This is a genomic window from Faecalibacterium sp. AF10-46 (genome assembly GCF_003604105.1).
Lineage (GTDB): Bacteria > Bacillota > Clostridia > Oscillospirales > Ruminococcaceae > Faecalibacterium > Faecalibacterium taiwanense.
On the sequence record NZ_QVGY01000008.1, the window covers coordinates 1 to 115,343 of the forward strand.

99 protein-coding genes, 2 tRNA genes, 1 pseudogene and 1 riboswitch (1 of these 103 running past the window's edge) are annotated in these 115,343 nt (G+C 53.9%); of the genes and pseudogenes, 69 read left to right on the top strand and 33 right to left on the bottom strand.

Annotated elements, in window-relative coordinates; genetic code table 11:
- Positions 1-143 precede the first annotated feature (143 nt).
- Together DWV57_RS14810 and DWV57_RS09370 are read right to left on the bottom strand one after the other, a co-directional pair.
- Positions 144-536 (bottom strand): annotated as a pseudogene (locus DWV57_RS14810) (hypothetical protein); the annotation flags it as partial.
- A gap of 152 nt (positions 537-688) precedes the next feature.
- Complete coding sequence (locus tag DWV57_RS09370; protein WP_120020689.1) at positions 689-2,950, bottom strand: glycogen/starch/alpha-glucan phosphorylase; 2,262 nt, start codon at positions 2,948-2,950, stop codon at positions 689-691.
- 129 nt (positions 2,951-3,079) lie between these two features.
- On the opposite strand from DWV57_RS09370, the gene DWV57_RS09375 reads away from it, so the two are divergent.
- Positions 3,080-3,937: an AraC family transcriptional regulator gene (locus DWV57_RS09375; RefSeq protein WP_120020619.1), complete on the top strand. Its 858-nt coding sequence runs from the start codon at positions 3,080-3,082 to the stop codon at positions 3,935-3,937.
- A 59-nt stretch (positions 3,938-3,996) separates the two neighbouring features.
- Here the strand turns inward: DWV57_RS09375 and DWV57_RS09380 are convergent, their stop codons facing one another.
- Complete coding sequence (locus DWV57_RS09380; protein ID WP_120020620.1) at positions 3,997-4,356, bottom strand: substrate-binding domain-containing protein; 360 nt, start codon at positions 4,354-4,356, stop codon at positions 3,997-3,999.
- A 40-nt stretch (positions 4,357-4,396) separates the two neighbouring features.
- On the opposite strand from DWV57_RS09380, the gene malQ (DWV57_RS09385) reads away from it, so the two are divergent.
- The 3 genes from malQ (DWV57_RS09385) (at position 4,397) to DWV57_RS09395 (ending at position 9,156) form a co-directional block, all read left to right on the top strand.
- Positions 4,397-5,899 (top strand): 4-alpha-glucanotransferase, encoded by a 1,503-nt coding sequence (gene malQ, locus DWV57_RS09385; protein ID WP_120020621.1) that lies wholly within the window; start codon positions 4,397-4,399, stop codon positions 5,897-5,899.
- A 728-nt stretch (positions 5,900-6,627) separates the two neighbouring features.
- Positions 6,628-7,359, top strand: coding sequence for a GntR family transcriptional regulator (locus tag DWV57_RS09390; RefSeq protein WP_158576371.1), 732 nt, complete (start codon positions 6,628-6,630; stop codon positions 7,357-7,359).
- 279 nt (positions 7,360-7,638) lie between these two features.
- Positions 7,639-9,156, top strand: coding sequence for a sodium/proline symporter (locus tag DWV57_RS09395; RefSeq protein WP_120020622.1), 1,518 nt, complete (start codon positions 7,639-7,641; stop codon positions 9,154-9,156).
- Positions 9,157-9,290: 134 nt separating this feature from the next.
- Here DWV57_RS09395 and DWV57_RS09400 read toward each other — a convergent pair whose 3' ends face one another.
- Together DWV57_RS09400 and pckA are read right to left on the bottom strand one after the other, a co-directional pair.
- The gene (locus tag DWV57_RS09400) at positions 9,291-9,953 is read right to left on the bottom strand and encodes a helix-turn-helix transcriptional regulator (RefSeq protein ID WP_120020623.1); all 663 of its coding nucleotides are present in this window, start codon (positions 9,951-9,953) and stop codon (positions 9,291-9,293) included.
- A 150-nt stretch (positions 9,954-10,103) separates the two neighbouring features.
- Positions 10,104-11,708: a phosphoenolpyruvate carboxykinase (ATP) gene (gene pckA, locus DWV57_RS09405; RefSeq protein WP_005938221.1), complete on the bottom strand. Its 1,605-nt coding sequence runs from the start codon at positions 11,706-11,708 to the stop codon at positions 10,104-10,106.
- Between the two features lie 511 nt (positions 11,709-12,219).
- Between pckA and DWV57_RS09410 the strand changes: the two genes are divergently transcribed.
- From DWV57_RS09410 to thrS, 11 genes are all read left to right on the top strand, one after another.
- Entirely contained in the window at positions 12,220-12,852 is a 633-nt protein-coding gene (locus DWV57_RS09410) for a hypothetical protein (RefSeq protein WP_097777089.1), read from the top strand.
- A gap of 88 nt (positions 12,853-12,940) precedes the next feature.
- Positions 12,941-13,015 (top strand) — tRNA-Glu (locus tag DWV57_RS09415).
- Positions 13,016-13,056: 41 nt separating this feature from the next.
- Positions 13,057-13,133, top strand: a tRNA-Asn gene (locus DWV57_RS09420).
- Positions 13,134-13,534: 401 nt separating this feature from the next.
- The gene (trpS, locus tag DWV57_RS09425) at positions 13,535-14,596 is read left to right on the top strand and encodes a tryptophan--tRNA ligase (protein WP_097781017.1); all 1,062 of its coding nucleotides are present in this window, start codon (positions 13,535-13,537) and stop codon (positions 14,594-14,596) included.
- A 156-nt stretch (positions 14,597-14,752) separates the two neighbouring features.
- Positions 14,753-15,514 (top strand): SDR family oxidoreductase, encoded by a 762-nt coding sequence (locus DWV57_RS09430; RefSeq protein WP_005938331.1) that lies wholly within the window; start codon positions 14,753-14,755, stop codon positions 15,512-15,514.
- A 319-nt stretch (positions 15,515-15,833) separates the two neighbouring features.
- On the top strand, positions 15,834-16,643 hold the full coding sequence (locus DWV57_RS09435) for a gluconate 5-dehydrogenase (protein WP_118528548.1): 810 nt from the start codon (positions 15,834-15,836) through the stop codon (positions 16,641-16,643).
- A gap of 103 nt (positions 16,644-16,746) precedes the next feature.
- On the top strand, positions 16,747-17,091 hold the full coding sequence (locus DWV57_RS09440; RefSeq protein WP_005938337.1) for a cupin domain-containing protein: 345 nt from the start codon (positions 16,747-16,749) through the stop codon (positions 17,089-17,091).
- Between the two features lie 47 nt (positions 17,092-17,138).
- Positions 17,139-17,774: an RpiB/LacA/LacB family sugar-phosphate isomerase gene (locus tag DWV57_RS09445; RefSeq protein ID WP_005938339.1), complete on the top strand. Its 636-nt coding sequence runs from the start codon at positions 17,139-17,141 to the stop codon at positions 17,772-17,774.
- Between the two features lie 12 nt (positions 17,775-17,786).
- Entirely contained in the window at positions 17,787-18,194 is a 408-nt protein-coding gene (locus DWV57_RS09450; protein WP_120020624.1) for a DUF1622 domain-containing protein, read from the top strand.
- Positions 18,195-18,515: 321 nt separating this feature from the next.
- On the top strand, positions 18,516-20,261 hold the full coding sequence (locus DWV57_RS09455; RefSeq protein ID WP_097781013.1) for an ammonium transporter: 1,746 nt from the start codon (positions 18,516-18,518) through the stop codon (positions 20,259-20,261).
- 790 nt (positions 20,262-21,051) lie between these two features.
- Positions 21,052-22,836 carry a threonine--tRNA ligase gene (gene thrS / locus DWV57_RS09460; protein WP_005938348.1) on the top strand — a complete coding sequence of 595 codons (1,785 nt, stop codon included), beginning with the start codon at positions 21,052-21,054 and terminating at the stop codon, positions 22,834-22,836.
- A gap of 136 nt (positions 22,837-22,972) precedes the next feature.
- Here thrS and DWV57_RS09465 read toward each other — a convergent pair whose 3' ends face one another.
- On the bottom strand, positions 22,973-23,494 hold the full coding sequence (locus DWV57_RS09465) for a hypothetical protein (RefSeq protein WP_118528542.1): 522 nt from the start codon (positions 23,492-23,494) through the stop codon (positions 22,973-22,975).
- A 553-nt stretch (positions 23,495-24,047) separates the two neighbouring features.
- Between DWV57_RS09465 and DWV57_RS09470 the strand changes: the two genes are divergently transcribed.
- A complete protein-coding gene (locus tag DWV57_RS09470) occupies positions 24,048-24,968 on the top strand; it encodes a sugar phosphate nucleotidyltransferase (RefSeq protein WP_118528540.1) in 921 nt (306 codons plus the stop codon).
- Between the two features lie 47 nt (positions 24,969-25,015).
- Here the strand turns inward: DWV57_RS09470 and DWV57_RS09475 are convergent, their stop codons facing one another.
- From DWV57_RS09475 to DWV57_RS09495, 5 genes are all read right to left on the bottom strand, one after another.
- Positions 25,016-27,718: an EAL domain-containing protein gene (locus tag DWV57_RS09475; RefSeq protein WP_120020625.1), complete on the bottom strand. Its 2,703-nt coding sequence runs from the start codon at positions 27,716-27,718 to the stop codon at positions 25,016-25,018.
- A 192-nt stretch (positions 27,719-27,910) separates the two neighbouring features.
- Positions 27,911-29,014: a putative ABC transporter permease gene (locus tag DWV57_RS09480; protein ID WP_120020626.1), complete on the bottom strand. Its 1,104-nt coding sequence runs from the start codon at positions 29,012-29,014 to the stop codon at positions 27,911-27,913.
- Between the two features lie 36 nt (positions 29,015-29,050).
- A complete protein-coding gene (locus tag DWV57_RS09485; protein WP_097777082.1) occupies positions 29,051-29,230 on the bottom strand; it encodes a DUF6472 family protein in 180 nt (59 codons plus the stop codon).
- A complete protein-coding gene (gene trmB, locus DWV57_RS09490; protein WP_097781008.1) occupies positions 29,223-29,999 on the bottom strand; it encodes a tRNA (guanosine(46)-N7)-methyltransferase TrmB in 777 nt (258 codons plus the stop codon). The genes DWV57_RS09485 and trmB overlap by 8 nt, the downstream gene beginning before the upstream one ends.
- Positions 30,000-30,077: 78 nt before the next feature.
- A complete protein-coding gene (locus DWV57_RS09495) occupies positions 30,078-31,262 on the bottom strand; it encodes an alanyl-tRNA editing protein (RefSeq protein ID WP_120020627.1) in 1,185 nt (394 codons plus the stop codon).
- Between the two features lie 530 nt (positions 31,263-31,792).
- Here DWV57_RS09495 and malQ (DWV57_RS09500) point away from each other — a divergent pair.
- From malQ (DWV57_RS09500) to DWV57_RS09510, 3 genes are all read left to right on the top strand, one after another.
- Positions 31,793-33,334, top strand: a complete 1,542-nt coding sequence (malQ, locus tag DWV57_RS09500; RefSeq protein WP_120020628.1) for a 4-alpha-glucanotransferase — start codon at positions 31,793-31,795, stop codon at positions 33,332-33,334.
- Positions 33,335-33,613: 279 nt separating this feature from the next.
- Positions 33,614-34,402, top strand: a complete 789-nt coding sequence (locus tag DWV57_RS09505; RefSeq protein WP_120020629.1) for a GGDEF domain-containing protein — start codon at positions 33,614-33,616, stop codon at positions 34,400-34,402.
- A 59-nt stretch (positions 34,403-34,461) separates the two neighbouring features.
- Positions 34,462-34,902: a hypothetical protein gene (locus tag DWV57_RS09510; protein ID WP_044953312.1), complete on the top strand. Its 441-nt coding sequence runs from the start codon at positions 34,462-34,464 to the stop codon at positions 34,900-34,902.
- Between the two features lie 92 nt (positions 34,903-34,994).
- Here the strand turns inward: DWV57_RS09510 and DWV57_RS09515 are convergent, their stop codons facing one another.
- The 6 genes from DWV57_RS09515 to DWV57_RS09540 all read right to left on the bottom strand — a co-directional run bounded on the left by DWV57_RS09515 (position 34,995) and on the right by DWV57_RS09540 (position 41,956).
- A complete protein-coding gene (locus DWV57_RS09515; RefSeq protein WP_120020630.1) occupies positions 34,995-35,678 on the bottom strand; it encodes a 5'-methylthioadenosine/adenosylhomocysteine nucleosidase in 684 nt (227 codons plus the stop codon).
- A gap of 160 nt (positions 35,679-35,838) precedes the next feature.
- The gene (gene ychF / locus DWV57_RS09520; protein ID WP_097777075.1) at positions 35,839-36,972 is read right to left on the bottom strand and encodes a redox-regulated ATPase YchF; all 1,134 of its coding nucleotides are present in this window, start codon (positions 36,970-36,972) and stop codon (positions 35,839-35,841) included.
- A gap of 121 nt (positions 36,973-37,093) precedes the next feature.
- Positions 37,094-38,104: a tyrosine-type recombinase/integrase gene (locus tag DWV57_RS09525; RefSeq protein ID WP_347562392.1), complete on the bottom strand. Its 1,011-nt coding sequence runs from the start codon at positions 38,102-38,104 to the stop codon at positions 37,094-37,096.
- Positions 38,105-38,390: 286 nt separating this feature from the next.
- Positions 38,391-38,696 (bottom strand): excisionase, encoded by a 306-nt coding sequence (locus tag DWV57_RS14985; protein WP_347562393.1) that lies wholly within the window; start codon positions 38,694-38,696, stop codon positions 38,391-38,393.
- Positions 38,697-38,782: 86 nt separating this feature from the next.
- A complete protein-coding gene (locus DWV57_RS09535) occupies positions 38,783-40,237 on the bottom strand; it encodes a hypothetical protein (RefSeq protein ID WP_120020632.1) in 1,455 nt (484 codons plus the stop codon).
- Between the two features lie 18 nt (positions 40,238-40,255).
- On the bottom strand, positions 40,256-41,956 hold the full coding sequence (locus DWV57_RS09540; RefSeq protein WP_120020633.1) for a hypothetical protein: 1,701 nt from the start codon (positions 41,954-41,956) through the stop codon (positions 40,256-40,258).
- Between the two features lie 147 nt (positions 41,957-42,103).
- Here DWV57_RS09540 and DWV57_RS09545 point away from each other — a divergent pair, with 147 nt between their 5' ends.
- The 5 genes from DWV57_RS09545 to DWV57_RS09565 all read left to right on the top strand — a co-directional run bounded on the left by DWV57_RS09545 (position 42,104) and on the right by DWV57_RS09565 (position 46,838).
- On the top strand, positions 42,104-43,843 hold the full coding sequence (locus DWV57_RS09545; protein ID WP_120020634.1) for a hypothetical protein: 1,740 nt from the start codon (positions 42,104-42,106) through the stop codon (positions 43,841-43,843).
- A gap of 297 nt (positions 43,844-44,140) precedes the next feature.
- Positions 44,141-44,338, top strand: a complete 198-nt coding sequence (locus DWV57_RS09550; protein WP_120020635.1) for a helix-turn-helix domain-containing protein — start codon at positions 44,141-44,143, stop codon at positions 44,336-44,338.
- Positions 44,339-44,708: 370 nt separating this feature from the next.
- Positions 44,709-44,948 carry an antitoxin gene (locus DWV57_RS09555; RefSeq protein WP_243112336.1) on the top strand — a complete coding sequence of 80 codons (240 nt, stop codon included), beginning with the start codon at positions 44,709-44,711 and terminating at the stop codon, positions 44,946-44,948.
- On the top strand, positions 44,923-45,567 hold the full coding sequence (locus tag DWV57_RS09560; RefSeq protein ID WP_120020637.1) for a relaxase/mobilization nuclease domain-containing protein: 645 nt from the start codon (positions 44,923-44,925) through the stop codon (positions 45,565-45,567). Before DWV57_RS09555 ends, DWV57_RS09560 begins: the two co-directional genes overlap by 26 nt.
- Before the next feature lie 14 nt (positions 45,568-45,581).
- On the top strand, positions 45,582-46,838 hold the full coding sequence (locus DWV57_RS09565) for an AAA family ATPase (RefSeq protein WP_120020638.1): 1,257 nt from the start codon (positions 45,582-45,584) through the stop codon (positions 46,836-46,838).
- A 245-nt stretch (positions 46,839-47,083) separates the two neighbouring features.
- Here DWV57_RS09565 and DWV57_RS09570 read toward each other — a convergent pair whose 3' ends face one another.
- Positions 47,084-47,425: a helix-turn-helix domain-containing protein gene (locus tag DWV57_RS09570; protein WP_120020639.1), complete on the bottom strand. Its 342-nt coding sequence runs from the start codon at positions 47,423-47,425 to the stop codon at positions 47,084-47,086.
- 255 nt (positions 47,426-47,680) lie between these two features.
- On the opposite strand from DWV57_RS09570, the gene DWV57_RS09575 reads away from it, so the two are divergent.
- The 4 genes from DWV57_RS09575 (at position 47,681) to DWV57_RS09590 (ending at position 52,941) form a co-directional block, all read left to right on the top strand.
- Positions 47,681-48,688 (top strand): WYL domain-containing protein, encoded by a 1,008-nt coding sequence (locus DWV57_RS09575; protein ID WP_120020640.1) that lies wholly within the window; start codon positions 47,681-47,683, stop codon positions 48,686-48,688.
- 91 nt (positions 48,689-48,779) lie between these two features.
- Complete coding sequence (locus DWV57_RS09580; protein ID WP_120020641.1) at positions 48,780-49,682, top strand: hypothetical protein; 903 nt, start codon at positions 48,780-48,782, stop codon at positions 49,680-49,682.
- Positions 49,683-49,684: 2 nt separating this feature from the next.
- Entirely contained in the window at positions 49,685-51,391 is a 1,707-nt protein-coding gene (locus DWV57_RS09585) for an AAA family ATPase (protein ID WP_120020642.1), read from the top strand.
- Positions 51,388-52,941, top strand: a complete 1,554-nt coding sequence (locus DWV57_RS09590; RefSeq protein ID WP_120020643.1) for a hypothetical protein — start codon at positions 51,388-51,390, stop codon at positions 52,939-52,941. The genes DWV57_RS09585 and DWV57_RS09590 overlap by 4 nt, the downstream gene beginning before the upstream one ends.
- An 80-nt stretch (positions 52,942-53,021) precedes the next feature.
- Here the strand turns inward: DWV57_RS09590 and DWV57_RS14950 are convergent, their stop codons facing one another.
- The 8 genes from DWV57_RS14950 to DWV57_RS09625 all read right to left on the bottom strand — a co-directional run bounded on the left by DWV57_RS14950 (position 53,022) and on the right by DWV57_RS09625 (position 57,704).
- Complete coding sequence (locus tag DWV57_RS14950) at positions 53,022-53,156, bottom strand: hypothetical protein (RefSeq protein ID WP_279221643.1); 135 nt, start codon at positions 53,154-53,156, stop codon at positions 53,022-53,024.
- On the bottom strand, positions 53,134-53,874 hold the full coding sequence (locus DWV57_RS09595; RefSeq protein WP_207666253.1) for a recombinase family protein: 741 nt from the start codon (positions 53,872-53,874) through the stop codon (positions 53,134-53,136). Before DWV57_RS09595 ends, DWV57_RS14950 begins: the two co-directional genes overlap by 23 nt.
- 112 nt (positions 53,875-53,986) lie before the next feature.
- Positions 53,987-54,349, bottom strand: coding sequence for an LPD28 domain-containing protein (locus DWV57_RS09600; RefSeq protein ID WP_120020645.1), 363 nt, complete (start codon positions 54,347-54,349; stop codon positions 53,987-53,989).
- A gap of 13 nt (positions 54,350-54,362) precedes the next feature.
- Complete coding sequence (locus tag DWV57_RS09605; protein ID WP_120020646.1) at positions 54,363-54,701, bottom strand: DUF3846 domain-containing protein; 339 nt, start codon at positions 54,699-54,701, stop codon at positions 54,363-54,365.
- A gap of 12 nt (positions 54,702-54,713) precedes the next feature.
- Positions 54,714-55,430 carry a DUF1071 domain-containing protein gene (locus DWV57_RS09610; RefSeq protein WP_120020647.1) on the bottom strand — a complete coding sequence of 239 codons (717 nt, stop codon included), beginning with the start codon at positions 55,428-55,430 and terminating at the stop codon, positions 54,714-54,716.
- A gap of 60 nt (positions 55,431-55,490) precedes the next feature.
- A complete protein-coding gene (locus DWV57_RS09615) occupies positions 55,491-56,402 on the bottom strand; it encodes a lambda-exonuclease family protein (RefSeq protein ID WP_243112337.1) in 912 nt (303 codons plus the stop codon).
- Between the two features lie 17 nt (positions 56,403-56,419).
- Complete coding sequence (locus tag DWV57_RS09620; protein WP_120020649.1) at positions 56,420-56,758, bottom strand: DUF3848 domain-containing protein; 339 nt, start codon at positions 56,756-56,758, stop codon at positions 56,420-56,422.
- Between the two features lie 10 nt (positions 56,759-56,768).
- Positions 56,769-57,704, bottom strand: coding sequence for a DUF932 domain-containing protein (locus DWV57_RS09625; RefSeq protein WP_120020650.1), 936 nt, complete (start codon positions 57,702-57,704; stop codon positions 56,769-56,771).
- 494 nt (positions 57,705-58,198) lie between these two features.
- Here DWV57_RS09625 and DWV57_RS09630 point away from each other — a divergent pair, with 494 nt between their 5' ends.
- Genes DWV57_RS09630 through DWV57_RS09640 form a run of 3 tightly spaced genes read left to right on the top strand, consistent with a single transcriptional unit; the run spans position 58,199 to position 61,718 of the window.
- The gene (locus DWV57_RS09630; RefSeq protein ID WP_120020651.1) at positions 58,199-59,233 is read left to right on the top strand and encodes an ATP-binding protein; all 1,035 of its coding nucleotides are present in this window, start codon (positions 58,199-58,201) and stop codon (positions 59,231-59,233) included.
- Positions 59,234-61,462, top strand: a complete 2,229-nt coding sequence (locus tag DWV57_RS09635) for a S8 family peptidase (RefSeq protein ID WP_120020652.1) — start codon at positions 59,234-59,236, stop codon at positions 61,460-61,462.
- Between the two features lie 13 nt (positions 61,463-61,475).
- Positions 61,476-61,718, top strand: a complete 243-nt coding sequence (locus DWV57_RS09640; protein ID WP_207666254.1) for a hypothetical protein — start codon at positions 61,476-61,478, stop codon at positions 61,716-61,718.
- Between the two features lie 89 nt (positions 61,719-61,807).
- Here DWV57_RS09640 and DWV57_RS09645 read toward each other — a convergent pair whose 3' ends face one another.
- Entirely contained in the window at positions 61,808-62,698 is an 891-nt protein-coding gene (locus DWV57_RS09645; protein ID WP_120020653.1) for a DNA-binding protein, read from the bottom strand.
- 162 nt (positions 62,699-62,860) lie between these two features.
- Between DWV57_RS09645 and DWV57_RS09650 the strand changes: the two genes are divergently transcribed.
- Together DWV57_RS09650 and DWV57_RS09655 are read left to right on the top strand one after the other, a co-directional pair.
- Positions 62,861-63,469, top strand: a complete 609-nt coding sequence (locus DWV57_RS09650; protein WP_243112338.1) for a helix-turn-helix domain-containing protein — start codon at positions 62,861-62,863, stop codon at positions 63,467-63,469.
- 11 nt (positions 63,470-63,480) lie between these two features.
- Entirely contained in the window at positions 63,481-64,299 is an 819-nt protein-coding gene (locus DWV57_RS09655; RefSeq protein ID WP_120020654.1) for a hypothetical protein, read from the top strand.
- Positions 64,300-64,769: 470 nt separating this feature from the next.
- Here the strand turns inward: DWV57_RS09655 and DWV57_RS09660 are convergent, their stop codons facing one another.
- Positions 64,770-66,086 (bottom strand): M18 family aminopeptidase, encoded by a 1,317-nt coding sequence (locus tag DWV57_RS09660; protein WP_120020655.1) that lies wholly within the window; start codon positions 66,084-66,086, stop codon positions 64,770-64,772.
- Between the two features lie 175 nt (positions 66,087-66,261).
- Here DWV57_RS09660 and DWV57_RS09665 point away from each other — a divergent pair, with 175 nt between their 5' ends.
- The 12 genes from DWV57_RS09665 (at position 66,262) to DWV57_RS09725 (ending at position 80,321) form a co-directional block, all read left to right on the top strand.
- The gene (locus tag DWV57_RS09665; RefSeq protein ID WP_120020656.1) at positions 66,262-67,542 is read left to right on the top strand and encodes an L-serine ammonia-lyase, iron-sulfur-dependent, subunit alpha; all 1,281 of its coding nucleotides are present in this window, start codon (positions 66,262-66,264) and stop codon (positions 67,540-67,542) included.
- A gap of 143 nt (positions 67,543-67,685) precedes the next feature.
- Positions 67,686-69,128: an ATP-binding protein gene (locus tag DWV57_RS09670; protein ID WP_207666255.1), complete on the top strand. Its 1,443-nt coding sequence runs from the start codon at positions 67,686-67,688 to the stop codon at positions 69,126-69,128.
- 194 nt (positions 69,129-69,322) lie between these two features.
- The gene (locus DWV57_RS09675) at positions 69,323-70,021 is read left to right on the top strand and encodes a response regulator transcription factor (protein ID WP_005938284.1); all 699 of its coding nucleotides are present in this window, start codon (positions 69,323-69,325) and stop codon (positions 70,019-70,021) included.
- Entirely contained in the window at positions 70,021-71,541 is a 1,521-nt protein-coding gene (locus DWV57_RS09680; protein WP_120020658.1) for a HAMP domain-containing sensor histidine kinase, read from the top strand. The genes DWV57_RS09675 and DWV57_RS09680 overlap by 1 nt, the downstream gene beginning before the upstream one ends.
- 532 nt (positions 71,542-72,073) lie before the next feature.
- Positions 72,074-72,724, top strand: a complete 651-nt coding sequence (gene rpe, locus DWV57_RS09690) for a ribulose-phosphate 3-epimerase (protein ID WP_118528462.1) — start codon at positions 72,074-72,076, stop codon at positions 72,722-72,724.
- 14 nt (positions 72,725-72,738) lie between these two features.
- The gene (locus DWV57_RS09695; protein ID WP_120020660.1) at positions 72,739-73,758 is read left to right on the top strand and encodes an RnfABCDGE type electron transport complex subunit D; all 1,020 of its coding nucleotides are present in this window, start codon (positions 72,739-72,741) and stop codon (positions 73,756-73,758) included.
- Positions 73,755-74,477: an Rnf-Nqr domain containing protein gene (locus tag DWV57_RS09700; protein ID WP_120020661.1), complete on the top strand. Its 723-nt coding sequence runs from the start codon at positions 73,755-73,757 to the stop codon at positions 74,475-74,477. Before DWV57_RS09695 ends, DWV57_RS09700 begins: the two co-directional genes overlap by 4 nt.
- The gene (locus DWV57_RS09705) at positions 74,474-75,085 is read left to right on the top strand and encodes an Rnf-Nqr domain containing protein (RefSeq protein ID WP_097777054.1); all 612 of its coding nucleotides are present in this window, start codon (positions 74,474-74,476) and stop codon (positions 75,083-75,085) included. The genes DWV57_RS09700 and DWV57_RS09705 overlap by 4 nt, the downstream gene beginning before the upstream one ends.
- Positions 75,086-75,109: 24 nt before the next feature.
- Positions 75,110-76,210 carry a putative glycoside hydrolase gene (locus DWV57_RS09710; protein WP_118528454.1) on the top strand — a complete coding sequence of 367 codons (1,101 nt, stop codon included), beginning with the start codon at positions 75,110-75,112 and terminating at the stop codon, positions 76,208-76,210.
- Positions 76,211-76,256: 46 nt separating this feature from the next.
- Positions 76,257-77,549 carry a DUF1015 domain-containing protein gene (locus tag DWV57_RS09715; protein ID WP_120020662.1) on the top strand — a complete coding sequence of 431 codons (1,293 nt, stop codon included), beginning with the start codon at positions 76,257-76,259 and terminating at the stop codon, positions 77,547-77,549.
- A 13-nt stretch (positions 77,550-77,562) separates the two neighbouring features.
- Positions 77,563-79,476 carry a DEAD/DEAH box helicase gene (locus DWV57_RS09720; protein WP_120020663.1) on the top strand — a complete coding sequence of 638 codons (1,914 nt, stop codon included), beginning with the start codon at positions 77,563-77,565 and terminating at the stop codon, positions 79,474-79,476.
- A complete protein-coding gene (locus tag DWV57_RS09725; RefSeq protein ID WP_120020664.1) occupies positions 79,473-80,321 on the top strand; it encodes a putative RNA methyltransferase in 849 nt (282 codons plus the stop codon). Before DWV57_RS09720 ends, DWV57_RS09725 begins: the two co-directional genes overlap by 4 nt.
- 319 nt (positions 80,322-80,640) lie before the next feature.
- Here the strand turns inward: DWV57_RS09725 and DWV57_RS09730 are convergent, their stop codons facing one another.
- Positions 80,641-81,294, bottom strand: a complete 654-nt coding sequence (locus DWV57_RS09730; RefSeq protein ID WP_242960012.1) for an ECF transporter S component — start codon at positions 81,292-81,294, stop codon at positions 80,641-80,643.
- 214 nt (positions 81,295-81,508) lie between these two features.
- Here DWV57_RS09730 and DWV57_RS09735 point away from each other — a divergent pair, with 214 nt between their 5' ends.
- Positions 81,509-82,945, top strand: a complete 1,437-nt coding sequence (locus tag DWV57_RS09735; protein WP_120020665.1) for a PLP-dependent aminotransferase family protein — start codon at positions 81,509-81,511, stop codon at positions 82,943-82,945.
- Here the strand turns inward: DWV57_RS09735 and DWV57_RS09740 are convergent.
- On the bottom strand, positions 82,852-83,766 hold the full coding sequence (locus DWV57_RS09740) for a hypothetical protein (protein ID WP_120020666.1): 915 nt from the start codon (positions 83,764-83,766) through the stop codon (positions 82,852-82,854). The genes DWV57_RS09735 and DWV57_RS09740 overlap by 94 nt on opposite strands.
- A 76-nt stretch (positions 83,767-83,842) precedes the next feature.
- On the opposite strand from DWV57_RS09740, the gene DWV57_RS14535 reads away from it, so the two are divergent.
- The 5 genes from DWV57_RS14535 (at position 83,843) to DWV57_RS09760 (ending at position 90,587) form a co-directional block, all read left to right on the top strand.
- On the top strand, positions 83,843-84,019 hold the full coding sequence (locus DWV57_RS14535) for a hypothetical protein (RefSeq protein ID WP_165853690.1): 177 nt from the start codon (positions 83,843-83,845) through the stop codon (positions 84,017-84,019).
- Positions 84,020-84,373: 354 nt separating this feature from the next.
- A riboswitch (glycine riboswitch) is annotated at positions 84,374-84,475 on the top strand.
- A 131-nt stretch (positions 84,476-84,606) separates the two neighbouring features.
- On the top strand, positions 84,607-86,124 hold the full coding sequence (locus DWV57_RS09745; protein ID WP_097774156.1) for a sodium:alanine symporter family protein: 1,518 nt from the start codon (positions 84,607-84,609) through the stop codon (positions 86,122-86,124).
- A gap of 99 nt (positions 86,125-86,223) precedes the next feature.
- A complete protein-coding gene (locus tag DWV57_RS09750; RefSeq protein WP_097780994.1) occupies positions 86,224-86,931 on the top strand; it encodes a FadR/GntR family transcriptional regulator in 708 nt (235 codons plus the stop codon).
- Between the two features lie 304 nt (positions 86,932-87,235).
- Positions 87,236-89,023, top strand: coding sequence for a dihydroxy-acid dehydratase (gene ilvD / locus DWV57_RS09755; protein ID WP_120020667.1), 1,788 nt, complete (start codon positions 87,236-87,238; stop codon positions 89,021-89,023).
- Positions 89,024-89,231: 208 nt separating this feature from the next.
- Positions 89,232-90,587 (top strand): gluconate:H+ symporter, encoded by a 1,356-nt coding sequence (locus tag DWV57_RS09760; RefSeq protein ID WP_097777045.1) that lies wholly within the window; start codon positions 89,232-89,234, stop codon positions 90,585-90,587.
- Positions 90,588-90,719: 132 nt separating this feature from the next.
- Here the strand turns inward: DWV57_RS09760 and DWV57_RS09765 are convergent, their stop codons facing one another.
- Positions 90,720-91,613: a LysR family transcriptional regulator gene (locus DWV57_RS09765; RefSeq protein WP_118528432.1), complete on the bottom strand. Its 894-nt coding sequence runs from the start codon at positions 91,611-91,613 to the stop codon at positions 90,720-90,722.
- A 209-nt stretch (positions 91,614-91,822) separates the two neighbouring features.
- Between DWV57_RS09765 and DWV57_RS09770 the strand changes: the two genes are divergently transcribed.
- From DWV57_RS09770 to DWV57_RS09825, 12 genes are all read left to right on the top strand, one after another.
- Positions 91,823-93,043 (top strand): dicarboxylate/amino acid:cation symporter, encoded by a 1,221-nt coding sequence (locus tag DWV57_RS09770; RefSeq protein WP_120020668.1) that lies wholly within the window; start codon positions 91,823-91,825, stop codon positions 93,041-93,043.
- A 41-nt stretch (positions 93,044-93,084) separates the two neighbouring features.
- Positions 93,085-93,753 (top strand): L-serine ammonia-lyase, iron-sulfur-dependent subunit beta, encoded by a 669-nt coding sequence (sdaAB, locus tag DWV57_RS09775; RefSeq protein ID WP_120020669.1) that lies wholly within the window; start codon positions 93,085-93,087, stop codon positions 93,751-93,753.
- A gap of 19 nt (positions 93,754-93,772) precedes the next feature.
- The gene (sdaAA, locus tag DWV57_RS09780; protein ID WP_120020692.1) at positions 93,773-94,648 is read left to right on the top strand and encodes an L-serine ammonia-lyase, iron-sulfur-dependent, subunit alpha; all 876 of its coding nucleotides are present in this window, start codon (positions 93,773-93,775) and stop codon (positions 94,646-94,648) included.
- A 232-nt stretch (positions 94,649-94,880) separates the two neighbouring features.
- Positions 94,881-95,609, top strand: coding sequence for a glucosamine-6-phosphate deaminase (nagB, locus tag DWV57_RS09785; protein ID WP_097777043.1), 729 nt, complete (start codon positions 94,881-94,883; stop codon positions 95,607-95,609).
- A gap of 125 nt (positions 95,610-95,734) precedes the next feature.
- Positions 95,735-97,501 (top strand): tyrosine-protein phosphatase, encoded by a 1,767-nt coding sequence (locus tag DWV57_RS09790; protein WP_118528424.1) that lies wholly within the window; start codon positions 95,735-95,737, stop codon positions 97,499-97,501.
- A gap of 380 nt (positions 97,502-97,881) precedes the next feature.
- Positions 97,882-99,453: a ribonuclease Y gene (gene rny, locus DWV57_RS09795; RefSeq protein ID WP_120020670.1), complete on the top strand. Its 1,572-nt coding sequence runs from the start codon at positions 97,882-97,884 to the stop codon at positions 99,451-99,453.
- A 113-nt stretch (positions 99,454-99,566) separates the two neighbouring features.
- Positions 99,567-100,085: a hypothetical protein gene (locus tag DWV57_RS09800; RefSeq protein ID WP_120020671.1), complete on the top strand. Its 519-nt coding sequence runs from the start codon at positions 99,567-99,569 to the stop codon at positions 100,083-100,085.
- A gap of 430 nt (positions 100,086-100,515) precedes the next feature.
- Positions 100,516-102,213, top strand: coding sequence for a peptide ABC transporter substrate-binding protein (locus DWV57_RS09805; protein ID WP_120020672.1), 1,698 nt, complete (start codon positions 100,516-100,518; stop codon positions 102,211-102,213).
- A gap of 163 nt (positions 102,214-102,376) precedes the next feature.
- Positions 102,377-103,312 carry an ABC transporter permease gene (locus DWV57_RS09810; protein WP_005936865.1) on the top strand — a complete coding sequence of 312 codons (936 nt, stop codon included), beginning with the start codon at positions 102,377-102,379 and terminating at the stop codon, positions 103,310-103,312.
- 1 nt (position 103,313) lies between these two features.
- Entirely contained in the window at positions 103,314-104,417 is a 1,104-nt protein-coding gene (locus tag DWV57_RS09815) for an ABC transporter permease (protein ID WP_118528416.1), read from the top strand.
- A gap of 13 nt (positions 104,418-104,430) precedes the next feature.
- The gene (locus DWV57_RS09820; RefSeq protein WP_097777037.1) at positions 104,431-105,528 is read left to right on the top strand and encodes an ABC transporter ATP-binding protein; all 1,098 of its coding nucleotides are present in this window, start codon (positions 104,431-104,433) and stop codon (positions 105,526-105,528) included.
- Positions 105,529-106,461, top strand: coding sequence for an ATP-binding cassette domain-containing protein (locus DWV57_RS09825; RefSeq protein ID WP_120020673.1), 933 nt, complete (start codon positions 105,529-105,531; stop codon positions 106,459-106,461).
- Positions 106,462-107,039: 578 nt separating this feature from the next.
- Here DWV57_RS09825 and DWV57_RS09830 read toward each other — a convergent pair.
- On the bottom strand, positions 107,040-107,801 hold the full coding sequence (locus DWV57_RS09830) for a DUF1829 domain-containing protein (protein ID WP_118528412.1): 762 nt from the start codon (positions 107,799-107,801) through the stop codon (positions 107,040-107,042).
- Positions 107,802-107,819: 18 nt separating this feature from the next.
- A complete protein-coding gene (locus DWV57_RS09835) occupies positions 107,820-108,266 on the bottom strand; it encodes a hypothetical protein (RefSeq protein WP_118528410.1) in 447 nt (148 codons plus the stop codon).
- Between the two features lie 521 nt (positions 108,267-108,787).
- On the opposite strand from DWV57_RS09835, the gene DWV57_RS14815 reads away from it, so the two are divergent.
- The 6 genes from DWV57_RS14815 to DWV57_RS09865 all read left to right on the top strand — a co-directional run.
- Positions 108,788-109,081 (top strand): hypothetical protein, encoded by a 294-nt coding sequence (locus DWV57_RS14815; protein ID WP_243089086.1) that lies wholly within the window; start codon positions 108,788-108,790, stop codon positions 109,079-109,081.
- A 371-nt stretch (positions 109,082-109,452) separates the two neighbouring features.
- The gene (locus DWV57_RS09845) at positions 109,453-109,647 is read left to right on the top strand and encodes a DNA-binding protein (RefSeq protein WP_118528408.1); all 195 of its coding nucleotides are present in this window, start codon (positions 109,453-109,455) and stop codon (positions 109,645-109,647) included.
- A 31-nt stretch (positions 109,648-109,678) separates the two neighbouring features.
- Positions 109,679-111,295, top strand: coding sequence for a DNA cytosine methyltransferase (locus DWV57_RS09850; RefSeq protein WP_118528406.1), 1,617 nt, complete (start codon positions 109,679-109,681; stop codon positions 111,293-111,295).
- Positions 111,295-112,590 carry a hypothetical protein gene (locus DWV57_RS09855; RefSeq protein ID WP_118528404.1) on the top strand — a complete coding sequence of 432 codons (1,296 nt, stop codon included), beginning with the start codon at positions 111,295-111,297 and terminating at the stop codon, positions 112,588-112,590. The genes DWV57_RS09850 and DWV57_RS09855 overlap by 1 nt, the downstream gene beginning before the upstream one ends.
- A gap of 5 nt (positions 112,591-112,595) precedes the next feature.
- Positions 112,596-114,578, top strand: a complete 1,983-nt coding sequence (locus tag DWV57_RS09860; protein ID WP_118528402.1) for a DEAD/DEAH box helicase — start codon at positions 112,596-112,598, stop codon at positions 114,576-114,578.
- Positions 114,553-115,343 carry the 5' portion of a DUF3883 domain-containing protein gene (locus DWV57_RS09865; RefSeq protein ID WP_118528400.1) on the top strand. Its footprint extends 160 nt past the window's final position, so only the first 791 of its 951 coding nucleotides appear in the window; it begins with the start codon at positions 114,553-114,555; its stop codon lies off the right edge, out of view. Before DWV57_RS09860 ends, DWV57_RS09865 begins: the two co-directional genes overlap by 26 nt.

A 115,343-nucleotide genomic window follows, 5' to 3' on the forward strand; every position in this document is an offset into this window, starting at 1 on the left:
AGGTGCACCAGATATTGAACGTCAAATCGTAAGATTTGGCGTTCTTTTTTGTTATGTAACCCCGAAAAATCGGGGCTTGCACGATCAACGCACGGTTTTTGCACGGTTGGTGTTTTCATAGGAATCCTCTGCATGGGCTGGAATTACTTTGAAATGCGTGGTAAATTTTGCATCAGGTCAGCAGAGCCAGACGGAGCTGCGCCTTTACTTCGGGGTCTGCATTCTTCAGAAGTTCCAGCAGAGCAGTCGTAGAGATGGTCGGTTCGCCTTCGGCGGGTAACTGCGCCAATATCTGCATGGATGCAGACAGACTGCCGCTGAACTTCCGGCGGGCAAACTGCCTAATTTTGGTTGATGCAGGCGTAGAATGCGTTTGGATTTTTGGCGGTCATCCGCCAGAATGGATATTTGATGATGACTGGGGTGTTGTAGCCAACGCCCAATTCCAGAAAGAGGATGCGCTGTCCCTCGTGACGGCGCAGAAATTCACTGTATCGCTCTGCCGCACGGTGCCATCCTTCGTCCTCTACAAAGGTAAGTAAAAGACGGGGTGCTGTGCATTTGTGCAGCACCCCGTCTTTTATTTGTGTTCATCTGCGCCCGGCTCATAGAGCAGCTCCAAATGCGGTGCCCATGGTTAGATGGATCTCGTCCTGCGGCAGAAGATCAATAAAATTGCGATAATAAACTATTCGCCCAGATGCCAGATGTCGCGGTCGTACTCGGCAATAGTGCGGTCGGAGGAGAACATGCCCGCTTTGGCAATATTCACCAGACACTTGCGCCGCCAGCCCTTCGGGTCGCAGGCGTAATCGCTGAGGGCCTGCCCCTTGCGCACAACGTAGGCATTGAAGTCCGGCAGGGTCTGGAACCAGTCTTTATGGATCAGCTCGTTGTGCAGGCGGGTCAGGTTTTCGGCGTGACCGGCGGCCAGCATCTCCGGGCCGGTGAGGAAGTTGATGGCGCGGCGGATGTTGGCATCGCCCTCCACCCACTGGGCGGGGTCGTAGTCGCCCACGGCGTAGCGGTGGATGACCTGATCGGAGGTCTGGCCGAAGATATAGATGTTCTCCTCGCCCACCTGCTGGCTGATCTCCACATTGGCACCGTCCATGGTGCCCAGCGTCAGCGCGCCGTTCAGCATGAACTTCATGTTGCCGGTGCCGGAAGCTTCCTTGGAGGCAAGGCTGATCTGCTCGGACAGGTCGCAGGCGGGGATCAGCTTTTCGGCGGCGGTAACGTTGTAGTTCTCCACGAACACCACCTGCAGCCACTTGGACACTTCCGGGTCTGCGGCAATGACCTTGGACAGGGTCAGCAGCGCATGGATGATGTCCTTTGCAATGGTGTAGGCAGGTGCCGCCTTGGCACCGAAGATGCTCACCAGCGGAGCAGCGGGCAGGTGCCCGACCTTGATCTCGTAGTACTGATGGATGAGGTACAGCAGGTTCAGCTGCTGGCGCTTGTACTCGTGCAGGCGCTTGGACTGGATATCGAACACAGCATCGGTGTTCACGCTCACCTTCTGGGTGCGCAGCAGCCAGTCTGCCAGTGCTTCCTTGTTGGCCTTTTTCACAGCGGTCAGCTGCTCCAGCACAGCTTCGTCGTCAGCAAAAGCCAGCAGCTTTTCCAGCTCGGCGGCATCCTTGCGGAAGCCGGAGCCGATGTGCTGTTCCAGTGCGGCGGTCAGGCGGGGGTCGCATTCCAGCAGCCAGCGGCGGAAGGTGATGCCGTTGGTCTTATTGTTGAACTTTTCCGGATACAGCTCGTAAAAGCCGTGCAGCTCGGAATTTTTCAAAATCTCGGTGTGCAGCGCTGCCACGCCGTTGGTGGAGTGGGTGAAGTGGATGTCCATGTGGGCCATGTGCACCCGGTCGTCCTTGTCAATGATGGCAAGGCTCTCGTCCTTGGTGCGGGTGCGGGCCAGCGCGTCCAGCTTTTCGATAATGGGCATCAGCTGGGGCACCACGGCATCCAGATAGGCGCGGGGCCACTTTTCCAGCGCTTCGGCCAGAATGGTGTGGTTGGTGTAGGCGCAGGTCTTTGTGACGATCTTTACGGCTTCCTCAAATTCGATGCCCTTTTCGCCCAGCAGCCGGATCAGCTCCGGGATGACCATGCTGGGGTGGGTGTCGTTGATCTGGATGGCGGCGTAGTCGGCCAGATCATGGTAATCGCAGCCCCGGGCGGCACACTCGGCCAGAATGAGCTGGGCACCGGCAGAGACCATCAGGTACTGCTGGTACACCCGCAGGCGGCGGCCTGCCTCATCGGAATCGTCCGGGTAGAGGAAGAGGGTCAGGTTCTTGTCGATGGCAGTTTTATCGAAGGCAATGCCGTCGTGGACGATGCTTTCATCGATGGTGTCAAGGTCAAACAGGTTCAGGGTGTTGGTGCGGCCCTCGTAGCCGGTAACGGCCAGCTTGTACAGCCGGGCAGTGTACTCCTTGCCCGCCAGCTCCACCGGGTAGGTGATGTCGGTCTTTTCCGCCCAGCTGTGGGCGGTGAGCCACGGGTCGGGCTTTTCGTTCTGCACGCCGTCCTCAAAGGACTGGTGGAACAGGCCGAAGTGATACCGCAGGCCCACGCCGTCGCCGGGCAGGTTCAGCGTTGCCAGAGAGTCGAGGAAGCAGGCAGCCAGACGGCCCAGACCGCCGTTGCCCAGAGAGGGTTCCGGCTCCACCTCTTCGATATCGGAAAGGCTCTTGCCGACGGCAGCCAGTGCATCGCGGGCTTCATCGTACAGTCCCAGATTGATGAGGTTGTTGGACAGCAGCTTGCCGATGAGAAATTCGGCGCTGATATAGTACAGCTTGCGGCCGGTGACCGGCTGCACACGGTCGGCGCTCTTCTGCCGGACGAGTTCCAGCAGCGCGAGATACAGCTCCTGATTCGTGCAGTCTGCCAGCGGCTTGCCCGTGAGACCCTGTAACGTTTCGGTAAAGCTCATAAATGCATCCTCCTTTGCTACGGAAAACAGGTTTGACATCTGTACTTCCAGATATACCACATAAAACAATCAAAATCTTGCCTAAAAAGCGCAGACTGTGGTACAATCCTATCATCGGGAGGTGAAACAATGCAAAATCAGGCATCTTTGCAGGAGACCAAGCAGCATGGTGCCGTGCGGTTTCCCTTCAATCTGTATCCCTGCACCATTCCGGGGGACTTTCCGCAGGTGGCGCTCCACTGGCAGGAGAGCATGGAGCTGGTCTTTGTCAAGCGGGGCACAGGACTGGTGCAGGTGGGCGCTGAGAGCTGCCCGGCCCGCATGGGGGACATCTTTATTTTTACGCCCGGCACTCTCCATGCCCTGCGGCAGGCCGAGGGGCAGTGCATGGAATACGAAAATATCATTTTTGAGCTGGAGCTTCTGGGTGGCGCAGAGGACCTTTGTGCCGAGAAATATCTGCTTCCGCTGCAAAGCGGGCGCTTGTCGCTGCCTGCGCGGCTAACCCCGAACGATTTGTGCTATCTGCAGGCCGCCGCCTGCCTGCGGGAGGTGGAGGATGCCAACCGCGCCAAGCTCCCCGGCTACGAGCTGCAGGTCAAGGGGGCATTGCTGCGGTTTCTTGCCCTGCTCCTTGCACAGGGCCGGCAGCGGCTTGCCGCCGAGACAGCCGACACCCAGCGGCTGAAAACGCTCCTGCAATGGCTTTCGGCCCATTATACGGAGGAACTCCGGGTCGCCGATGCCGCCGGGGTCTGCTCCTTCAGTGCCAGCCACTTCATGCGGTGGTTCCGGCAGATGACCGGGCAGAGCTTTGTGGCCTTTCTGAACGAGTACCGGCTCAACGCCGCCGCCGGAGCGCTGCAGGCCACGGATGAGACGGTTCTGACCATCGCTTCCCGGTGCGGGTTTGAGAACCTCTCCTATTTTAACCGGGCGTTCAAGGCACACTTCGGCATGACACCGCGGGAGTACCGGAAAAAATAAGCAAAACGAGGCCGTTCTGCCTCTCTGGAAAAGAGAGGGGACGGCCTCTTTTTTGCACATCAGATCTCCGGCGGCGGGCAGCAGCTCTCCCGTTGGATGAGCCGGTGCGGCACGATGATCTTGGTTGCCAGAAGATTCGGGTTTTCGATATGGTTGATGGTCTGGCTGGCCGCTTCCATGCCCAGCTGGTAGGGGTTCACGTCCACGGTGGTCAGCTGCGGGCTGGTGATGCGGGAGAACAGCGAGTTATTGAAGGACACGATGGACAAGTCTTTCGGGACGCGCAGCCCCAGCTTGCCGCAGAACTGTTCCAGCACCACGGCAAGGATGTCGTCGCTGACCAGCATGGCGGTGGGGCGGTCCGGCGCGGTGAACAGGGCCTTCAGCGTTTCTTCGTAAGCATCGTTCAGGGCATCGATGCAGGTATTTTGATCGAGTTATAAAGGAAGGTAAACGAAGATGCAGAGAAGTGCAGGCATTTTGCTGCCCATCAGCAGTCTGCCGTCCCCTTACGGCATCGGCTGCTTCTCGCAGGAGGCGTACGACTTTGTGGACTGGCTCAGGGAAGCCGGGCAGACCTACTGGCAGATCCTGCCGCTGGGTGTTACCAGCTACGGCGACAGCCCTTATCAGAGCTTTTCCGCCTTTGCAGGCAACCCATATTTCATCAGTCTGGATGCACTGGTGGAGGAAGGGGTGCTGACTGCCGACGAGTGCAAAAAGGCAAACTTCGGCCGCAAGGCAGATGATATCAACTACAGCCGCCTGTATACCGAGCGCGGCCGTCTGCTGCGGCTGGCGTACTCCCGCAGCGACATCGGTCACAACGAAGTGTTTACGGCGTTCTGTGAGAAAAACAAGTGGTGGCTGGATGATTTTGCCCTGTTCATGGCGGTGAAGGACCGCTTTGAGGGCAAGCCGTGGATCGAGTGGGCCGAGGACATCCGTCTGCGCTGGCAGCCTGCCATGGACTACTACCGCCGGGAGCTGTATTTTGAGGTGGAGTACCACAAGTATCTCCAGTTCAAGTTCGATGAGCAGTGGCGCAAACTGAAGGCCTACGCCAACAGCAAAGGCATCCGGATCATCGGCGATATCCCCATCTATGTGGCGCTGGATTCGGCGGATGCATGGGCAAACCCGGGGCTGTTCCAGCTGGACGGGGAAAATCTGCCCACGGCGGTGGCGGGTGTTCCCCCGGATGGATTTTCGCCCACCGGTCAGCTCTGGGGCAATCCGCTCTACCGCTGGGAAGCTCACCGCGAAACCGGCTATCAGTGGTGGATCACCCGCCTGTGGTACTGCTTTGAGCTGTACGACGTGGTGCGCATCGACCACTTCCGCGGGTTCGATGAGTATTTCTCCATTCCCTACGGCAGCGAGACTGCGGCAGAGGGCCACTGGGAGAAAGGCCCCGGCATCGAGCTGTTCCGTGCCGTGGAGCAGGCATTGGGCAAGCGGGAGATCATTGCGGAGGATCTTGGTTATATGAGCGAGACGGTCCGTCAGCTGGTGCGGGACAGCGGTTTCCCCGGCATGAAGGTGCTGGAATTTGCCTTTGACTCCCGCGACACTGGCAGCGCCAGCGACTATCTGCCCCACAACTACCCTGTGAACAGTGTGGCCTATACCGGCACCCACGACAACGAGACGCTGGTATCGTGGTACCAGACCGTCACCGATGCCGAGCGCGCCATGGTGCGGGACTACCTGTACGACTACGCCACCCCGGAAGAGCAGCTCTATAAAAGCATGATCGCACTGATCTTGCGCAGCGCAGCGGCGGCCTGCATCATCCCCATGCAGGACTGGCTGGGGCTGGACAACTCTGCCCGCATCAATCAGCCCTCCACCGTGGGCCAGAACTGGCGCTGGCGGCTGAAAAAGACCCAGCTGACAAAGAAGCTTCAAAAGGAGATCTGCCTGCTGACCACCCGCTATGGCCGAAAAAACTGGGCGTGACAGGATAGTGTTCTGGACTTGATTTTGGAAAGTTTATTGCAGAATAATGGCAGAAGTAATACTTATTCAAAAATAAAATGACAAAGAGCAAATAAAAAAGTACAGAATATGGATCGGGACGCGTGACTTTTAATTTTGACAAAAATCAAGGAAGGACTTTGTATAACTTTACAAAACAAGAAAATACAGCGGCAAAAAGTTGTTGCAATTTTCGGATTGAAAGCAATAACGGAAAACGCTATACCTTAAGCATCAAAGGCAAAGACGCTTCGCGAGAGATCGCAAAGCGTCTTTTTGTATATCTAAAACCACTCGCTAGGCGGGTGGTTCGATAAAGATTATATCGGTGAGTAATAAAACTCAAACGAAGAATTTTGGAATAGTAGAAGCTATATTGTATGAGTACTAATTAAAGTATGAGTACTAATTAAAGTTTGCGAGCTATGAAGCTCGTAGAGCGACTTAAAATCAATAAAAGCGCACTTTGCAAAATTTCAGAAGAACCTATCCGATAATTCGTTGGCAACTGACAATGTCTATCTTGTGCGTTTGACGCATGGTCAAGAATAGAGGGCTATGCCCGCATAGGAAAAACCACCAGCTCGGCTGGTGGATGTTTATTCTTTTTGACATGTGCCGCGGGATGCTTTATAATAAGAATGATTTCAGATGTCTGCGGGGCGGTGCGCCCTGCGGTAAAATTACGGCAAGCAAAAAAGGGAACTGCTATGAGAGAAGAAAAGGCCAGCGCATTGCCGCTGCTGCTGGACGTGCGCAGAATGGACGAAAATAACCGGGCTTACGCCTACCGTATGCTGCGCAAAAATATTATGACCTTGCAGCTGCAGCCGGGCTGTCAGCTGAGCGAGGCCGAACTGTGCGAGCAGCTGGCCATGAGCCGCACACCGGTACACGAAGCGCTGATGATGCTGAAAAGCGAGTGGCTTGTGGATGTTCTGCCGCAGCGCGGCAGCATTGTGTCCAAGATCAGCGTTCCATACCTGAACGAAGGCTTTGCCATGCGCCGCATTCTGGAACCGGCGCTGCTGCGCGGGCTGGCCGGAAAGCTGACAAGGGAACAGCTGAACGAATTTCAGGAACTGCTGAACCGGCAGAACGAAGACCTTTATCTGGATCGGGATGCAGCAGATGACTTCTTCATCTCGCTGGATAACGACTTCCACAGGCTTTTGTACCACGATTCCGGCTATGACCGCATCTGGGAGGCTATGCACAACGTTACTTCCCATATGGACCGTGTGCGGTATCTGGACTCGGCCCTTTGCCGGGGAAATATTGCCTCGGTGCAGAAAGAGCACGAGCAGATCTTTGGCTACCTGCGGGACGGCCTGCCGCTGGACGTGGACGTAGAAGCCCTGTTTGAGCATCACCTTGGCATGTACCGCGAGAATTTCCAGAAGATATTGGAACGGTTCCCGGATTTCTTTGTACGGACATAAACCAAAAAGAGCACCCGCTGCTGACCCTTACAAGGCCATGGCAGGGGGCGCTTTTTTGGTTCAATACGGATACGGTTTTACGCCGGGCTGCGGAGATCAATTTACGACGGCAGTGTTTCTGATGGATTTTGCACCAGAAATGCTGCTTTTTCTGTTCAAAACCCGGAAAAACAGCAGTTTGTGTCCTTGAATTGCCCGAAAAGCTTGCAGGAATGCAGGTTTTTGTGGTAATATTTAAGATATGTTCCCGTTGAGGGGAAGAAAGAGAGGGGTAATCAAATGATCAATATCTGCATCATTGCCACCATTGTGATCTATCTGGTGGGAATGCTGCTGGTTGGCTTTGTCTACAGCAAATCCAACGAGGACAGCAGCGATTTCTACCTCGGCGGCCGCACGATGGGCCCGCTGGTCACGGCTATGAGCGCCGAAGCCAGCGATATGTCCAGCTGGCTGCTGATGGGTATGCCGGGCCTTGCATATCTCACCGGCATCGCGTCGCCGGGCTGGACGGCCATCGGCCTTGCTGTGGGCACATGGCTCAACTGGCTCATCGTGGCCCGCCGCCTGCGCCGCTACTCGGCCAATCTGGATGCCATCACGGTGCCGCAGTTCCTTTCCCTGCGGTTCCATGACCAGCGCAACCTGCTCAACGCGCTGGGCGCGGTCATTATCATCGTGTTCTTCATCCCGTACACCGCTTCCGGCTTTGCCGCCTGCGGCAAGCTGTTCAACAGCCTGTTTGGCGTGGATTACATGGCGGCCATGATCTTGTCCGCTGTGGTCATTGTGGGCTACACCATCATGGGCGGCTTCCGCGCGGTGTCTACCACCGACCTGATCCAGTCCATCGTCATGAGCATGGCGCTGATCGCAGTGCTGATGTATGGTGTCAGCGTGGCAGGCGGCTGGGACGTGGTTCTGGACAACGCCCGCAGCCTGCCCGGCTACCTGACCATGGCTGCAAGCCACAATGCGGCAGACAACACCGCCACCTCCTACAGTCTGCTGGACATCGCGTCCACGCTGGCATGGGGTCTGGGCTACTTCGGTATGCCCCACATTCTGCTGCGCTTCATGGCCATTGAGGACGAAAAGAAGCTGGTGCTCAGCCGCCGCATTGCAAGCGTGTGGGTGGTCATTGCCATGACCGCTTCCATCGTCATCGGCATGGTGGGTCTGGGCATGACCAAGGCGGGCGCGCTGGAGTTCCTGAGCGGCTCTTCCAGCGAGACCCTGATCGTGCGCGTGGCCAGCCTGATCGCCCAGCACGGCGTGCTGGCAGCCATTCTGGCAGGCCTGATCCTTGCCGGCATCCTTGCCGCTACCATGTCCACCGCCGACAGCCAGATGCTGGCAGCGGCCTCCAGCGTATCCCAGAACATCCTGCAGGAGTTCGGCCACATGAAGCTGACCGAGAAGCAGAGCCTGTTCGCTGCCCGCCTGACTATCATCTGCATCAGCGTGGTGGGCGTGGTGCTGGCCCGCGACCCCAACTCCAGCGTGTTCGGCATCGTCAGCTTTGCATGGGCCGGCTTTGGCGGCTCCTTTGGCGCAGTGGTGCTGTGCTCCCTGTTCTGGAAGCGCTGCAACTGGCAGGGCGCACTGGCCGGTATGCTCTCCGGCGGCCTGATGGTCTTTGTATGGAAGTACATCATCAGCCCGCTGGGCGGCGTGTTTGGCATCTACGAGCTGCTGCCTGCCTTCCTGACTTCTCTGGTGGTGTGCGTGGTGGTCAGCCTGCTCACCCCGGCACCCTCGGCAGAGATCGAGGCAGAGTTCGACGCTGCAAAGTAAAAACGATGGGGAATGCCCTCCGCTGTGCTCTGGGCATAGCAGCGAAAAATGATAGATCCTTATGCAAAAGAGCAAAGCCGGCGGGCTTTGCTCTTTTGCTTTTTCACGGATGGGGACGGAGAGGGAAGTGACATTTAATTCAAAAGGATCAGCCATGCTTCGCAGCATGGAAGCAGAAATCCAAAACAGAAAAAGAACAGAAGATCCAGCACGAGCCGCATCAGACGGGTAAGAGGCGTGCCGAAAGACATGGCATGAATGATAAAAAGATTCACCTCACCCCAGCGCCGGTAGTAACCGGTTTGCTCAAAATTGTTCCAGAGCTCAAGAGATAGAAATTCAAATCCGGCAAACAATGGAAAAATGACCAGGGAGGATATCCAGCCGTCGGCCTGAAGCGAACCATCGCTGAGAGTCCGCCAGTGCACAGCTAATCTGCCTGGACAGGCAAAAATTCCCCACAGGGCAAGTGCAATGCTTAATGCAAGAAGAGCAGTACGCACAGAATGCCAGTCTACAGTGTGCTGGCGGCGCAGCATGGTGAAAAAATCTTCCAGAGGAACGGGAGGAGTGTCATCTTTTTGACGGGAGTCATGACAGTGCATTAGGTCAGCGAGGGTCAGGCCCAGCACATCGGCCAGCGGCTCCAGCGTGTTGATGTCTGGCAGCCCGATGCCGCGTTCCCAGCGGCTGACGGCTTTATCCGTAACGTGAAGCTGCTGAGCCAGTTCGGCCTGCGTCATGTTCCGCTCCCGGCGCACTTGTGCAAGGAATGCACCAAATTCTTTTGCATCCATTCTGCTCACATCCTTTTCCACAGGATAACACAGGAATGTGGAAAACACAACCGACGAAACGTTTACCTGCCGGTCTGCAGAACAAAAAGGACGTGCTCCCTTGCGGGAACACGTCCTTTTTTATCGCTTCAGTATCAGGCGGAGATCAGCTTACAGCTGGGGGCCGGCAGAGACCAGAGCCTTGCCGTGCTCGTTGCCCTCGTACTTCTTGAAGTTCTTGATGAATCGGCTTGCCAGATCCTTGGCCTTCTCTTCCCACTGGGAAGCGTCAGCATAGGTGTCGCGAGGATCCAGAATGCCGGTGTCCACGCCGTTCAGCACGGTGGGAACCTCGAAGTCGAAGTAGGGGATCTTCTTGGTGGGCACATTGTTGATGTCGCCGTTCAGGATGGCATCGATGATGCCGCGGGTATCCTTGATGGAGATGCGCTTGCCGGTGCCGTTCCAGCCGGTGTTGACCAGATAAGCCTTAGCGCCGCTCTTCTGCATCTTCTTGACCAGCTCCTCAGCATACTTGGTGGGGTGCAGCTCCAGGAAGGCCTGGCCGAAGCAGGCAGAGAAGGTGGGGGTGGGCTCGGTGATGCCGCGCTCGGTGCCTGCCAGCTTTGCAGTGAAGCCGGACAGGAAGTAGTACTGGGTCTGCTCGGGGCTCAGGATGGAGACCGGGGGCAGAACGCCGAATGCGTCAGCAGACAGGAAGATGACGTTCTTTGCAGCGGGTGCAGAAGAAATGGGGCGGACGATGTTCTTGATGTGGTTGATGGGGTAGGACACACGGGTGTTCTCGGTAACGCTCTTATCAGCGAAATCGATGTGGCCCTCAGCATCCAGAGAGACGTTCTCCAGCAGAGCGTTGCGCTTGATGGCGTTGTAGATATCGGGCTCGGAGTCCTTATCCAGGTTGATGACCTTTGCGTAGCAGCCGCCCTCGAAGTTGAACACGCCGTTGTCGTCCCAGCCGTGCTCGTCATCGCCGATCAGCAGACGCTTGGGATCGGTGGACAGGGTGGTCTTGCCGGTGCCGGACAGACCGAAGAAGATAGCGGTGTTCTCGCCGTTCAGGTCGGTGTTGGCAGAGCAGTGCATGGAAGCCATGCCCTTCAGCGGCAGGAAGTAGTTCATCATGGAGAACATGCCCTTCTTCATCTCGCCGCCGTACCAGGTGTTCACGATGACCTGCTCTTTGCTGGTGATGTTGAACACAACAGCAGTCTCAGAGTTCAGGCCCAGCTCCTTGTAGTTCTCAACCTTGGCCTTGGATGCGTTGTAGACAACGAAATCGGGCTCAAAGTTCTCCAGCTCCTCAGCGGTGGGCTTGATGAACATGTTGGTGACGAAGTGTGCCTGCCATGCAACTTCCATGACAAAGCGGATGGCCATGCGGGTATCCTTGTTGGCACCGCAGAATGCATCCACCACGTACAGGCGCTTGTTGGACAGCTCCTTCTGAGCGATGGCCTTCACAGCAGCCCATGCTTCCTGAGAAGCGGGGTGGTTGTCGTTCTTGTACTCGTCGGAAGTCCACCACACGGTGTCCTTGGAGTTCTCGTCCATAACGATGAACTTGTCCTTGGGAGAACGGCCGGTGTAGATGCCGGTCATAACGTTCACAGCACCCAGCTCGCTGACCTGGCCCTTTTCGTAGCCTTCCAGACCGGGCTTGGTCTCTTCCTCGAACAGCTGCTCGTAGGAGGGGTTGTACACGATCTCAGTCGTGCCGGTAATGCCATACTTGGTAAGATCCAACTTTGCCATATTCGCTATACCTCTACTTTCGTTTGATCCATACGTCCTGTATAGGGCACAGCGTTTCCCGGCGGGCCGGGCGCTGCGCAGAAGGCTTGCAGTTTGTAAATGCAAATTCTCCTGTATACCATTATACATAAAAGCCTTGCAAAATCAATAAATAAACCGTGCTATTTGCAGAAAAGAAACAAATTTCATTAAGAAATTTAACTGCCTGAAACAATTTCAGGAAACAAAAGCAGGGGGCGAAACCTGAAAAAATAAGGTGGAAAGGCAGAAAAACAATTTTTTGATAAAATTTTGACGAGCTGGGATGCATGAAAAACCCGTGCACAAAAGCAACCCTTCCCACAAAACGGCGCGGCAGGAAAGGGCAGAACCGTTCCACAGCCCGATTTGTGCAAAATTTACGAGATTTTGATGATTTTTATGGCAAAGAAGCTTTGCCTGTGGTATACTGGATCTGATAAAAAGACAGCTCCGCGCGTTCTGTGTGCTGCATATAAAAAGGAAAAAGATCATGAAGACCATTTACATCCTGCTCACCCGGTCGGGTACGCTGCTTTCAAACCTCGTTTACGCCGTTACCGGTGCAAATTATACCCACGCTTCGCTGGCTTTTGACGAAGACCTGAGCTGCCTGTACAGCTCTACCCGCAAAAACGGCTATACCATGTTTCCGGCAGGGCCCAGCAGGGAATACCTGAACCGGGGCGTGTTCCGTCTGCGGGAGAACGTGCCCTGCGCACTGTATGCGCTGGATGTGAGCGATGAAGCCTACACCCGTGCCCGCCGCCGTGCCGAGCACATGATGGCCCACGGCAGACTTTACCAGTTCAACGTTATCGGTCTTGCGCTCTGCGGGATGCATATCCGCTGGAAGCGCCGCCGGCACTATTTCTGCTCCCAGTTCGTCAGCGAGGTGCTGGAAAAGAGCGGTGCCATGGAGCTGCCCAAGCACAGCACCCTGATGCACCCGAACGACTACACCCGGCTGGAAGAGCTGCGGTGCGTATACAAGGGTACACTGGCCGGCCTGCCGCAGCGCCAGCAGATGGAATTTGACCAGAACGATACGGTGATCGGCGTATATCTGGGGCTGGCGCTGGGCCTGTTCCACACCGGCGCGGCCCGGGTGCGGGAGATTTTTTGAAAAAATTGAATTTTTGTGTTGACAAAGCAGGCGTGCTATGCTAAAATAGCCAAGTCGGGAGCGAACACCCGATGCAAAATGGACGTATGGCCCGTTGGTCAAGCGGTTAAGACAGAGGCCTCTCACGCCTTTAACATCGGTTCGATTCCGGTACGGGTCACCATTTTATAGTAGTAAAACGGTCATGTGCCGTTTTATATAGATGCCTCTTTAGCTCAGTCGGTTAGAGCACCTGACTGTTAATCAGGGTGTCGCCTGTTCGAGTCAGGCAAGAGGCGCCAGCAAAGCGATGGAAGTTTTCCATCGCTTTTTTCTTTTTCTCCGGTCGCTTTTGTTGACAGAAAATGCGAGGCGGGATATACTTAAAGCATGTTTTAGAATTGAAAATTTGTTGGTGGGCGGCTGCTTTTAAGGGCAGCATCCTCGCCCTCTCAGTCTCTAACGCGCCAGATTCCCCCTTTTGTCGCTGCGCGACATCTTCCCCCGGAGCGGGGGAAGTCTTTCCTCAAAGGGGGAGCCCTTGGTAAAACCGGAAAGTTTTCCGCATTGCCAAGGCCTCTCCCTTTGACAGACTCCCCCGGCCGGGGGAGGTGGCACGAAGTGCCAGAAGGGGAATAAGGTGGATTTGCGGAGCAAAGACGGAGAGGGCGAGCCGCCTTCCGGCAAAATAAAGGAGAACATCATGAAAAAGATCATTCTGACCGGCGACCGTCCCACCGGCCGCCTGCATGTGGGCCATTATGTCGGTTCCCTGAAGGAGCGGGTGCGCCTGCAGAACTCCGGCGAGTACGATGAGATCTACGTTATGATCGCCGATGCACAGGCCCTGACCGATAACGCCGACAACCCGGAAAAGGTGCGCCAGAACATCCTGCAGGTGGCGCTGGATTATCTGGCCTGCGGCATCGACCCCGCCAAGACCCATATTTTCATCCAGTCCATGGTGCCGGAATTGACTGAGCTGAGCTTCTACTATATGAACCTCGTCACCGTGAGCCGCCTGCAGCGCAACCCCACCGTCAAGAGCGAGATCCATATGCGCAACTTTGAGACCAGCATCCCGGTGGGCTTCTTCTGCTACCCCATCAGTCAGGCTGCGGATATCACCGCTTTCCACGCCACCACCGTGCCTGCCGGTGAGGACCAGAAGCCCATGATCGAGCAGTGCTGCGAGATCGTGCGCAAATTCAACGCCGTTTACGGCGATACCCTGACCGAGCCGGAGATCGTGCTGCCCCAGAACGCCGCCTGCCTGCGTCTGCCCGGCACCGACGGCAAGGCCAAGATGAGCAAGAGCCTTGGCAACTGCATCTACCTGTCCGAGGAACCGGAGGACATCAAAAAGAAGGTCATGTCCATGTACACCGACCCCAACCACCTGCGTGTGCAGGACCCCGGCAAGGTGGAGGGCAACCCGGTGTTCATCTATCTGGACGCCTTCTGCCGTCCGGAGCACTTTGCAGAGTTCTGGCCGGAATACCAGAACCTCGACGAGGTGAAGGCGCACTACCAGCGCGGCGGTCTGGGCGACGTGAAGGTGAAAAAGTTCCTGAACAGCGTCATGCAGGCCGAGCTGGAGCCCATCCGCACCCGCCGCAAGGAGTGGGAGCAGCGCCTGCCCGAGGTGGTGGAGATCCTGAAGGAGGGCAGCGCCTACGCGGAAAAGACTGCCGCCGCCACGCTGGCCGAGGTGCGCAAGTCCATGCGGATCGATTACTTCGACAACGACAACCTGTTGAAATAAAATCTGTGAGAGTGTCCGGGATGCCGCAGGCGTTCCGGACACTCTTTTTATAGTTTACGAAAATTGCATAGAAAATGCGGTCAAACTGTGTTAAAATAGGGGCAATAAGTACAGAAAGCCCCCGCTCTGGGGGCGAGAGGAAAAAGGAAAATCACCATGCAAAAGACCATCTGGATCACTGGCGCAAGCTCCGGCATCGGGCAGGAGTTTGCACGCCGCTATGCAAAGCTGGGCTGCCGGCTCATCCTGACTGCCCGCCGCACCGACCGGCTGGAAGCGCTGGCCGCAAAACTGGGCACGCCCTGCCGCATCCTGCCTGCCGATCTTGCAAAGGAAGAGGACTGCCAGCGCCTTTTCAAGGAGCTGGAGGGGGAGACCATTGATATCTTTATCAACAACGCGGGCTTTGGCGTGTGCGGCAGCTATCTGGAGACCGACGATGCCCGGGAAGAGGAAATGATCCGGGTGAATGTGGAAGCCATGGCGCGGCTGTTCCGCTTTGCAGTGCGCAGGATGCACGCGGCAGGCGGCGGCACCATCCTGAACGTGGCATCCTCGGCGGGGCTGCTGCCCGGCGGACCCTATATGGCGGGCTACTATGCCAGCAAGGCCTATGTGGTCAGCCTGACCCGGGGTGTTGCCCGGGAGCTGCAGGAGCTGCACAGCCCGGTCTACGTGTGTGCGCTCTGCCCGGGGCCGGTGGATACCGAGTTCAACGACCGGGCAGGGGTGGTGTTTGCCCTCAAGGGCATCACGCCGGAGTTCTGCGTACAGGAAGCCATGCACGGCATGATGCACCGCAGGATCATCATCGTGCCCTCGGCCTTTATGCGGGCATGCACCACGGCGCAGAAGCTGCTGCCTGCCTCCTTGCTGATGCCCATTGTGGCACGGCAGCAGAAAAAGAAGCTGGGATGATATTCTGGATGGCTTAATATGGCTCTTGTCAACAAGCCCAAATTTTTCCGCCGAAATTGTGCGCACTGCTAATGACTGAAACCGTGTATACAAGAAAAAACCGGTTTTTTGCAGCTTTGCACGACTTTTCACGAAAAAATTTCCCGGAAAATTAAAAATACAGCAAAAATGCAGAAGAAAATGCCTTGACAGAGCCCAAAAAGAATGTTACCCTGTATACAAGAAGGACGCTAAAATCGAGAGTTCGGCTTTTTGAGCGTCCTGCAGAGCAAAAACGGGGCTTCCCCGCAAAGGAACAATTTGATTGGAGGACTCTATTATGGCACAGTGCACTCCCAAATCTTTTGATCTGACCGGCAAGGTCGCGCTGATCACCGGCGCATCCTACGGCATTGGCATGGCAATTGCAAAGGCAATGGCAGCCAATGGCGCTACCATCGTGTTCAACGACATCAAGCAGGAGCTGGTGGATAAGGGCATCGCTGCTTACGCAGAAGCAGGCATCAAGGCTCACGGCTACGTCTGCGACGTGACCGATGAGGATGCCGTCAACGCCATGGTGGCAAAGATCACCGAGGAAGTTGGCCACATCAACATTCTGGTCAACAACGCCGGTATCATCAAGCGCATCCCCATGACCGAGATGAGCGCTGCACAGTTCCGTCAGGTCATCGATGTTGACCTGAACGCTCCCTTCATCGTGGCAAAGGCCATCATCCCCGACATGATCGCACAGGGCGGCGGCAAGATCATCAACATCTGCTCCATGATGAGCGAGCTGGGCCGTGAGACCGTCTCCGCCTACGCTGCAGCCAAGGGCGGCCTGAAGATGCTCACCAAGAACATCGCTTCCGAGTACGGCGCATACAACATCCAGTGCAACGGCATTGGACCCGGCTACATCGCTACTCCGCAGACCGCACCTCTGCGCGAGATCCAGCCCGACGGCAGCCGTCATCCCTTCGACCAGTTCATTGTTGCCAAGACCCCCGCAGGCCGCTGGGGCGAGGCAGAGGATCTGGGCGGACCTGCTGTCTTCCTGGCATCCGAGGCTTCTGACTTTGTCAATGGCCTGATCCTGTACGTCGATGGCGGCATTCTGGCTTACATCGGCAAGCAGCCCCAGTAATGGCTGAGGATCTCCCAAAGGACTGAGCACGGCGGCAGCCGGGCAGGCTTTGCCTGCTGGCTGCCGCTTTTTGTATTTGTATGGGAAAGGATGTTGTGTTATAATGGAAAAACAGCATAAAGACGCAGTATGGGTGCCCCATGCCGAGATCGAGCCGGAGGTATGCGGCAAGGGCGTAAAGCGCCGCATTCTGGCCTACAGCAAGGATGCGATGTGCGTGGAAAATACCTTTGAGACCGGCGGTGTGGGTGCCATGCACTGCCACCCGCACACGCAGGTCACCTACATCGTTTCCGGCCGCTACCGCTTTACCATCGGCGACGAGACCCGCGAGGTGGGCCCCGGCGACACCCTGCTCAAGCAGGACGGCGTGATGCACGGCTGTGTGTGTCTGGAAGGCGGCGTGATGCTGGACTTCTTTACCCCCATGCGGGAGGACTTTGTATAACACCTGCATCTGCAGGGAAGAAAAATAAGAAGGAGAATCATAAACCCATGAAAATTGCACTCATCAACGAGAACAGTCAGGCCGCAAAGAACGGCATCATTGAAACTGCCCTGAAAAAGGTAGTGGAACCCATGGGCCACGAGGTGGTCAACTACGGCATGTACGCCGCCGATGACGCCGCCCAGCTAACCTATGTGCAGTGCGGCATTCTGGCTGCCATCCTGCTGAACAGCGGCGCAGCCGATTACGTCATCACCGGCTGCGGCACCGGCGAGGGTGCCATGCTGGCCCTGAACAGCTTCCCCGGCGTGATCTGCGGACATGTGGAGGACCCTGTGGATGCCTACACCTTTGCCCACGTGAACGACGGCAACGCCGTTGCCATGCCGTTTGCCAAGGGCTTCGGCTGGGGCGGTGAGCTGAACCTTGAGTACTGCTTCGAGAAACTGTTCGGCTTCGGCCACGGTCAGGGCTACCCCAAGGAGCGCGTGGAGCCTGAGCAGCGCAACAAGAAGATCTTGGACGGCGTGCGTGCCGCTACCTTCAAGCCGCTGATCGAGTGCCTGAAGAGCATCGATCAGGACCTGCTGAAGGGCGCTGTGGCCGGTGCAAAGTTCAGCGAGCTGTTCTTCGCCTCCTGCAAGGACGAGGAGCTGGCAGCATACGTCAAGACGCTGCTGTAAGAGGATGCTGCTATGGGCTGGCTTTATCATCTGAACGCAGGCATTACCCATGGACTGGAAGGCTTTCTGGAGACCGCAGTGCCCATGATCGCGGGCCTTGCCGAAGTGATCGGTCTGTTCATCATCGTCACCAGTCTTATCAAGGCCACCTACCACTATGTGCAGGCGACCTTCTTCCATGACCACCATGATTTCCACCACGAGATGAGCAGCGGCCTGACCACGGCGCTGGAATTCCTGATGTCGGCGGAGATCGCAAAGACCTTCCTTTTGCAGAATCTGGAGTCGGTGGTGCCGTTGGCTGCCACCTTTGCACTGCGCGCCATGATGAGCTTGATGCTGCACTGGGAAATGCAGGGCGGACACCGCTCCGGCCGCAAAAAAGCGGAAAACGACACAGAAGCGGAGAAGAATGACTAGTGCGCAGCTGAAAACAGAGTTTTGCCAAACTTTTGCCGTGATAACTTTCTTTGCGTTGTGAAAAACGTAAAACCTTGACATGAGCCCTTGACACTTTTGCACAAAGGGACTATACTCTTGCCATCGAAAGCAAAGGCGCTGACGGAAGAGATTCCGCCAGCGCCTTTTGTGTTTTCGGGGATATTGCCGCTCGGGGGAAGATAGAGGGTCTCCTGAGTGCAAATGAAGCGTTCCTGCGTGCGATCGGCACGGGGAACACCGCACACGCCAAAAGGTTCTGGTGGCCTTGCGGCATCACATTCGTGGGAGGTATGGAAAGTTATGTTCAGCTCCATCAACACCTGTTGGACGCTCGTGGGAGCGTTCCTCGTCTACTTCATGCAGGCGGGCTTCGCCTTGTGCGAAGCCGGTTTCACCCGTGCCAAGAACACCGGTAATATTCTGATGAAGAATATGATGGACTTCTGCATCGGCACCCCGTGCTACTGGATCATCGGCTTTGGCCTGATGTTCGGCGGCACCGGCGCACTGATCGGCGGCTTCGACCCGTTCATTCAGGGCGATTACAGCCATCTGGGTCTGGATATCCCGCTGTGGGTCTACATCGTGTTCCAGACCGTGTTCTGCGCAACGGCTGCCACCATCGTTTCCGGCTCCATGGCCGAGCGCACCAACTTCAAGGCTTACTGCGTTTATTCTGCTGCGATCTCGCTGGTGGTCTACCCCATCTGCGGCCACTGGATGTGGGGCGGCGGCTGGCTGCAGAGCATGGGCTTTCATGACTTTGCAGGCTCTGCAGCAGTCCACAATGTGGGCGGTGTCATCGCTCTGCTGGGCGCATGGATGCTGGGTCCCCGCATCGGCAAGTACGACAAGAACGGCAAGCCTCACGCCATTCCCGGCCACAACCTGACCGCTGGTGCTCTGGGCGTGTTCATCCTGTGGTTCTGCTGGTTCGGCTTTAACGGCGGTTCTTCTCTGAGCCTTGCCACCGACGAGGCCATGACCATGACCGGTCTGGTCTGCTTCAATACCAACCTTGCTGCAGCCGTTGCCACCTGTGTGACCATGATTTTTACATGGCTGCGCTACGGCAAGCCCGATGTCTCCATGACCCTGAACGGTTCTCTGGCCGGTCTGGTGGCGATCACTGCAGGCTGCGATACCGTTTCTCCGTTCGGCGCATTCTTCATCGGTTTTGTGGCCGGCTTGCTCGTTGTTCTGAGCGTTGAGTTCTTCGATAACATCGCCAAGGTGGATGACCCTGTTGGTGCAGTTTCCGTCCACTTTGCAAACGGCGTGTGGGGCACTATTGCGGTGGGCCTGTTCTCCACCGGTGCCAACACCGAGCACGCAGGTCTCTTCTACGGCGGCGGTCTGGCACAGCTGGGCACCCAGCTGCTGGGCCTCGTTACCGTTGACATCTACGTTGTCGTTGTGATGTTCATTATCTTCAAGCTCATCGATAAGTTCATCGGCCTGCGCGTTCCCGCAGAGGTGGAGATCGACGGTCTGGATATCCACGAGCATGGTCTGGCATCCGCTTACGCTGGTTTCTCCATCTCCGATGCAAACTCTGCTGCCATGGTGCCCAACGAGAACACCGACCTCGGCGAGGACGATGTGACCAAGGCCACCGACAAGCAGATCAGCGCTGCCGTTCCTGTGGTGCGCGAGCCTTCTCCCGTGATCCACGATGGCGTATACGACACCGGCATGCACAAGGTGTCCATCATTGCAAAGCTTTCCAAGTTCGATCAGCTCAAGACTGCCCTCAACGATCTGGGCGTTACCGGCATGACCGTCACGCAGGTGATGGGCTGCGGCATCCAGAAGGGCACTTCCGAGAAGTACCGCGGCGTGCCTGTGGATACCACCCTGCTGCCGAAGATCAAGGTGGAGGTGATCGTCTCCAAGATCAGCGTGGACGCTGTGGTGGAGGCCGCCAAGAAGGCACTGTACACCGGACACATCGGCGACGGCAAGATCTTTGTGTACAACGTGACCCGCGTGGTCAAGATCCGCACCGGCGAAGAGGACTTTGCCGCCCTGCAGGATGTGGAGTAAAGCTCCGATCCGAAATCTCTAATGGCAACCAGATCAAAGGCCCCGCTTCTGCGCACAAAGGAGCGGGGCCTTTGGCCTGCCAGAGCAAAAACAACAGCTGCCGTGTGTCGAAAATTGCACACGGCAGCTGTTTGTGTTATACTGGATGCGCTGCCCTTTCCCCAATCTGGCAACAGGGGGAGGTGAAGCGGATGCCTGCAATTTTAGTCGACTTTCTCGTGGCTGTTGCAGCACAGGTGACGGCATATTACCTGTGCAAGTGGCTTAACAACCACCATAAGGGCAAGTAAGCACAAAAGAACCCCCTTGGAGCGGCAACTCCGAGGGGGTTCGCTTTTGGTGAGCCGATGCAAGATTGCAATCTCAATCAACTTTCTCTACCCTTATTATATGCGGCTGCACAAAAAAGTCAACCCTGCGCGGAAAATTTTGATTTTCTGCATCTTTCACTTGATTTTTGACCCGGAGCGTGCTACAATCAGCGTAGTTTCATCCTGTAAAAGCGATGATGCGGACAAACTGAGTTCCAATCTCCATGATGCAGAGAGGGCTGCCCCGCAAGGGCGCTGCAAGCAGCCTGTCATGTGCCGGAGCTCTACCACCGCAGAGCGCAGAGGAGAACCTCTGCCGGGTGCGCCCGTTACAGCACAGCGAGTGGCGTGCAGAAAAGCACGCAATTCGGGTGGAACCGTGGAACGTTTCTGATTTTTTCAGGCGCTTCATCCCGTGAGTAAGTGTGCGGGATGAAGCGCTTTTTTGTTTTACTTTATCTGTCAAAGGAGCAAACATTATGAAGATCATCTATAAGGACGGTCATGTGGACGAGTGCCCGCAGGATCAGGAACTGCACGTTATCCGCCACACCGCAGCCCACATCATGGCGCAGGCCATCAAGCGCCTGTATCCGCAGGCTGACTTTGCTTTCGGCCCTGCCACCGAGAACGGCTTCTACTACGATGTCGATCTGGGCGACCAGAAGCTCAGCGACGAGGATCTGGCAAACATCGAAAAAGAGATGCGCAAGATCGTCAAGGAGAATTTGCCCATCAAGCCCTTCATCCTGCCCCGCGCCGAGGCCGTGAAGCTGATGGAAGAGCGCAAGGAGAACTACAAGATCGAGCACATGGCTGATCTGGCCGATGAGACCGAGTTCAGCTTCTTCCAGCAGGGCGAGTACGTGGATATGTGCATCGGACCCCACCTGACCTACACCAAGGCGCTGAAGGCCTTCAAGATCACCCAGCAGTCCGGCGCATACTGGAAGAACGACAAGGAAAACAAGATGCTCACCCGCATCAATGGCGTGGCCTTCCGCAATCAGGAAGAGCTGGATGCATGGGAGAAGGAGCAGCAGGAGGCTCGTGAGCGCGATCACCGCAAGATCGGCAAGGAAATGGGCCTGTTCATGACCGACGATCTGGTTGGCCGCGGCCTGCCCATGTTCCTGCCCGCAGGCTACACCGTCTGGCAGGAGCTGGAGAACTATATCAAGGAGAAGGAGCGTGCACGCGGCTACCTGCACGTTATGACTCCCTGCATCGGCACTGTGAACCTGTATAAGACCTCCGGTCACTGGGATCACTACCGTGAGAACATGTTCCCCGCCATGGAGATGGAGGGCGAGAGCTATGTTCTGCGCCCGATGAACTGCCCCCACCACATGATGATCTACGCAAATCGTCCCCATTCTTACCGTGACCTGCCCATGCGCATCGGTGAGATCGCCCACGATTTCCGTTACGAGTCCTCCGGCACCCTGAAGGGCATCGAGCGCGGCCGTCACTTCTGCCAGAACGATGCTCACCTGTTCTGCACCCCGGAGCAGATCAAGAGCGAGGTCGCAAACGTGTGCGACCTGATCTTTGAGGTGTACAAGGACTTCAACATTACCGATTACCGCTGCGTGCTGAGCCTGCGTGATCCTGCCGATAAGAAGAAGTACCACGACGATGATGCCATGTGGAACCATGCAGAGCAGGCCCTGCGCGAAGTGCTGACCGAGCTGGGCATCCACTTCACCGAGGAGATCGGCGAGGCTGCCTTCTACGGCCCCAAGCTGGACGTGAACGTCAAGCCCGCCGTGGGTGCCGAGTACACCCTGTCCACCTGCCAGCTGGACTTCTGCCTGCCCGCAAAGTTCCACCTGACCTACGTGGACAAGGACGGCACCGAAAAGACCCCCGTGGTGCTGCACCGCGCCATCCTGGGCTCTCTGGACCGCTTCATGGCTTACCTGATCGAAGAGACCAAGGGCAAGTTCCCCACCTGGCTGGCTCCCACGCAGGTCAAGGTGCTGCCCGTCTCCGAAAAGACGCTGGACTACGCCGAGGGCGTGACCGAAAAGCTGGTGGAAGCCGGTGTCCGTGTTGTGCTGGACGACGACAACCAGAAGATCGGCTACAAGATCCGCGAGGCACAGCAGGTGGACCGTGTGCCTTATATGCTGGTTCTGGGTGCCAAGGAAGCCGAGGCAGGCAACATCTCTGTGCGTGACCGCAAGGGCGAGACCACCACGATGGAGCTGGATGCATTCATCGCAAAGGTGACTGCCGAGATCCGCAACCGCAGCCTGTAAGCAGACACTGCAAAACACAAAGCGCCGCTTTCCCGGCAGGGGAGAGCGGCGCTTTTTTTGCTGCAGCGAAACGCCAAAGGCCGCTGCTCAAATGGAAACAGCGGCCTTTGGCGTTGGATGCTTTATAAAAAGGGGATCAGGCGTTTTCCTTCTGGACGCTCTTGACGGCCAGAGCTTTGGCGGGCTTCATCAACAGCACGCACACGCCGTTGAAGAGGATCGAACCCACGATGAAGGTGATGAAGAACTGGGGCAGGTGGGTGGCCAGAGCGGTGGTGTCGATGCAGGCCACAGTCAGGTAGGCAAAGCCCACGTTGTTCAGCACCTTGGGTGCGTAGGGGTGCAGGATGATGAGGATGAACAGCACCACGGCCAGCGGGATGAGGAAGCCGAAGAAGCCGCCCAGCACCGGGGTCAGGGCCGTGATGGAAAGCAGAGCGATCACAGTGAGGATCAGGCCTACAAGACCACCCAGCTCAACGGTGACGAAGCGATCCTTCACATCGCCTTCCAGCGTGAACATCATGATATTGCTCAGGAAGATCAGCCAGCTGTACTCCAGGCCGGTCACATGGATGATGGCATTGGCGATCAGGATCCACACCAGAAGCATCAGGCGGAAATACAGCAGAAAGCGCTTGGTAACGGCTTCATTCATGATAAAATACCTCTTTCTTGGTCGTATTGGAAAGCTTTGCTTTCACTAAAAGACGCTTTTTGACAGGTAAAACCTGCAATGATATCGCCATTATACAATATTTACATGGCAAAAACAATACTTTTGCAAGAATAAATTGCATATTTTGGAAATTTTGACTTGCAGAATGCCTCGGAGGGCGGCAACCTCGCCCTCTCCGTCATTGCTTGCGCAATGCCACCTCTCCCAAAGTGAGAGGCCTTGGCAATCCACGCAAAGTATGCGGTTCCGCCAGAGGCTCCCCCTTTGAGGAAAGACTTCCCCCGCGCCGGGACAGATTCTCCCCGGCCGGGGAGAAATGTCACCATAGGTGACAAAGAGGGGAACGGATGTCGTGCAGCGACAAAAGGGGGAATCTGGCGCGTTAGCGCCTGAGAGGGCGAGCACGGTAAAAATAAGCTGGAATAATGGCACAGCGGAGCCATTTCAAATTGTTTTTCTGTCCAAAATGGAGTATAATGAGACAATAAATATTCTGCCGCAGTTGCGGCCTGAACAGGGGGAGGAACCTTATATGAACAAACCGGTACTGGTGGTCATGGCGGCTGGCATGGGCAGCCGCTACGGCGGCATGAAGCAGATCGACCCGGTGGGGCCGAACGGTCAGGTGATCGTGGATTATTCCCTTTACGATGCCCGCCGCGCAGGCTTTGAGACGGTGATCTTTGTTATCAAGCATGAGATCGAGGATGCTTTCAAGGCAGCGATCGGCGAGCGTGTATCCAAGGCCATGAACGTGAAATATGCCTTCCAGCAGCTGGATGAGCTGCCCGCAGGCTTTGCCGTGCCGGAGGGCCGTGTCAAGCCCTGGGGCACCTGCCACGCCGTTCTGGCTGCAAAGGACCTCATCGACGGCCCGTTTGCAGTCATCAATGCCGATGATTATTACGGCCCGGAGGCCTTCCGGGTGATGTATGATTACCTATCCACCCACGAGGACGGAAGCTATTACGATTACTGCATGGTAAGCTACCTGCTCCGGAACACTGTCTCCGAGAATGGCAGCGTGGCCCGCGGCGTATGCGTGACCGAACCCGACGGCACCCTGCACAGTGTGACCGAACGCACCCGCATTGAAACGTACGAAAACGGCGTACACTTCACCGAGGACGGCGGCGCAAGCTGGACCGACCTGCCCGGCGATACCCCGGTGAGTATGAACCTGTGGGGCTTTGGCAAAAGCTTTCTGGACGAAGCCGAGCAGCGCTTTGCGGGCTGGCTGACCGAAAATCTGCCTAAAAACCCGCTCAAGTGTGAGTATTTCCTGCCGCTGGTGGTCACGGAGCTGATCGAAGAGGGCAAGGCAAAAATTCAGGTGCTGCGCAGCACGGATAAATGGTACGGCGTTACCTACCGTGAGGACAAGCCGCTGGTGGTGGAAGCCATCGCCCGCAAAACGGCAGGGGGCCAGTACCCGGAGAATTTGTGGGCATAAACTAAAAAAGAGACGGCTGATCGTTCAAATCGGCCGTCTCTTTTTCTTTAGTCACTTATTTCGTCTGGGGGGGGGGTAAGAGCTGCATCCTCACAGGAGAAGATCCAGATGGTCTCATCAATGTGCGTTCCGCTCTTGGAATAGGGTGTCACCTTGACGCAGAAGGTGGTGCCGTCGGTCTTTTTATAGGTGCGCTCCACGATGTCACCGGTCAGGACCTTGCTGCGGATATAGTTGTAATCCAGCAGGTCTGCCAGACTCTCGCGGCAGGCGGGTTCCACCAGCGTATCACGGTACTGCTGCAGAACGGCGATATAAGAGCCGCCGGAGACATCCAGAATTTTCTGGAAATAGTCCGGGACGATCACGCCGCGCATACGGTCGGTCTTCAGATCCACAACGAACACGCTCTGGTACTTGGGGGCAAGGACCCGCAGGAAATGCTCGGCATCCCGCTTTTCGGTCAGGGTCTGCTCCAGCTTCTCGTTCAGGCCCCGCAGCTGGCGCTCCTGGCCGTTGCGGGCATAATAGGCCTGCTTGTCCTGCCGCATGGCAGCTTCGGCCTGATTCATGGCATCGTCCAGCCGGTGCAGGTCGTTGGTGTTCTGGATGCCCACCGAGATCTCGTACTCCTTCTCGCGCAGGAAAGCACGCATCCTGTCCACAGACACCCACACACTGTAGGGCGGCTGGTTCGGGGTGAGGATCACGAATTCGTCACCGCCGATGCGGTAGATGCGGCTGGAAGCAAAGAACTTGCGGGCCGCATTGGAAATGCAGCAGAGCATGGCATCGCCGCTGCGGTGGCCCAGATGGTTATTGATCTCGTGCAGGCCCACCACGTCGATGTAGGTGCACACCATGGAGTCGTATTCGCTGGACTGCAGCGTCCGCAGATCGGTCTCAAAGAGGCTGCGGTTCAGCAGGCCGGTCAGGGTGTCGTGGCTGTAGGAGAAGTCCAGCTCCTCGCTGAGATGGTCGGCCTGTGCATCCTCACGCACCACCACGGTGGCCCAGGGGTTCTGGGCGCAGCAGTTGCGGCAGGGCAGAAATTCCATGGTGATCCACACGAACTGACCGGACACGTTTTTGCGGAAGCGGTAGGCCTCCGGCTGCTGGGTGCTGAAAACAGCGGAGCGCAGGGTCTCCAGATCGGTCTGGTCGGTGAACATCTCCGCGTCGTCCGGGTGGATCACCTTATTCGTCACCATGCGCTCACAGTAAGCGGCAAAGTCCTCCTCAGTGTCCGAACCCGCACCGGGCAGGCGCGGGTCCCGCTTGATGACCCGGTATTCGCCGGTGGAAAGATTCAGCAGGGAAAGCTCCAGCACATTGTCCGCAAAGATCTGGTAGGCCTGCAGCGCCAGTGCGGTCTGCTCGCTGTTGGAGATGGGGACCCGGCGGTCACGGCGCATCAGGTCGCGGCGCATATCCCAGTAATCCTCGCTGTTGGGCTGGGCCAGCAGGGCCTCGGCGTTCTCCACCGGCATGGGCTTGTAGAAATAATAGCCCTGCGTATACAGGCAGTCGGCGGCCTGCAGCATGGAGACCTGCTCCGGCGTTTCCACGCCTTCGGCGATGATGGGCAGATTCAGGCGGTGGGCCATATCCACCACCGATTCCACGATCTGCACGCCCTTGCTGCGGTTTTGCTGGTTCATGTCGATGAGCTTCATGTCCAGCTTGATGGCATCCACGTTGGTGTCCTTGAGCATATTCAGCGAAGAATAGCCGCTACCAAAGTCGTCCATCATCACAGAGAAACCTTTGCGGTGCAGGCCCTGGATGGTGTTTTCCATCAGAGAAGCGTTTTCGGCCAGCATGGTCTCGGTGATCTCGGCCAGCAGGAGCTTGGGCTCCAGCTGATACTTTTCCACAAGGTTGGAGAAGATCTGCGGCACATCCAGATTGACGATATCCACCACAGAAACGTTCACAGATACAGGCACAAGATTGCTGCCGCTCTCCTGCCACTTGTGCAGGGTCTTGCAGACAGACTCCCAGATGTACTGATCCAGCTGGGTCACAAGGCCGGTGCTTTCCAGCAGGGGCATGAACTCGGCCGGGGGCACGCAGCCGCGGGTGGGATGGTTCCAGCGCACCAGTGCTTCCATGCCCACGATGGCGCGGGTCATGCTGTTGCACTTGGGCTGCAGAAAGAAGCAGAACTCGTGATTTTTCAGGGCGAGCTCCAGCTCGCTCAGCAGCTGACGCTGCTTCTTGAGACGGCTGAGCATGGCCGGAGTAAAGCGGTGCATCCCGCCTACGGCCGGGCTGGGGTCTACCGATGCGATCTGTGCATAGCTGCACAGGGTTTGTGCGTCAGCATCTGGATGCTCGGCCACAGGGCACACACCAAAAGACAAGAAGGAGGTAACGCCCTGCCTGTAGTCGTTCACGCAGGTCTGCAGATGGCTGATGATGGCCAGCTGCTGTTCTTTGTCATCCGGCAGGCAGAGCACAAAATCGTCGCTGCCGAGGTAGCCCACCGGAGAACCGGTCGCCTTGCTGTGCTCCAGCAGAAGGGCTGTAAGAGACAGCAGCAGGCTGTGCGCCTGCTGAGAACCGTACAGCTCAGTATACAGTTTAAAATGCTCGATATCGATGGCGGCAACACACCAGTTCTCGCCTTTGTGCTGCGCCAGAAACTCCTGCAGCTGCTGCAGGAAGTCGTCTTTGCGAGCGATCTGTGCAAGTGCATCGGGTTGCGGTGCGCCGACATTTTCATTCAACTTCAGTTCTTCGAACATGATAAATCCCTCGCTGTTGGATGTTTTCGACAAAATGTGGCATTCTATAAAACAGTATAGCACGATTTTAAACCTTTGAAAATAGATATTTAAAACTTTGCGGCAAAAAAGAACGGAACGCTGGACGGGTCCGGAAGGCGGGGCATAAAAAGACCGCTGCATTCCTGTGCAGCGGTCTTTTGGGCAGCGGTCTCAGGCATCCTTGCGGGTGTCGGAGCCGTTTTTCTTCGGTTCTTCTTCAGGGCTTTCCCGGCGGGCAAGACCAAGGCGCAGGGCCTTGAGGGTGGTCTTTTTTACGCCATGCTTCAGGCCGGGGAAGGCGCGCAGCATACGGCGCGGGCCAACGATGCGGGGGGTGCGCAGCAGCTGGGCCTGCATTTCATCGCTGCGGGCCTGCAGCTCCTCGGCCAGCTGTTCCAGACGCAGCAGCTCGGCAGCGCGCTCTATCGTGCCCTTGGCGGCCAGCTGTGCAGCCTTGGCGGCTTCGGCCGTGTTGAGCTTGGCGATCTCGGAAGCATGCTTTGCCGCCTCGCGGGCCTCAGCGGTCTTGGCACGGACGGCGGCCAGCGTTTCACGCAGGGCACGCTTTTCCGGTGCGGCTTCGCGGGCCTCGGCGGCGGCAAGCTTGAACTGCAGGCGCTGCTCGTCCAGCTTCTGGTCGGCGTTCAGGGTGGTGGTGCCCAGCAGCTGGGTCATGGCATCGCTGACGGCATGGATACTGTCGGCCAGCTGCTCCATGGCATCCAGCGTCTTGGCCAGACCGGAGGCGGCAAAGGCCGTAACGACTACGTCTGCCGCGTAGACTGCATAGAGCACACACATAACGACAAAGCCCACAAAGGGCGGGACCATATCCACAAGACCGGCGACGACCGGGTGGACGATGCGCATGACCACCAGCGTGCCCACGCCCCACAGCAGGCTGAATTCCAGACAGATATAGCCGCCAATGTTGAAGGGAAAGTCGCTGTAGTCCCACCAGCGGGTGTGATAGAGCTTATACAGTGCCCAGCCGCCTACCAGTTCCAGCGCACTGGGCAGGATGACACCGCCGATGTACAGCAGCAGGACGCTGCCCTGCAGAGGGGTCAGGGCGAACAGCACGATGACCATGCCGAAGCCGTAAATGGGGCACACCGGGCCGTTGAGAAAGCCGCGGTTCACCAGCTGACCGGTGGTGGCGGCGGCAAAGATGACCTCCAGACACCAGCCGGTGCAGGAATAAATGAGGAAGAAGGCCAGCACATGATACAGCGAAAAGCCGCATACTGTGGTGGTCGTGAGAAAGTTGAGCATAAAACACCTCCTGTGAGAATCATGCTGCTGTGCAGGTCAGTTCTGTTTTTGTACGATCTTGTATTCATCGCCCGGCTCAAAGAACGGGCAGGCGGCTGTGCTGCGGGAAAGATAGCGGGCCATCTCGTCCTCGTCCAGACAGCCGCCCTGAGCACAGTACCAGCTGCCATACTCATCCTGCACATTGTTCAGGCAGATCTCGCAGGGGTCATTCATTGCCTTCGCCTTCCTGTGCAGCCTTGGCAGCAGCCTCGGCCTCGGCCGCTTCGCGGGCCTGACGCTTGAGGATCTTCGGCTCGATCCAGGTCACGCTGGCAGGGTCCGGGTCCTTGCGGGCGATCAGGGCCTTGATCTTGATGCCCATTTCGGTGAACATGCCCTCGTGTTCGGTGCGGATGTTCCACTCCGGCTCGTTCTCATGGAGGTCAAAGGTCATCCACTCGATGTCGTAGCCGGAAGCGGGGAAATATTCCAGACTGTCGCGGAACAGATCATCGTCGTCGGTCTTGAAGTAGATCTCGCCGCCGTCCTTGAGGAACTCGCGGTAGTTGATGAGCTGGCGCGGATAGGTGAGGCGGTGCTTGTGGGAAGAGCCGTTCTTGCTCCACGGGTTGCAGAAGTTGATGTAGATGCGGCTGACCGTATCCTCGGCGGTAATGACCCCCTTGATGCGCTCGATGTCGGTGCTCATGATCTTCACGTTGTCGATGGGGCGGCCTGCAGCCTGATAGGCGGCTTCGATCTTGCGCTTGGCGAGGATGAGCACCTTATCGGTGATATCGATGCCCAGATAGTTGTTTTCCGGGTGGGCACAGGCCAGCTGGGAGATGAAGCCGCCCTTGCCGCAGCCCAGTTCCAGCACAAAGGGCTGCTCCGGGCGGGCATACTGGGCGTGCCACTTGCCGCCCCAGATCAGCGGCTCGTGCACATGGAAGTCGGCTGCCATCAGCTCGTCGTGGGCATAGGGTTTGAAACGCATTCTCATAGTTTGTTGTTCTCCTTGATGTTGTGTGACTCCTTCAGCCGCCTTCGGCGGCAGCTCTCTCAGCGATGACGGAAGGAGTTATTTCGTCTTTTTCAAAAATTCCTCCACCTGTTCCGGTGCAGCGGCGCAGCTGCCCTGACAGATGCCGGGCTTGCCGCCGCCGCGTCCGTTCAGGGCGGCGTTCAGGGCTTTGGTCAGGGCGCGCACATCGCCGTCTGCCTGCGCGATGCAGTAGCCGGTGCCCTTTTCGGTGGGGGTCAGGGCGGCGCAGAGACCTTTGGTGGCTTCGGTCAGGCGCACCGCCAGCCGGTGCAGGCCGTCCGGGTCAAGGCCGGGCACTGTGCGGATGGCGTCCTCACCGGGGTTTGCCAGCTGGGCAAGTGCATCGAACAGCTGAGAACATACACCAAAGTGTGTAAACTTGAGCGCAGTATACTCATCGTAGACGCGATGCACCGCCACAGCGGTCTGGTCGGCCTTGGCCGAGAGCAGTGCCCCGATCTCTGCCTGCCGCTGGCGCATAGCCTGTGCAGCAAGCAATGCCCGCTGGCCGCACACCACGCTCAGCCGCACGCCGCCCTTGTAGTTTTCGGATGCCAGAATTTTGATCTGTCCCACCTGTCCGGTGGTGCGGGTGTGGGTGCCGCAGCAGGCGCAGACATCCGCACCGGGAATGGTCACGATGCGCACCTGCCCTTCGATCTCCTTTTTGGAGCGGTAGACAAGGGCGGCAAGCTCCTCCCGGGTGGGGTAGCTGACCAGCACCGGCACATCCTGCCACACGATGCGGTTGGCGGCAAACTCGGCTGCCTGCAGGCCCTCGGCAGAAATGGGCACGCTGGTGTCCATGCGCACAGCCTCGGAACCGATGTGGAAGCCCACGTTCTCGGCCCCGAACATCTGGTGCAGGATGCCGGAAAGGATGTGCTCACCGGTGTGCTGCTGCATTTTGTCAAAGCGCCATTCCCAGTCGATGCAGCCGGAAACGGCAGTGCCGGGAACAGCGCTTTCCGGCAGAGCGTCCACGCTGTGCCAGAGGATGCCGTCATGCTCGTGCACATCGGTCACATTCAGCGTGGCACCGTCCGGCAGGGTCAGGGTGCCCCGGTCGGCAGGCTGACCGCCGCCCTCCGGGTAGAACACCGTGCCGTCCAGCGCAATGCGCCCGCCGCCGGTCTTTTCGTCCGGCTCTGCGGCAAGGATGATGCTCTCGCACTGGGTGCGGAAAGCGTCCGGTTCAAAGTATTTTTCAGTGCGCTGCATGGCGCGGGTACCTCCTGTTCAGGGTGCAGTTTGACGATTTAAAATGGCCGCCGCAGGCTCTGGCCATATTCAGCGGAAAATTTATTTTTATTTTTGCAGAATTGGAACGACTGCGGTCGTTCGATTCTGCTTTTTCACGCAAGGGGCCGTAAAGGCCAACAACAAAAGAGTTTTTACTGTATCTGCCGGTTTCGGCCCTTCTGGTGAAAATGCGTTTGGAGCAGCCCGCGTTTGCGCAGCAATGAAAGCCCCGGTGGGGCTTTTAAGCGGCGAGCGGTCTGCGTCAGCAGATGGAGGGGCCTTGCCCCGACAAGTTCCGCAGGCCGCGACAAACGCGAAATAAAAAATCTGGATTCCGCTGAATATAGCCAGAGCGAAAGCGGAGACTATTTAAAATCGAAAAAGGGATACACATCCAGTTTAAAAATAAGTATACCACGTTTTTTGCCTGTGGAAAATAGTCTGCGGATATGTTATGATAAGAAACAACGATATTCCCATAAAATGTTAAAAATGAGGAAGGTAATAGCATGCGTGAAAGTGGAATCCTGATGCCGGTGTCCAGCCTGCCCGGCCCTTACGGTATTGGCTGCTTTGGCAAGGAAGCATTCAAGTTTGTGGATTTTCTGGCACAAGCGGGCCAGAAGATCTGGCAGATCCTGCCGCTCAGTCCCACCGGCTACGGTGACAGCCCCTATCAGAGCTGCTCGGCCTTTGCGGGCAACCCCTATTTTATCGACCTCGACGCTTTGAAGGAAGAAGGCCTGCTCACCGCCGCCCAGCTCAAGGCCGAAAAATGGGGCACAGACCCCAAAGAGGTGGACTACGGCACTTTGTATGTGAGCCGCTTTAAAGTCCTGCGCACCGCCTACGCCGCATGGCGCAAGCAGTGTGCTGGGCTGCACGGCTGCAGCTATTACTTCCCGGATGATTATTATGCCTTTACCCTCGCCAATGAGGAATGGCTGGACGACTACGCCCTGTACATGGCCCTGAAAGTGGCCAACGGCATGAAGAACTGGGTGGAGTGGGACAAGCTCTACCGCCTGCGCGACAAGAAGGCCCTTGCTGCCTTTGCCGCCGAAAACGAGGAAGAGATCGGGTTCTGGAAGTTCGTGCAGTACAAGTTTGCGGCCCAGTGGCAGGCGGTGAAGGCCTACGCCAACAAAAAGGACGTGCAGATTTTGGGCGACATCCCCATCTACGTCTCTGCCGACTCGGTGGATGCATGGGTGGGCGGCGCGCTGTTTGAGCTGGATGCCGACGGCGGCTTTGCCCGTGTGGCGGGCTGCCCGCCGGATTACTTCTCTGCCGACGGTCAGCTGTGGGGCAACCCGCTGTACAACTGGGCCTATCACAAAAAGACTGGCTACGCGTGGTGGGTGCGCCGGGTGCGCCACGCACTGGGCATCTACGACCTGCTGCGCATCGACCACTTCCGCGGCTTCGATACCTATTGGGCCATCCCGGCGGACAGCACCACCGCCCGCACCGGCAAGTGGGAGAACGGCCCCGGCATGGAGCTGTTCGATGCGCTGGAAGCTGCCCTTGGCAAGCTGCCCATCATTGCCGAGGATCTGGGCGAACTGTTCCCCAGCGTGCGAAAGCTGCTGGCCGACAGCACCTTCCCGGGCATGAAGGTGCTGCAGTTCGCCTTTGGCGGCGGGGACAACGAGTATCTGCCCCACAACCACGTCAAGAACAGCGTGGTGTATCCCGGCACCCACGATAACACCACCCTGACCGACTGGTGGGAGAACGGCGCTTCCGAAAAGGAAAAGGCTGCCGCTGCCGCTTACCTGCACCTGACCGGCGTAAAGCCCACCGCAAAGGAGCTGGCGGCCATCCGGACCGATGATGTCCGCATCGCTCTGCTGCGCGCAGCGCTGGGGTCGGTGGCTGACCGGGCCATCATCCCCATGTACGACTGGCTGGGTCTGGGTGCGGAAGCACACCTGAATACCCCCGGCAAGCTGGGCGGAAACTGGGCATGGCGCGCCGCTGACGGCTTTGCCACCAAGGCACTGGCCAAGACCATCCACGACGAGTGCAGTGTGTACTGCCGCGTATAAACAGAAGGCGAAGAGCGGCGGGAGCTTAGCAATTTGACGAAAATGTAAAAACTCCGGCAGAAAATTGTGCGTTTTGCTGGTAAAATCGGAAGCTGAATGGTATAATGTTGCTAAAGCGGCATTATGCCATTTTTCTTTACCTGATGCGTTCCCGGCATTTCCGGAAACAGGACGGGCGCGGGATGCATAATGCGGCAGATGGTTCCTGAACGTATGGGGAACAGGTGACTGCACGCGGGATACGGGAGCGCCGCGTGCGCAGATGATGGGGAAAATTACATGAAGAAAGAATGTACCGAGCAGGATCTACGGGAACTTGCGCGCTCAGCGCAGGCCGTATTTGAGGCAGTGACCCTGACCGAAGCACCGCTTTGTGACGGCTGGCAGGACGATGGCCTGCGGGTGGACTACGAGCTGCGCAATGGCCGTGTGGACTGTGTGCTGCACCGCAGAGTGGAAGCGGACGGCAAATGCTGGGAGCTGGAAATGTGCGCACCGCTGGCAGGCAATGTGCTGCCGGAAGAGCGCATGACACCCCGGGAGCGGGAACTGTGCCGCGAGGATATGAACCACGATTTCCTTACCGGCGTGTACAACCGCCGTTATCTGGAAACGGTGTTTGCCCAAAAGCTGGAACAGTGTGCAGCGCAGGGCCGCAAGGCGGCTGTGGCGCTGGTGAGCATCGACAACGGCCAGAAGCTGCGGGATACCTACGGCCAGCCTGTGATGGACCAGCTGCACTGCTTTGTGGGCAACCAGTGGAAAAAGAGCTTTGATACCCCTGCGGCCCGCGTGGTCTGCCGCCTGACCGGCAGCATCTTTGCGGTGGGCTGTCTGGATGCCGACGGCAAGCAGCTGGCAGAGGAAATGCAGAACCTGTATCGGCAGATGCCCCGGGAATGCATCACCACCACCGGCATGATGCGCCGGGTGCCCTTTACCCTGAGCTGCGGCGCAGCCGGGCTGGAGGAGGTCGCCGCAAAGAATTGGCAGGCGCTGTACGAGCTGTGCGATGCACGCCTGCGGGAGGCACAGAACGCCGGCGGCGATCAAATGCGTGCAGAATAAAACCAGTGTATAAAATCCCCCTTTTGGCGCAGACTAAGGCCAGAAGGGGGATTTTTTGTATGGAAAACCAGAAAAACGACAACCTGAACCTGCTGGAAGCCGTGGTGCAGAATACCGAGATGGGCAAGAACACCTTGGAACAGATCGTGCCGATGACCGACGATGTGCAGTTCAAGGCCGAGCTGCTGCGCCAGCGCAATGTGTACCACCAGCTCAATCAGGAAGCGCACACCGCCATCGAGGCCTGCGGCGGCACCGCGCAGGGTCAAAGCGCCATGGCAAAGCTGAACACCAAAATGGGCATCAGTATGAAGACCCTCACGGATAAGTCCACCCGCAATCTGGCCGAGATGCTCACGCAGGGCAGCGGCATGGGGGTGGTGGACTGCGTGAAGGCCCAGAAGGACTACCCCAATGCCGCGCCCGGCGCAAAGCGCCTTGCCCAAAGGCTGCAGGAGTTTCAGGAGGACAGCCGGGTAAAGCTGGAACAGTTCTTATAAGGCTGCGCTTCGGCGCATAAAAAAGCGCCCCCGCCCCGTCAGGTACAGCTGCCTGAGGGGCGGGGGCTTTGCCGCAATGGCGGCAGATCCTTTTACAGCGCTTCCACCATTGCTGCCACGATGCGGGTGGCGGTGGCTACATATTCCGCAATGCTGAACTTTTTCACCACCAGCACCTCGTGGCCGTCCTCGTCAGCGTTGTCGCTCATGGCGCGCAGGATGACGCAGGGCACACCGTTCTTGGCGGCGATCTGGCTCACAGCGGCACCTTCCATCTCCACGCAGTCGGGGGCGCATTTGGCTTCAATGGCAGCCTTGGTTTCACTGTCGCCCACAAACAGGTCGCCGGTGGCAATCTTGCCCACCAGAGCCTTCACACCCGCTTTGGCGCAGGCTTTTTCGGCGGCAGCGATCAGCTCCGGGTCGCCGGTGTATTCCTTGAGGAACGGCGGGTTCTGGCAGATCATGTCCAGCTGTGCGTCGTGGTACAGCACGGTCTTGCCGATGACCACATCGCCAATGCCGATCTTCGAGGTCATATTGCCTGCGATGCCGGAAAAGATGATCTTCTCCGCGCCGAATTTTGTGATGAGCACCTGCGTGGTGGCGGCGGCATTGGCCTTGCCCATGCCGGCACAGCACACCACCACCTGTTTGCCGGCCAGCGTGCCCTTGTGGTAATCCACGCCGCCGTAGGGCTCCACGGTGACATTCTCCAGCTTTGCACACAGCTGATCGACTTCATCGGGCATTGCGCCCATAATACCGAAAATCATAGGAAACCTCTTTTACGATTTTAAATGGCCGACGCGTGCGCTCTGGCCATAGATAGCAGAAATTTATTTTTAATTTTGTAAGTTCCAAAAGCCTGCGGGCTTTTGAAACTTACTTTTTCACGGGAAGGGGCGAAACCGGAAGTGACATCTTTGCCGAAAATCAGACGTTGAACAGGAACTCGATCACATCGCCATCGTTGACAACGTATTCCTTGCCCTCGGTGCGCTGCAGGCCCTTGGCCTTGACGGCGGCATAATCGAAGTTATTGGCTTCCAGATCGCTGTAGCCAATGACGCTGGCACGGATGAAGCCGCGCTCGAAATCGCTGTGGATCTTGCCGGCAGCCTGCGGTGCTTTGGTGCCCTTGCGGATGGTCCATGCGCGGCACTCCTTCTTGCCGTCGGTCAGGAAGGAGATCAGGCCCAGCAAATCATAGCTGGCAGTGATGAGGTTGTCCAGACCACTGGCTTCAATGCCCATTTCAGCCAGAAAAGCCTTCTTTTCCTCGGGAGAGTAGTCGGCGATATCCTCCTCGGTCTTGGCGCAGATGGGAATGTAGCGTGCGCCCTCTTCCTTGGCGCGTGCGGCCACCAGCGGGACATACTTGTTGTTTTCGATGCCCTCCATCAGGTCGTCCTCGCCCACGTTGCAGGCGTACAGCACCGGCTTAGCGCTCAGCAGGCCCATTTCATGCAGCACGGTCTGCTGCTCGGCATCGCCCTCGTCAAAATCGAAGCTGCGGGCAGGCTTGCCGGCGCTCAGGTGGTCGGCCAGCTGCTGCAGCCATGCGGCTTCGGCGGCAGCACCCTTGTTGTTGCCGCTCTTGGCGGCCTTTGCCATGCGGCCTGCGCGGTTCTGCACCACCTCAAGGTCGGACAGGATCAGCTCGTAGTCGATGGCATCGATGTCAGCAATGGGGTCCACGGCCTCAGCCTTGGAAACATCCTCCACCACATGGATGATGTTGTCATCGTCAAAGCAGCGCACTACATGCACAATGGCGTCGCACTCGCGGATGTGGCCCAGGAACTTGTTGCCAAGGCCTGCACCCTGGCTGGCACCCTTCACAAGGCCCGCGATATCCACAAACTCCACGATGGCAGGGGTCTTTTTGTTGGTCTGCCAGATCTCGGCCAGCTTGTCCAGACGCTTGTCTGGCACGGCTACAATGCCGCTGTTCGGCTCGATGGTGCAGAAGGGATAGTTTGCGGCTTCTGCGTTCTTGGTGGAGGTGATGGCATTGAACAGAGTGGACTTGCCGACGTTCGGCAGGCCGACGATACCTAATTTCATTTTTATGATTTCTCCTTTTATGATGTAGATGATAAACAACTATATTGAACGGATATAAGTTGCTTTTTGCGAGAACTGAATTTGGCGTTGGGTGGGAAAATTGGATTTACTCACCCTTTACTCACCCTTTTTGTGCTTCCTGTGCCTTTGCGAACTGCGCTACGGCCTTTTTCATGGAATCGTCTGTTACATGAACATAGCGGTTCATAGTGGTCGTGATACTGGCGTGACCCAGCAGCTTTTGCAGGACCTTGGGCTGCATTCCGCTCTCAATGGCGCGGGTAGCGTATGTATGGCGCAGAGCGTGCATACAAAATCGCTCAATCCCTGCATCGTCGCACAGCTTGTAGAGGTGAGTGTCATAGGAGCTGTTCTTGGCGGGCATTCCGGTGCGCCAGTTGATGAACACCAGATCACGCATGACCAATTTCCGCTTCTGACCAGTCTTACGATCCATAAAGGTCAGGACAGTGGACAGGTCTTTCGATTCCTTGCGGTATTCTCTGGTGTCATAGATTTCCCGCAGGATGTCGTAAGCGGTGTCGGTCAGAGGAATGGTGCGGTAGCTGGATTCCGTTTTCGGAGGGCCAGCACGCCACACGCCCTGCTTGTGACGATACTCCAAAGTTTTGTTGACGGTCAGAGTATGCTTTTCCCAATCGATAGCATCCCATGTCAGACCGATCATTTCACCAGTACGCAAGCCAGTTTCCAGAATCAGTGCGTACTGAGCATAGTTGTGGGAGCCTTTGGCAGCTTCCAGAAACCGTTTCTGCTCGTCTACAGTCAGAAAGTGGATATCATCAGGTGCACGAACGGGCTTTGTGTAGCGGACACCGTCCATTGGATGTTTGGCAATGAGGTCGTTCTCTCTGGCGCTTTTGAAGAACGTACCCATTGTCATATAGGTCTGCCGGATGGTTGAACCGGCGTAGTCGTCCTCCATGGCGTTCAAAATCCGCTGACAGTCGATCTGCTTGACATCGCGCAACAGCATAGAACCGATGAATGGCTGGATGTTGTGCTCGTATCGCTCACGATAATTCCGAACAGTGTTCGGAGCACGGTTGCCAACGACATCCTTGACCCATTGATTGAACCATGCGTCCACCGTCATATTGGGCGATGCCACAGTCCGACCTTCAGGGTGTAAGCGTAGATAGAGCTGTTCCTGTCGCCAATTTTTGGCTTCTGGAAGGGTCTTGAAGCAGCGTTCCTCACGCTCACCGTGATAATTTCGGCAACGGGCATAGTACAGACCGTCTTTTCGCTGACCAAGCCCTTTTCCGAGTTGTTTTCCTTTAAGATTTTTGCCCATGTTTGTGGCTCCTTTCGAGATAAAAAGAGCCCACACAACACATTTTATTGTATCATGCGGGCGTAGTTTATGCAAGCCCTTCAGCGGGCGTTATAGGGTATCAGATGGCGTATTGCTCGTTCAAAAACTCCTCAAACTTCTTCCGCTTGATGAGTTTCTTAGCCCCCACGAACACAACGAACTTGCACCCATCCTGCAAGGCAAGCTCGGAAATGCGGTTTTGCCCTACACCAAAATAGGCAGCAGCCTCTGGAATCGTCAACAGCCACTTTTCATTGAGCGGCACGAACAGGACGGACTTTTTGATGGATGTATCGGTGTTCGGAAAGGAAATCGGTTCCGAGTTAAGATCGGCTGCAAAATTGGAAGCAGCGGTGGACATGTTGATGTTGGTATGAGTGCTCATAGTGTTTTCCTCCTGAAATTAAAATTGAATGCGAAGCGGATTGCTTCATGATAAGCATATCTGCTTGAATTAGCGTACATTTTGCCTTATGGTGTGATAAGCGCTTGAAAGGAAATCTGCGCATCATCCTGTTGAATCAGTGAACTGAAATCCATGTTCGGGTAAGAAAAGGTTGCCGGTTGCACTTGTGCTGGTGGCCAAGAACAGTTATAATTACCATAATATGAGTTCATAGGAACGGATGTAAAAACGGCAGATCGAAGCAGCTGCATTTGCGGTGACTGACTTTGTTCTTGTGGAGCAGAAGATTCATCACGAAGATGCAGCGGTTCAATGGAATGCTCCGAAGGCGAATCCGGCAGCAGAGGACAGGCGTTCTCCGTTACGGTTTCCGGTTTGCTGGGAGCGGCTTCTTCATCGTCACAGTCATCAAAAGCGTCCAACGGCAGAAGAAGGTCAATCTGCGCTGGGGGCAGGATCGGTTCTGTATCGGAAGGTACCGGAATCGCCAGCGGGCCATTGGCAGGAACGACATCCTCTGGTGACTTACTATGGACGACCAGTGGCTTGGTAGTCGGCGTATCAGAATCACCTACATAAACTGAGCCGGAGACCATAAACTCACCGACTTGAAGCCCTTTAAGCGTGGAAACTAACTTGGCTTTATCTTTCGTGCTGAGCAAGCTGGCACACATACGAACCTCTTCATCAGCTGGCTGGAAACACATCATATACTTGCATTGCTGAAGCAAAATCCGTTGTTCAGGCTTGAACACACGAATGCTCTGGGCAACCAGCAGTGCGTACAGACCTTGTTTGCGGCCCTCACAGAGGATTCGCCCCAATGCGTTGGAAGAGCGTAGCGTATAGTTGCTTAACTCGTCCAGATACAAAAAGGTAGGCGGAAAATCCTCGCAGGTGGCTTCTCGTAACAGTGCTGCAAAAAGCACCTCTTCAACGATGTGTTGCGTAGATAACGAAAACGAGCTCAAATCCAGCAAGGTGATGCCGGGAGAAAACTCTATGTCACCATCCTCAAAAAGCTTTTGTGCAAATAGGGGTGCCAAGGCGTTTTCCAAACCGGGCGCAGAGCGTGAATGAGAACTCTTGATCTCCTGATGCAGGTATTCCAGCACTTCATTCGGAGCCGGTGAAGCACGAAGCACCTCTTTTAAAAGAGGCCGCAATAGCTGTTCTTGTGCATTCGACAGAGCGATAACGGATGTGATAGTGTCAGCGAAAGATGCAGCCGTATCCGCTGGATTATCTGATGCCCCGAACAAATGCAGCTTGAGTGGCTTTTGAGATACGTCCTGACGATGTACATACGGTTCTAGTTCTACTGGAAAAGACACAGCGTGCCGATGATCTATGGCTACGATCCGAACACCTGCCTCTAGCAGTTTCCTTGTGATATTGGAGGAAAGGGTGGTCTTGCCTGTTCCACTTTTTCCACAGATAAAAATGGAAACGTTCCCCTCCTTGAGTTTTTCGATGATTGTAACAGCCTTTTGGTAAGTAGAGCCTATTTTTAACCTCATGGTTCCGTCCCTCCTGTTTTAATCAGAATCTTCATATTCGGTCAAGCAACTGCGCTTCAAGGCCAGAAGGCGAGCATCTACATAGGTTCCGCTGTCAATACGAATCTTTTTGGCAATGCTGAACTCAGAGAGCAGATGCTCACTTTGCAAACGCGAAATAACATCGGGTGCACTATATCCCGGTGCATACTCATGGAGCAGAGACTTCAGCAAAGACCCTTTCAGAAGGAAAGCATCCTTTTTTTGGACGATGTCCCGGTCAGGGTCATAGCTGGAATCGACCTCTTCATAGCGTATAAAACGAATATCACCGGCTTCGCTTGCCGAAAAGAGTGCCTTGTGTAAAATTTCCTTTGCGTTGCAATCCAGCGAGCTGTCCCATTCGGATAAGCAATTATTGATGTATGCCTGACAGACCTCGTGTGTTGTTTGCGCTGAATCCGGCTGCTTAAGGAGTTTTAATGCCCAGCAAAGAACAGCGGATGAAACGCTTAGAAGCGCGATTTCATTCCGAAAGGCGCATTCTTCATCCAAGGAACCTAAAGCAGTTGTGTAGGATCGCTCAACGATGCGCTCAAAGGCATCTGGGTTGTGCTCAACAAGGGTACACAGCTTGCTAACAATTTCTGCCAGAGGCAGCGCGGCTGTATGGCTTTCCTCGTGAGGCAAGAACAGACAGTGCTTCTGCTGCAACTCAGTAATGCCGTTCGTAGATACGATAAGGCATAGCGGAAAACGAGGCTCTGTTTTAGTCCGCGTAATCAGCGTTGCAAAATTCGTTTTTGAACGATAGTCGCCAACGGTAGCTGTGAGCATCGGATCGTCACCGTAGACTGGTAACAAAGCTGCGATACTGTACTGACCAAGCATCTGATCAAATTGCTTCGGCTTGTTGTCAACCGTTAACCTTATATGAAGAGGGAAATCGTTGCCAGATATTGCAAAAAGGTATTTACCACCATTGAACTTGTCCGACATTCGTGTCTTGAGAACCGCCAAAATCTTTATTAGGACTAAGGGGATGGAGGTGCTTAGCAACGGGTCAGAGCAACAATCCTCTTTATAAGAAGTATAAATCCAGCGGTCGTCCAGATGAAACCAACCAATAGGCGGTATCAAGGCGGTTTGTTCAGTATCCAAGATGAAGCCTAAAAAACCAAAAAGTAAATCTAACTGCATCTTACTGTTCTCACTATAACAACAGCTTCCGCCAGCGGCGATAAACGCTTTATAGAATGCTTTAGCGGTGAATTTGTCTTTCTCAAATAACAGCCGGATTACAATACCGCGAGATCTTTTGAAAGATATCCCGATGAGATGTACTATTTTGCCATCAACGGCATACTCCTTGATTAAGATAGCGTGAAAGTCGTAACAGGTGGTGAGGCGTTTTTGGACACTATATTTATCGCCGGGATACCGAGTTTTACAGATTGCCGGACAACCACACTGGTCAACAAAGTATGAAACTGTGTCAAAGCGGTTAAAGGCTTTTTTGTACGCCTTTAGTTCCTCTTTTTCAGAAGAATTTACCCTTTGCAGGAGTAGCTTATCTTTCTGCTGGAACGGTTTGTCCTTTGCTTTCAAAAGAGATTGAACGGTTTCTTTGTCAAAAAACTGGTTGCCGCAGTCATCAAGAAAGCTGATGGCGGGAATCGATTCCTCTTGAACCAGAGGATAAGGATTTTTAGAAAATACGCGATAATTCGACATGCTCATGATTCTGAGCCCCTTTCATTTTGATGACATAAGCATATCGAAACTGTGCCTTGAAATCACTAGGAGAACTATCGAAAAAAATAAAAATATTTTGGATATAGTTTTACTTGAAAACGGATGAACATTGTGCAAGGGAGGAAATGCAAGATGCCTGACCGGATGAGCAATATTGTTTTGTTTGAAACGGAGGAAGAAGTAAAGGCGTATAAATCAGTACTTGAAAAGTGCTATGGAATGAATGTGGAAGTCTATGTAAGGTGCCTTCAAGAAAAATTTCCAAAACTGGAAGAATGTAGCATTGAAAGCCAATCAAGAGTCATTGTGATAAAAGCATTGACAACAGCATGGCTTGTTACAGGTATGCAGCGGACAATTGATCAAAAAAACTTAAGTCAGTGTGATGCGGAAAGAATGATTATGAGCAACACATTGGCGTGTGTTGCATTGTCAATAAAATATTTGTGCGCTCCCCAAATTGAGTTTGCTCAAGTTATCAGGGAAATACTAAAAAAAGATTTCGGCGGAGTGTCAAAAAATGAATCTGTAGAAGAATATGTAAAAAATTATAACGAGAATAGAGAGCGGCTTATAGGATCTATAGATAAAGACGCTTTGTTCTGTCCACCGATTTTATATGCGCCAAGCACAGATGAAATCAATGGTTTTGCATTATCAATTACACAAAAACTAGTTGAAAGAATAGGAATATATTTTCCCGAAGAAGTTGAAAAACAAAAAAGCAAAAAAACAGAAGATGAAAGTGATGTTGTTGAGTTTGCAGCAAAAATGAAAAGCTGGAGATCAGCACGGAAATCATATAAAGATGTACTAAGTACACAGTTGAATGGACTCTACAGAAAAATTATTGAGAATGCTTATAATGCTAAGAAACATAGAATGGAAGGAAGTTCTGTAAGTGAGAGGGTCGTAGCTTACTATGCGGAAGAATCTATATTTCGCTATGATACAATTTTGAATGCTTCAGAAAATTTATATAATGCTCTTTTGAATAAAGACTTTAGTTATCAAATGCTGGAAAAACCAGTTAAAAAGACGATTCAGAGACCGATAGCATTTTATATCCGAGAATTTGACCAGGTGGAGTTACTCGATTCAGAAGATACAGTATTGCAGTTTTGTGATTATATGCGGACTGTGATGTTCTTGATTATTGAGGGAATAAGCTGGTTGGAGACATATGATTCCAGAATAGAGTGTGCTACTAAGTTGATTTGTGATTATATTGATAGAAATTTTGAAAGACTTTTTGGAAAAGCATATGATAGTTTGGAAGGGAAAGGCGCACAAGACAATAAGGCTCATAAAATAAAAAAATGCCCATCGAATCGGGTGTACATATTGAATTTTATAATTGAATTGTATTCAGTGAATAATCGATACTACAAGAATGGCTGGGCGAACAGTTACGGGTGGTTTATCAAACAAATTGGATTGGATCTTGGGTATAAAAATTCAGAGTTGGAGATTGAGGATGAGTCGATGATGTTTTCGGAAAGAATGTATGGGATGAGATATGATCCAGAGAAAAGAAAAATAAAAAGATGGAATCCGAAAAGTGAAGAGGGAGAATGGCAAGATATCTCGGCAGAGGTGATAAATCAACTTGCAACCGAAATATATAAAGAGTGTTATTATGGCATGTATGGATCAGATAATGACAAGGAATTCATGTGTCGTAAAATATGGCGAAAAAACGTGAAGAACAATATATGCGGGGACTTAAAGTTCCTTGGGATTGACCTCGCACCGGAAGAACTAGAAAAATTAAATGATGAGAGCGATTATCCAGAAGGATATATTGAAGGTGTACTGTGGGCACAAAAGCAAATTGATGAGGGCGGTGTCTTTTATAGTGTCTTCGGATGAAGATTTGCTGAAGGAGGAAAGTTGATTTTGACTCAATTGACATAGTGCGATTAAGAGCATGTAATCAAAGGGGATTTTCGACATATTCAGAAAAAAATTAATTCAAAGTGCTCTAAAATTCCGGGCAGAGGCAAAATTTCAGAGCAAAATTTTTCTAATTGTCGAAAATGCTTCTGTTGAAAGTAAATAGGAGATAACGAAAGGGGCGATCACGCAAGTGGTCGCCCTTTCTCTGTATCTGGTATGATTTGACCTTCGGCAACATTATAGTAACTCACAAAAGGAGGATTTGCCGTTATGTTTGATTGCTACGACACTCTGATAACCCCAGAAGAAGTTGCCGATATGCTGGGATGTGGTATGAACACCACCTATAAGCTATTGAAGTCAGGAAAGATAAAGGCCATGAGAATCGGCCGATCCTGGAAGATCCCCAAGAGAGCAGTGCAGGAATATATTATACAAGAATCCCACCTGAAATCAGTTGGGTGGTAACATGAAAAAGCCCACATGGATGATGTTCCATGTGGGTTTTCTATTGCCTGAAAGTAGTGCTTGATGGAGTGATGTACATACGGGTAATCCAATGTTAATGCTAAATAATGTATAGAGCAGAAGGAAGGTGAAAGTTAATCTTTATTAATGACACTAACATTAGGATAAAGCGGCTGAATGGAGTAGTTGTAGTACAAACAGTCGCACAAGAGCAGCCGAATGTGTAGTGTATATACATTTGGCTATTCTTGCTAGGAGGGGGAGGCGGATGCCGTCATAAATAATATTTTATTCTATAAATTCTCATCTGTATTTTCAATGATATTAATTTATCTTTATGAAATATATGAATAGAAAGAAGGTGCTTATAATGGGAAATATCTTTAGTATACGATTGACAGATGAAGATAAAATTCATCTACAACAGAGAATGAATGAAACTGGTAAAAATGCCACAGAAGTATTTAAGAGTGCAATCTATTTTACTAAAATAGATGCAGACCTTGTTGATGAAATTATATCTAATATTGGATATTATGCGAGTGAAAAAGATCTGGAAGGGATAAAAGAGGAGGTTCATAGATATGTGTTATATCGAACTCAAAAATGATAAGTATGAAACTTCGGAGGACTTAAAACATTTATTGCAATATATTCTTAGATTAGATAAGACAGCAGAAGATAGTCAAAGAACGAATACTATAACAAATACCTTGGCAGGTTGTCAGCCAGCGATGATTCCCAATGAATATTTGTGTGATCCGAGTTCAGTTTATCATCTGATGCTTTTTGAAGTCAGGAGAAGACATAAAGGTATTCCGCAGTTTGCAAAACACCGCATTGTTTCCTTCGCAGCAACAGATTGTATTTTGCCACAGGATGTAGTATCTCTAGCAGAAAGAATAGCAAGTATCTATGCGAAGAACGGTTATATTACAGCCTATGGAATTCATGCGGATAGATTTAATGTACATATTCATTTTGCAGTTTGTGCAGTATCGTTTCAAACACAGAATATGTTTCATATTCAATGGAAATCTGAGTGGAAGATGCTTGTAACGGTAACAAATCAATGGAAATCTGAGTTTGACGAGATGCTTCAAAATAATATCCAAATGAGACAGTCAAGAGAAGCTGCATTGTATGGCGATGATATCGTTCGATACGGAAGCATTTCTCTGACAGCAAAAGGTCAAATGAATCAGAACAAAAAATCAAAGCGCAAATAAGAAGGGAGAATACAATGGATAAGTTTGATGAAAAAGTTATCGGCTACGAATCTACGAAAGAGATTCTGCGTCAGATTCTGGATATTCTAAAAAGACCGGAGGTTTATAAAAGAAAGGGCATTTCTATTCCAAGAGGGCTGCTGATGGAATCTGATCCTGGTCTTGGAAAAAGTCTGCTGGCATCTATCCTGATGGAGGAATCTGAACGAAAGCCCTTTGTTTTTCGTAAAACCAGTCAGGAAAACAGTTTTCTGGATGAATTAAGGGCTGTATTTGCTATGGCAAAGGAGGAAGTGCCTAGTATACTGCTCCTAGAAGATTTGAACCTCTATGTAGAATCCACCTCTCCCTATGCGCCGGAATGGGCTTGTCTGCAAGCCTGTATTGATGATGCAAAGGATACAGATCTTTTTGTGATTGCTACTACTAACGATACAAGGTATATGCCACCATCCCTGTTGAGACCGGGTAGATTTGATTATGTAATCTATCTGCAACCTCCGATTGGAGAGAATGCAGAGAACATTGTCAGCTACTATCTCAGGGATAAAGATTTGGCGGAGGATGTGCTGATTCCAGATATCGTCAAGGCTATGCCCAAGGTAAGCTGTGCTACACTGGAAACGGTAATGAACCTTGCTGCGCTGAATAGTGTCTATCAAGGTCATGAGCACATCCAGAAGGAAGATATCATAGAAGCTCTTCTTCAGGTGGTATATAAACTCCAAAAAACGGATAAGGAAACCGACTCCACAGAGTTGCAGAAGATTGCAGTACATGAAGCAGCCCATGCAGTGGTCGGAGAAGTTCTTCACCCCGGAAGCATTGGAATTGTCACGGTTCGCGGAAGCCAAGGTGTGATCGGTGGTATGGCAAATGGCTGTGCTACTTATGCACAAAATGAGGAGGAATTTCTGGATGAAGTGACCAAAACATTGGCAGGCAGAGCGGGTGTGTCTCTGATCTATGGTGTTATGGATATTCAGGCATCGGCCGATATAGAGCAAGCAGATAAGCTCATGGATATTTGGCAGTGTCACTTTGCAGGAGGTGGCTTCGTAGGAATTGAATCAGGGGATAACAGAATGTCCGAGCAGAGACTTTCTTATAATGAAGCCATCAAGTCAGCAAAACTGGAAGAACTTTACCGAAGAGCATATAAGATTCTTCATAATAATAAGTATTTTCTGCTTGCTGTGCAGCATGGTCTTCTGGAACATGAAACGCTTCTGAACAGTGACCTTACAAAAATTCGGGAATCTTGTATCTAAAACCTATTATTCAAAATGATAAAACGGTCAAGTCCTTCATGGGCTTGACCGTATTTTGCTGCGGAATAGTTGAATTTTATCTTATATAAGAAGCTACAAAAACATAGTCCGTGAGTGAGACGCGCGTGTCGAAAGTGAATTTTTGCAAGCGCCCCTGTAGCACACCCATTCTGAAAATGGGTGTGCCGTGAGAGGGTGCTCGCGGAAATTCGCTTTTGACACAAGCGGCTCACGAGCGGAAAAATTTATTCCGTTTCCTTTATATATAGGAAGGAACGCAGCATTTGAGAGACCGCAGTTCTTTGAGCAGGAGAGAGTTTAGCCCAGAGATCAAGAAGTTCCTTCTGGTCGGAGGTTAAGTAAACAGAGTCTTCCTCCTGAAAGAACTGGGAAAGCGAGATACCAAGGCCGGAGCAGATTTTCTCAAGAGAAGCTACATTGGGTTGAAGATTCCGTCTGCGCCATGTAGAAATGGTAGATTGTGTCAGGCCAGAATTTTCTGCGAGGGCATACTCAGACCAGCCACGGGAAAGGCGTTCCCGCTCAATACGGCCTAGGATATCAAATGTGGGCTTCTCTCGTTCCATGGTTTAGCCTCCTTGGATAAATCGTAGTGTGTACTTACGATTTTATTGTGATAAGGCTTGACCGATAATTGTATAAGTCGTATACTTTAAATAGCAAAAATCATATTACTGGCATCTAATTTGGGTGATATGATACAAGAAAGAAATCGATTCGATAAAATTTGTGGTAAAACATTCTGAAAAAATGATATGGTAGACACTCCCTGTCCATCTTCGTTGCTATAATGGGGCTGAACCGAAGAGGAGGACAAACCAATGGCAGCAGATACCTTAAAAACGACCCGTGTGCTGGAACTTTATCAGGATTTTCTTTCTGGCAAGCTTATCAACAAGCAGGAAGCAGCAGAGCAGTACTATGTGAACGTCCGCTCCATCCAGAGAGATATTGACAGCATCAGAGATTTTCTTTCAGAACAGTGCGCTAAGGAAGGCATTGTAAGAAAAATCGAGTACGACAAAAAGGAAAACGGATACCGTTTGGTCACACAGGAAATTGAGCAGCTTTCCAAAGGTGAAGTGTTGGCCCTATGTAAGATTCTGCTGGAAAGCCGTGCCTTCACCAGAGAACAGGTGGAAAAGCAACTGCAAATTATCCTGAACCTTTGTGTATCGCAGAGGGAAAAAGCAGACATTGAGTGGTTTATCAGTAATGAGCTGTTCAACTATCACGACCCGGCTCATGCAGCAGTTGACCCGGACAATCTGTGGATGGTGGCACAGGCCATCCGAAATCAGTCGGTGATGGAAATCGAGTATCAAAAGCTGAAAGACCACCAGATCGTAAAACGGACGGTTGAGCCGGTGGGGCTGATGTTCTCAGAGTATTATTTCTATCTCATGGGTATTATCACAGACAGCTCCACAAGAGAGGCTTTCCATAAAAAGAACGATCCTTATCCCACCATTTATCGGCTTGATAGAATCCATTCCGTCAGGGAAACAGGAGAAAAGTTCTCTGTTCCTTATAAAGACCGTTTCAAAGAGGGCGAGTACAAAAACCGTACTCAGTTCATGTTCGGCGGTGAGCCGCAGACAATCCACTTCAACTACTACGGCCCATCGGTGGAAGCTGTGCTGGACAAGTTCCCCATGGCAAAAGTTGTAGATGAAAAAGAGGGCGTGTGCTCCATTGAGGCAGAGGTGTTTGGCACCGGCGTAAAAATGTGGCTGCTCAGTCAGGGCGGCAAAGTCAAAGTGACTGCGCCGGAAACACTGGTGCAGGAGATGAAACAGGAACTTGAAAAGATGGACGATTGGTATTAAGGAGGCTGTCTTACGAACAAGGAGAGCGAATAAAACTAAACTGCGAAATGTACTGAAAGGAACACACTTAGAAATCAGGAGGTAAAAGAAAATGGCTAAAACTATCAAGTTCAATCTGATCTGTGACAACACACCGGTACGGACTATTGAAGACCTTCAGAACAATTTCTCCATTGAGGATGTGCTGGACTATTACCGCAATGGTCTGCTCTGCCGCTGGCTGAAGGTGCGTGGCTACGAAGAAGAGCTGAAAAAGGTGGAAGAAATCCGTTCGGAAGATTCCATGGGTATCATCAAGGAGCTGATTCAGATTTTTGAGATTCCCTGCGATCCGGCAGAAGTAGAAAAGAGCATTTACATCCTGAAATATAAGGTGGAAAGCGAGATCGAGAACGAGCAGTACAAACAGGAAAGTTATAAGGTAGAAGGCATCATTGAAGACTATCAGCAGGGATATCGGAGCCTGCTCAATACCATTTTCGAAAACCAAAATGATGCTGCGCAGATCAAGGCGGCTATTCAGGAGATCGTAGAGAAATACAAGTGGGTGCTGCAATATGATTACCGCAGGGTTTTAACGGAATTGACTGACCAGAAGATGCTTCTGGCTGTCATGTGCTTCCTGATGAATGAGCAGGCGCGTGAAGTTTGCTTTGCACCCGACCCGGAGAATCTGACCTTTCCGGCAGGCTCTGACAACTATGTGCTCTATGAAAAAATTAAAACAATGCTGGGACAAAAAGAAATTATGGAAACACTGGGTGACAACCTGAAATCCTTTTCTGGTGTTACGGACGGCTATTGGAAAGACCTGAAGCCGAAGGGACAGAAATACATGCTGCTCAGTATTGTAGACGGCGACTTTGCCCGTTCTGCTGGTGTGATCGGCGGAGATCTTGGCAGTGCTCAGATCAACGGAAAATTCCCCGTTGTAGACGGCATTGACTATAAGAGCAACTCTTCCATGCGCACCATGCTTTACATGGAGGTGTAAGGATGAAACGCAGTGCAGAAAATATCCTGGCTTCCTACATTGACGCGCTGCACCCAATCATTTACATTAATCACTTTGATTTCAAGGTGATCGATGCGGCAATTGCGCACGTTGGGCAGGGTGCAAAATATGTGGAGTTCAACAATGCGCTTGGACTTGTGGACTTTAAGACCAAAAGCCCCATGAAGGATTGCTCTCTGGAAGAATTTTTGAAGTTGACCATGGATGATGGGTTCGAGCAGCAGACCTTCCTTATTCTGAAGGATGTCCACCGGGAACTGGATAATCCCAAAGTAATTGCGTACATGAAGCGCATTGCGGAAAACAACCTCTATAACGAGAATTACAGTGCTACGATTTTTATTATCTCTGAAGTGACGGTCATTCCGCGTGAGCTGGAAAATTACATTACGATTTTTGATATCCCGCTGCCGACCATTGACGAAATTCGGGGCATTATTCGTGCGTTCATCACAGATATGGAAATTGAGGTGGATGCTGACACCATTGACGAAATTGCCCTTTCGTTCAAGGGACTGAACGAGTTCCAGATCCGGCAGATTCTGACGTTGGCGTATCAGGACGGTGGCTGTATCACACGAGGAGATAAGGCTCTGATCCTGAAGGAAAAGGAGCAGTTCATCAAGAAATCTGGCATGTTGGAGATCGTTAACTTCAGTGAAAGCATTGAGGACATCGGTGGTCTGGAAAATCTGAAAGACTGGCTGTACCGCAAGGCGTTTATCTTCCGGGAACTGGACAAGGCCATCAAGTTCGGTGTGGATGTGCCAAAAGGCATTATGATCATCGGTATGCCGGGCTGTGGTAAGAGCCTGACTGCCAAGGCAACGGCAAGTCTGTTTGAGATTCCGCTGGTGCGTCTGGACGTGGGACGGCTGCTGGGCAAGTATGTAGGTGAATCCGAAGAGAATATGCGGAACGCGCTCAAGCTTTCGGAGGCCATCAGCCCGTGTGTGCTCTGGATCGATGAAATTGAAAAAGCCTTTGCCGGTGTCGGCGGCGAGGGCGGCGGCAACGATGTGACTACACGGTTATTTGGTCAGTTCCTGACCTGGATGCAGGAAAAAGAGAATACGGTCTTTATTGTGGCGACCGCAAATGATATCTCCCGTCTGCCGCCGGAATTTCTGCGTAAAGGCCGCTTTGATGAGCTGTTTTTTGTGGATCTGCCCAATGGAACCGAGCGCCGGAAGATTTTGGAAATTCACTTGAAAAAGCGCAAAAAGTGGAATGAGAACATTGATTCCATTGCACTTATCAAAGAAACAGAAGGCTACAATGGCGCAGACCTGGAAGCTGTGGTCAAGGATACCATTGAACGTGCCTTTATCGAGGGCAGAACGACCATTACCACGGCCGATCTGATCCGCTCCATCAAGGACACTAAGTCCATTTCCTGCACGCTGAAAGATAAGATCGCCAGCATCCAGAAAACTGTGGAGAAGATCGATATCAAGCCTGCCAGCCTGGACGACAAGAAGGAAAAAGAACCGGACCCCTCACAGGCGTATGTGAAGGCTGCAAAAGCAAAAGCGGAGCCGAATCCCTGGCGGGCGTGTGCGGAGGCCGCAAAGGTAATAGCGGAACCGGGAGTAAGAACGGCTGCGAGCGTCACAAGCGCAAAGTGCGGGATCTATGCTAAAATGTTTGGAGAACTGACGAAAGAGCAGAAAGGGAAGCAGCAATGAAAACGGTTGTGCAGCCCTATGATGAAGAAGTGGATGTGACTGTTCTGGAAGTGGATATGCCGGAGCCGGAACTGCTGGAACAGAAAACCGGTTCACCGGAGGTCACACCGGAGGACTGGGAAAAGGTCAAGCCGATCTACACGGATTTTATGCAGAGCTATACCAGCCACCCGGAACAGCCGGTGGAGCAATGGCTGGGTGGAAAGCTGCAGGAATATCTGCCGGAGGAACCTTCGGAAGAGATCCATAAGATGACGGACGAGATCGTTACCACCCTGCACCGGAACGAAGCGATGCACCAGTCCCTGCAAGAAGCTGTTGCCAATGGCCGCAGCAGGGAGAGCTGGTTTGCCGCGCAGACCCAGAAATCAATTTCGGCAATGTCGGCGCAGGAAGCCTCGGTCTATTTGGCTGGGTTGGATAAGGCGCTGGATACAGCTAACGAGCAGCTTTACCACACCATCAACACCAAGGCCGGTGTGCCCAGCCAGAACCCGAATCTGGACGGGTATATTGCGGAACAGTACCATGCACAGACTTTTAACCTGAATGCCGAAGCAACAGGAAGCGAATATCGTGCTAAGGTGCTGGAACCGGATGGTGCTTACGGAAAAAATTCGGTGGATGTCGTCATTGTAGATGGCGAAGGCAAAATCGTCAAGCGGTATCAGTGCAAGTACGGGCAGGATTCCCACGCAACGGGGGAGATGTTTGAAAAAGGGGACTACCGTGGCCAAGGAAAACTGATCCCGGACGGACAGGAAATCGAAAAGAAATCGTCCAATGTCATTGAAGCGCCGGATGGAACCACCAGCAAGCCTCTGAGTAAGGAAAAAGCCAAGCAGATGCAGGAAGAGGCCCAGAGCGGCAATTGGAGTGAACTGAACTGGAACGAGTATCAGGTCAAGGATCTTGCCATGGGCATCGGCAAACAGGCGGGTGCAGCAGCACTGCAAGGGGCTGTGATCGGTGCAGGTATGACTGTGGCACAGAAGGTCTGGAACGGAGAAGAAATCGACGGGCAGGAAGTGGTGGAGGCTGCTCTGACCGGCGGTGCCGACTTTGGCGTAAAGGCAGCAACGGCAGGTGCGCTGAAAGTGGCTTCAGAAAAAGAGATTCTCTCCGTGATCCCGAAGGGCACGCCCGCAGGCACTTTTGCAAATATCGCATACGTTGCGGTGGAAAATGTAAAGGTGCTGGGCAAGGTTGCCACTGGGGAGCTTACCCTCCGGGAGGGTTTTGAAAAAATGCAGGAAACCACGGTGTCAACCGTGGCGGGCTTGGCCTCCATGAGCAAAGGTGCAGCGATAGGCGGCGCTGTCGGTTTGGCATTCGGTCCGGTCGGTGCAGCAGTTGGCGGTTTTGTCGGAGGAACCGTTGCCTATATGGCTGGCTCCAAAGTGGGTGAGCTTGCGGTAAAAGGAGCACGGAAGGCTTTTGAAGTCGGAAAAACCGTTGCGAAAAAAGTTGCGCAAACAGCCGTCGATATAGCCTCCTGTGCGGTCGAGCATGTTACTGAATTCTTCAGCAATTTAGTGAGCCTTTTTTGATTTTAAGAATTCGTTTTTTGGGGTGTAGAAAAAAAAATAAACAGTGCGGGGTGACATGATGCCACTCCGCACTGTTTTGTTTAGGTAAAGGACTTGAGCACTTCTTTCAGTGCTTCACGCTGTTCAGGGGACAGACGGGCCAGAATTTCTAAAAACTCTTGCTGTTCCTCCAAAGTGAGCCTGTTCTCCGGCTCAGAATGATTTTGGCGGTTCATAAAAGATACTTGCTCCTTTCGGCAAATCCTGTTCAGCCATCAGTTCAACACGAATCTGACGTTTGTACTTATAATAGGTATTCCGGGCAAGACCGATGAGTTTCATGCACTCGGCATCGTCAAGTGTGCCGCCGAAGGTCTTACAATGGGTGCGGATGATCTGCTTGGCTTCTCTGGCTTTTTTCGTTTCAAATCCAACACCCTTTTTGCGGCCAACCTGCTTGCCGTTCAGCCGGGCCGTCAAAAGTCCCTCACGGGTGCGCTGGTGCAAATCGGCAACTTCTTTTTCGGACTGCTCAAAGGCCAGCTTGATCTGCTCCTTTGCCAAGGCCATCAGATATTCGTTGATGCCCTTCAAGATGAAGTCCACATTTGTCCCGGTCATGGCAATGCTGCCGGACAGGGCTTTTTTGTAAGTTTCGGTATCAATGTGATGCTCTTTCAGGAATACCAGCCGGATGCCCTTATGGTAGAGGTCTTCGTACAGAGCAAAACCTTCTTCTGCATTTCTGGACATCCGGGACACCGAATCGAACACCACCGTATCTCCTGCTTTCAGAACCCGGTAGAGCTTCAGCCACTCTGGGCGAAAGATAGACGTGCCGGTATAGGCTTCCTGCACGATATGGGCAGTTGGGTATTCAGCCTTGATGTTGCGGATCTGACGGTCAATGCTCTGCTTTGCCGTAGAGATGCGGCAATAGCCATAGATGTTCATGCGTCTCCTTTCTGGCTTAAAGATAACGAGCGACATTTTTAAGACTGTGTTTTGCACCTTGAAATGGTCTGAAAACGGCTGATTTTGATACAAAACTGTCCACACGGCATCTTTAAGACAGTTTTTGGTGGCCGTAGACAGCCATAAAATCGGAAATGGTGGTACACGGCTTATGGTCGGTGGTGCCCTCGCCCTCCAAGGGAGAATAATCCCAGTCGGTTTCCTCGTCAATATATCGCCGCCCATCGTCCGGCAGTTCCAGCGGCTCCGCAAGAACGATGGTGCCCCAGTGATTGACCATCACAAAGGGTGCGATTTCGCAAGGGATGCCCCGGCACTCATCATCATGCCGGACATCGTAGGCGTACAGACCATCCGGGACGGTATCTCTCCTGATGCGGATGCTGGTGAACAGTGCAGGCTTTCCGCAAACCGTGATCTCTTCGTAGTGCTCGGTCATTGCATTAAAGGTCATAAGGCGTTCCTCCTTAAATTTCAATGATAAAAGCTCTAAACTTCTCTTTGTAGAAATCCATTGCACTCTGCGGCAGGGAAGTCAGATTCCCTTCGTTGTCACATCCGGCCAGAAATCCCGACCCGGCAAGAACATCGGCTCCATCCCACAGCGGACGATTGAGCGGCAGGCCAAGCAGCTTGCCTTCATCATTGCAGACCAGTGTGACCGCTGAACCGGTGTCACTCAATGTGATGCATTCGATCAGTCCGCCTACAAATTTCTGCATGGCTTCAAGGGTGTTGTCCAGCTCGATCTCCTTTGGCAACTCCATTGGCAGGAGCGCAAGGACTTTGATTTTTTGCTCTTTCATCGTAAAATCTCCTTATGCCACGTTTAACCTTGTAGCCTTATAGCAGTCAGCGCACATTCCCTCATGGGTGGCGGCAAACTCTGCCGCCTGCATGATGGAGCCATCCTTCAGCTTGACCCTCTTGATGGGCTGATTGCACCGGGTGCAAATGCAGGGCACAGGCGGCTGTTCCTGCTTCGGGGTAGCGGATTTCGGTTTCGGCTGCTTTTGCGGTTCTGTCTCCGGCTGCGGTGCAGCATCTTCCGGCAAATCCTCTCCGGCGTAGACATAGAGACCAAGGCCGAACATAGCAAGGTTCTTCACTAAGCACCGCATGATAGCTTTATTCACATCGAACATGGAGGCTGCTTCTACGGTGCGCTCTTCCATGCCGATCTTTTCACGGCGGCGAGTCTGCGGATTGTAGTCCCATTTCGGGGTGGTATAGGTGTAAGGCACAGCTTTCATGGCTTTGTTTGCGCCATCCAGTACAGGCAGCCACATTTCATGCGAAACGCCCTCAATCGTGACCGAGGTGTACACCATGAAGCCTGTTATGGGGTCATAAACATAGGGGAGGCCGTTGAATTTCTTGACCTCATAGCTGGCAGAAGGATACAGCTTCTTCACCTCTGCCCAGGCATACGCCCAGCTTACATATTTCAGTTCCGTATTGCCGGATTTTTTGACTTCCAGATGATCTTTGAAGTCGATAGCAAATAATTTTACGAATGGATTTTCCGTAGCCATAATAACCCTCCAAGAAAAAAGGCGGCAGAGAAGTCACTTCCTGCCGCCATATACAAAGTTTTATGCCGCATGAACGATGGTGAACCTGCGGCTGCTTACATTTTTGCTGTACTGGCTGAAAATGTCTGGTTGCTCTTTCCGCAGACGTTGGGAATCCACCCGTTTGCTTTCGGAGGACACCCACGATACCTTATAACCCGGTGCTGTGCCATAGGCAGCATCCTGCATTTTCAGCTTGACCTGTTGCTCGATAGCCGTTTTCTCCTGTTCCATCTGCTCGATTTGGTCAGAAAGCTCCTGCCGCTTATCCAGAAGTCCATGCAGAGCACTCAGGTCAGCGGTCTTATCCCGGTTGTCTACCTCATACATCTGGTTGATCTGCTGGGTGTCACAATCGCAACCGTTGGGTGCAGGGGGAAGCCGGGGCACAACATGGTTCGTCCAGAAAAGTTCTTCCTTATCAATGAGATCAGAAAGCACCTGCTTATCCGTCACGATCTTGTGGATCACCAGCTCTCTGCCGAAAATCAGAGCCGCCATATACCAGCAGTCGAAACCGCTGACAGCCAGATAGTGGTCAACCTGCGCCAGATAGTGAGCCGGGATTTTCCCATCAGCCCACTTGTCCGCAGAAAACGGTGAAACCGTTTTGCACTCCAGCCCTGCTTTCTGCCCAACAATCAGGCGGTCAAAGTCTGCCAGAAGCAGCGGATGTTCCTCGCTCTGGTAAATGGCATTTGCACGGCGCACCTTAAACCCTGTTTCTTCGGAGAACCGCTGTGCTACATAATCCTCCAAGTCACGACCCTGCCGCATGGCCTCGTTGTCGATATATTCAATGGTATCGCTGATTTTATCGTGGTACACCTGAAATGCAGAACGGTAAGGATTCAGGCCAAGAATAGCCCCGGCATCCGTGCCGGTAATGCCGCACTTACGGTAACGGAGCCAATCTTCTTTGGTCAAATTCAATGTAGATACAAGCCTTTTCATGCAATGTTCAACCTCTCTTTCATCTGTTCTTCTGCTATAGAGAAATCATATTCCACCAAGTCCTTGATAATCGTGGAAAACTCATCCACCAAGGTACGGTCATCATCCAGCCATAGGGCATACAAGAAATCCAGAATATTCCGCTGCACCCGGAGATGGTTCCAGAAACGCTCGTCCATCTGCTTTTCGGTGTCCAGCGTAATCAAGGCACTGACGATAGTGCTTTTCATCGTGATCTCGTATGCTGTAGTACAAGTCGGCTTCGGGAAATCGGCTTCAATGCTGTTCAGGAACTCAGAAAATTCCCGGACAACCCGGTTGCTCACATCGTTCATACGTCCTCCTTTATGCTGCTGCCAGCACCATCTTGTAAGCCTTGTCGATCATGGGATTGCCCTCTGCGGTGCGCAGGAACAGATTTTCGTTGTAGTTGCGAGTTTTACGGATGGGATCTGCATGGGTGGCAAAGTCGGAAACAGCGTTCACGAACCGCCATCCATTCTTGCCGACCCACTCCAGATCGGGTGCATTATAATAGCGAGTCTTCAAATCTTCCTGCAAGCGCAGGTTATTCTTCCGCTGGCCATCGGTTAAGTCTTCCGTGATGGGGAAGAACTCGTTGATGAACTCCTGCACCTTGCGGTCAGACAACTTGATGGTGGTCAGCTCATGGATGCCCTTGCCCAGCTCCCCCATGTAGCTGTTGGCAAGCTGTAAGGTTTCACGGGCATCCTGCACACGGAGCAGAACATTTTCAGTGTGGCGGGCAGTCCAGATGCGCTTTGCCGTGCCCAGAGCCAGATTTAGGGTGTTCTGGCAGACCACTCGAACCGGGGTCATAGCGACTTTTACACCAGAACTGCCATCATGGCTGTTGAAGAACACAAGATACGGTGTCACTTCGTCTCCGGCGATGATGTACTTTTCGGGCAGCTTTGCCAGCATCCAGACCTTCTTGCCGCCCTGCAAAGAACCGGCAGTTTCATAAGTAACGCCTTCGCCCAACAGATCGTCGGTGAACTGGAACGCTTCTTCGTTCTGCACAATGCGGTAGCGGTCAGATACGACACCAAGCACGGCATCATCCGTGCTGCGGATGTTAGCCCGATAACCGGGAATCACAGCACCGGCACCAGAGTAGATATTGCGGCTCTCCACCTGCCAATCCAGACCGGCCAGCTCCAAGGCCTCACGGCTTGCAGGGGCATCCATCACGATACGGCCAAGGCCGTGCCAAGGGGTTTCGCGGACAGAGAACATAGTTTCAACGTTTGCAGACATAGTAAAGTCTCCTTTTTGATTTGTTTTTGTTAGTTTTTCTTTTCGACTTCTTCAGCAATCAGAACGAGAACATCGATCAGCACCGTTCCAACTTCTTTGATGATTTCGGGCCAAAAATCCATTGCGTTTTTTCCTTTCTGCGCTGTTGCGCTTTAAAATACGATGGTAATAATGATAGTGATGGTGCGAAATAACAAAAATGCTCACCTCCAGACATAAAAATAGCCCCTGAGTCTTTCGGCTCAGAGGTTTCGGATTCACGATTATTATATCTGGGTGAGTGGCTTAAAAAATAAAAATTTATAATAATTAAATTATTGATGCACAGGAACCGAAAGTTATAATACTATTCTTTTTTGGTGCTTGGTGCGGCATGAAGTGTACGAAGACGAGTAAAGGAAACATTGTGTGTTTTTAGAAAGTTGTCCCAATATATTGACTTTTGTCCCAAATTGATTTACAATGTAAGTACCATTAGTCTTGGAGGGATTTCCATGAAAAAGAAGAACATTATAAATTTGATACGGTATCATTCTGAAGGTAATGAAGCGGGTTTTCGAAGTGAGGCATATGAGATTGCAAAAGAATTTGACCAAGTGGGCGATTACCAGTTGGCGGAGTACATTATGGCACTTCTCTCAAATGCCAACACGTTTGTTCCCCAAGTGAGTGATTTGTCATCTGGCTTTTTTGAAAAGGTAACTGTTGGAAATTCTCCTCTTCCTCTTCCTGAATTGATCGAACAAGATGTAATGGGCATGGTCAATGCTATTAGTCGAAATCTTGGAATTAACAAATTCCTGTTCCAGGGTGCTCCTGGTACAGGAAAAACCGAAACGGCTAAGCAAGTTGCACGGATACTGAATCGCGAACTATACGCCGTAGATTTTTCTGCCGTGATTGATAGTAAACTTGGACAAACACAGAAGAATATTGTTTCGCTATTTCGTGAAATAACAGAATTTGCCCATCCAGAAAAAGTGATTGTGCTATTTGACGAAATCGATTCTATCGCATTGGATAGGACCAATTCGAACGATCTACGTGAAATGGGACGGGCTACATCCACACTACTCAAAGAATTTGATAGATTGGATGACCGCGTTGTTTTACTTGCAACGACAAATTTATTTGACCATTTCGACAAGGCTTTAGTCAGAAGATTTGACTCGATTATTGACTTCAATAGGTATTCACAGGAAGATTTGGCGGAAATTGCGGAGGTTTTGCTTAATGACTTCCTAAACAAGTTTAAATGCACAGGGAAAAATATCAGACTATTCCGTAAAATTGTCAGCCTGATGTCACCCATCCCTTACCCGGGTGAACTAAAGAATATCATCAGAGCGTCTGTAGCGTTTAGCAATCCTTCGGACGAGTTTGATTATCTTAGACGCTTTTATAAAGCTGTGTATACCGAACCGATGGACATTCATGTTATGCAATCGCAAGGATTTACTATGCGAGAAATAGAAATTTTAACCGGAATATCAAAGAGTCAAGTATCTCGAGAATTGAAGGAGGACTAAATGAATAGCATACTTCAATTAAAGGGGCAGTTCGAGCACCAGAGCGGAAATTCTGGGGGTGGAAAACGAAATATTCCTGTTGGCAGGTTTGTTGAGTCTGCTCATATCCTGAGCTTAATTAACGATTTGCGCTCTTTGCAGACTTATTGGAGTGAGCATACTTTAATCAAGGGTGCGCTTATTAGTGCTTATTATACAAGCGTGGTTGCAAAGAGTAACCGAATTCGGGGTCTTTTATGCCGTGGTGCTTCTGATCCTAATGACTCCATTCGGGGCGCTAAATTTGCCGGAGAAGCACCTCATATCCAGCATGTATTCACATACTATGTTGGATTAGATATCATTACGGAAAGCATCATAAGACTAGTTGCTGCCAAAGAAATTGTAGAGCACGATTATAATGGCAGAATTTCTCATAAAGATATTGAAGCTCTAAACAACGGCCACAAGCAATACAAACACTCGGCTCGTTTGGCAAAGACAAACTTCGTGAATGTAGTTGTGGATGCTTTTTATGTTCAAAAATTTTCAGTTGATTTTGCAGAAACAGACGAAGAAAAAGATGCAATTGTCACTCTTTATCGTACGGACGTGAAAACAGAAGACGTGTTTCGCGCGATTGGTATTGATTACCTGAATGCAAAGAAAATTGATGAAAATACGGTGCTTTTGCGGCCAGATGAAATTGCGTGCTTAAAAGAAAATGCACCATATCTTATAGCTATGAAGGTTCGCGATTTGAGAGAAGTGCCGCCTGAAGAAAGCATCGCAAGCGATCCGCATATTGTTCAAATACCGGAACCAAAGCAGGAGCCTATTATTGGAGTAATCGATACGCCATTTTGTGAGGATGTCTATTTCAAAGATTGGGTTTCGTATGAAAGTATGCTTGGGGATGGCATAGAACTGGATGCACGTGACTATACGCATGGCACAGAGGTTACATCTATTATTGTAGATGGCCCAACGATTAACCCTATGCTGGACGATGGGTGTGGGCGGTTCAGAGTGAAGCATTTTGGCGTTGCCAAAATGGGTAGATTCAGTTCCTACACAATTCTCAGGTCGATTCGTAAGGCGGTTTCTCAAAATCGTGATATCAAAGTATGGAATCTTTCCCTTGGATCGATACTGCCAATAAAGCCGAACTTCATTTCTCCAGAAGCTGCGGAACTTGATAAGATTCAAAGCGAGTTTGATGTTGTGTTTGTGATTGCAGGAACCAATGGCAATCCAGATCAGAAACCGATTCCCATAGGGGCACCAGCTGATTCGCTAAACTCGTTGGTTGTAAATTCTGTGACGCTTGAAGGAAATCCGGCTTCGTATCACCGCGTTGGTCCGGTACTTTCGTTCTTTCACAAACCAGATGTTAGCTACTATGGTGGAGATATTGGTCAGCCTATGCATGTATGTACGCCAACTGGCGAAGGCTTTGTAAAGGGAACTTCTTTTTCTGCTCCATGGATAGCCCGCAAGATGGCTTATTTGATTTGCACATTGGGCTTTTCACGTGAGATTGCAAAGGCACTAATAATTGACGCTGCGGCAGGGTGGAATCGAAAAGACGATGTCTCATGTTCTATTGGATATGGAGTTGTTCCTCAACGAATTGAAAATATTGTCAAAACAGCAGACGATGAGATACGTTTTGTTATGACAGGGACAACTGATGCATACGAAACTTACACGTACAGAATCCCTGTACCAATTTATAAGGATAAGCAACCATTCTATGCTCGCGCGACACTCTGTTACTTTCCAAAATGTATGAGGGATCAGGGAGTCGATTACACAAGCACAGAAATGGATATTCATTTTGGCCGAGTTGTGGAAACGAAAGGAAAGGCATCTATCTCGCCGATCAACTCCAATTCTCAAGGAGACGAGGGCGGAAAACATCTTTATGAGCCTGAGGCACGCCAATTATACCGAAAGTGGGATAACGTAAAACTTATAAGCGAAGAATTGAAGGATCGAGCTGTCCCACGAAAGGTATATGGCGCAGGAATGTGGGGGCTAAGCATTAAGACGAAAGAGCGTCTAAAGGAGAAAAATGGCCGTGGGCTTTCGTTTGGAGTGGTTGTTACCTTAAAAGAAATGTATGGTGAAAATCGTATTGACGATTTTATTAAACTATGCATGATGCGAGGATGGGTGGTCAACCGTATTGATGTTGAAAACCAGATCGATATTTACAATAAGGCAGAAGAAGAAATCGAATTTTAAAAGGAGGATAGTTATGAATCGCAAGACAAGTAGCAGCGCTATGGCATCAAAGGCAGCAAGGGCACTGAATAGCAATGGCTCTTCAAAAATTCAGAAGTCGCTTGCGGCTAGTGTCCTCTCACAACGTTCGACGTCGAAACAAACCGGGGCAGCTATGGAGGATATTGCATCTCGTGTGCTGCAAAGCAATAAATATTCAAATGAAACAAAGAGCTTTGCAGCTAGCGTTCTTTCACAGTCAAATGTAAAACGATAAAATAGTTGTGTAGAACAATACCTGCGTATATTAAAAGGATGCAATCTCATGTGAGAAGTGAGATTGCATCCTTTTTGGTGACAAAATCCTTAATAAGGGATTCTGAAGTAATCCATGACGGCCTTGAACTGATCCTGCGCGGTCAGGCAGGTATCCAGCAGATAACCTTGTTCCGACTTCCACTCATGGAGACCACGATAGTAGAACATTTTGAGGTCATCCGTAATAATGAACGGAACAATATTGTTCCGCAGGCACTCCTTGAAGAGCAGAAGCCGCCCGACACGGCCATTTCCATCCTGAAACGGATGGATGGATTCAAAGGCGTAGTGAAATTCCAGCAGGTCTTCCAGCGACTTGGCAGAATTTTGATTGTACGCAGATAAAAGCTCTTTCATCTGTGGGGCAACCAGTTCTGGCGCAGTGGTGCTTCTGCCACCGACCTCGTTCGGAAGTTTTTTATATTCGCCAACGGCGAACCAGTCCTTGCGGGAATCGCTGGTGCCGCTCTTCAGGGTAAGGTGCAGCTTTTTGATGAGAGCTTCGGTGATGGGCTTCTTGGCATCCCGGATGACTATATCAATGCATTTGAAGTGATTGGCTGTTTCGACTACATCATCCACATTGACAACACCATTCTCCATGCCAATGGTGTTGGTTTCGTAGATATACCGTGTTTGGTCATGGGTCAGACGGCTGCCTTCAATGTGGTTTGAGTTATAGGTAAGGTCGATCTGAATTTTGTGGTAGATTCCACCTTTCACGTGCCCGGCCATTTCATCTTGCAAAATATTGAGCAGGGTACGAGGTGCCGGTTGCTTTTTGTTGACGCGCTCTGGACGCTCTGCATCCTGCGGAATGTTCCATGTCTTGCCGATAAGGACTGCCCCCGGAATCTTGCCGGTAGCACAGTAGTTGCGGACAGTGCGCTCTGAAACATTCCATGATTTTGCCGTATCAGCGACAGATCGATAGTTCATCGGAACACCTCCTGTAAGATGATTATATCATTTTATCGGCAAGAAATCAAATAAACAAATGCGTAAAAACTAAAATCTTGCCGATGTAAATAATGTGTATAAATTAAAATATTGACATCATGAAAGAGAATGATTATAATGAAAATGAGGGGAAGTGAGACTGTGAAAGAGGACTTCAAGACACAGATTTTTGATATTTTCGGTACGGTGGATTTAGAGCAGCTGCGGGCAATCGCGCAGAAAGTACAGCTTATAGAAAGTGAAAAACCACATAATGAACGCGGCGCAGGACGCAAAAACAGCCTGACTCCGCAGCAGTTGGCAGAGATGCTGGCTCTGCATCAGCAGGGAATGGGAGCAACGGAGTTGGCGAAAAAGTACGGCATCAGTCGACAGACGATTTACAAGCAGCTGGAACGTGCGCAGAACTTCAGTAATGACCCGAACACCATGCTGCGCCTCAATTATATGAACCGGAATGATCTGTGTACGACAATTGATGTGGATTTCAAGCACGAAAAGATCAAAATTAAAAATTATACGGACAAAATTCCACTCAGAGCGTTTGGCGTGGTTGAAAACCCAACATGGGAAGATTTTCAGTGGTTTTTGAAAGACCGCTGCTTTCCTGAGACACGGGCGCATCTGAAATGGGTGCTGAGTGATGTGGGAGTACCTTTCTATGATCCGCTTATGATTATTGAAAAGACTAAGGGAAAGATGGCAGAAGATCAACAGTGGATTGAAGTGATCCATAGAAAGGCATCGTAACAAGGTGAATTATGGAAAGCATTGACCTGAATAAGATTCCAGTGCAGGAAACCGAGGGACACACATCAAAAGGAAACCAGTTGAAATGGAAACTGGGCGATCAGTGGTATAAAGCCGACCACATGGGCTATGAGGGACTGTCTGAAGTTCTGGTTTCCAGATTGCTGCACAAGACGGAACTGAAATATCCCTTTGTAGAATATCATCCGGTAGAGATCGCTTATAAAGGGCAGAAACTGCTGGGATGCCGCAGCAATAATTTTCTGAAAGAAAACCAGAAGTTGATTCCGCTGGAAAAACTTTATCGTCAGAATACAGGCAGGAGTTTGGCGCTGAGCTTGGTAGAATTTCCAGAAGTTCCAAATAGAATCCGATATACGGTGGAACAGGTTGAAAAGTACACGGGATTGCATGATTTTGGAAAATATCTGACGGCAATGCTGGAATTGGATGCATTCTTTTTGAACGAAGATCGTCATACGAACAACATTGCGGTACTGTATGATACCGAAAAAGACTGTTATGAACTCAGTCCGATTTTTGATCAGGGGCTTTCTCTATTGGCTGATACCAGCTTTGATTTTTCGTTAGAACAGCCCTTGGAAGATTGCATAAAGCGAGTGGAAGCGAAGCCCTTCCATTCGAGTTTTGTGCAGCAGGTGGATGCTGCGGAAGAACTGTATGGTATTCAAATTCACTTCCACTTTGGGATGAAAGTGGTACAGGAAGAACTTAAAATGTTGAAAGAGGGCTATGCGGAGGAAGTCATTATGCGTGTAGAGTGCCTTCTTCGGGAACAGATGCGCCGATATGCATACCTGATGGATTGAATCAACGAGGAAGAAGCCTAATATATAAGCCACATGAACAAAAAAGAATGGCCGCCTATGGAAGGAGAAAGATTCTCTTGATCCATGAGCGGCCATAATTTTTTCTGGTTGTGTGGGATTAAAGCGGAGAATGCACTCACCCTTTACTCACCCTTTTGCCGTGAAGATGCAGTAAGATGTACAAATCTACATAGAGACGAAAATGACATAGAAACGATGAATGTGGAGATATATGAAGTGGTATCAGGATGCATTGCAGGCATTGTAAACTCCGATACCTAATTTCATTTTTATTATACTCCTTGCGAAAAAGATTTTACGCTGCGGTAAAAAGCGATATTATAACAGAATAATTGTAGCACAATGGACGTTTTTTCTCAATACTCACTTAAGTGGAAACGAAAAGCCGCCCGTGGAAAAGCAGTGCTGCTTTTCCACGGGCAGTCCTTATGATTCAGGTTGTACGGGTCTTACTTGCAGATGGCAAGGGTGCCGGACGCGGTCTCCTCAAAATGGCTGGCGTAGAATTCCTCCATCAGCCGGATGAGAGAAACGATGTCCCGGGCACCGGCGGTCTCGTAGCAGGAGTGCATGGCCAGCTGCGGCAGGCCGATGTCCACGCAGTTCATGGATACCTGTGCCATGGCAAGGTTGCCCAGAGTGCTGCCGCCGATCTTATCGGAACGGTTGGCAAAATACTGCAGCGGGACACCGGCGCGGGCGGCAAGCTCCTTTGCCACGGCCATGCTCATGCCGTCGCTGGTGTACTTCTGACCGGCGTGGACCTTGACCACAACGCCCTCGTTCATGTAGGTGCAGTTGTTCACATCGGTATATTCCGGGTGGTTGGGGTGCACGGCGTGGGCGTTGTCGGCGCTGAACATGAAGCTGGAGGCCACCGCACGGTGGAAGTCCTCATCGCCGGGGCAGACGTTCTGCGCGATGCGGTGCAGCACGTCGTACAGGAAGGTGGAAGCCGCGCCCTGCTTGGTGCCGGAACCCACTTCTTCGTTGTCGAAAAAGGCGGCAACATTGATGGACTGGGCGCTGTGTGCTTTCAGAAAACCCTTCAGGATGCCGAACACGCACTGCTGGTCGTCCAGACGGCCGGAGGAGATGAACTCCTCATTGCAGCCCCAGACGGCGGCCTTTTCGCGGATGCAGAGGAACAGGTCACTGCCAAGGATCTGCTCTTCTGCGACCTGCAGCTCAGCGGCGATCAGCTTTTTCAGCACGCCTTCCTCGGCGGCACCGCCCAGCAGGGGCAGCATATCCACCTGCTTGTTGTAGGAAGCCTTGTCGTTGACCTCGCGGTCCATATGGATGGCCACGCTGGGGATCATCAGCAGGTCGCGGTCCAGCGTGAGCAGGCGGGAAGTGATGGCATTGTTCTCCTTTATCAGCACGCGGCCTGCCACCGACAGCGGCCTGTCCATCCATGTGGAGCAGATCATGCCGCCGTAGCCCTCGGTGTTCAGCTTGGTGTACTTCCGGCCCATGTGGATCTCGGCGTTTTCCTTGATGCGGAAGCAGGGGGAATCCGTGTGGGCAGCGGCCACGTTGAAGCTGTAGTTTTCCAGCTGTTCTCCCATGCGGAATGCAAGGATGCTGGAGCCGTTGCGGCAGACAAAATAGCTCCTGCCGGGTTCCAGCTGCCACCGGCGGCTCTCCAGCAGCTCGGAAAAGCCCTCCTTCAGCAGGATGTTCCGGACGGATGCAGTGGTGTGGTATGCGGTAGGATTGCCGTCAATGAAGGACAGCAGCTCCTGTACTTCTTTTTCGATCATTGGAAGACCCTCCATGGATTTATCGGTTTGGATGCTCCTATTCTACTTCTGCTGTTTGCGCTTTGCAATAGCCGGTCCTGCGGGCGGGGAAGAATTTGTTTTACATTGCGCGGGTTCTATAGTATACTACTCCTGTCGGTAAATATCGAATCAACAGGAAAGGCAGGGAACCGTCATGGAACGCAGTGATCCGCGCTATCAGGCGTATGTGGAAATATTAAAGGAAGAACTGATCCCGGCAATGGGCTGCACCGAACCGATTGCGCTGGCTTATGCCGCAGCCAAAGCCCGCGAAGTGCTGGGCATGCTGCCCGAAAGCGTGCAGCTGCAGGTGAGCGGCAGCATTATTAAGAATGTGAAGAGCGTCATCGTGCCCAACACCGGCCACCTGAAAGGCATGGAAGCCGCTGTGGCAGCGGGCATCATCGCCGGCTCGGCAGAAAAGGAGCTGGAAGTGATCTCGGAGGTCAGCGAGGACAAGAAGGCTGCCATCCGGGACTATCTGCAGACGGTGCCCATTTCCATCCAGCACATCGAGCAGGGGCATGTGTTCGATATCATCGTTACCGAGCGCAGCGGGGATTCCTACGCAAAGGTGCGCATTGCGGATTTTCACACCAACATCTGCCTGATCGAAAAGAACGGCCGGGTGCTCTACGAAAAGCCGCTGCTGAACGAGGAGGCCCGGCGGGACAGCCGGGTCGACCGCAGCCTGCTGAACATGAAGGACATCTGGGACTTTGCCGAGACGGCCGACCTGCAGGATGTGGCGGACCTGCTGGAACGCCAGATCCGCTATAACAACGCCATTGCAGAGGAGGGCCTTCTGGGCGACTATGGCGCGAACATCGGCCGGGTGCTGCTTTCTACCTACGGCAACGATGTGTCTATCCGGGCCAAGGCCAAGGCGGCCGCCGGTTCGGATGCCCGCATGAACGGCTGTGAGCTGCCGGTCATCATCAACTCCGGCAGCGGCAATCAGGGCATCACCTGCTCGGTGCCGCTCATTGAATATGCCAAGGAGCTGCACAGCGGCAAGGAAAAGCTTTACCGTGCCCTCATCATTTCCAATCTGGTGGCCATCCACGAAAAGACCGGCATCGGCACCCTGTCCGCCTACTGCGGCGCAGTCAGCGCCGGTGCGGGCGCTGGCGCGGGCATCGTATATCTGTGCGGCGACGGCTATCAGGCCGCCATCCACACGGTGGTCAATGCGCTGGCCATCGTGTCCGGCATCGTGTGCGACGGCGCAAAGGCCTCCTGCGCGGCAAAGATCGCATCCTCGGTGGACGCGGCCTTGCTTGGCTACAACATGTACAAGTGCCATCAGGAGTTCAAGGGCGGCGACGGCATCGTGATGAAGGACATCGAGACCACCATAAAGGGCATCGGCCGTCTGGGCAAGAACGGCATGAAGGAGACCAATGAGGAGATCATCCGGCTGATGATCGAATGAAGAAAAGTGTATGGATCACATGAAAATGTTAGCAAAAAGATGAAATATCATAATTTGCGGTGAAAGATATAAGTATACTTTAATCTTTTGTTGACAAAATAGAAAAAATACCTTATGATAAATGCGAGGTGAGCAAAATGTCTGTGGCAACAAAGGAACAGATCCTGAAGGTTTTAAAGGCGTATAATCCCTGGTGGGGCACAGGCGTGGTAAACCCTGGCTTTACCAAGACATATCGTCGGTTTGCTTACTATGAGGCGATGAAGCGGTTGGAGCAGAAGGACCTGCGGCGGACGATCGTTCTGACGGGTACCCGCCGGGTTGGCAAGACGACGATCCAATATCAGATGATCGACCGATTGCTGAAAAAAGGTGTCCCGCCGCAGAAGATCTTGTTTGTTTCGATGGACCACCCGATGCTGAAGCTGAGCGGTCTGAACGATCTGCTGGAATGCTATCACAGCAATGTGTATGCGGAACAGGATTGCTATTACTTTTTTGACGAGATCCAGTATGCCAGTGATTGGGATAAGTGGATGAAGACGATTTATGACATGCAGCCGGAAACAAAAATGGTTGCAACAGGCTCGGCAAGTCCTGCATTGATGAAAGGAAGCTCAGAGAGCGGTGCTGGACGCTGGAGCGTGATCCAGGTGCCGACGTTGTCTTTTTATGAGTACTGTGCCCTGATCGGTGCAAGAGTCCCGGAGCTGGGGCCGGAGATCCGCCCAACGGCCTTTTTGCATATGGCACAGCAGGAACGAACGGCCGTTATGATAAAGCTGGAAGAAGTGCAGAATTACTTTATGCGATATCTGCGCGTGGGTGGATTTCCGGAGCTTGCACTTGCATCCGATGACTTGATGGCGCAGCAGATCATGCGGGAAGATGTTGTAGACAAGGTGCTGAAACGGGATCTCCCGGCACTTTACAAGATTCGGAGTGCAACAGAGCTGGAACGCATTTTTCTGTATTTATGCAATGTGTCGTCCGAGATCGTCTCGTTTTCTGCGATTGCGAACGATCTTGGCGGAGTGAGTCGCCCGACTGTGGAAAATTATGTGAATTATCTGGAAAGCGCGAATCTGATCTATCAAAGCTGGCCAGTAGAAATGGGTGGCCATAAAATTCTAAAGGCAAAGCCCAAAATTTATATTGCAGATGCAGCGATCCGCAACGCAGTGCTGATGGATGACGACGTTCTGACGAATCCGATCGAATTGGGAAAGATGGTAGAAACTGCAGTGTATAAGCATGTGGCAGCATTTTACTACCAACAGGCAACACGGGTCGGATATTATCGCGGTGGAAAAAAAGACAAGGAAATTGACGTGGTGGTTGATTATCCCAACATCAAAAAGATCCTGATCGAAGTAAAATACCGTGAACAGGCCCCCGTGCCGGATGATTCGATGATTTGCGAACTGAGTGATGAAGCAAGCGCGGCCATTGTGGTGACCAAGCGCCCGGATGATTACGGAACACATCGTGCGCCAAATGGCAAAGAACTGATCCGCATTCCGGCCTTTGCCTTCTTGTATTTGCTGGGCAATGCAGAGCGGTATGGCTACCGCGGCAAAGATTGATTTCAAGAAAAAAACACATTGGCAAGCCCGCACGGTGTTTCCGTGCGGGCCCTTTTGTGCGAAAAGGCACAGCACGTGAAAAAATCATACAAATCCTTCTTTATTTTGTCATAACTCTTCCGTATAATAAGAAGTGGAATACTTTGCTGCTCTGCCCGCCCGGCGGGCATCCGATAAAATGGGAGGAGATCATTATGGCCAACGAAAAGATCCTCGTTGTGGACGACGATACCAATATCTGCGAGCTGCTGCGGCTGTACCTGACCAAGGAGGGCTATCAGGTCACGGTGGCAAACGATGGCGAAGAAGGTCTGGAAAAGTTCAATCAGGTCAAGCCCGATATGGTGCTGCTGGACGTGATGATGCCCAAGATGGACGGTCTGGAAGTGTGCCGCCGCATCCGCAAGGCGGGCAACACCCCGGTGATGATGCTTACGGCCAAGGGCGAGACCTTTGATAAGGTGCTGGGCTTGGAGCTGGGTGCAGACGATTACATGGTAAAGCCCTTTGATGCCAAGGAAGTGGTGGCCCGCATCAAGGCGGTGCTGCGCCGCTGCCAGACCACCACGGCTGCTGCCGAGAGCACCGAGGGCGTGATCGAATTCGACAACCTGCGTCTGGACATGAACAGCTATGAGCTGCGGGTCAAGGGCAAGGTGGTGGAGGCTCCCCCCAAGGAGCTGGAACTGCTGAACTGTCTGGCCTCCCATCCGAACCGCGTCTACACCCGCGATCAGCTGCTGGACGAGGTGTGGGGCTTTGAGTATTACGGCGACAGCCGCACCATTGATGTGCATGTCAAGCGCCTGCGCGAGAAGCTGGCCGGTGCTTCCGACAAATGGGAGCTGAAGACCGTATGGGGCGTGGGCTATAAGTTCGAGGTGCGTCAGTAATGCGCAAAAGTATCTCGGTGGCGTTCTTCTCGCTGGTGTCCACCCTGATGGTGCTGGGCATCGTGCTGATGGGAGCTTCGGAGTGGGTGCTGTTCAAGAACTACTTCGCCAAGGACCGCTACGAAACACTGGATCAGGTGGTGGGTGTCACCCAGCGCACGGCCCAGTATCTGGTCCAGCAGGCGGAGCTGCCGGAAGGCGATGAGCTGGACGCACTGAGCACCAAGCTGGAGATCATCGGCGAGAGCGCAGAGGCCTATTTGTTCTTTACCGACAACGACGGCCGGGTGATGATCGCCTCCAGCCCGGACAAGCTGGAGAGCCTGACCGTGCCGGAAGAAATGATGGAGAAGATCGACGCTTCCGATGCAGATTACTACCATGTGTTCGGCACGCTGGGCGGCATGCTGGACGGGAAAAGCTACATCACGGTCAGCGAAATGCGCAATGAGAACGGCCAGCCCAGCGGCTACCTGTTCCTGTGCTCTTCCGGCGAGCAGCTGACCCAGTTCAAGCAGCAGTTCTGGTCCAACTTCCTGCTGTCGGCCTGTGTGATGCTGCTGTGTGCCAGCATCCTGACCAAGATCCTGATGCGCCAGCTCACCGACCCGCTGCAGAAGGTGACGGATGCTGCCCAGCGCTTTGGCGGCGGGGATCTTTCCGTCCGTGTGGAGGGAGTGGAAGGCGAAGGCGAGGCAGCCGACCTTGCCCGCACCTTCAACCGCATGGCAGACAACATCCAGATGAACGACAACTCCCGCGGTCAGTTCATGGGCAACATCGCCCACGAGCTGCGCACCCCCATGACTACGATCAAGGGCTTTGTGGACGGCATTCTGGACGGCACCATCCCGCCGGATATGCAGAACCACTACCTGCAGCTGGTCAGTGAGGAAACGGGCCGTCTGGCACGGCTCATCCAGAACATGCTGGATCTTTCCAAGCTGGAAAGCGGCGAATATCAGGTAAATGCCCGGATGTTCAACATCTGGGAGACGATCACCGGCGTGGCGCTCTCGGCAGAGCAGCGCATCAACGACGGCATGATCGACATCGACGGCCTGACCATGGACGAAAAGGTGCTGGTCTACGCCGACCCCGACCTGATCCATCAGGTGGTGTATAACCTGCTGGACAACGCCATCAAGTTTACCCCGGCAGGCGGCACCATCCGCTTCGGGGTGGAAAAGCTTGGCCCGGAAGCCGAGATCTCCATCTGGAATTCCGGTCAGGGCATCAGCCCGGAGGCGCTGCCATACGTGTTCCAGCGGTTCTACAAGGAGGACCGCTCCCGCGGCCTGCACGCCCGGGGCGCTGGCCTTGGCCTGAACATCTGCAAGGTGCTGGTGAACCTTTCCGGCGGGCAGATCCGGGTGGAGAGCCAGCAGGGCGAGTGGTGCCGGTTCGTGTTCACCCTGCCCACCGTGGCACCGAACCCCGGCGGCATGAAGCGTCTGCCGGACGAAGCCGGCGGTGAACCCACCGTGGAAGACCCTGCAAGCATGAAGCCCGTAGAATGAACTTCCAGCCAGACTGCCCCGGACCCGGGGCGGTCTGGCTGTTTTGGCGTGGGGACAAACCCTCTCAGTCTGCTCCCGCTGGTCGCAGCCAGCTCCCCCGCAAGCGTCCTCGCCCTCTCCGTCTGCTCACTACGTTCGCATCCACCTCTCCCAAAGGGAGAGGCCTTGGCAAAGAGATGAAGTTTGCGTGGACTGCCAAGGGCTCTCCCTTTGGGAGAGCTGTCAAGGCCGATAGGCATTGACTGAGAGGGCGAGCCTGTTCCCGGCTAAAGTGCAAAGCGACCGGGCTCCCTCTCCGAGGGAGCTGGCAAAGCCGTCAGGCTTTGACTGAGGGAGTTTACTTCGCAAATGGACAAATCTTTCCAAATACGTCATTTCCGTGAAAAAGCCGTTGGCGGGTTTGATTTTTTGCTCGTTTTCATGTAAACTAAAAGATAACCATGCCCATGCTGTTTTTGCGGTTTGAAACCGCCAGCACAATGGGACAAATAGGAATAAAAATTTATAAAATAACGGAGCGTAAAGATAGAATATGGCAATCGTAAGTCCTTCGATCCTTTCCGCTGATTTTGGCAAACTGGGTGCAGACTGCCGCATGGTGCTGGATGCTGGTGCACAGATGCTGCATTACGACGTGATGGACGGCCACTTTGTGCCCAACATCAGCTTTGGCGTGCCGGTGCTCAAGAGCCTGCACAAAAATCTGCCGGATGCCTTTTATGATGTGCACCTGATGATCAGCCATCCGCTGCAGTATGCGGAAGCCTTCATCAAAGCCGGTGCCACCCTGTACAACTTCCACCTTGAGTGTGAGGACAATATTCAGGCCACCATCGATGCGGTCAGGGCGCTGGGCTGCAAGGTGGGCCTGACCATCAAGCCCGGCACCGACCCGCAGGCGCTGGCACCGTATCTTGACCAGCTGGATCTTGTGCTGGTGATGAGCGTGGAGCCCGGCTTCGGCGGGCAGAAGTTCATGCCCTCGGCGCTGGACAAGCTGCGCTGGCTCAAGGCAGAGCGCGAAGCGCGCGGCGCACACTATCTGCTGGAAGTGGACGGCGGCGTGGACAATGCCACCGCGCCCCAGTGCGTGGAAGCGGGCGCTGATATTCTGGTGGCGGGCAGTGCGGTGTTCGGCGCAGCAGACCCTGCTGCAGCCGTGCAGCACCTCGCCAGCCTTTGAAAGGATAACCATTTATGGATGAATCTTTGATCCGGGAGCAGGAGGCACAGCTCCAGAAGACCGGCCGCTACTATAAGCATATCTGCTTTATGGCGGTGCCGGTGCTGTGCATGGCCTGTTTTCTGTACGGTGTGCGCCCGCTGCTGCTGTGCGGCATTGCGGTGCTTACCGGCAACCTGTGCGACCGTCTCGTTTCGCTGCTGCGCCGCCGCGTGTATCAGGGCGGTGACTTTTCCAACGAGAGCTTTGCGCTCGTCATTGCCCTGCTGATGCCGGTGACGGTGGATATCTATGTTCTGATCGCCGCAGTGATTGCAGGTGTGCTGATCGGCAAGGAGATCTTTGGCGGCTACGGCAGCTACCCCTTCAACCCGGCTGCTGTGGGCTATGTGGTGGCGGCAGTGTCATGGCCGGAACAGGTGTTCCGCTATCCGCAGCCCTATACGAACATCCCTTTGTGGGACGCTTCCATGGTGCCGGTCTCCAGCGCCATTGAGGACACCCTGCGCAGCGGCGGCATGCTGAACATCGGCTCGCTGGCGCTGGGTCTGGGCGAATATGCTGCTCCCATGGGCACCGGCGCTGCGCTGGTGATCCTTGCCTGCGGCCTGTTTTTGTGGACCCAGAAGGATGCCCACATGTCTGCATCGATCAGCTTTCTTGTGACCTGTGCGGTCATTGCGTTCTTCTTCCCGCGGCAGGCGGGCCTTGCCGACAGTGCCGTGCTGTCAAATATCCTGCCCCGCCTGCAGTGTGTGCGGGATGAACTGCTGACTGGCGCGATCCTGTTCAGCGCGGTGTTCCTGATCAACGAGCCTTACACCTGCGTGCATCACCGCATGGGCCGTGTGCTGTACGGCGTGCTGGTGGGCGTTGTGAGCATGGGCTTCCGCTACTATGGCGTGTACGAGACCGGTGTGTGCTTTGCGTTGCTGGCGGTCAACAGTGTGTCGGCATGGATCGACCGCACCGAGGCAAAGCTGTATCACCTGACCCATCTGCAGGCAGATGCCGGAAAGGGGGCAGCACAATGAGACGCGCAACGGCTGAACTGATCGTAAAAGACTCCGACAAGTTTGCCCACCACGACCGGGTGTTCCTGAATAACCCGGTGGTCATGCAGGGCATGGGCCTTGCCCCGCTGGTGGTGCTTGCCACCAGCGGCCAGAATGCGGGGATGCTGGCGGCGGCGGTGGCGCTGCTGCTGGTGCCCTCCCGCGTGCTGGCCTGTCTGCTGAGCCGCCTTGTGCCCCTGCACGACGAGGACCCCGCCCCGGAAACGCTGCAGAAAAAGCTGCTGCCCCGTGCACTGGTGTACGGTTTCAGCACGGCGGTGGTGTATCTGGCGGTGTATCCCATCCTGAATATGCTGTTCAGCACCAGCCTGCTGAGCCTTGGCATCTATCTTCCCATGCTCACGGTGGAGCCGCTGCTGACCTACCGCTTTGGCCGCGTGCAGGAGACGGTGCACAAGGCTGTCTCCAAGGGCCTGCGCATCACGGTGGGCTATGCGCTGCTGCTGGTGCTGCTGGGCTGCGTCCGTGAATGGCTGGCCGCAGGCACCATGTTCGGTGTGGTTGTCAGCCGCCCGGTGCTGCCCATGGCAAGCATGCCGGCAGGCGGCTTTATCGTGCTGGGCGTGCTGTGTGCCGTATGGCGTGCACTGGCCCAAAAGCGTAAGGCATATCTCACCAAAGAGGCACGCAACCTTGTGGATGTGCATTCCCAGAAGGAGGCGGACCGCGAACAATGAGAGATGTTGTAACAACAAGTGCAGTGTTCTTCAGCTATGCACTGCTGGCGGTGTTCGCGCAGAACGCCGTCTTTACCCGTGCACTGGGCGTTTCGCGTCTGGTGCAGCTGGTGGGCGATGACCGCACCAGCAGCTGGCTGTTTGGTATGCAGCTGTGCATCACGCAGATGCTGGTAACGCCGTTTGCGTGGTATGCTGGCAGCCGGATCACGCCGCTGGCAAACCGTGCCCAGCTGCGCCCGCTGGTGTATATTGCCAGCATTGCCGTGGTGTGCGTTCTGGAGCACGCCGTGCTGTGGCTGGCGAAGGGCTTGCCGCACCGCAGCGCATTGCTGCGCATCGTGCCGCTGGCGGGCCTGAACAGCTGTGTGCTTGGCACGGTACTGGTGGAGCGCACCCAGAGCTTTACGCTGGGGCAGAGCCTTGGCTTTGGCCTTGGCAGCGGCCTTGGCTATGTGCTGGCGGTGCTGCTGGTAACGGAAGCCCGCCACCGCCTGCGCAGCAAGGCCATCCCGGAAGCATTCCGCGGCCTGCCCATCACGTTGGTGTATATCGGCGTGCTGGCACTGGCGATCTATGGTTTCACCGGACATTCTGTGATCCTGTAACATTGGCAGGGAGGAGGATCGACAATGGCAAAGTATAAACGTCAGAAGGTCAAGCGCTACCGCCGCAGCTTCTACAGCCGCGGTACACGCATCAAAAAAGGCATCGGCATCGTGGTGCTGGTGCTGGCGGTGCTGGGCGCAGCCTGGCTGGCAGCACCCCACGTGCTGGACTGGGCTACCCACACCTGGTATACTGTGGTGAAGAACCGTGATCTGGAAGCCGAATCGGCATCCCGCGCAGCCGCCTCGTCCGAAGCAGCTGCATCCTCGGCGGTACAGGAAGCGGCTTCGTCCCAGCCGGAGCCGGAACAGCCCAAGGAGCTGGACGGCAAGGCCATTACCGGCGGCAGCTGGGCCGCAGTGGATGTGAGCACCCTTGCCGATGATGCGGCCATCCGTGCAGCGGCGCAGCAGCTCAAGGCGCAGGGAGCGGATTACGGCCTTGTGACCCTGAAGGATGCCGACGGCAGCATCCATTATGCTTCGCAGGTGGCGGCGGCTTCCGGCAGCATCGCCGGGATCACTGTGGACCCGGCCCGCATCGCGGCCATCTTCCGGGAGGAGGGCATCATCCCGGCGGCACAGCTTGCGGCCTTTACCGACCCGGTGTCCGGCTATACCGACCGCAGCATGGCCGTGCATTACAGCGGCACCCAGCTCTGGCTGGATAACGTCAGTGCCAAGGCCGGCGGCAAGTCCTGGCTGGACCCCAGCGCAGCATCCGCTGTGCAGTATGTGGGCGATCTGATCGAGGAGCTGCACGGCATGGGCTTTGAGCAGGTGGTGCTCACTGGCGTGCAGTTCCCGAACATCATCACCCGCAAGCAGGAGTTTGCAGCGGCGGGCGGCAAGAGTCAGGAGGGCCGCGCTGCCCTGCTGGCTGCGGATATCAGCACATGGCAGGCCCGCTTTGACGGCAGCGTGGTACTGTGGCTGAGCTACCCGGCCCAGCAGTGCACCGACGCTTCCGATGCACTGGGTGCACCGGCTGTGAGCCTTGGAATGCACAACCTGATCGTCACGGCGGATACGCTGGACGCGGCGGCACGCGGACAGCTGCAGCAGTCTGCCGCCGAAGCCGGTGTGCAGAACGTTGTGATCTGCAGTACCGAGAGCTTCCAGTAAAAAGAACATGGATCGCTTTGGTTATTGTAAAAGGGAGAGATCTACTATGAACACGAAATCCTGCTTTGCACCGGCCCACATCCTTCTGCCTTCGGCACAGATCCCGCTGGAAAAGTGGGGCTGCATCGCCTGCGACCAGTTCACCAGTGACCGGGATTACTGGCAGAAGGCCGAGGCCGTTGCAGCGGGCAGCCCAAGCACCCTGAACATGATCCTGCCGGAGGTCTATCTGGAGGACGGCGATGCCGATGCACGCATTGAGAAGATCCATGCCGCCATGGATGACTATGCCCGGAACGTGCTGACCCGCGCGGTGGACGGCTTTGTTTACGTGGAGCGCACCGAGCAGAGCGGCAAGGTGCGGCAGGGCCTTGTGGGCATGGTGGATCTGGAAGCCTACAGCTACCGCCGCGGCGCACCCTGCGCCGTGCGTCCCAGCGAAAGCACGGTGGAAAGCCGCATCCCGCCCCGCATGAAGGTGCGCACCGGTGCCGCGCTGGAAACGCCCCATATCATGATGCTGGCGGACGACCCCGGCTGCACCCTCATCGAGCCGGTGGCGGCGCATAAAGCTGAACTGCCCAAGGTATACGAGGGCGAATTGATGCTGAACGGCGGCCACATTGCGGGCTGGGCTGTGGAAGACCCTGCCCTCATTGCGCAGATCGAAGATGCGCTGGCTGTGCTGGGCAGTCAGGAAGAATTCGACAAAAAGTATCCGGATGCCACCCGCCGCGACCCGCTGACGCTGGCCGTGGGCGACGGCAACCACTCGCTGGCCACTGCAAAGGCCTGCTGGGAGGAGCTGAAAAAGACACTCACACCGGAGCAGGCAGCAAACCATCCGGCCCGCTGGTGTCTGGCCGAGGTGTGCAATGTGCACTCGCCTGCGATCGAGATCGAGCCGATCCACCGCGTGTTGTTCAATGTGGACTGTGCAGCGGTGCTGCTGAGCCTGATCACGTGGAGCGATTCCAATATGGCCGGCTGCAGCTTTGGCGGCAGCAAGCAGCAGCCCTTCACGCTGGCCGGGCCGCACATGTCCAACGTGCTCAGCTTTGAGGACCCAACCGCACCGCTGACCGTGGGCACCATTGACGAATTTATCGAATACTATCTTGAGCACCACAAGGAAGCCCGCGTGGACTATGTGCACGACGAGCCTGCTGTGCGCGCCCTGTGCAAAAAAGGTGCTGTGGCATTCCTGATGCCGCCGTTTGCCAAGAGTGACCTGTTCAAAGGCGTTGTGATGGGCGGCGTGCTGCCGCGCAAGACCTTCAGCATGGGCCACGCAGAAGAAAAGCGGTACTATGTGGAGTGCCGGAAAATTACGGAATAATTATTGGAGAACCATGACATTTAAAGAATTGAATCTGTCCGCCCCGCTTCTGCGCGCTGTGCAGGAGGCAGGCTATGAGACCCCGTCGCCCATTCAGGCGGCGGCGATCCCGCCGGTGCTGTCCGGCCGGGATCTGATGGGCTGCGCCCAGACCGGTACCGGCAAGACGGCTGCTTTTGCGCTGCCCATGCTGGACCGGCTCACGGCCAATGCGCCCCGCAGAAAGGGCGCGATCCGCGCCCTGATCCTGACCCCTACCCGTGAGCTTGCTTTGCAGATCGGCGAAAGCTTTGATGCTTACGGAAAGTATCTCAAGCTGCGCAGCACCGTCATTTTTGGCGGCGTTGGGCAGGCACCGCAGGTGGAAGCGCTGAAAAAGGGGGTAGACATCCTGATCGCCTGCCCGGGACGGCTCAACGACCTGATCGGTCAGGGATTTATCGATCTCTCGAACCTTGAGATCTTTGTGCTGGACGAAGCCGACCGGATGCTGGATATGGGCTTTGTGCACGATGTGAAGAAGGTGATCGCAAAGCTGCCCGGGGAGCGTCAGAACCTGATGTTCAGCGCCACCATGCCCACCGAGATCGAACAGCTGGCCGCAGGCATCCTGCGCAAGCCCGCCTTCGTCAAGGTGGACCCGGTGTCCAGCACCGTGGACCGCATCCAGCAGAGCCTGTACCATGTGGAAAAGGGCAACAAGAAATTCCTGCTGCCGTGGCTCATCAAGAACCTGCAGCCCCCGGTGGTGAACGCGCTGGTGTTCAGCCGCACCAAGCACGGCGCGGATAAAATTGCAAAAGACCTCACCAAGCAGGGCATCCCGGCGGCGGCCATCCATGGCAACAAGAGCCAGACCGCCCGCGTGACCGCGCTGGAAAACTTCAAGGCCGGCAAGACCAGGGTGCTGGTAGCCACCGATATCGCCGCCCGCGGCATCGACATCAGCGAGCTGTCCCATGTGTTCAACTACGACCTGCCCGAGGTGCCGGAGACTTATGTGCACCGCATCGGCCGCACGGCCCGCGCCGGTGCCGACGGTACGGCGGTCAGCTTCTGTGCACCTGAGGAGCAGGAGTATCTGGCAGGCATCGAAAAGCTGAACCGCCGCAAAATTCCCGTGGTGAGCGGCCACCCGTGGGACGGTGTGCCCGCGCCGGTGCGCCCGGAGCCGCCCGTGCGCGGCAAAAAGCCCAAGGCAGCCGCCGCTGAACCGGCAGAAAAGCCTGCCGCAAAGCAGCCGAAGCCCGCAAAGGCCGAAGCAAAAAACGCAAAACCTGAAAAAAAGGCTGCACCCGCACCCAAGGTGCAGGCAAAGCCCGCAAAAACCGAAAAAGAGGAACCACTCATGGATGATACCAAGCGTACTACCGGCGGACGCAGCAATGACCGCCGTTCCAATAATAACAGCCGCCCGCGCCGGGAGCAGAATGCTCCTGCCCGCGGCAGCAATGCGCAGCCCAAGTTTGACCCGCATTTTGTGAGCGCCCCGGAGGCCACTCCGCTGCGCCCGGCCAAAAAGACTCCGGCTGCACCCGCCGCCCCGGCCATCCGCACGGCTGCACAGCCTGCTCAGCAGAACAGCAGCATGCAAGGCCAGAAGAGCCGTCGCAATGACCGCAGCGACCGTCCGGCCCGCCAGAACAGCCAGCCTGCCGCCCAGAGCCAGAGCGCAGAGCAGGGCCGCGGTGCAAACAACGGCCAGCGCGGCCGTCAGAATGCGTCCCGCAATGCACAGCCTGCACCGGCCCGTGCCCCCAGAGCGGAGAGCAGCCGCCGCGGCCGTGCTGCTGCAAGGGACGAAGACCCGGGCCTTGTGCTCATCAGCCGCCGTCCGCCGCAGCAGAAGTTCACGAACTTTGAGGAGTATATGAACGCCCACGGCGGTGCAACTGCACCCATTGAGGACCACAGCGACGAAGTATGAGCAAAAATGAACCGTTTGCCCCATGGCAGTGCCCGCTGTGCGGGGAGAAACTGACCGGCGACAGCACCCTGAAATGCACAAAAGGCCACTGCTTTGACCGCGCCAAGGAGGGCTACTGGCATCTGCTGCCGGTGCAGAGCATGCGCACCAAGGCTCCCGGCGACAGCAAGGAGATGGTGGCCGCCCGCCGCGCGTTCCTGAATGGCGGATACTACGGCATCTTTGGCAAAGCGGTGGGTGAGCTGTGCGCAGAGTACGGCCAGCCTGCCAGCCCGGAGGCGGCGCTGCATCTGCTGGATGCAGGCTGCGGCGAGGGCTGGTACGACCGCTGCATCGCGCAGGCGCTTGCCGAAAAAGGCCGCCGGGTGCAGATGGCGGGTTTTGATATCGCAAAGCCTGCGGTGCGTCTTGCGGCCAAGGCCCTGCCCACGGCACAGTATGCGGTGGCATCCAGCTTCAGCCAGCCGGTGCGCACCGGCTGGGCCGACCTGCTGCTGAACTGCTTTTCGCCCTTTGCACAGGAGGAATTCCTGCGGGTGCTGCGCCCGGGCGGACGGATGATCTATGTGGTGCCCGGTGCCGAACATCTGTACCAGATGAAGGCCGTGCTCTACGAAAAGCCCTATAAAAACCCGGTGCAGCAGATCGCCTATGACGGTTTTGCCGCCATTGGGGAACGGGAAGTGACCGGCCGCGTCACGGTGCCCCACGAACAGCTGGAAGCGCTGTTCGCCATGACACCCTATTACTGGAAAACGCCGCGCGGCGGGGCGGAGCGTCTTGCTGCGCTGTCCCAGCTGGAAACCGATATCTCGTTCCGGTTCCTTGTATTTGAAAAGCTGTAATGATAGCAGTCTGCGTTTTTAATGCACAAGCAACATCCGCAAACTGCATATCGCAAATATGCCGTTTTAATAGGCACTATTTTTGAAAATTGCGATAAAAAGCAAAAAACGCTCGTCATGCAGAATTGTGTGACGAGCGCTTTTTTGCTTCAGTTTCTGTCAAAAGCCCCGTCCCCGAGGGGGCTGTCGAGCGAATGCGAGACGGGAGGAGTTCCGTGTGACAGGTCGTCCACGAAAAACACCACTGCCCCCACCGCCGGAGGATAGGAGGAGTCCGGCAGGTGAGGGCAGCAGTGCTGTATCAGGATAGAGAGATCGCTTAGTGTTTTTCGCCCTTGGGCAGCAGACCGGCACGCTCCAGGGCCGGACGCAGGGCGAGGTACAGGATGACCGCACACACGGTGGAGGCCACGCTGTTTACAAAGGTGACGCCGCCTGCAATTTTGGTCAGTGCCTGTGCCACGGTGTATTCCTGACCAAAGATGTACACATTGCGGAAGTAGCCCAGGAACGGGTCGGTCAGCACGTTCAGCAGCAGGCCGGAACCGGCAGAAACGATCACCTTGACGAGATAGCCGGAGCTGTGCTTGTCGAGGTCGCGCAGCTTGAATGCCTTGTGCGCCACGGCACCGCAGGTGATGCCGATGATGAACTTGAGCACAAAGGTGGTGACGGCGTAGCCCGGGTCACCGGCCAGAATATCGGCCAGCGCCAGACCAATGGCACCGGCCAGACCGCCGGACACACCGTCCAGCAGCAGGGCGGTCAGGGCGGTGAAGGTGTTGCCCAGATGGAACGAAGAGCCGCCGTAGAACGGCACACGGAAGAACAGATAAGCCACAAGGCTTAAAGCGGCCATGACACCGGTCAGGGCCAGCTCCTTGGTGGTGAAGGTGCGCTTGTACAGCACACTTGCAAACAGAATGACGATGACAACGACTGCCAGAAGCAGCCACATTGCAGTAGTAGACATGATTTACTCTCCCTCCAAATTTCCGTTCCCGCGGCACCAAAGCCCCACTGGGGCTTTGATTGCTTCGCAACCACTTACCTACAATCCTACTTGACATTTGGGTGTCCAGCGGGTATGCTCCTATTATACGCAGAACTGACACCATGAAAATACCCAGAATAAAGTTTTTTCATGGGGTCAGTTTGACGCAATACCCAGACAGGAGGGATGATTTATGGTCCATCTGACCACGGCGCTGGATGCTTCTTCTGGCGTGCCGCTGTACGAACAGCTGTACCGCAGCCTTGCCGGAGAGATGCGAAGCGGCACCCTTGCGGCGGGCACCCGGATGCCCGGCAAGCGGCGGCTGGCGGCAGAGCTGTCCGTCTCGGTGAATACGGTGGATGCCGCCTATCAGATGCTGGCGGCGGAAGGGTATCTGGAATCGCGGGAGCGCAGCGGCTTTTATGTACAGGAATATCTGGCCCTGCCGTTCCGGCCTGCCGGCGGGCCGGAACAGCCCGCACCGCCAAAACCGGAACCGCCTGAGCTGCCGGTGCGGTACGACCTTTCCACCCGCGGGGTAGACCCGGAGCTGTTCCCGTTCCGCACATGGGCGCGGCTGCAAAAGGAGCTGCTCTATTCCTCGCCCCAGCTGCTCACCCACGGCGATGCACAGGGCGACCCGGCCCTGCGGCAGGCGCTGGCGGAATATCTTTCCGAATACCGGGGTGTGCAGTGCGGGCCGCATCAGATCGTGGTGGGCGCGGGATTGGAATATCTGCTGGGCCTGCTGGCACCGCTGCTGCCCGGCCCTGCAGCGGTGGAAACGCCGGGCTACCCCCGTGCTTTGCAGGTGCTGCAGAACAACGGTGTGCACTGCTGCTGCCTACCGGTGGACGAGGACGGCCTTTCGGTGGAAGCACTGAACCGGTCGGATGCAGCGGTGTGCTACGTCACGCCCAGCCACCAGTTCCCCACAGGTGTTACCATGCCTGCGGGCCGCAGGGCCGAGCTTCTGCACTGGGCAGCCCGCAGGCCGGGCGGGCGGTATATTATAGAAGATGATTACGATTCGGAGTTCCGTTTTGATACCCGGCCTCTGCCCAGCCTGCAGGGCATGGCGGGTGCAGACGGCCCGGTGGTGTACCTCTCCACCTGCTCCCGCAGTCTGGCTCCCAGCATCCGTATCGCCTATATGGTGCTGCCGGAGCATCTTCTGCCTGCATGGCGGAAAAAATACCGCCTGTACTCCGGCACGGTGAGCCGGTTCGAGCAGCAGACGCTGGCCCGCTTTATCACCGAGGGCTACTTCACCCGGCATCTGGCCCGGGAACGGGTGGCCTACAAGGCCCGGCGGGACGCGCTGGCGGCAGCATTGAACACTGCCTTTGCTCCCGGCGAGCTGACCCTTGCGGGCCTGCACACCGGCCTGCACCTGCTGGCAAAGCTCAAAGACCCGCCGCCGGATGCTGCGCTGCGCTGCGCGGCGGAAGCCGAAGGCGTGCAGCTGAGCCTGCTGAGCGATTACGACCTGACCGGAGAAGCACCCTCAGCGGCGGGCACGCTGGTGCTGGGTTATGGCTCGCTGAAGGACGAGGCCTGCGCCTCGGTGGGCGAAACATTGAAAAAGGTCTGCATGGCAGCGCGGGAAACATCCGTGACCGTGTAAGTGCCGCTGGCGGCATCCCACTGGCCGGGCAGGGCCTGCGCCGCCACAGCGGCGCTGTTGTTGGCAAGAAATTCCAGAGTGCGCTCCAAAGCGTCATAGTCCAGCGCGGTCAGGTCGGTGAGCAGGGCCGAACTGCTGGCACGCAGGGCATCCGGCAGGGTGGCGGGCAGCAGGTCCAGATCCTGCCGAAAAAAAGCATCCCACACGGCAGCGCGGGCCGCTGCGGTGCGTACTGGTGAAAAGGCTTCGTCGGCCTGCAGCTGGCATAAGAATTCGTGCGCGTCCCCGGCGGAAATGCCCTGCACGGCCCGGCTGCGGCCATAGCGGGCAAGCTCTTCCTCGGTCAGTGCGCCGGTAAAGCCTACCCGCACCGGCCCGTACCGGCTGGTAATGCGCTCCAGCACATCGGGAGAAAAGGCCAGATACCTTGTGCCCTCCGGCAGGGCCAGCACCTGTGCCAGCGCTTCGCGGCAGCGGGCCGGGCCAGCGGCGGCATAGCAGCGGGCAAGGGATGTTTCTTCTTCTGCAAAAGGCACGGTGAGTGCGGCAGGCACGCTGAGCAGATGCACGCAGTTCTGGCTGGCGTTCAGGTAGGCCAGCACAAAACCGGGCTGTTCGCCGGAGACGCACAGCAGCACAGTGAGCTGGTCGGTGGTCTTGGGCAGCTGGATGGGCACACCGCTCTCGCTGCGGGCAGCCTGCCGCAGCTGGGTGCGCAGCTGCTGACGGGACAGCAGCACCGTGCCGCCCACCAGCGGCACCAGCACCAGCAGCGAAGCAAACAGTGCTGCGCAAAAGGGCTTCCAACCTCCACTGCGCATGGGATACACCGCCTTTCCTTTGCATAAAGCTTTGGCCTGCAGGCAAGACTTTATGCAGCAAAGGAGGCGTTTGCAGATGAAAAACAAAAAAGAAACCGCACCGACCACAGAGAAAGAACGGGAGAACTTCTGGCTGGAGATCGGCCCCGCCAGCGCCTATTACGGCACAGATTCTTACGAGACCGCGAAAGAAAACGGCGATGCCAGCCCGGATGGCAAAGCCCGGGGGTTTGAAGGCGCGGAGCCTAAATAAAGTGGTTGGTTCCCAGCGTGCCGGTAATTTCTCCTCGGACACGAATCGGGCCATTCCATCGCCCGCCCTATTGCCTGCGGCAACAGGGTCCCACCCCAGCGGACGGTCCTTGGAGAAACTCCCGGCCCACTGGCCCGGTAGATGCAGCTTGCCATTACGGCTTTTTGGGGTGAAAATGCGTTTGTTCCCCTGAAAAGTCACACCAAAATAAAATTCATCTGTCGGCATAACAGATGAAAAACAGCATATGATATAAAAAATGTCTTGCGCACAAGGACAGAATATGGTATAGTCTTTCTATCGCGCACAACTGTGCGCCGGAAGAACTGAAAAAGACGTGCACGGCGGGGAAAGACCGTGCACTCTGGAGAAGCCCGCTTGTAAAGTGGGTGCCGAAGGTGTAAGGCCGCAGGGAAAGCGGCTGTATCTCTCAGGCAAAAGGACAGAGCCATCGTCTTTGCGCAATGGGGCGCAGCCGGGAATGCGGCGCACCCCGGCTGCGGAAAATGAGAGCGCTCCGAATTTTGCGGGCAGAGCCTTTGGTGGGTTCTGTCCGCTTTTGTTTTGTGTATAGGGGGAAAGAGAGAATGGTCGAGATGATCACACAGGTGAACAATGCCATCAATGGCGTGGTGTGGGGGCCGTTTGGTCTGGCACTGCTGTTCTGCACCGGCTTCTGGATGAGCGCCCGCACGGGCTTTTTCCAGTTCCGCAAAATGGGCTACTGGCTCCGGCATACCATCGGCGCGATCTTCACCAACAAGGACATCACCGCGCACACCAGCAAGGAGGATATGGCCATCAGCCAGTTCCAGAGCATGTGCACGGCGCTGGCGGGAACCATCGGCACCGGCAACATCGTGGGTGTGGCAACGGCTATCGTTTCCGGTGGGCCGGGAGCCATCTTCTGGATGTGGGTCATGGCATTGCTTGGCATGATGACCAGCTTTTCGGAGAATGTGCTGGGCGTGTACTACCGCCGCAAAAACGAAAAAGGCGAGTGGTCGGGCGGTGCCATGTACTACCTCACCGATGGTCTTGGCGCAAAGAAGGGCTGCAAACAGCTGGGCAAGGTGCTGGCAGTGCTGTTTGCCTGTTTCTGCATTCTGGCTTCCTTCGGCATTGGAAACATGAGCCAGATCAATTCCATCGCGGGCAATATGAACGCTGCTTTTGGCGTACCGACCCTCGTCACCGGCCTGTGCCTGATGGTGGTCACGGCCCTTATCGTCATTGGCGGTTTGAAGCGCGTTGCCGCTGTTACCGAAAAGCTGGTGCCGCTCATGGCCCTGTTCTACATTGCAGGCGCGCTCATCATCGTAGTGCTGCACGCGGGCAACATCCCGGCGGCATTTGCGGCTATTTTCAAGGGTGCGTTCAACCTGAACGCGGCAGGCGGCGGTGCGCTGGGCTACGGCATCAGCCAGACCATTACCTGGGGCTTCAAGCGCGGTGCCTTCTCCAACGAAGCCGGTCTCGGCTCTGCCGTCATGGTCAACTCCGCTTCCAACGTCAAGGAGCCGGTGCATCAGGGCATGTGGGGTGTGTTTGAGGTGTTTGCCGATACCATCGTGGTCTGCACGCTCACTGCTCTGGTCATCCTGACCACCGGCGTGGTAGACCTGCAGAGCGGCGCTGTACTGGCCGGTGTGCAGGACAACGCATTGGTGGGTCAGGCCTTCACCGCAGCCTTTGGCAGCTTTGGCCCCAAGTTCATTGCTGTTTCCATTCTGTTGTTTGCCTACTCCACTACGCTGGGCTGGAGCCACTACGGCACCAAGGCCGTGGAGTATCTCTTCGGCACCACCGGCAGCCGCATCTACAAGGTGGTCTTTGTATGCATGACCGTGGTGGGTGCCACCATGAAGCTGGGCCTTGCGTGGGATCTTTCCGACACTTTCAACGGTCTGATGATGATCCCGAACCTGATCGGCGTGCTGGTGCTGTCCGGCACTGTGGTGGACATCACTCGCAACTACTTCGACCGCCGGGTGAAGGGCAAGGACATCGAACCCATGTGGTCGGCTTTCCTGGAGTACCAGAAGCAGGAGGAGGCCGAAGCCGCCGCAGAGGAAGCGGAGCTGGAAAAGGCCGCAAACGAATAAAATACCCAAAAGCAAGGGCTGTCTGTGAATGAGGACAGCCCTTGCTTTTGTCTGCTGCCCTGCCTTATAATAAATTAAAAAACAGGGGAGGGAACAACCATGAGCGAATTTTCCCATCTGAAAAACAAACTCCTTGCCGAACAGGTGGAGGACGAAATTTACCACTATATTCTGGATACCCCGCTGGAGCCGGGAGCCAAGCTGCCCAATGAATTTGAGCTGGGCGAAAAATTCGGTGTGGGCCGCAGCACCGTGCGCGAAGCCGTGAAGCTGCTTTCCAGCAAGGGCATCGTGGAGGTGCGGCGGGGCTCCGGCACCTATGTGGTCACGACTGCCAAGGGCCTTTCGGACCCACTGAACCTGCGCAGCGTGCAGGACAAGAACGCACTGGCGCTGGATCTGGTGAACGTGCGCCTGCTGCTGGAACCGGGCATGGCCGAGATGGCAGCGCTGAACGCTTCCGACGAGGACATTGAGCGCATCCAGCGCCTGTGCGACCGGGTGGAGAGCAAGATCCACAGCGGTGATCTGTACATTGAGGACGACATCGCATTCCATACCTGCATCGCAGAGAGCAGCAAGAACATGGTGGTGGAGCAGCTGATCCCCATTATCGATACGGCGGTCATGATGTTCGTGAATGTTACCCACAAAAAGCTGACGGAGGAGACCATCCTGACCCACCGCATGATCACCGAAGCCATTGCCCGGCATGACCCCATTGGTGCCCGGTCTGCCATGGTGATGCACCTGAACTTCAACCGCAACTGCATCCGAAAGCTTTACGACGGCGAATGGGAAACCTGACGCCGCCGCATTTTACGTCCCCGCACAGTGCAAGGTCTGTGCGGGGACTTTTTATGTCTGAAGTTGTCTGATGACTTTTTAAGACGAATGAAACAGAAAAGTCGAAAAACTGGTTAGATTATATGATGTATCCAAGATTTCAGAGCAATGTGCACGAAAAACTGGGCTGGTTATTGTTATAAAGTGGGTTCTGACTGCGACAACTTGCCAACGAGGCGGGATTTGATTACAATAAACATGTAAGATGTCCGACAGTCAAAAGGACGATTTGCAAAGCAGAAAAAAGCATTTTGGAGGTATGATCATGGAACTGCGTTCTCAGACAGTGCGTAAACTGGCACCGGAAAATGATCCGCTGAAGATCGGCATGGGCTGGAAGGTGGACGACCTTGCAAAGCCCCAGATCATGGTGGAGAGCACCTTTGGCGACAGCCACCCCGGCAGCGCCCATCTGGATCAGTTCGTGAAGGAGGCTGTACAGGCAGTCAACACCCACGGCGGCAAGGCTGCACGCTATTTTGCGACCGATATGTGCGACGGCATCGCACAGGGCCACGACGGCATCAACTACTCGCTGCCCCACCGTGATGCCATCGTGAATCTGGTGGAAGCTCAGGCCAACGCAACCGTGTACGACGGCGGTGTATTCATCGCCAGCTGCGACAAGTCCATGCCCGCCATGCTGATGAGCATTGGCCGTCTGAAGGATATGAGCGCCATCGTAGTCACCGGCGGCGTGATGGAGGCCCACACCCTGCCCAAGAAGTACGTGGTCAACGACCCCGCCTGCGCCATCAACGATCTGCTGACGCTGGAACAGATCGGCAAGTTCGACGCATGGGAAAAGACGGGCGTGATCCCCAACGAGCAGCTGGACTACTACAAGCACAATGCCTGCCCCAGCTGCGGTGCCTGCTCCTTTATGGGCACCGCCTCCACCATGCAGATCATGGCCGAGGCCCTGGGCCTGATGCTGCCCGGCACCGCCCTGATGCCCGCCACCGCTCCGGAGCTGAAGCAGGCTGCCTATGATGCCGGCGTTCAGGTGATGAAGCTGGTGGCCGAGGGCATCAAGGCCAAGGACATCGTCACCATGAAGAGCTTTGAAAACGCCATCATGGTGCACGCCGCCATCTCCGGCTCCACCAATGCCACCATGCATCTGCCCGCCATTGCACACGAGTTCGGCTTTGAGATCGATGCCGACACCTTTGACCGGATGCACCGCGGCGCACACTATCTGCTGAACATCCGTCCCTCCGGCGACTGGCCCGCACAGTACTTCTACTATGCAGGCGGCGTGCCCCGCGTGATGGAAGAGATCAAGTCCATGCTGCATCTGGACGTGATGACCGTCACCGGCAAGACGCTGGGCGAAAACCTGGAAGACCTGAAGAAGAACGGCTTCTACGAGCACTGCGATGAGATCCTGCAGGAAAAGACCAAGGGGCTGGGCATCAAAGTCACCCGCGAGGATATCATCCACAGCTTTGACAACGCCAAGGGCACCGACGGCAGCATCGCCATCCTGAAGGGCAATCTGGCCCCCGAGGGCAGCGTCATCAAGCACACTGCCTGCCCCAGGAACATGTTCCATGCCACCCTGCGCGCAAAGCCCTTTGACAGCGAGGAAGAGTGCATCAGCGCCGTTCTGAACAAGCAGGTCCAGCCCGGAGATGCCATCTTCATCCGTTACGAAGGCCCCCGCGGCAGCGGCATGCCCGAGATGTTCTACACCGGCGAGGCCATCTGCGCCGACCCGAAGCTGGCTTCCAGCGTGGCGCTCATCACCGACGGCCGCTTCTCCGGCGCAAGCCGCGGCCCGGTCATTGGTCATGTCAGCCCGGAGGCCGCTGTGGGCGGCCCCATCGCTCTGGTGGAAGAGGGCGATCTCATCCGCATCGATGTGCCGAACCGTCAGCTTGCCATCGTGGGCGTGAACGGTGAGGAAAAGACCCCCGAAGAGATGGAGGCCATCCTTGCCCAGCGCCGCAAAAACTGGAAGCCCAAGGCTCCCAAGTACACCAAGGGCCTGCTGAAGCTCTACTCTCAGCACGCCGTCAGCCCCATGAAGGGTGCATATATGGAGTAAAAACGCTTCGTTTGCGATAAAAACCAAAAACAAAAAATCAACTGTTCAGCGTTGTTTTGCTGAACGGTCTGGATAAAGTTACGCCAAAAACAAAAAAGCGGATATTGCTTCGTCTATAAAAACCATCGAGATCCGGTGTCCGTCTGCGGGGACGGCGCTGAAATAAGACCCAAAGCACACAAAACATCAAAAAATGGAGGAAACGTTTATGACAGCTGTTGCAACCCCGGACGCCGCGCGGCTCGTGTTCGCCGCGGTGGCGGGCCTGATCCTTTTGCTCATCCTCATCATCAAGTTCAAAGTCCACGCCATGATCTCCATCCTGATCGGTGCGGTGGGCATCGGCCTGATGGCCGGTATGCCCCTGTCTGACATCATCGGCTCGGTCAACGAAGGCATCGGCAACACCTTAAAGGGCATCGCTCTTCTGGTGGGCCTTGGCTCCATGTTCGGTGCCATTCTGGAAGAATCCGGCGGCGCACAGACGCTGGCCGTGACCATGGTGCGCAAGTTCGGCGACGAAAAAGCCGCATGGGCGCTGGGCATCACGGGTCTGGTGGTGGCCATGCCGGTGTTCTTTGATGCCGGTCTGATCATCCTGATCCCGCTGGCCTTCTCTCTGGCAAAGCGCACCAAGCGCTCGGTCCTGTACTATGTCATCCCTCTGCTGGCCGGTCTGGCTGTCGGCCACGCCTTCATCCCTCCCACGCCGGGCCCCGTTCTGGTGGCCAGCATGCTGGGCGTTGATCTGGGCTGGGTCATCCTCATCGGCATCTTCTGCGGCATCTTCGCCATGATCGCTGCCGGTCCCATCTGGGGCTCCATCTGCGGCAAGAAGTATATGATCGAGGTGCCCGAGCACGTTGCACAGCAGGCAGACATCGACGAGAGCAAGCTGCCCAAGTTCGGCACCATCGTGGGCATCATCCTGATCCCACTGGTCCTCATCATTGCAAACTCTGTGGCAAAAGTGGTGCCCGCTCTGGCTGGCATCCAGCCCGTTCTGGCCTTCCTCGGTGAGCCCTTCATGGCTCTGCTGCTGGCTACCATCGCTGCTATGTATCTGCTGGGCACCCGTCACGGCTATAACAATGCCCAGCTGGAAAAGATCATGACCAAGTCCCTTGAGCCCACCGGCATGATCCTGCTGGTCACTGCCTGCGGCGGCGTGCTGCGCTACATGCTGCAGAACTCCGGTCTGGGCGATGTCATCGGCAACGCCGTGGCAAACGCCAGCCTGCCGCTGGTTCTGGTGGCCTTCATCGTGGCTGCTCTGGTGCGCATCTCCGTTGGTTCCTCTACCGTGGCTATGACCATGGCAGCAGGCATCATCTCCGCAATGCCCGGCATCAGCGAGCTGAGCCCGCTGTATCTGGCCTGCGTCACCGCTGCCATCGCTGGCGGCTCCACCGTGTGCTCCCACTTTAACGACTCCGGCTTCTGGCTGGTGAAGAGCCTTGTGGGCATGGACGAAAAGACCACCCTCAAGACATGGACCATCATGGAAACTCTGGTTGGCGGTGTGGGCTTCCTGGTAGCACTCATCATCTCCTTCTTTGCCTGATCATCCTCATCTGCGGGGCTGTGCCTGCACACAGTCTGCGCAATGCTTTGCAAATTCCTGAAATCTCCTCAGCATAGCAGACCCCCGGGCGGTTCACCGCCCGGGGGTCTGCTGCTTTCTGTATTATCTGTATTATAAAAGCGGAAGGTCCGGCCCGGAGGCCAGCTGGATGAAGGCGTCCATTTCCCGGGTGCAGCATTTATCCTTGTGGTAGAACATCTGGCGGTACATGGTCAGCCGGAAGTCTGACACCTCCAGAATGCGCAGATCTCCTCTGGACGCAGGCTCAGCCACAGCGAAGCGCGGCAGCAGGGAAATGCCGGAGGAGCGCTCCAGCATCTTGATGATAAAGGAGGTATCGCTGATCTCAAGGCTGGGGGTCAGCTCGATCTGGCGGGAAGCCAGAAACCGGTCAAAGGTGCGGCGGTAGTTGGCGTTGCGTTCGGTGAGGAAGAAGGGCTTGTCCAGAAGCTCTGCTACCCGGTACGGGCCGGGGTGGCCGAGGTCGATGTCCGGGGAAGCCACGAACACCACCTCCTCCGGCACCTCGTTGCACTTGTGCCAGCTATTGGAGTAGCGCGGCTCATCCAGAATGCAGATGAGGTCCACCTCGCCGCGCTCCATCTTTTCGATCAGCTCTTCCGGGGAGCCGGTAGTGACCCGAAGGCTGACTTTGGGGTGTTCCACCCGGAACTGATGCATCAGGCCGGGCAGACGGAAAAAGCAGAGAGATTCCAGCGTGCCGATGTGCAGGCAGCCCTCCAGCTCGGCATCCTCGCTCAGGGCGCGGCGGGCGTTGTGGATGGTATCCAGAATGCTGTTGGCGTATTCCAGAAAGCACTGGCCCTGTGCGGTCAGGATCACCCGCTTGCCCATGCGGTCGAACAGGCGCACACCCAGCTCTTCTTCCAGCGCTTTGATCTGCACGGTAACGGCAGACTGGGAATAGCCCAGACTTTCCGCTGCCTTGGAAAAGCTCTGGAACTGGGCGGCACGGATCAGGGTGTTCAGCTGGCGCACTTCCATGGCAAAGCTCCTTTGCTATTAATATTTTTAAACTATAACTTTAGTTTTATGAATTTGAATCATGCATATGTCTATGTTAAACTAAATGTGTCAACACGTCAAGTGAAAATTTGACGTTTCGTGAAAGGCTGGCCGTGCGGGCTGCGGCGGAGAGAGCGCTGTCAGGTGCCGCACAAAGGTCAGGATAGGAAAAGGAGGATTTTATTCTTATGGAAAAGAAAAAATTCAAGCTCGGACTGCTGCCGAAGCTGCTCATCGCCATCGTGCTGGGCATCATCATCGGCCAGTTCTTCCCGGTGTGGTTCTGCCGGGTCGTCGTCACGGCATCCAGCATCTTCAGCTCGTTCCTGAAGTTCGTCATCCCGCTGATGATCGTGGCCTACGTCACCATGGGCATTGCCGACCTGAAGAGCGGCGCAGGCAAGCTGCTGCTCATCACGGTGGCTCTGGCCTACGGCTCCACTCTGATCGCAGGCTCGGCATCCTATCTGGTGTCTGCAAACCTGTTCCCCAGCTTCATGAGCGAAGGCGCTCTGGAACAGATCGCCGCCACGGCTGACAACTCTCTGGCCAGCTACATCTCCATCTCCATCCCGCCCATTCTGGACACCCTCTCTGCCGTGGTGCTGGCCTTTGTGCTGGGCCTGTGCATGTCCACCTTGCGCGGCAAGACCATCGGTGATACACTTTACAACGGCATGAAGGACTTCTCCGGCATCATCGATCAGGTGCTGCACAGCGTCATCATCCCGCTGCTGCCCCTGTACGTCTGCGGCACCTTCATCGACATGACCAAGTCCGGCAAGACCTTTGCCATCCTGGGCATCCTGTGGAAGGTGTTCCTGGTGGTCATCATCATGCATCTGGTCTGCATCTTCCTGCAGTTCTGTGTCGCAGGCGCTGTGAGCCACAAGAGCCCCTTCAAGATGATCCGCAACCAGATCCCCGGCTACACCACCGCACTGGGCACCCAGTCCTCTGCAGCCACCATCCCGGTCAACCTGCAGTGCGCTGCGGCTGACGGCATCAGCGAGCAGATCCGCAACTTCGTGGTGCCTCTGTGCGCCAACATCCACATGGCAGGCTCCATGATCACCATTACCGCCTGCGCCACCGCCGTCTGCCTGATGAACCAGCTGCCCATCAGTCTTGCTACCGTGGTGCCCTTCATCATGACTCTGGGCGTTGCCATGGTGGCTTCTCCCGGTGCTCCCGGCGGTTCCATCATGACCGCTCTGCCCTTCCTGTACATGATCTTCGGCGCTGAGGCCGGCGACCCCAATGGCTCCATCTGCGCCATCATGGTGGCTCTGTACATCACCCAGGACTCTTTCGGCACTGCCTGCAACGTCTCCGGAGACAACGCCATCGGTGTCATCGTGGAGACCATCTACCAGAAGTTCATCAACAAGAGCAGCGCAAGCGTCTGATGCGCCCTGCGCGGTTCTTGACCTGACAGGAGTGACACCCCATGGCATTTATCAGTGTTTTTGATGTTCTGGGCCCGAACATGATCGGCCCTTCCAGCTCCCACACCGCAGGTGCGGAGATCATCGCCTTTCTGGCACAGAAGATGATCGCCCCGCCGCTGAAGCGGGTGGACTTTACCCTCTACGGTTCCTTTGCCAAGACCTACCACGGCCATGGCACCGACCGCGCCCTGCTGGGCGGCATCATGGGCTTTTCGGCCGATGATACCCGCATCCGGGATTCCTTTGCCATTGCCACCGACCGCGGCCTTGGCTACAGCTTCACCCCCAATGAGGTGGAGACCGACATCCACCCCAACACGGTGGATATCCGCATGGAGAATGCGGCCGGTCAGGTGATGACCGTGCGCGGTGAATCGCTTGGCGGCGGCAAGGTGCGCATCGTGCGGATCAACGGCGTGGAGGTGGACTTTACCGGCGAGTACAACGCCCTCATCGTGGTGCAGAAGGACAAGCCCGGCGTGGTGGCGCATATCTCCAAGATCCTCAGCGACCGCGGCGTGAACATCGCGTTCATGCGTCTGTTCCGCGAGGAAAAGGGCCACACGGCTTACACCATCGTGGAGTCGGATGAGCGCCTGCCCGAGGGTGTGGATCAGCTGCTGCTGGCAAACCCGAACATCAACGATGTAATGGTCGTGCAGCCGTAAGGAGGGACAAGCGATGAACATGGATTTCAAGTCCGCCAAGGAGCTGCTGGACCTGTGCGAGGAAAATCAACTGCCCATTTCGGAAGTGATGCGCCAGCGGGAATGCATTCTGGGCGAAGTGCCCCGGGATGCTGTGGATCACCGCATGGCAAAGGCATGGGAGATCATGCGCGCTTCTGCCACCCAGCCGCTGAAAAAGCCCATCAAATCCATGGGCGGCCTGATCGGCGGCGAGGCCAAAAAGCTGGAAACACATTATAATAAGAAGAAAAACATCTGCGGCGATGTGCTGCAGAAGGCCATGACCTACGCCATGGCCGTGCTGGAAGTGAACGCTTCCATGGGCCTGATCGTGGCTGCACCCACCGCAGGCTCTGCAGGCGTGGTGCCGGGCATGATGCTGGCCCTGCAGGAGTGCTACCGCATCTCCGACCAGCGCATCGTGGATGCCTTGTTCAACGCCGGTGCCGTGGGCTATCTTGCCATGCGCAACGCCACCGTGGCCGGTGCCGTGGGCGGCTGTCAGGCCGAGGTGGGCATTGCGTCCGCCATGGCTGCTTCTGCCGCCGTGGAGCTGATGGGCGGCGACCCGCAGCAGTGTCTGGACGCGGCTTCCACCGTGCTGATGAACATGCTGGGCCTTGTGTGCGACCCCGTAGGCGGGCTGGTGGAGTATCCCTGCCAGAATCGCAACGCTGCCGGTGTGGCCAACGCCCTCATTGCAGCAGAACTGTCCCTGAGCGGCATCCGCCAGCTGATCCCCTTCGACCAGATGCTGGATGCCATGTACGCCGTGGGCAAGCGCCTGCCCGCCGAGCTGCGCGAGACCGCCCTTGGCGGCTGTGCCGCCACCCCCGCCGCCTGTTCCGTCTGCGGCCTGTGCAGCGGGAACTGATCTTTCAACATGCAGCGCCGCCGGTGTGGAAACGCCCGGCGGCGTTTTTGCGCGTTTGTGACCGGAAATGCCGGCCCGAACGTCGGGACTTTGCATCTTTTTGTGCAAACACGCCGAAAAGATGGCCGGGATGACTGGCGCTTGTCTGCGAAATGTGATAAACTAAATGCAGAAGTGCTCTGCGCAGCCCGTGCAGAGCGGCAAAAAAAGATGATAAGTGAGGTCGTTTGTAATGAAGATCATTCGTGCAAAGGATTATGCGGATATGTCCCGCAAGGCAGCCAATATCATTTCGGCACAGGTCATTATGAAGCCCAACTGCGTGCTGGGTCTGGCGACCGGCGGCACCCCTGTGGGCGCGTATGCACAGCTGGTGGACTGGTACAACAAGGGCGACATCGATTTTTCTGAGGTGACCACCGTCAATCTGGACGAGTACCGCGGCCTGCCCAAGGAGCACCCGGAAAGCTACTGGAGCTTCATGCACCGCAACCTGTTCGACAAGGTGAACATCGACCCTGCAAAGATCAACCTGCCGGACGGCACCAACCCCGATGCAGAGGATGCCTGCGCAAAGTACAACCAGATCATCCACGCTGTGGGCGGCATCGACCTGCAGCTGCTGGGCATCGGCCACGACGGCCACATCGGCTTCAATGAGCCGGGCGAAGCCTTTGAGCTGGAGACCCACTGCGTGGATCTGACCCCCGAGACCATTGAGGCAAACAAGCGCTTCTTTGACGGCAATGTGGATCTGGTGCCCAAGCAGGCTTATACCATGGGCATCAAGACCATCATGCAGGCACGTAAGGTGCTCATGGTGGCAAACGGCGCAGGCAAGGCCGAGATCATCAAGAAGGCATTCTTCGGCCCCGTCACTCCGGAGGTGCCCGCAAGCATTCTGCAGATGCATCCGGACTTCACGCTGGTGGGCGACGAGGAAGCTCTGAGCCTGATCTGATCGTTCCGCGCTCTGACTGCCGCACGGTGCAATGCTGTGCGGCAGTTTTTTGCTGGCAACGGCTTTACAATCGCGCAAAAAGGCGGTATTCTTTTATATATGACACTTTTCTCAGGGAGGAAACCATGGATATCCGCCAGCTGCACTACTTTCTGGTATTGTGCGATGAAATGAATTACAGCCGCGCGGCACAGCGGCTGTTTTTGTCGCGGCAGGCACTGCGGCAGAGCATCTCTGCGCTGGAAGCCGAGCTATGCGGGCCGCTGTTCCTCAGCGCCCACCACAAGCTCACCCTTACCGACCGCGGCATGAGCCTGCAGCGCCATGCCGCGCCGGTAGTGGAGCAGTTCCAGCAGATGCAGGCATCCCTGCGGGCCGAGATCCAGTCGGCGCAGCCGGTGCGCATCGGCATCAGCGTGTCGCTGGTGCCGGACTACCTGCCCGGGCTGGAGACCCAGCTGGACAAGTTCCGCCAGCAGTACCCCCATGTGGAGATGCGCTTCCGCATGATGGACAACGACGCGGTGGCGGACGATGTGGAGCAGGGGGAGCTGGACGCGGGTCTGGTCATCGATCTGGGCTGTGCTGCGCCGGTACTGGCCCGCACCACCCTGCGGGCGGACCCTGCCTGTCTGCTGGTGCCCCGGGGGCACGCGTTCTGGGATAAGGAGAGCATCCCGCTGGCAGAGCTGCGCGGTCAGCGGGTGCTGCTGCCCAGCTTGCGGCAGGATCTGTTCAGCCCGCTGTGGTCGGCCTGCGCCCGGTCGGGCTTTGCGCCGAATGCGGAGATCGGCCCCAGCTTTTATCAGGCCTATTATCTTGTGCAGGAGCAGCTTTGCACCTGTCTGACCCGCTACGAGCCGGGTGCCCGGCGGGAGCTGGACCGCGTGCGGGATGTGCTGCTGGAAGATCTGCCCCCGCTGTGCGTCTCACTGGTGCAGCGGCGGGATCATTCCTCTGCCTACATCGACCTGCTGCGCAGCTACCTGATGGAGGTGCTGGGCGGTTCGGCCAGCCTGCCGCCCCGCCGCGGACGGCCCGCAAAGCCGTTCTACAATTTCCCGGTGCTGTCCAGTGCTGCGGCAAAGGCTGCACCGGCCCACCCGGTGCCCGGCACCCAGCTGGATTTTGCCGGCGGCACCAACTTCCGGGAGCTGGGCGGTTACGAAGCCGACGAGGGCAAGCATATCAAGTGGGGCCAGATCTGGCGCGGCATCCCTACCTGCAAGCTCACCGGTGAAGCCGACCGCGCGAAGCTGGACGCGCTGGGCCTGCGCCTGATCCTTGATCTGCGCAGCAGCGGGGAAGTGCAGAAAGAACCGGACTACGTACCGGACGGTGCACGTCTGGTGCAGATCTGCGGCCTGTGCGCCGAGGACGGCCACGAGATCTCCTTTGCGCCGGATGGTATCGCCGCCCTGATGAAGGGCCATGAAGAAAGCGCCGACGGCAGCACCTTCATGCAGGCGATGTACGAGCGGATGCTGTTCGGCAACAAGGCGTTCAAGGAGCTGTTCCGCGCGCTGGAAGCAGGCGAGACCCCCATCCTGTTCCACTGCTCGGCCGGCAAGGACCGCACCGGCGTGGCGGCCATGCTCATTCTGCTGGCACTGGGCGCTTCGGATGAGACGATCTGTGCGGACTATGAGCGCACGAACCTCTGCCGCAAGGCTGAGATCGACGCAGTGCTGGCGGAGCACGCCGAAGAGATCGCGGCAAACCCGGCCTGCCGGATGCGCTATTACCGCAAGGCGGGCGTGGACCCGGCAGCCGCACCCTTTGTGCTGCGCACCATCCGCGCAAAATACGGCAGCGCCGAGAACTATCTGGAAGCCGAATACGGCCTGACCCCTGCGCGCCTGATGCGGCTGCGCAGGATGTATCTGGAATAAACGGGAACGGGGACGGCATCCGGTGCGGATACTGTCCCTGTTTTCTGCACAAAATGTTCTGCGGAGCAGGGTTTTCCTCTTGACAAGCGGGCAATTGTTTCGTACTATAAATAGTAGTATGGAATAAAAGACGCTGTGTGCAGGTCGTTCCCGTGACCCGTGTCCCTTACAGGCAGAGCCTGCCTGTTTTTATATAAGATAGAACCGTAGATAGAAAAGCTTGCAGCCTGTCCGTGCGGCCTTGGCCGTGCGTGTGGTCTTATTGCCACTTTTTGCATTGAAAGCTCGCTTATAAAAATGTTTGCAGCCTACACCTGCCCTACAGCGTCTCCTGCTTATGATTCAGAATTTTGAATTCTAACAAAGGAGAGTGAAACGCGATGACCGCGATTGGAGTGATTGTGGCCCTGATCGCTGCTGTGATCGGCGTTGGTGCGGGCTATTTTATTGGCTACAACAACCGTAAAAAGACCGCCGAAGCCCAGATCGGCAGCGCAGAAGCCGAGGCGACCCGCCTTGTGAACGAAGCGATCAAGACCGCAGAACAGAAGCGCAAGGAAGCGGTTCTGGAAGCAAAGGACGAGGCCTTCAAGCTGAAGGCCGAGGTGGATGCCCAGAAGGCAGAAGCCGATAAGGAGATCAAGCAGCGCCGTGCGGAGATCAGCCGTCAGGAGAACCGCATCGACCAGAAGGAAACTGCCCTCGACCGCAAGACCGAGGCGCTGGAACGCAAGGAAGAAGAGCTGAAAAAGCGCGCCGCAGAGACCGAGGAGCGTCTGGCTGAGATCGATGCCCTGCGCGCCAAGGAGATGGAGCGTCTGGAGACGCTGGCAGGTCTGAGTCAGGAGGATGCCCGCGAAGTGCTGCTGCACAAGGTGGACGAGGAACTGACCCACGAAAAGGCTGTGCGTGTTGCCGCCTATGAGACCGACCTGAAGGAAAACTGCGACAACATTGCCCGCAACCTGATCGGTCAGGCTGTCAGCCGCTGCGCTGCCGACCACTGCAGCGAGACCACCGTGAGCGTGGTGCCGCTGCCCAGTGATGAAATGAAGGGCCGCATCATCGGCCGCGAAGGCCGCAACATCCGTGCGCTGGAAACGGCTACCGGTGTGGACCTGATCATCGACGATACCCCGGAGGCCATCACCCTGTCCTCCTTCGACCAGACCCGCCGCGAGGTGGCCCGCATGACGCTGGAACGCCTGATCGGTGATGGCCGCATCCACCCCGCCCGCATTGAGGAAACGGTGGAAAAGTGCCGCCACGAGCTGGAGCTGCAGATGAAGCGCGAGGGCGAGCGCGCCGTGATGGAGCTGGGCATCCATGGCCTGCACCCGGACCTCATCAAGCTGATCGGCCGGCTCAAGTACCGCACCAGCTTTGGCCAGAACGCTCTGAACCACAGCATGGAGGTGGCATGGGTGGCCGGTCTGCTGGCAGGCGAGATGGGTGTGAATGTGACCATGGCACGCCGTGCCGGTCTGCTGCATGATATCGGCAAGGCACTGGATCACGAGATCGAGGGCAGCCATGTGCAGATCGGTGTGGACATCTGCCGCAAGTACAAGGAAAACACCCAGATCATCCATGCCATCGAGGCTCACCACGGCGACGTGGAGCCTAAGACTCCGCTGGCCTTCATCATTCAGGCTGCCGACGCCATCAGCGCTGCACGCCCGGGTGCCCGCCGCGAGAACGTGGAAAGCTACGTCAAGCGTCTGGAAAATCTGGAGGAGATCTCTTCCAGCTTCGAGGGCGTGGAGCAGGCCTTTGCCGTGCAGGCAGGCCGCGAAGTGCGCATCATGGTCAAGCCCGATGTCATCAGCGACGATCAGGTGATCCTGCTGGCACGCTCCATTGCCAAGAAGATCGAGGACACGCTGGATTACCCCGGCCAGATCAAGGTCAATGTGATCCGCGAGAGCCGCGCTGTGGAGTACGCAAAATAAAGTTTTGCCCCAAAAAGCTGCCGTGCAGATGCACAGCAGCTTTTTTCTGCTTGTAATCCGGCGGCAAAAAAGGTATCATGGAGAAAAACAGACCGAAAGGGGAGAACCACTCTATGAAACATGCAAGAAAATGGCTGGCTTGCCTGCTGGCGGGTGCACTGGCGCTGGCGGTGCTGGCCGGATGCAGTGCACTGATGGGCGGCACGGTGCAGAAGGATACAGAACAGGCCAAGGCCCTGATGAAAGAGGTAGACCCCAGCCTGACCTATAATACCGATCTGGAAGATGCAGCCAGCCGTCTGGCGGACTGGCTGGTGGAGGACTCCACCCAGCTGACCACCCAGTCCGGCCTGCTGACACGCAAGGTGCCCATGACCACCGGCTCCGGTGCCATGCTGGACACGAATGTGTACGATTTTATCGATCATTCCACCAGTTTTCTGTTCCTGCCAAAAGGCGTGGTGATCGGCCTTGCAATGAACAACGAATGGGGCTTTACCGGCTACCTGTATGCTCCGCCGCTGAGCGAGGCGGGCAGTGCACTGCGCAGCTATGCGGCAGGCCGCACACAGATGGGCGCGGTGTTCATTGAATACGGCGGCGAGATTTACGTAGTGGCGATGTTTGCCTGAAAAACGAAAAAACGGTGTTTCCCTGCTGAGAACGGTGCGTTTTCAGCAGGGATTTTTTGAGTCTGGTATGTGCACAAAAAACGGGTTGAAAGTACGACTTATGCACAAAAAATGAAAATACACAGGTGAAATCTCTTCATCTGTTTCCGGGAAAAACACAAAAAACTCATGTTTTCGTGAAACTGTATTTTGCGAAAATACAGTACATCTTCAAATCTGCACAAAAATAAAAACATATTTTTCACTGACCATTGGTCAAAGCACAGAAAAACAGCCGGAAGCCTTTCTTTTTTAGGTGGAACAGCGTATAATGCGGATATCGCACAAAGGTGTGCAGTGCTCCAGAGGAGGAGCAAAAAACCTTTGTGCATTTTTCACCATTCAATGCTTTACTTTAATAAAGCATTGAGGCAAGAGAGAGGGAAAAAATATGAAATTCGATCGTCGTATTTCTCGCCGCAGCTTCCTGGCTGCTGCAGGCGTATCGGCTGCTGCACTGGCTCTGACTGCCTGCGGCGGCTCTTCCAGCACCGCTGCTTCCGGCTCCACCGCTGCTTCTGGTGCAGCCGCCTCTGCTGAGGGCGGTGTGCTGAACGTCATGCTGGAGACCGAAGTCCAGTCTCTGGACCCCCAGCTGGCTACCGATGGCACCTCCTTTGAGGTCATCGCATGCTACACCGACGGCCTGATGCAGATGGATGCGAACGGTGCAGCCGTGGAGGCTCTGGCAGAGAGCTATGAGCTGAGCGAGGACGGCAAGACCTACACCTTCCACCTGAAGGATGCAAAGTGGTCCAATGGCGATGCCGTTACCGCAGCAGACTTCGTGTTTGGCTGGCAGCGTGCTGTTGACCCCGCAAACGCATCCGAGTATGCCTACATGCTGAGCGATATCGGTCAGGTGGTCAACGCCGCCGAGATCATTGCAGGCGACAAGCCCGTCACCGATCTGGGCGTCACCGCAGTGGACGACAAGACCCTGAAGGTGGAGCTGAATGTTCCGGTCAGCTACTTCCTGAGCCTGATGTACTTCCCCACCTTCTACCCCATGAACCAGAAGTTCTTTGAGAGCTGCGGCGATACTTACGGCACCAGCGCAGACACCGTGCTGTCCAACGGTGCATTCGTGCTGACCAGCTATGAGCCGGCTGCCACCGCTTTTGAGCTGGTGAAGAACGCCGATTACTACGATGCCGACCGCATTGCGCTGGACGGTCTGAACTATCAGGTCATCAAGGACAGCCAGCAGGCTCTGATGAGCTATCAGAACGGCGATCTGGATATCACCCTGCTGAACGGCGAGCAGGTGGAGCAGGTCAAGGACGACCCCGAGTTCACCAGCGTGGGTGCCGGCTACCTGTGGTACATCAGCCCCAACATGGACGCTGTGCCGGAGCTGGCAAACCTGAACCTGCGCCGTGCCATCACCTTTGCACTGGATCGTGATTCCATCACCAATGACGTGCTGAAGGATGGCTCTTCTCCCGCCTACACCGCAGTGCCCGCACAGTTCGCCACCGGCCCGGATGGCAGCGATTTCAGCGCCGACCAGACCAAGTTTGCAGAGTTCTGCGCATACGATCCCGACAAGGCTGCAGAGTACTACGAGCAGGCCAAGGCTGAGCTGGGCAAGGATTCCTTCTCCTTCACCATGGTCGTCGATGCCGACGATGCTCCTCAGAAGGTCGCTCAGGTCGTTCAGGAGCAGCTGCAGACCACTCTGCCCGGCTTTACTCTGGAGCTGAAGGTAGAGCCCAAGAAGCAGCGCGTGCAGGATATGCAGGACGGCAACTTTGAGATCGGCCTGACCCGCTGGGGCCCCGACTACGCCGATCCCATGACCTATCTGGGCATGTGGGTCACCGGCAACTCCAACAACTACGGTCTGTGGAGCGACGCTGACTACGATGCCATCATCGCAGAGTGCACCACCGGTGATCTGTGCACCGATCCCGAGGGTCGCTGGGAAGCCATGTATGACGCTGAGTCCATCGTGCTGGAGCAGGCCGCCATCTTCCCGCTGTATGGTCAGTGCAACGCCGAGATGATCTCTTCTGCCGTGACCGGCGTGGACTTCCACCCGGTTGCTCTGAACCGCGTCTACAAGGACGCAAAGAAGAGCGTCTGATCCTGATCGAGAACTGAAATGCCGCACAGTGGCAGCGAAAATGCCGCTGTGCGACTTTTTGGCTTTTGCACTGTCCGCGTGCGGTGCACGGCTGACCGCGGCAGGCGGGAGCCGTTCTGCCCCGTGCAGGGCGGAGAAGAAACTTTAAGGGGGTCTACCCAACGTGAAAAAATACACGCTCAAGCGTATCATCACTTCGTTGTTTACGCTGCTGGCCATCCTGCTGGTGTTGTTCATCCTCATGCAGCTGATGCCCGGTTCGCCCTTCAACGATGAAAAGCTGACACCGGAAATGCGCGCATCCCTGTACGCAAAGTACGGTCTGGATCAGCCCATCTATGTGCAGTTCTTCCGCTATGTGACCAACATGCTGCGCGGTGACTTCGGCGTAAGCTACAATATTTCCAAGAACACGCCCATCTCCCAGCTGATCCAGTCTCGTCTGCCCATTTCCATCCGTGTGGGCGGCATGGCTGTTACACTGGGTGCCATCGTGGGCCTTGTGCTCGGCATCATTGCAGCCCTCAAGCGGGACACCATCTTCGACACTCTGGCCACCATCATCTCGGTCATCGGCGTGTCGGTGCCGTCTTACGTGATCGCACTGGCCCTGAGCTATACCTTTGGCTTCAAGCTCAAGTGGTTCCCCATGCTGTTCTCCGCAAAGGATGTATTCGGCTCCAGTGTGCTGCCCAGCATCTCGCTGTCCATGTTCACCATGGCTTCCATTGCCCGCTTTACCCGCAGTGAAATGATCGAAGTTCTGGACTCCGATTATATGCTGCTGGCCGAGAGCAAGGGCATTTCCGGCCCGGCGCTGATCTTCCGCCACGCGCTGCGCAATGCGCTGATCCCCATTATCACCGTGCTGGCCCCGCTGATCGTGGACCTGATGACCGGCTCGCTGGTGGTGGAGAAGATCTTCGCCATTCCCGGCGTGGGCAGCCTGCTGGTGACGGCCATCCAGTCCAACGACTACAATGTGGTCATCAGCCTGAGCTTCATCTACAGCGCCATGTACATTGGCATCATGCTGGTCGTTGACCTGCTGTACGGCATCATCGACCCGCGCATCCGCTTGGCAAAGGGGGACGACTGATATGGCAGAAAAAGCGATTCGCCTGGGCGGCGAAGCCACGGCTGATGCCATCGTCAGCGCAGTGGATACCATGTATTCCGAGCACACCTTCAACGAGAAGGACTTTGTGCTCAAGCATAACGACGCAGAGATCGCAATGGACTCGAACTTTGCCGCACAGAGCTTCTGGAAGGATGTGCGGGTGCGCTTCTTCCGCAAAAAGAGCGCGGTGCTCGGCCTGATCCTCGTTGTCTTTATCGTGCTGCTGGCGGCATTTGGCCCCGGCATGAACGAGTATACCTACTCCGGTCAGGAGCTGAGCCAGAAAAACTTTGCGCCCCGCGTGCAGGTGCTGGAGAACTTCGGCATCTTCAACGGTGACGAGAAAATGAGCACCACCACCGGTTCCAAGACAGTGAATGCCTATGTGGAAAAGGGCAAGGAGGATGTCTACTACTGGTTCGGCAGCGACACCTATGGCCGCGATATCTGGACCCGTACCTGGGAGGGTGCCCGCGTGTCCCTGATCATCGCGGTTGCCGCCGCCATCATCGATATGGTCATCGGCATGAGCTACGGCCTGATCTCCGGCTACTTTGGCGGCAAGGTGGATATGGTGATGCAGCGTTTTCTGGAAGTTGCCAACGGCATCCCCCGTCTGGTGATCGTCACGCTGCTTCTGCTGGTGCTCAAGCCCGGCATGATCACCATTATCTTTGCCCTGATGCTCACCGAGTGGGTGGGCATGAGCCGCATTGCCCGCGCTGAGATGCTCAAGCTGAAGGATCAGGAGTTCGTGCTGGCTTCCCGCACGCTGGGCGCAGGCAGCTTCTTCATCATCTTCAAGGAAGTGCTGCCCAACATCATCGGACCCATCATCACGCAGGTCATGTTCAGCATCCCCACCGCAATTTTCACCGAGGCATTCCTGTCCTTTGTGGGTCTGGGCATCCCGGTGCCGCAGTGCTCGCTGGGTTCTCTGATCAGCGAGCTGTACAACAGCTTCACCACCCATCCTTATCAGATCATCCCGCCGATGGTGGTCATGAGCCTGCTGATGATGAGCTTCAACCTCGTGGCCGACGGCCTGCGCGAGGCGCTGGACCCCAAGATGAAGAGTATGTAAGGAGGAACACCCCATGCCTGAAAACAAAAAAGAACAGGTCTTGTCGGTGCGAGACCTTGATATCACCTTTAAGACCACCGCAGGCCCGGTGCACGCCATCCGCGGCGTGAACATCGACCTGTACAAGGGCGAAACGGTGGCGCTGGTGGGCGAATCCGGCTCCGGCAAGTCCGTTACCATGAAGGCCGCCATGGGCATTCTGGCACAGAACGCCATTGTGAACAGCGGCTCCATCCAGTTCAGCTACCATCACGCCGACGGCAGCCCCGAGACGGTGGATCTGCTGCAGAAGGACAAAAAGTGGATCCGCCGCCACATCAACGGCAAGCGCATCGCCATGGTGTTTCAGGACCCCATGACCAGCCTTGACCCCACCATGCCCATCGGCAAGCAGATCATGGAGGGCATGCTGTGGCACTACAAGATGCCCAAGGATGCCGCCTACAAAAAGGCTGTGCAGCTGCTGGAAGAGGTGGGCATCACCGATGCCGAAAAGCGCATGAAGAGCTACCCGCACCAGCTGTCCGGCGGTATGCGCCAGCGCGTGGTCATTGCCATTGCACTGGCCTGCGACCCCGACCTGCTGATCTGTGACGAGCCCACCACGGCACTGGATGTGACCATTCAGGCCAAGATCCTGGAGCTGATCCGCAGCATCCAGCGTGAGCGCGGCATCTCTGTCATTTACATCACCCATGATCTGGGCGTTGTGGCAAAGGTGGCCGATTATGTGGACGTGATGTATGCAGGCAAGATCGTGGAGACCGGCACCATCGACGAGATATTCTACGAGCCGCGCCACCCCTACACATGGGGCCTGCTTTCCGCCATGCCCGATCTGGACACCGCAGACGACCGTCTGTACACCATTCCGGGTTCGCCGCCGAACCTGCTGCATGAGAAGCAGGGCGATGCCTTTGCGCCGCGCAACCACTTTGCCCTGAACATCGACGACGAAGTGGACCCGCCCATGTTCAAGATCAGCGACACCCACTATGCAGCTACATGGCTGCTGGACCCCCGCGCACCCAAGGTGGACATGCCGCCTGAGCTTGCTCAGCGCATTGCCCGCATGCGTGCCGAGGCAGAAAAGATCAAGGAGGCGGAATAAATGGCAGGACAGAATGCTGCTCCGCTGCTGAAGGTCGAGGGCCTGAAGCAGTATTTCCGCGTGAGCAAGAGCTATACCGTCAAGGCTGTGGACAATGTCAGCTTTGAGATCTATCCCGGCGAGACCTATGGTCTGGTGGGCGAGTCCGGTTCCGGCAAGTCCACCATCGGCCGCAGCGTCATCCGCCTGTATGACCCCACTGCCGGCAAGATCATCTTTGATGGGCAGGATATCAGCGGCAAGCTGAACCACAGCCAGAACAACACCCTGCGCACCCAGATGCAGATGATCTTTCAGGACCCTATGGCATCCCTGAACCCCCGCAAGAAGGTGGAGGATATCATCGGCGAGGGTCTGGACATCCACCACATGTACAAGACCCGCGAAGAGCGCCGCGAAAAGGTGGAGAAAATTCTGGCCAAGGTAGGCCTTGCGCCCGAACATGCTGAGCGTTATCCCCACCAGTTCTCCGGCGGTCAGCGCCAGCGCGTGGGCATTGCCCGCGCCCTCATCATGAACCCCAAGCTCATCATCGCAGATGAGTGCATCTCGGCGCTGGATGTGTCCATTCAGGCACAGGTGGTCAACCTGATGAAGGATATCCAGCAGGAGACCGGCACGGCCTACCTGTTCATTGCGCATGACCTTTCCATGGTCAAGTACATTTCGGACCGCATCGGCGTGCTGCATCTGGGCCACCTGCTGGAGACGGGTACGACCGAAGAGATCTTCGAGAATCCCATCCACCCCTACACCCGCAGCCTGCTGTCGGCCATCCCGCTGCCGAATCCGGTGGTGGAAAAACGCCGCGTGGCTGAGACCTACGACTACGCCACTTCCGGCATCGATTACAACAAGGGCACCGATCACCATGTGAGCGGCAGCCACTATGTCAAGTGCACCGACGAAGAGTTTGCAAAATGGTGTAAATGAGAGTAAACAAAGAAGGAGCGTTCCCGCATGGAAACGCTCCTTCTTTATTTTATTATCGTTACTTGAATAAGTTTTGGGTTCAAGTCCTGGCTGGCCCTCAGAACGGCATCCGACACTTTTTGACATTCCTATGCGCTGGGACCCGCGCACTAAACAACAGCCCACCGGGCTGTTGTTTGTCCCGCCCATGGCGGTGCCGTGCTGTTCAAGTCCTAGCGGCCCTGAATATAGAGAAAAGGCACCCCTAGGGGTGCCTTTTCTCTATGGGCCAGCCAGGACTTGAACCCGGGACCAAGCGGTTATGAGAACGTCGCTAATTTTGAAATCCCGTTTTTCTTGTGAAATCTTGTGACTATCTGACAATTTCATAAAAGTGTCTTTGTGTACTTTGACGTAGCTTTTGGTATCTTTTCGTGTCTAAAATGGCTCTTTGTACCCAGAACCGTACCCAAGAATTTTTGGGTACGAAACTTGACACTTACTGTTACCATTTAACGCAACTACAAGCACTTGCATTTGCCATATAAAAACAGCAGGACATTCCCATTGCTAGAAATGCCCTGCTATATATAAATAGTTTAGCCGGCAGCGAACAATGCAAGATTCTCAGAGGCATTGCGCTGGCTCCAAGGAACGACCTTCACATCATAGTTTGTAAAGGCTTCCTCGATTCCACGGGAAACATTGTTTTGATCATTGAGAATTACAATTAACTGGCTATTATTTTTTCGGACGAGCTTTGTGTCGTTCCACGCAAACAAGATATTGCCAACACTGGATTTGTTTGGATTGTTCACTGCCTGACAGAGACGCTCTGGCTGTGTTTTAGTTCTTTGGAACAGAAAATCATAGCTATGAGTAAAACCTGATGTTCCAGTAAATTGAACATTGTCCGAATAAAATATATCTCTCGAATCAAAGAACTGCTGAATATCATCAGTAAACAACGACGCTGTTTTCGATTTTGAGAGCGCAAACATATCATCTACTCTCAAAATTGCTTGAATAAACAGGTGCTTTTTCTTTGCAAATTCCTGAATAGGAGCTTTTGCGGTCAACTCATCTCCTTCACAATTAACGCCGAATTGTGCTAAAATGCGCTGAAGATGTTTTTTTCGATTGGGTGTAAATTGAAAACCCGTAGCTTTCAAATTGCTGATAGTTGCCGAATCGTCCGAAAAGAGAATGTCATTTCCATCTTGACGAACGTAAATTTGCAAATAATCATTTGCATTATCTAAATACGGAGTAGTAATCTCGTAATATTCGCCAATCTTCGAAAATGTAATTTCATTCTTTAACCATTGCGCATAGTCGTTAATCAATTTTTGAATATCCAAAGATTATTCCTCCTTTCTTTAACACAACTCTAGTTGATAACTTATTGTTGGCATTTTGACAACGTTAAAACGTTTCAAAAATGCCAAGGTATTCTCGACAAAATTATCTGACTTTATATCTTCGGCTTCATAGGCCATGGAACGACCATACTCTTCCGTATATATATGCCAGTGGCTTCCAGTAATTTTCCTGCCATCGGGATTCTGATGTACATTTGTGGGATTAAGATGAAGTTCTAGGAGCATTACTCCATTGACCTTTATCCTAGCTCCTATGTTGACCTTTGCTGATTGAATCTTTCCACGAAAGATAGATACAACAAACAAATCCCGCTTGTTTTCGCCAACTGCTTCGAATTCCAACTTCTTTCCGGGTAGAGGAAAGTTCAATTCGTCTTCAAAAAGACTTTTGAGCATCTCAAGCATCTTTCTGGCTTCGTCATCTGTTATAGTTCCTTGTCCCATTGAACTTGCCTCCTCTCTATAACGGATTGTACCATTCTTTAGCACACTTTTCAATAAGCGATTTATCGTTCCTTCTGTTTTTTACCCTAAGAAAACGAAAAGTCCAAACCCATCTTCAATCAGAAGCAGACTCGGACTTCTCTTGCTTGGTGGAGACATCAAAGTCATATGATTGCTTCCTATTAGGAACACTGTAAATACAAGGCCTTTCGGAGCCTGCAAACCAGAAAAAATATTTGATTTATCACATTACGAAAAAAGCCGTCCGGCATGAAGAACGGGCGGCTTTTTTACGTGGATAGACGGAAAGGGAACACAAAAAACTACAAAATCTTAGCATTCAAATTTGTGCAACTTTAACGAAGGGGGTGTAAATGGCCGATGAAAAATTGAATACGGGCCCTGCGGAGAATACTTCCCCGAAGGCCGCCGAGCCTATCGCTACACCCGAACAGGCCGCAGCGTCTGAGCCCCGGTAGGAACAGACCGGGCCTGCCATACCTGCGCCCAGCGATGTGGTTGTGTCCTTTGACAAAATCAATGAGCTTATGGTGGAAAAGAGACAGAACACCTGCGCCGAAGTCGAAAAGGCGGAAACTCCCGAAATGCCGGAGGTGGCAGTTTCTGGAGAAACACCGCAGCCCACCAATACGGAGGAGTCGAAAAAGCTGCGCCGTGGTCGTCCGCCGAAAGCAGAAAAGGCCGCGACTGAAAAACAGAACAAAAATGCTGTTTACTGCTTCATGGACAAAAAGCGTTCCGAGGGAAAGCATTATTACGTTTATACCGTCGCAGGAAGTGCCAAGTTCCTATGAATCTATTGCACTCGTGTTACCGAATTTCTGCGCCCTCAGCCATCTTCTGATGCCGGTTGATGATTTCTGATGGACTATTACGATGATTTTCATCTGACAAGCGGTGCTGTCGGCTTATTAAAGTTGCCGGATGCTTAACTGCACCCGGCAATGATTTTTTTGTTCAGCCTATTGACACTCGTTAGCAGGTTTGCCAAATAAGTATGAACTCACATTTCGCCTGCTCATCCTTTGACCAGGAAAGATGCGAAAAAGCTTAATTTTATGTCGATTTATGACATTTGCCATCTTGATATTATTCCGGTTGTGGGATATGATATAAATGAATAGTTATATCCTGTTATACCGTGGTTTTGACGGAGGATGTTTAGATGAAATATGTCTCTACAACAGAGATTGGTAAAAAATGGAATATCTCGACCGGGAGAATAGGAACACTTTGTGCTGAGGGGCGTATCCCAAATGTTCAACGAGCCGGAAATATGTGGTTGATACTTGAAGAGGCGAAAAAGCCGGTTGACGCTCGAATAAAGAGTAGAAAATATAGAAAACAACCTAATGATTAAGAATTGAGCTAAAGATAAAGAGGTCTATGAAATGAGAGTTGCTGACTTTTTCTGTGGCGGCGGTGGCTTTTCAGAGGGATTCCGTCAAGCCGGATTTGAAATAGTATTTGCTGTCGATAAATGGGGACCTGCCGTAAAAACATACAAAGGCAATAAGCCCAGTGTCAATGTAATACAAGACGATGTTATTCGGATATCTGAACTTCCAGATGACGAATTTGAAGCGTTAGTGCCTGATAGTGAGGTTATTATCGGATCGCCACCGTGTCAGTCATTTTCCCATTCCAATAAGTCTGGAAATGCTGATAAATCAATTGGTATTCAGCTAATTGAAGCCTACTTAAGAATAATCGCCCGTAAAAAATTCAAACAAGAATCAGTCTTAAAATATTGGATACTGGAAAATGTGCCAGCGGTAAAGCAGTATATTAAAGAAGAGTATTCTGCTGCTGACTTAGGACTTGAAGGCGATTTCGTTTTAAGACCTCATGATGGTGCATCGGGAAAATATAATGCAAAATATTTTGGAGCTCCTACAAATAGGGAACGCTACCTCTGTGGAGAATTTCCAGAGCCTATTAGAGTAAAAAACGATAACAATGTGACAACCTTGAAACAAGTTCTTGATTCGCTTGGAAACCCATTGAGAACAGATAACAATCTGATTACAGATATCAATTATCCAGACCTTAAGCTGGAAGCACAGCAAGTAACAGATCAGCATTATATCTATGAGCTTGCTGAGTTTGAGTGTAAAACAGCCAAACGGTTAAAACAAGATAAAGGGTATATGGGAAAAATGTCTTTCCCTGAAAACCTAAATAAACCCGCAAGGACTGTTATGGCAACTATGACCGCCAGCGCACGGGAAGCAATGATACTTGGATATGGGGAAAACAGTTATCGCTTGCCAACAGTAAGAGAAGCAGCTTGCATGATGAGCTTTCCCATTGACTATTGGTTTTATGGCGAATCAAAAGGAATCAAGCATACTCTTGTTGGTAATGCGGTGCCACCTAAAATGTCCTATGCACTTGCAAAAGCTATAGCTAAAGCAGAGCAAATACCTATACCAAATCATTACCCTCAGATTAAGCATGATAAGGATATTAAATTTGTCGATTTGAATGGTAGAAAATTTGCTGTCCGAGCTGAAAAACCACGGCGCGATGTTGCAAAATTCAAGTATCATATTCCGTATTTGATAATAGATGCATACCGTGTGGAATTAACAAATTATCATTCTGACTTTACTCAGAAGATTTTTAAGTGGGATGCTGAAATACACTATAGTCAAGGGAAAGAGAAAGCTAAAAAATACACCCCTGCTCTGAAAATAAAAGAAATTCCAGAGAAGTACCATGAGAGCATTCGGGATTATTTGTCAAGAATAAAACCGACCGTCACTGACATGGATTCATTCCAAAAAGTGTATTGTATGACATCCGAGCAGAGAAAACCCACTCCCTGGGAAGGCCCATACGAACTTTTAGATAGTATTAGAGAATATATTGATATGCTACTTACGCCAAAAGAACAAACGGAAGTGGTCGTCATTGGAGAGGAACCTTTTTCTTTACCACTTGCTATTGTAATTGGCTACTACATTCTAACAGCCATGGTTGATTTTATGGGAGGGTCGAAATAATGGATGCTGCTACAAGAAAAGCAAAACTGGAAGAAATAAAGACCAATCAGTTGAATCAAGCTATGACAGGAATACCCCTGCGCTATAAAGGAACTACGAGGACAGAAATCGTATGGAGAATTCCTTTAGATTATCTCATTTATAACAAGTACAACGGCAGAATCGGCTCCGATGTTCTTTCGTATGAGAAACAGAATGGTGAATTGAATGCGGAATTAGATTCCGATCGGGAAATCATTGAAACCTTCTTGTACGAATCAAAGGTCGATCGCAATAAAACTACAATGGAAAGCTTATTGAAAATTGGCCAGCAGAGGTACGGTATTGTGACATCGGACGGTATTATTGTCGATGGCAACCGTCGAGCCATGCTTTTGAATCGGTTGTTCCATAAGCATGAAGAATACGGCTATTCTTATGCTGAAGTTGAAAAATGCCAATATTTCCTTGCGATTATTCTCCCGGATGATGCAGAAGAAAAAGACATTCAACAGCTTGAGACTATCTATCAAATGGGAGAGGATGATAAGTTGGATTATAATCCGATAGAAAAGTATTTAAAGTGCAAAGAACTGAAGCATCTTGGGTTTACAGAAAAGCAGATTGCAGAATTTATGAGCGAAAAAGAAAGTCAGATAAAACAATGGCTTGAAATTCTAACGCTTATGGAAGAGTATCTACAAGAATATGATTATGATGGGATTTATACGCGTCTTGAAAAAACAGAAGGCCCATTCGTCGACTTGGAAAACTATTTGGATTCCTATTCTAAACGTGGAACTAATGTTCGCAATGTGGATTGGAATTATACAGATTCCGATATATCAGACCTTAAGTTGGTTTGTTTTGATTACATAAGAGCACGCTACGAAGGAAAGGAATTCCGTGATATTGCAAAGACAGGAAAAGAAGGAAGCATATTCTTCTTTAAAGATCTTTGGAGTGACTTCTTAAAACAGCATCAAGAGAATACACCAACTGACGAGGAAACAGTTGATGAATTACGGCAACGTTGCCCCGGTGAAGATTTGAGCCTCTTGCTCAAGCAAAGAGATAACGAATGGGTTGATCAGGCTAAAGGGCATCTGAAAGGCAATCTGAGCCGTTTCTCACGGCGTTTAGAAGATAAACGTGACGCAAACAAACCAGCTGATCTTATTGAACGAGCGCTTAGTGCTCTTAGAGCTGTAGACTGTAATCAGGATAGTTTTACAGACGATCCTCACATCGAAGAGATGGTGAAAGAAATCAATAAAATCACTTGGGAGATGAAGAAAAAACTGGAGCGGAGATGAGCATCATGGCGAATATCTCTATCGATTTCGACCCTTCAAAAAATGAAATATATCTTCTTGGAGATATAAAGGCATTACAAAAGCATCGCTTTGCTTGGAGATATGCGCGGGATTATTTGAATCCGACCGTGGAGGCTGAACGGATAGTCATTCCCGTTGGAGACAACGAACCATACGCGGTGATGTCAAATATCAGTTCCATGTTAGCTAAATATGGATTCATCGAAGACCAGAGCAAGAGCACCGAACAAGTAGTTATAGATTATTATGAAGAGGAGCGTCGCTTTAAAGAATTCTCTGAAAAGGCTCTGAATATTCGAAATAACGAGTGTGATACAGAGGAATTTGCGGAGTTCACAAAATCTGTTGCTGAGAACTTACCTTCGCGGTCTTTATATCCGTTACAGTTGCTCTCCGCATATCATATGGCTTTTTCCCAGAATGCTTGCAATTTTTCGGTCCCTGGAGCGGGAAAGACAAGCATTGTATATGGAGCTTATGCTTATTTACACAACTTGCCTGAAGATAATCCGAAGCATGTTAATCAGCTCCTTATTGTTGGGCCATTAAGTTCATTTGGCCCATGGGAAACAGAATTTGAAGAATGCTTTGGAAGAGCTCCACACTCAAAACGACTGGTTGGCGGTGTAGATAAGGCTGATAAGCAAGATTATTTGATTTCGAAACACCCCTTTGAATTAACCTTGATTTCCTATGCTTCATTGATTTCTCTTCAGAAAGAAATTGGATTTTTCTTGAGAACAAATCGGGTCATGGTTGTTTTGGATGAGGCTCATAAAGCCAAAAATTCATCAGGAGGCATCATTGCTCAGGCAGTATTGGAGATGTCAAAATACAGCAAATCTCGAATCGTATTGACTGGTACTCCCGCTCCAAATGGATATGAGGATATTTATAATATGTTCAAGTTCATTTGGCCTAACAAAAATGTCATGGGATTTGAAGTCAATCAGCTGCGAGACATTACTGCAACAGGAGACACGGCAAGGGTGGCTCGCCTAATCGACAATATTTCGCCTTTCTTTATTCGCATTCGGAAAAGTGATTTGAATATCCCTCCGGCCACTATTCATCCCCCGGTATCTGTTCCAATGGGGCCATTACAGCAGCGCATATATGATTTCATTGAAAAAAAGTATATGGATGAGTTTATGGCTGACGGTGCGATGGATACGACATCTCGTTTCAAAGCAGCATTAGCTCAAGCGCGTACTATCCGATTGATGCAAGCCGCTTCAGATCCTGCAATGCTTCGTGCACCTTTACGGGACTTCTTTGAAAATGAAGATCTTCCGGCAGAGGCATATCAGGCAATTGATGATTCTGCTGTGCTAAAATCAATCCTTGATTATGAGGATAGTGAAACACCGGCAAAATATATAGCTGTTAAAAAAATCGTTGATAGTATACTTGCAGAAAACGGGAAAGTAGTTATTTGGGCATCATTTATTCATACAATACACAGGCTGAAACGCTTCCTTGAAAATGAGGGGATATTATGTCAGGAATTGTACGGAGCAACTCCTGTTGAGCGTGACGGAATTGATGAAGACGAATTCATTCTCACGAGGGAGAAAATAGTAAAAGCATTCCAAGAGCCTGATTGTCCGTTCAAAGTCATTATTGCAAATCCCTTTGCTGTAGCTGAATCGATTTCCCTGCACAAAGCTTGTCATAATGCGATATACATTGAGAGGTCGTTTAATGCGGCACACTTTGTTCAGTCAAAGGATCGAATTCACCGATATGGCTTAATGGCTGGAACGGTTACCAACTACTACTATGTTTTATCCCAAGACACGATAGATGAAACCATTGATGCCAGATTAACAGAAAAAGAAATGAGAATGACCGAAATCATGGAGAGTATGCCAATTCCGCTCTTTAACAATATTTCTGAAGATTTGGGTGAGGAAGATATAAAGGCGTTGATAAGAGATTATGTTAGACGAACTAAAAAATCTTAACTATCACGGTGGCAAGGATGGGGTGCTGTTCTTTCTGTGTGATGTAATTGGCAATAGTCAAATTAAGATTCATGACGCAGAAGTAATATGCGCCCATGCCCCAGGAAAACGTTATCTGTCTGTCAGGGATTTGATCGAATATTGTCTCGCTTTTGGGTGGATTCATTTGGAGGAGGATGCCATTTCCGTTGTACCCTCCATAGGGGAAATGTTACACGATAAAGACGTATTGAACACGAAATTGGTTATGTCTTCGGTTGATTTACTCTTTTCTGAAGGCGTTTTTGACTCAACAATGTTTTCCTATGATTCGCTCCAATGCAGTTTTTCTTTCAAAAACGAACTGTTTCCTCTTTCGCTGTCAAGCGTTCGGAATGTCTTGATAAGCCAGCATTTTCTTCTTCCACTAAGGGATGCGCGAGGTTCTCGGTTTTATATTTCCTCAGATTATGAATTTTTGATTGCCAAACACTGTAAAGCAAAACGGAAGCTAATGTCGTTAGAAAAACTAAAAGAACAGCTTGAAAACAATGAGCGTGCTGGAGAAATAGCTGAGTTGTTTGTTGTAGAATATGAGAAGAGAAGGCTTGGAATCGCCGATGGTACAAAGGTAAAGCGGATATCTGATATTGATGTATCCGCCGGATATGATATTGTGTCAGTCAACACCCCTGAGGCGGTGGTATCCAATCGTTTTATCGAGGTCAAAGCTATATCTACAACAGGATTTTTCTGGTCTAAAAACGAATATGCGGTAGCGAAATT

Coding starts and splice junctions, on each gene's coding strand:
- DWV57_RS09370 (WP_120020689.1), bottom strand. CDS start 2,950: ATGAGCTTTACCGAAACGTTACAGGGTCTCACGGGCAAGCCGCTGGCA.
- DWV57_RS09375 (WP_120020619.1), top strand. CDS start 3,080: ATGCAAAATCAGGCATCTTTGCAGGAGACCAAGCAGCATGGTGCCGTG.
- malQ (WP_120020621.1), top strand. CDS start 4,397: ATGCAGAGAAGTGCAGGCATTTTGCTGCCCATCAGCAGTCTGCCGTCC.
- DWV57_RS09390 (WP_158576371.1), top strand. CDS start 6,628: ATGAGAGAAGAAAAGGCCAGCGCATTGCCGCTGCTGCTGGACGTGCGC.
- DWV57_RS09395 (WP_120020622.1), top strand. CDS start 7,639: ATGATCAATATCTGCATCATTGCCACCATTGTGATCTATCTGGTGGGA.
- DWV57_RS09400 (WP_120020623.1), bottom strand. CDS start 9,953: ATGGATGCAAAAGAATTTGGTGCATTCCTTGCACAAGTGCGCCGGGAG.
- pckA (WP_005938221.1), bottom strand. CDS start 11,708: ATGGCAAAGTTGGATCTTACCAAGTATGGCATTACCGGCACGACTGAG.
- DWV57_RS09410 (WP_097777089.1), top strand. CDS start 12,220: ATGAAGACCATTTACATCCTGCTCACCCGGTCGGGTACGCTGCTTTCA.
- trpS (WP_097781017.1), top strand. CDS start 13,535: ATGAAAAAGATCATTCTGACCGGCGACCGTCCCACCGGCCGCCTGCAT.
- DWV57_RS09430 (WP_005938331.1), top strand. CDS start 14,753: ATGCAAAAGACCATCTGGATCACTGGCGCAAGCTCCGGCATCGGGCAG.
- DWV57_RS09435 (WP_118528548.1), top strand. CDS start 15,834: ATGGCACAGTGCACTCCCAAATCTTTTGATCTGACCGGCAAGGTCGCG.
- DWV57_RS09440 (WP_005938337.1), top strand. CDS start 16,747: ATGGAAAAACAGCATAAAGACGCAGTATGGGTGCCCCATGCCGAGATC.
- DWV57_RS09445 (WP_005938339.1), top strand. CDS start 17,139: ATGAAAATTGCACTCATCAACGAGAACAGTCAGGCCGCAAAGAACGGC.
- DWV57_RS09450 (WP_120020624.1), top strand. CDS start 17,787: ATGGGCTGGCTTTATCATCTGAACGCAGGCATTACCCATGGACTGGAA.
- DWV57_RS09455 (WP_097781013.1), top strand. CDS start 18,516: ATGTTCAGCTCCATCAACACCTGTTGGACGCTCGTGGGAGCGTTCCTC.
- thrS (WP_005938348.1), top strand. CDS start 21,052: ATGAAGATCATCTATAAGGACGGTCATGTGGACGAGTGCCCGCAGGAT.
- DWV57_RS09465 (WP_118528542.1), bottom strand. CDS start 23,494: ATGAATGAAGCCGTTACCAAGCGCTTTCTGCTGTATTTCCGCCTGATG.
- DWV57_RS09470 (WP_118528540.1), top strand. CDS start 24,048: ATGAACAAACCGGTACTGGTGGTCATGGCGGCTGGCATGGGCAGCCGC.
- DWV57_RS09475 (WP_120020625.1), bottom strand. CDS start 27,718: ATGTTCGAAGAACTGAAGTTGAATGAAAATGTCGGCGCACCGCAACCC.
- DWV57_RS09480 (WP_120020626.1), bottom strand. CDS start 29,014: ATGCTCAACTTTCTCACGACCACCACAGTATGCGGCTTTTCGCTGTAT.
- DWV57_RS09485 (WP_097777082.1), bottom strand. CDS start 29,230: ATGAATGACCCCTGCGAGATCTGCCTGAACAATGTGCAGGATGAGTAT.
- trmB (WP_097781008.1), bottom strand. CDS start 29,999: ATGAGAATGCGTTTCAAACCCTATGCCCACGACGAGCTGATGGCAGCC.
- DWV57_RS09495 (WP_120020627.1), bottom strand. CDS start 31,262: ATGCAGCGCACTGAAAAATACTTTGAACCGGACGCTTTCCGCACCCAG.
- malQ (WP_120020628.1), top strand. CDS start 31,793: ATGCGTGAAAGTGGAATCCTGATGCCGGTGTCCAGCCTGCCCGGCCCT.
- DWV57_RS09505 (WP_120020629.1), top strand. CDS start 33,614: ATGAAGAAAGAATGTACCGAGCAGGATCTACGGGAACTTGCGCGCTCA.
- DWV57_RS09510 (WP_044953312.1), top strand. CDS start 34,462: ATGGAAAACCAGAAAAACGACAACCTGAACCTGCTGGAAGCCGTGGTG.
- DWV57_RS09515 (WP_120020630.1), bottom strand. CDS start 35,678: ATGATTTTCGGTATTATGGGCGCAATGCCCGATGAAGTCGATCAGCTG.
- ychF (WP_097777075.1), bottom strand. CDS start 36,972: ATGAAATTAGGTATCGTCGGCCTGCCGAACGTCGGCAAGTCCACTCTG.
- DWV57_RS14985 (WP_347562393.1), bottom strand. CDS start 38,696: ATGAGCACTCATACCAACATCAACATGTCCACCGCTGCTTCCAATTTT.
- DWV57_RS09535 (WP_120020632.1), bottom strand. CDS start 40,237: ATGAGGTTAAAAATAGGCTCTACTTACCAAAAGGCTGTTACAATCATC.
- DWV57_RS09540 (WP_120020633.1), bottom strand. CDS start 41,956: ATGAGCATGTCGAATTATCGCGTATTTTCTAAAAATCCTTATCCTCTG.
- DWV57_RS09545 (WP_120020634.1), top strand. CDS start 42,104: ATGCCTGACCGGATGAGCAATATTGTTTTGTTTGAAACGGAGGAAGAA.
- DWV57_RS09550 (WP_120020635.1), top strand. CDS start 44,141: ATGTTTGATTGCTACGACACTCTGATAACCCCAGAAGAAGTTGCCGAT.
- DWV57_RS09555 (WP_243112336.1), top strand. CDS start 44,709: ATGGGAAATATCTTTAGTATACGATTGACAGATGAAGATAAAATTCAT.
- DWV57_RS09560 (WP_120020637.1), top strand. CDS start 44,923: ATGTGTTATATCGAACTCAAAAATGATAAGTATGAAACTTCGGAGGAC.
- DWV57_RS09565 (WP_120020638.1), top strand. CDS start 45,582: ATGGATAAGTTTGATGAAAAAGTTATCGGCTACGAATCTACGAAAGAG.
- DWV57_RS09570 (WP_120020639.1), bottom strand. CDS start 47,425: ATGGAACGAGAGAAGCCCACATTTGATATCCTAGGCCGTATTGAGCGG.
- DWV57_RS09575 (WP_120020640.1), top strand. CDS start 47,681: ATGGCAGCAGATACCTTAAAAACGACCCGTGTGCTGGAACTTTATCAG.
- DWV57_RS09580 (WP_120020641.1), top strand. CDS start 48,780: ATGGCTAAAACTATCAAGTTCAATCTGATCTGTGACAACACACCGGTA.
- DWV57_RS09585 (WP_120020642.1), top strand. CDS start 49,685: ATGAAACGCAGTGCAGAAAATATCCTGGCTTCCTACATTGACGCGCTG.
- DWV57_RS09590 (WP_120020643.1), top strand. CDS start 51,388: ATGAAAACGGTTGTGCAGCCCTATGATGAAGAAGTGGATGTGACTGTT.
- DWV57_RS14950 (WP_279221643.1), bottom strand. CDS start 53,156: ATGAACCGCCAAAATCATTCTGAGCCGGAGAACAGGCTCACTTTGGAG.
- DWV57_RS09595 (WP_207666253.1), bottom strand. CDS start 53,874: ATGAACATCTATGGCTATTGCCGCATCTCTACGGCAAAGCAGAGCATT.
- DWV57_RS09600 (WP_120020645.1), bottom strand. CDS start 54,349: ATGACCTTTAATGCAATGACCGAGCACTACGAAGAGATCACGGTTTGC.
- DWV57_RS09605 (WP_120020646.1), bottom strand. CDS start 54,701: ATGAAAGAGCAAAAAATCAAAGTCCTTGCGCTCCTGCCAATGGAGTTG.
- DWV57_RS09610 (WP_120020647.1), bottom strand. CDS start 55,430: ATGGCTACGGAAAATCCATTCGTAAAATTATTTGCTATCGACTTCAAA.
- DWV57_RS09620 (WP_120020649.1), bottom strand. CDS start 56,758: ATGAACGATGTGAGCAACCGGGTTGTCCGGGAATTTTCTGAGTTCCTG.
- DWV57_RS09625 (WP_120020650.1), bottom strand. CDS start 57,704: ATGTCTGCAAACGTTGAAACTATGTTCTCTGTCCGCGAAACCCCTTGG.
- DWV57_RS09630 (WP_120020651.1), top strand. CDS start 58,199: ATGAAAAAGAAGAACATTATAAATTTGATACGGTATCATTCTGAAGGT.
- DWV57_RS09635 (WP_120020652.1), top strand. CDS start 59,234: ATGAATAGCATACTTCAATTAAAGGGGCAGTTCGAGCACCAGAGCGGA.
- DWV57_RS09640 (WP_207666254.1), top strand. CDS start 61,476: ATGAATCGCAAGACAAGTAGCAGCGCTATGGCATCAAAGGCAGCAAGG.
- DWV57_RS09645 (WP_120020653.1), bottom strand. CDS start 62,698: ATGAACTATCGATCTGTCGCTGATACGGCAAAATCATGGAATGTTTCA.
- DWV57_RS09655 (WP_120020654.1), top strand. CDS start 63,481: ATGGAAAGCATTGACCTGAATAAGATTCCAGTGCAGGAAACCGAGGGA.
- DWV57_RS09660 (WP_120020655.1), bottom strand. CDS start 66,086: ATGATCGAAAAAGAAGTACAGGAGCTGCTGTCCTTCATTGACGGCAAT.
- DWV57_RS09665 (WP_120020656.1), top strand. CDS start 66,262: ATGGAACGCAGTGATCCGCGCTATCAGGCGTATGTGGAAATATTAAAG.
- DWV57_RS09675 (WP_005938284.1), top strand. CDS start 69,323: ATGGCCAACGAAAAGATCCTCGTTGTGGACGACGATACCAATATCTGC.
- DWV57_RS09680 (WP_120020658.1), top strand. CDS start 70,021: ATGCGCAAAAGTATCTCGGTGGCGTTCTTCTCGCTGGTGTCCACCCTG.
- rpe (WP_118528462.1), top strand. CDS start 72,074: ATGGCAATCGTAAGTCCTTCGATCCTTTCCGCTGATTTTGGCAAACTG.
- DWV57_RS09695 (WP_120020660.1), top strand. CDS start 72,739: ATGGATGAATCTTTGATCCGGGAGCAGGAGGCACAGCTCCAGAAGACC.
- DWV57_RS09700 (WP_120020661.1), top strand. CDS start 73,755: ATGAGACGCGCAACGGCTGAACTGATCGTAAAAGACTCCGACAAGTTT.
- DWV57_RS09705 (WP_097777054.1), top strand. CDS start 74,474: ATGAGAGATGTTGTAACAACAAGTGCAGTGTTCTTCAGCTATGCACTG.
- DWV57_RS09710 (WP_118528454.1), top strand. CDS start 75,110: ATGGCAAAGTATAAACGTCAGAAGGTCAAGCGCTACCGCCGCAGCTTC.
- DWV57_RS09715 (WP_120020662.1), top strand. CDS start 76,257: ATGAACACGAAATCCTGCTTTGCACCGGCCCACATCCTTCTGCCTTCG.
- DWV57_RS09720 (WP_120020663.1), top strand. CDS start 77,563: ATGACATTTAAAGAATTGAATCTGTCCGCCCCGCTTCTGCGCGCTGTG.
- DWV57_RS09725 (WP_120020664.1), top strand. CDS start 79,473: ATGAGCAAAAATGAACCGTTTGCCCCATGGCAGTGCCCGCTGTGCGGG.
- DWV57_RS09730 (WP_242960012.1), bottom strand. CDS start 81,294: ATGTCTACTACTGCAATGTGGCTGCTTCTGGCAGTCGTTGTCATCGTC.
- DWV57_RS09735 (WP_120020665.1), top strand. CDS start 81,509: ATGGTCCATCTGACCACGGCGCTGGATGCTTCTTCTGGCGTGCCGCTG.
- DWV57_RS09740 (WP_120020666.1), bottom strand. CDS start 83,766: ATGCGCAGTGGAGGTTGGAAGCCCTTTTGCGCAGCACTGTTTGCTTCG.
- DWV57_RS14535 (WP_165853690.1), top strand. CDS start 83,843: ATGAAAAACAAAAAAGAAACCGCACCGACCACAGAGAAAGAACGGGAG.
- DWV57_RS09745 (WP_097774156.1), top strand. CDS start 84,607: ATGGTCGAGATGATCACACAGGTGAACAATGCCATCAATGGCGTGGTG.
- DWV57_RS09750 (WP_097780994.1), top strand. CDS start 86,224: ATGAGCGAATTTTCCCATCTGAAAAACAAACTCCTTGCCGAACAGGTG.
- ilvD (WP_120020667.1), top strand. CDS start 87,236: ATGGAACTGCGTTCTCAGACAGTGCGTAAACTGGCACCGGAAAATGAT.
- DWV57_RS09760 (WP_097777045.1), top strand. CDS start 89,232: ATGACAGCTGTTGCAACCCCGGACGCCGCGCGGCTCGTGTTCGCCGCG.
- DWV57_RS09765 (WP_118528432.1), bottom strand. CDS start 91,613: ATGGAAGTGCGCCAGCTGAACACCCTGATCCGTGCCGCCCAGTTCCAG.
- DWV57_RS09770 (WP_120020668.1), top strand. CDS start 91,823: ATGGAAAAGAAAAAATTCAAGCTCGGACTGCTGCCGAAGCTGCTCATC.
- sdaAB (WP_120020669.1), top strand. CDS start 93,085: ATGGCATTTATCAGTGTTTTTGATGTTCTGGGCCCGAACATGATCGGC.
- sdaAA (WP_120020692.1), top strand. CDS start 93,773: ATGGATTTCAAGTCCGCCAAGGAGCTGCTGGACCTGTGCGAGGAAAAT.
- nagB (WP_097777043.1), top strand. CDS start 94,881: ATGAAGATCATTCGTGCAAAGGATTATGCGGATATGTCCCGCAAGGCA.
- DWV57_RS09790 (WP_118528424.1), top strand. CDS start 95,735: ATGGATATCCGCCAGCTGCACTACTTTCTGGTATTGTGCGATGAAATG.
- rny (WP_120020670.1), top strand. CDS start 97,882: ATGACCGCGATTGGAGTGATTGTGGCCCTGATCGCTGCTGTGATCGGC.
- DWV57_RS09800 (WP_120020671.1), top strand. CDS start 99,567: ATGAAACATGCAAGAAAATGGCTGGCTTGCCTGCTGGCGGGTGCACTG.
- DWV57_RS09805 (WP_120020672.1), top strand. CDS start 100,516: ATGAAATTCGATCGTCGTATTTCTCGCCGCAGCTTCCTGGCTGCTGCA.
- DWV57_RS09815 (WP_118528416.1), top strand. CDS start 103,314: ATGGCAGAAAAAGCGATTCGCCTGGGCGGCGAAGCCACGGCTGATGCC.
- DWV57_RS09820 (WP_097777037.1), top strand. CDS start 104,431: ATGCCTGAAAACAAAAAAGAACAGGTCTTGTCGGTGCGAGACCTTGAT.
- DWV57_RS09825 (WP_120020673.1), top strand. CDS start 105,529: ATGGCAGGACAGAATGCTGCTCCGCTGCTGAAGGTCGAGGGCCTGAAG.
- DWV57_RS09835 (WP_118528410.1), bottom strand. CDS start 108,266: ATGGGACAAGGAACTATAACAGATGACGAAGCCAGAAAGATGCTTGAG.
- DWV57_RS09845 (WP_118528408.1), top strand. CDS start 109,453: ATGAAATATGTCTCTACAACAGAGATTGGTAAAAAATGGAATATCTCG.
- DWV57_RS09850 (WP_118528406.1), top strand. CDS start 109,679: ATGAGAGTTGCTGACTTTTTCTGTGGCGGCGGTGGCTTTTCAGAGGGA.
- DWV57_RS09855 (WP_118528404.1), top strand. CDS start 111,295: ATGGATGCTGCTACAAGAAAAGCAAAACTGGAAGAAATAAAGACCAAT.
- DWV57_RS09860 (WP_118528402.1), top strand. CDS start 112,596: ATGGCGAATATCTCTATCGATTTCGACCCTTCAAAAAATGAAATATAT.